98 protein-coding genes, 4 tRNA genes and 1 pseudogene (2 of these 103 only partly in view) are annotated in these 115,343 nt (G+C 44.0%); 53 read left to right on the forward strand and 50 right to left on the reverse strand.

Annotated features, from left to right (window positions below):
* The 8 genes from mnhG to nhaA form a co-directional block, all read right to left on the reverse strand.
* Positions 1–359, reverse strand: partial view of a monovalent cation/H(+) antiporter subunit G gene (gene mnhG, locus VIB_RS07590; protein ID WP_040904343.1) — the 5' portion only. 52 nt of this gene lie to the left of the window's left edge; 359 of the gene's 411 nt are visible here — the first part of the coding sequence; the start codon lies at positions 357–359; the stop codon falls past the left edge of the window.
* Complete coding sequence (locus VIB_RS07595; RefSeq protein WP_040904345.1) at positions 352–627, reverse strand: MrpF/PhaF family protein; 276 nt, start codon at positions 625–627, stop codon at positions 352–354. Before VIB_RS07595 ends, mnhG begins: the two co-directional genes overlap by 8 nt.
* A gap of 6 nt (positions 628–633) precedes the next feature.
* Entirely contained in the window at positions 634–1,107 is a 474-nt protein-coding gene (locus VIB_RS07600) for a Na+/H+ antiporter subunit E (RefSeq protein WP_040904346.1), read from the reverse strand.
* Positions 1,104–2,600, reverse strand: coding sequence for a Na+/H+ antiporter subunit D (locus VIB_RS07605; protein WP_040904348.1), 1,497 nt, complete (start codon positions 2,598–2,600; stop codon positions 1,104–1,106). Before VIB_RS07605 ends, VIB_RS07600 begins: the two co-directional genes overlap by 4 nt.
* Entirely contained in the window at positions 2,597–2,950 is a 354-nt protein-coding gene (locus VIB_RS07610; protein ID WP_040904349.1) for a Na+/H+ antiporter subunit C, read from the reverse strand. The genes VIB_RS07605 and VIB_RS07610 overlap by 4 nt, the downstream gene beginning before the upstream one ends.
* A gap of 5 nt (positions 2,951–2,955) precedes the next feature.
* A complete protein-coding gene (locus VIB_RS07615) occupies positions 2,956–3,387 on the reverse strand; it encodes a Na+/H+ antiporter subunit B (RefSeq protein ID WP_040904350.1) in 432 nt (143 codons plus the stop codon).
* A complete protein-coding gene (locus VIB_RS07620; protein WP_004395373.1) occupies positions 3,384–5,675 on the reverse strand; it encodes a putative monovalent cation/H+ antiporter subunit A in 2,292 nt (763 codons plus the stop codon). The genes VIB_RS07615 and VIB_RS07620 overlap by 4 nt, the downstream gene beginning before the upstream one ends.
* 491 nt (positions 5,676–6,166) lie before the next feature.
* Complete coding sequence (gene nhaA, locus VIB_RS07625; RefSeq protein ID WP_004395375.1) at positions 6,167–7,360, reverse strand: Na+/H+ antiporter NhaA; 1,194 nt, start codon at positions 7,358–7,360, stop codon at positions 6,167–6,169.
* A gap of 555 nt (positions 7,361–7,915) precedes the next feature.
* Here nhaA and VIB_RS07635 point away from each other — a divergent pair.
* Positions 7,916–9,526, forward strand: coding sequence for an IS1634-like element ISSpu7 family transposase (locus VIB_RS07635; protein WP_004395376.1), 1,611 nt, complete (start codon positions 7,916–7,918; stop codon positions 9,524–9,526).
* A gap of 227 nt (positions 9,527–9,753) precedes the next feature.
* Here the strand turns inward: VIB_RS07635 and VIB_RS07640 are convergent, their stop codons facing one another.
* The 4 genes from VIB_RS07640 to VIB_RS07655 all read right to left on the reverse strand — a co-directional run bounded on the left by VIB_RS07640 (position 9,754) and on the right by VIB_RS07655 (position 15,482).
* On the reverse strand, positions 9,754–10,872 hold the full coding sequence (locus VIB_RS07640; protein ID WP_004395377.1) for a lipocalin-like domain-containing protein: 1,119 nt from the start codon (positions 10,870–10,872) through the stop codon (positions 9,754–9,756).
* Entirely contained in the window at positions 10,869–13,328 is a 2,460-nt protein-coding gene (locus VIB_RS07645; RefSeq protein WP_004395378.1) for an ABC transporter permease, read from the reverse strand. The genes VIB_RS07640 and VIB_RS07645 overlap by 4 nt, the downstream gene beginning before the upstream one ends.
* On the reverse strand, positions 13,309–13,980 hold the full coding sequence (locus tag VIB_RS07650; RefSeq protein ID WP_004395380.1) for an ABC transporter ATP-binding protein: 672 nt from the start codon (positions 13,978–13,980) through the stop codon (positions 13,309–13,311). The genes VIB_RS07645 and VIB_RS07650 overlap by 20 nt, the downstream gene beginning before the upstream one ends.
* A 125-nt stretch (positions 13,981–14,105) precedes the next feature.
* Positions 14,106–15,482, reverse strand: coding sequence for an MATE family efflux transporter (locus tag VIB_RS07655; RefSeq protein ID WP_004395381.1), 1,377 nt, complete (start codon positions 15,480–15,482; stop codon positions 14,106–14,108).
* A gap of 181 nt (positions 15,483–15,663) precedes the next feature.
* Between VIB_RS07655 and VIB_RS07660 the strand changes: the two genes are divergently transcribed.
* From VIB_RS07660 to VIB_RS07670, 3 genes are all read left to right on the forward strand, one after another.
* Positions 15,664–17,091, forward strand: coding sequence for a DUF2867 domain-containing protein (locus VIB_RS07660; RefSeq protein ID WP_004395382.1), 1,428 nt, complete (start codon positions 15,664–15,666; stop codon positions 17,089–17,091).
* Positions 17,092–17,252: 161 nt separating this feature from the next.
* Positions 17,253–18,167 (forward strand): lipase family alpha/beta hydrolase, encoded by a 915-nt coding sequence (locus VIB_RS07665; RefSeq protein ID WP_224214109.1) that lies wholly within the window; start codon positions 17,253–17,255, stop codon positions 18,165–18,167.
* 2 nt (positions 18,168–18,169) lie between these two features.
* On the forward strand, positions 18,170–19,006 hold the full coding sequence (locus tag VIB_RS07670) for a lipase secretion chaperone (RefSeq protein WP_040904353.1): 837 nt from the start codon (positions 18,170–18,172) through the stop codon (positions 19,004–19,006).
* Between the two features lie 188 nt (positions 19,007–19,194).
* Here VIB_RS07670 and VIB_RS07675 read toward each other — a convergent pair whose 3' ends face one another.
* The 3 genes from VIB_RS07675 to rsuA all read right to left on the reverse strand — a co-directional run bounded on the left by VIB_RS07675 (position 19,195) and on the right by rsuA (position 21,961).
* Entirely contained in the window at positions 19,195–19,854 is a 660-nt protein-coding gene (locus tag VIB_RS07675; protein ID WP_004395385.1) for a DUF2913 family protein, read from the reverse strand.
* On the reverse strand, positions 19,854–21,062 hold the full coding sequence (locus tag VIB_RS07680; protein ID WP_004395386.1) for a Bcr/CflA family multidrug efflux MFS transporter: 1,209 nt from the start codon (positions 21,060–21,062) through the stop codon (positions 19,854–19,856). The genes VIB_RS07675 and VIB_RS07680 overlap by 1 nt, the downstream gene beginning before the upstream one ends.
* A 203-nt stretch (positions 21,063–21,265) precedes the next feature.
* The gene (gene rsuA / locus VIB_RS07685) at positions 21,266–21,961 is read right to left on the reverse strand and encodes a 16S rRNA pseudouridine(516) synthase RsuA (RefSeq protein ID WP_004395387.1); all 696 of its coding nucleotides are present in this window, start codon (positions 21,959–21,961) and stop codon (positions 21,266–21,268) included.
* Positions 21,962–22,047: 86 nt separating this feature from the next.
* On the opposite strand from rsuA, the gene radD reads away from it, so the two are divergent.
* Complete coding sequence (gene radD, locus VIB_RS07690) at positions 22,048–23,787, forward strand: DNA repair helicase RadD (protein ID WP_004395388.1); 1,740 nt, start codon at positions 22,048–22,050, stop codon at positions 23,785–23,787.
* 179 nt (positions 23,788–23,966) lie between these two features.
* Complete coding sequence (rplY, locus tag VIB_RS07695; protein ID WP_004395389.1) at positions 23,967–24,245, forward strand: 50S ribosomal protein L25; 279 nt, start codon at positions 23,967–23,969, stop codon at positions 24,243–24,245.
* Between the two features lie 168 nt (positions 24,246–24,413).
* Here the strand turns inward: rplY and VIB_RS07700 are convergent, their stop codons facing one another.
* Complete coding sequence (locus VIB_RS07700; RefSeq protein ID WP_004395390.1) at positions 24,414–26,066, reverse strand: methyl-accepting chemotaxis protein; 1,653 nt, start codon at positions 26,064–26,066, stop codon at positions 24,414–24,416.
* A gap of 484 nt (positions 26,067–26,550) precedes the next feature.
* Here VIB_RS07700 and VIB_RS17050 point away from each other — a divergent pair, with 484 nt between their 5' ends.
* Positions 26,551–28,188: a methyl-accepting chemotaxis protein gene (locus VIB_RS17050; protein WP_004395391.1), complete on the forward strand. Its 1,638-nt coding sequence runs from the start codon at positions 26,551–26,553 to the stop codon at positions 28,186–28,188.
* A gap of 124 nt (positions 28,189–28,312) precedes the next feature.
* Here VIB_RS17050 and VIB_RS07710 read toward each other — a convergent pair whose 3' ends face one another.
* Complete coding sequence (locus tag VIB_RS07710; protein ID WP_004395392.1) at positions 28,313–28,963, reverse strand: HAD family hydrolase; 651 nt, start codon at positions 28,961–28,963, stop codon at positions 28,313–28,315.
* Between the two features lie 157 nt (positions 28,964–29,120).
* Between VIB_RS07710 and VIB_RS07715 the strand changes: the two genes are divergently transcribed.
* The 4 genes from VIB_RS07715 to VIB_RS07730 all read left to right on the forward strand — a co-directional run bounded on the left by VIB_RS07715 (position 29,121) and on the right by VIB_RS07730 (position 34,062).
* The gene (locus tag VIB_RS07715; RefSeq protein WP_004395393.1) at positions 29,121–30,038 is read left to right on the forward strand and encodes a LysR substrate-binding domain-containing protein; all 918 of its coding nucleotides are present in this window, start codon (positions 29,121–29,123) and stop codon (positions 30,036–30,038) included.
* A 119-nt stretch (positions 30,039–30,157) separates the two neighbouring features.
* Positions 30,158–31,177: a putative 2-aminoethylphosphonate ABC transporter substrate-binding protein gene (locus VIB_RS07720; protein WP_004395394.1), complete on the forward strand. Its 1,020-nt coding sequence runs from the start codon at positions 30,158–30,160 to the stop codon at positions 31,175–31,177.
* 82 nt (positions 31,178–31,259) lie between these two features.
* Entirely contained in the window at positions 31,260–32,327 is a 1,068-nt protein-coding gene (locus tag VIB_RS07725) for a putative 2-aminoethylphosphonate ABC transporter ATP-binding protein (protein WP_004395395.1), read from the forward strand.
* A 22-nt stretch (positions 32,328–32,349) separates the two neighbouring features.
* Positions 32,350–34,062, forward strand: coding sequence for a putative 2-aminoethylphosphonate ABC transporter permease subunit (locus VIB_RS07730; protein WP_004395396.1), 1,713 nt, complete (start codon positions 32,350–32,352; stop codon positions 34,060–34,062).
* A 79-nt stretch (positions 34,063–34,141) separates the two neighbouring features.
* On the opposite strand, the gene VIB_RS07735 is transcribed toward VIB_RS07730, so the two are convergent.
* A complete protein-coding gene (locus VIB_RS07735; protein ID WP_004395397.1) occupies positions 34,142–35,746 on the reverse strand; it encodes an NAD(P)/FAD-dependent oxidoreductase in 1,605 nt (534 codons plus the stop codon).
* Positions 35,747–35,971: 225 nt separating this feature from the next.
* Between VIB_RS07735 and fdxA the strand changes: the two genes are divergently transcribed.
* Entirely contained in the window at positions 35,972–36,295 is a 324-nt protein-coding gene (gene fdxA, locus VIB_RS07740) for a ferredoxin FdxA (protein ID WP_040904355.1), read from the forward strand.
* A gap of 119 nt (positions 36,296–36,414) precedes the next feature.
* Here the strand turns inward: fdxA and VIB_RS07745 are convergent, their stop codons facing one another.
* Together VIB_RS07745 and VIB_RS07750 are read right to left on the reverse strand one after the other, a co-directional pair.
* Positions 36,415–37,149: an RNA methyltransferase gene (locus tag VIB_RS07745; protein WP_004395399.1), complete on the reverse strand. Its 735-nt coding sequence runs from the start codon at positions 37,147–37,149 to the stop codon at positions 36,415–36,417.
* An 84-nt stretch (positions 37,150–37,233) separates the two neighbouring features.
* Complete coding sequence (locus VIB_RS07750) at positions 37,234–37,692, reverse strand: PACE efflux transporter (RefSeq protein ID WP_040904357.1); 459 nt, start codon at positions 37,690–37,692, stop codon at positions 37,234–37,236.
* A gap of 89 nt (positions 37,693–37,781) precedes the next feature.
* Between VIB_RS07750 and VIB_RS07755 the strand changes: the two genes are divergently transcribed.
* A complete protein-coding gene (locus tag VIB_RS07755) occupies positions 37,782–38,672 on the forward strand; it encodes a LysR family transcriptional regulator (RefSeq protein ID WP_004395400.1) in 891 nt (296 codons plus the stop codon).
* A gap of 200 nt (positions 38,673–38,872) precedes the next feature.
* On the opposite strand, the gene VIB_RS07760 is transcribed toward VIB_RS07755, so the two are convergent.
* On the reverse strand, positions 38,873–39,685 hold the full coding sequence (locus VIB_RS07760; protein ID WP_004395401.1) for a hypothetical protein: 813 nt from the start codon (positions 39,683–39,685) through the stop codon (positions 38,873–38,875).
* A gap of 472 nt (positions 39,686–40,157) precedes the next feature.
* Here VIB_RS07760 and VIB_RS07765 point away from each other — a divergent pair, with 472 nt between their 5' ends.
* Positions 40,158–40,694 carry an RNA methyltransferase gene (locus VIB_RS07765; RefSeq protein ID WP_004395402.1) on the forward strand — a complete coding sequence of 179 codons (537 nt, stop codon included), beginning with the start codon at positions 40,158–40,160 and terminating at the stop codon, positions 40,692–40,694.
* Between the two features lie 113 nt (positions 40,695–40,807).
* Here VIB_RS07765 and budC read toward each other — a convergent pair whose 3' ends face one another.
* Genes budC through budA form a run of 3 tightly spaced genes read right to left on the reverse strand, consistent with a single transcriptional unit; the run spans position 40,808 to position 44,087 of the window.
* A complete protein-coding gene (gene budC / locus VIB_RS07770) occupies positions 40,808–41,566 on the reverse strand; it encodes a meso-2,3-butanediol dehydrogenase (protein WP_004395403.1) in 759 nt (252 codons plus the stop codon).
* A complete protein-coding gene (gene alsS, locus VIB_RS07775; RefSeq protein WP_004395404.1) occupies positions 41,563–43,269 on the reverse strand; it encodes an acetolactate synthase AlsS in 1,707 nt (568 codons plus the stop codon). Before alsS ends, budC begins: the two co-directional genes overlap by 4 nt.
* A gap of 32 nt (positions 43,270–43,301) precedes the next feature.
* The gene (gene budA, locus VIB_RS07780) at positions 43,302–44,087 is read right to left on the reverse strand and encodes an acetolactate decarboxylase (RefSeq protein ID WP_004395405.1); all 786 of its coding nucleotides are present in this window, start codon (positions 44,085–44,087) and stop codon (positions 43,302–43,304) included.
* A 108-nt stretch (positions 44,088–44,195) separates the two neighbouring features.
* Between budA and VIB_RS07785 the strand changes: the two genes are divergently transcribed.
* From VIB_RS07785 to cdd, 6 genes are all read left to right on the forward strand, one after another.
* Positions 44,196–45,086, forward strand: a complete 891-nt coding sequence (locus VIB_RS07785) for a LysR family transcriptional regulator (protein WP_004395406.1) — start codon at positions 44,196–44,198, stop codon at positions 45,084–45,086.
* A gap of 55 nt (positions 45,087–45,141) precedes the next feature.
* Complete coding sequence (locus VIB_RS07790; RefSeq protein WP_040904359.1) at positions 45,142–45,528, forward strand: thiol-disulfide oxidoreductase DCC family protein; 387 nt, start codon at positions 45,142–45,144, stop codon at positions 45,526–45,528.
* Between the two features lie 274 nt (positions 45,529–45,802).
* Complete coding sequence (sbcB, locus tag VIB_RS07795) at positions 45,803–47,245, forward strand: exodeoxyribonuclease I (RefSeq protein ID WP_004395408.1); 1,443 nt, start codon at positions 45,803–45,805, stop codon at positions 47,243–47,245.
* Between the two features lie 32 nt (positions 47,246–47,277).
* Positions 47,278–47,664, forward strand: coding sequence for a CidA/LrgA family protein (locus VIB_RS07800; RefSeq protein ID WP_115152724.1), 387 nt, complete (start codon positions 47,278–47,280; stop codon positions 47,662–47,664).
* Entirely contained in the window at positions 47,664–48,341 is a 678-nt protein-coding gene (locus VIB_RS07805) for a CidB/LrgB family autolysis modulator (protein ID WP_004395409.1), read from the forward strand. Before VIB_RS07800 ends, VIB_RS07805 begins: the two co-directional genes overlap by 1 nt.
* 163 nt (positions 48,342–48,504) lie before the next feature.
* The gene (cdd, locus tag VIB_RS07810) at positions 48,505–49,392 is read left to right on the forward strand and encodes a cytidine deaminase (RefSeq protein ID WP_004395410.1); all 888 of its coding nucleotides are present in this window, start codon (positions 48,505–48,507) and stop codon (positions 49,390–49,392) included.
* A gap of 33 nt (positions 49,393–49,425) precedes the next feature.
* On the opposite strand, the gene VIB_RS07815 is transcribed toward cdd, so the two are convergent.
* On the reverse strand, positions 49,426–52,119 hold the full coding sequence (locus VIB_RS07815; RefSeq protein ID WP_004395411.1) for an EAL domain-containing protein: 2,694 nt from the start codon (positions 52,117–52,119) through the stop codon (positions 49,426–49,428).
* A 324-nt stretch (positions 52,120–52,443) separates the two neighbouring features.
* Between VIB_RS07815 and purT the strand changes: the two genes are divergently transcribed.
* On the forward strand, positions 52,444–53,619 hold the full coding sequence (gene purT / locus VIB_RS07820) for a formate-dependent phosphoribosylglycinamide formyltransferase (RefSeq protein ID WP_004395412.1): 1,176 nt from the start codon (positions 52,444–52,446) through the stop codon (positions 53,617–53,619).
* 82 nt (positions 53,620–53,701) lie between these two features.
* Here the strand turns inward: purT and VIB_RS18340 are convergent, their stop codons facing one another.
* From VIB_RS18340 to VIB_RS07830, 3 genes and pseudogenes are all read right to left on the reverse strand, one after another.
* Complete coding sequence (locus VIB_RS18340) at positions 53,702–54,142, reverse strand: methyl-accepting chemotaxis protein (RefSeq protein WP_244262433.1); 441 nt, start codon at positions 54,140–54,142, stop codon at positions 53,702–53,704.
* An 87-nt stretch (positions 54,143–54,229) separates the two neighbouring features.
* A pseudogene (locus VIB_RS18345) lies at positions 54,230–54,646 on the reverse strand (PAS domain-containing protein); the annotation flags it as partial.
* A 105-nt stretch (positions 54,647–54,751) separates the two neighbouring features.
* Entirely contained in the window at positions 54,752–55,399 is a 648-nt protein-coding gene (locus VIB_RS07830; protein WP_004395414.1) for a thiopurine S-methyltransferase, read from the reverse strand.
* A 326-nt stretch (positions 55,400–55,725) separates the two neighbouring features.
* Between VIB_RS07830 and VIB_RS07835 the strand changes: the two genes are divergently transcribed.
* Positions 55,726–56,502, forward strand: coding sequence for a RelA/SpoT domain-containing protein (locus VIB_RS07835; protein WP_004395415.1), 777 nt, complete (start codon positions 55,726–55,728; stop codon positions 56,500–56,502).
* A gap of 122 nt (positions 56,503–56,624) precedes the next feature.
* Here the strand turns inward: VIB_RS07835 and VIB_RS07840 are convergent, their stop codons facing one another.
* The 4 genes from VIB_RS07840 to pheS all read right to left on the reverse strand — a co-directional run bounded on the left by VIB_RS07840 (position 56,625) and on the right by pheS (position 63,484).
* Complete coding sequence (locus tag VIB_RS07840; protein WP_004395416.1) at positions 56,625–59,042, reverse strand: M9 family metallopeptidase; 2,418 nt, start codon at positions 59,040–59,042, stop codon at positions 56,625–56,627.
* A 329-nt stretch (positions 59,043–59,371) separates the two neighbouring features.
* Positions 59,372–59,668 (reverse strand): integration host factor subunit alpha, encoded by a 297-nt coding sequence (gene ihfA / locus VIB_RS07845; protein ID WP_004395417.1) that lies wholly within the window; start codon positions 59,666–59,668, stop codon positions 59,372–59,374.
* Positions 59,669–60,095: 427 nt separating this feature from the next.
* Positions 60,096–62,483, reverse strand: coding sequence for a phenylalanine--tRNA ligase subunit beta (gene pheT / locus VIB_RS07850; RefSeq protein ID WP_004395418.1), 2,388 nt, complete (start codon positions 62,481–62,483; stop codon positions 60,096–60,098).
* A gap of 17 nt (positions 62,484–62,500) precedes the next feature.
* Positions 62,501–63,484 carry a phenylalanine--tRNA ligase subunit alpha gene (gene pheS / locus VIB_RS07855; protein ID WP_004395419.1) on the reverse strand — a complete coding sequence of 328 codons (984 nt, stop codon included), beginning with the start codon at positions 63,482–63,484 and terminating at the stop codon, positions 62,501–62,503.
* Positions 63,485–63,767: 283 nt separating this feature from the next.
* Here pheS and VIB_RS07860 point away from each other — a divergent pair, with 283 nt between their 5' ends.
* Both VIB_RS07860 and VIB_RS07865 read left to right on the forward strand, forming a co-directional pair.
* Complete coding sequence (locus VIB_RS07860; protein ID WP_040904846.1) at positions 63,768–64,250, forward strand: GNAT family N-acetyltransferase; 483 nt, start codon at positions 63,768–63,770, stop codon at positions 64,248–64,250.
* A 10-nt stretch (positions 64,251–64,260) separates the two neighbouring features.
* A complete protein-coding gene (locus VIB_RS07865; protein WP_004395420.1) occupies positions 64,261–65,190 on the forward strand; it encodes a LysR family transcriptional regulator in 930 nt (309 codons plus the stop codon).
* Positions 65,191–65,358: 168 nt separating this feature from the next.
* Here VIB_RS07865 and VIB_RS07870 read toward each other — a convergent pair.
* The 7 genes from VIB_RS07870 to uvrY form a co-directional block, all read right to left on the reverse strand.
* A tRNA-Gly gene (locus tag VIB_RS07870) sits at positions 65,359–65,434 on the reverse strand.
* A 37-nt stretch (positions 65,435–65,471) separates the two neighbouring features.
* Positions 65,472–65,558, reverse strand: a tRNA-Leu gene (locus VIB_RS07875).
* Between the two features lie 47 nt (positions 65,559–65,605).
* A tRNA-Gly gene (locus tag VIB_RS07880) sits at positions 65,606–65,681 on the reverse strand.
* 2 nt (positions 65,682–65,683) lie between these two features.
* Positions 65,684–65,757 (reverse strand) — tRNA-Cys (locus VIB_RS07885).
* Positions 65,758–66,108: 351 nt separating this feature from the next.
* Complete coding sequence (pgsA, locus tag VIB_RS07890; RefSeq protein WP_040904360.1) at positions 66,109–66,666, reverse strand: CDP-diacylglycerol--glycerol-3-phosphate 3-phosphatidyltransferase; 558 nt, start codon at positions 66,664–66,666, stop codon at positions 66,109–66,111.
* 46 nt (positions 66,667–66,712) lie between these two features.
* Positions 66,713–68,542 carry an excinuclease ABC subunit UvrC gene (gene uvrC / locus VIB_RS07895; protein ID WP_004395422.1) on the reverse strand — a complete coding sequence of 610 codons (1,830 nt, stop codon included), beginning with the start codon at positions 68,540–68,542 and terminating at the stop codon, positions 66,713–66,715.
* A complete protein-coding gene (gene uvrY / locus VIB_RS07900) occupies positions 68,542–69,186 on the reverse strand; it encodes a UvrY/SirA/GacA family response regulator transcription factor (RefSeq protein ID WP_040904361.1) in 645 nt (214 codons plus the stop codon). Before uvrY ends, uvrC begins: the two co-directional genes overlap by 1 nt.
* 721 nt (positions 69,187–69,907) lie before the next feature.
* Here uvrY and VIB_RS07905 point away from each other — a divergent pair.
* The 4 genes from VIB_RS07905 (at position 69,908) to VIB_RS07920 (ending at position 76,532) form a co-directional block, all read left to right on the forward strand.
* Positions 69,908–70,390 (forward strand): DUF3015 family protein, encoded by a 483-nt coding sequence (locus VIB_RS07905; RefSeq protein WP_004395424.1) that lies wholly within the window; start codon positions 69,908–69,910, stop codon positions 70,388–70,390.
* 125 nt (positions 70,391–70,515) lie between these two features.
* Positions 70,516–72,381 carry an Lnb N-terminal periplasmic domain-containing protein gene (locus VIB_RS07910; RefSeq protein WP_004395425.1) on the forward strand — a complete coding sequence of 622 codons (1,866 nt, stop codon included), beginning with the start codon at positions 70,516–70,518 and terminating at the stop codon, positions 72,379–72,381.
* 255 nt (positions 72,382–72,636) lie between these two features.
* Positions 72,637–75,000 (forward strand): DNA polymerase II, encoded by a 2,364-nt coding sequence (locus VIB_RS07915; RefSeq protein ID WP_004395426.1) that lies wholly within the window; start codon positions 72,637–72,639, stop codon positions 74,998–75,000.
* Positions 75,001–75,245: 245 nt separating this feature from the next.
* A complete protein-coding gene (locus VIB_RS07920) occupies positions 75,246–76,532 on the forward strand; it encodes an SLC5/6 family protein (RefSeq protein WP_004395427.1) in 1,287 nt (428 codons plus the stop codon).
* 89 nt (positions 76,533–76,621) lie between these two features.
* Here the strand turns inward: VIB_RS07920 and VIB_RS07925 are convergent, their stop codons facing one another.
* Positions 76,622–77,389: a nucleotidyltransferase domain-containing protein gene (locus VIB_RS07925; RefSeq protein WP_004395428.1), complete on the reverse strand. Its 768-nt coding sequence runs from the start codon at positions 77,387–77,389 to the stop codon at positions 76,622–76,624.
* 206 nt (positions 77,390–77,595) lie between these two features.
* On the opposite strand from VIB_RS07925, the gene yeiP reads away from it, so the two are divergent.
* A complete protein-coding gene (gene yeiP / locus VIB_RS07930) occupies positions 77,596–78,162 on the forward strand; it encodes an elongation factor P-like protein YeiP (RefSeq protein WP_004395429.1) in 567 nt (188 codons plus the stop codon).
* Positions 78,163–78,164: 2 nt separating this feature from the next.
* Positions 78,165–78,485, forward strand: coding sequence for an HI1450 family dsDNA-mimic protein (locus tag VIB_RS07935; protein ID WP_004395430.1), 321 nt, complete (start codon positions 78,165–78,167; stop codon positions 78,483–78,485).
* Between the two features lie 130 nt (positions 78,486–78,615).
* Here VIB_RS07935 and yqfB read toward each other — a convergent pair whose 3' ends face one another.
* Positions 78,616–78,915, reverse strand: a complete 300-nt coding sequence (gene yqfB / locus VIB_RS07940) for a N(4)-acetylcytidine aminohydrolase (RefSeq protein ID WP_004395431.1) — start codon at positions 78,913–78,915, stop codon at positions 78,616–78,618.
* 206 nt (positions 78,916–79,121) lie between these two features.
* Here yqfB and hutC point away from each other — a divergent pair, with 206 nt between their 5' ends.
* The 5 genes from hutC (at position 79,122) to hutH (ending at position 85,722) form a co-directional block, all read left to right on the forward strand.
* The gene (gene hutC / locus VIB_RS07945) at positions 79,122–79,841 is read left to right on the forward strand and encodes a histidine utilization repressor (RefSeq protein ID WP_004395432.1); all 720 of its coding nucleotides are present in this window, start codon (positions 79,122–79,124) and stop codon (positions 79,839–79,841) included.
* A 236-nt stretch (positions 79,842–80,077) separates the two neighbouring features.
* Entirely contained in the window at positions 80,078–81,280 is a 1,203-nt protein-coding gene (gene hutI / locus VIB_RS07950) for an imidazolonepropionase (protein ID WP_004395433.1), read from the forward strand.
* A complete protein-coding gene (gene hutG / locus VIB_RS07955) occupies positions 81,273–82,340 on the forward strand; it encodes a formimidoylglutamase (protein ID WP_004395434.1) in 1,068 nt (355 codons plus the stop codon). Before hutI ends, hutG begins: the two co-directional genes overlap by 8 nt.
* Positions 82,341–82,461: 121 nt before the next feature.
* Positions 82,462–84,159, forward strand: coding sequence for a urocanate hydratase (gene hutU / locus VIB_RS07960; RefSeq protein ID WP_004395435.1), 1,698 nt, complete (start codon positions 82,462–82,464; stop codon positions 84,157–84,159).
* 12 nt (positions 84,160–84,171) lie between these two features.
* On the forward strand, positions 84,172–85,722 hold the full coding sequence (gene hutH / locus VIB_RS07965) for a histidine ammonia-lyase (RefSeq protein ID WP_004395436.1): 1,551 nt from the start codon (positions 84,172–84,174) through the stop codon (positions 85,720–85,722).
* 111 nt (positions 85,723–85,833) lie between these two features.
* On the opposite strand, the gene VIB_RS07970 is transcribed toward hutH, so the two are convergent.
* From VIB_RS07970 to VIB_RS07985, 4 genes are all read right to left on the reverse strand, one after another.
* Entirely contained in the window at positions 85,834–86,412 is a 579-nt protein-coding gene (locus VIB_RS07970; protein WP_224215253.1) for a YagU family protein, read from the reverse strand.
* Between the two features lie 422 nt (positions 86,413–86,834).
* Entirely contained in the window at positions 86,835–87,809 is a 975-nt protein-coding gene (locus tag VIB_RS07975; RefSeq protein WP_004395437.1) for a transposase, read from the reverse strand.
* A gap of 220 nt (positions 87,810–88,029) precedes the next feature.
* Positions 88,030–89,508 carry an FAD-binding domain-containing protein gene (locus tag VIB_RS07980; protein WP_004395438.1) on the reverse strand — a complete coding sequence of 493 codons (1,479 nt, stop codon included), beginning with the start codon at positions 89,506–89,508 and terminating at the stop codon, positions 88,030–88,032.
* Complete coding sequence (locus VIB_RS07985; RefSeq protein ID WP_083797774.1) at positions 89,505–89,651, reverse strand: DUF2256 domain-containing protein; 147 nt, start codon at positions 89,649–89,651, stop codon at positions 89,505–89,507. The genes VIB_RS07980 and VIB_RS07985 overlap by 4 nt, the downstream gene beginning before the upstream one ends.
* A gap of 210 nt (positions 89,652–89,861) precedes the next feature.
* Here VIB_RS07985 and VIB_RS07990 point away from each other — a divergent pair, with 210 nt between their 5' ends.
* The gene (locus tag VIB_RS07990; RefSeq protein ID WP_040904366.1) at positions 89,862–90,587 is read left to right on the forward strand and encodes a DUF3581 domain-containing protein; all 726 of its coding nucleotides are present in this window, start codon (positions 89,862–89,864) and stop codon (positions 90,585–90,587) included.
* A gap of 34 nt (positions 90,588–90,621) precedes the next feature.
* Here the strand turns inward: VIB_RS07990 and VIB_RS07995 are convergent, their stop codons facing one another.
* On the reverse strand, positions 90,622–91,083 hold the full coding sequence (locus tag VIB_RS07995) for a methyltransferase family protein (RefSeq protein ID WP_040904368.1): 462 nt from the start codon (positions 91,081–91,083) through the stop codon (positions 90,622–90,624).
* A 53-nt stretch (positions 91,084–91,136) separates the two neighbouring features.
* A complete protein-coding gene (gene ydiJ, locus VIB_RS08000; RefSeq protein WP_004395441.1) occupies positions 91,137–94,205 on the reverse strand; it encodes a D-2-hydroxyglutarate dehydrogenase YdiJ in 3,069 nt (1,022 codons plus the stop codon).
* Between the two features lie 275 nt (positions 94,206–94,480).
* Between ydiJ and VIB_RS08005 the strand changes: the two genes are divergently transcribed.
* From VIB_RS08005 to VIB_RS08030, 7 genes are all read left to right on the forward strand, one after another.
* A complete protein-coding gene (locus tag VIB_RS08005; protein ID WP_004395442.1) occupies positions 94,481–95,170 on the forward strand; it encodes a DUF3334 family protein in 690 nt (229 codons plus the stop codon).
* Between the two features lie 199 nt (positions 95,171–95,369).
* Complete coding sequence (locus VIB_RS08010; RefSeq protein WP_004395443.1) at positions 95,370–96,053, forward strand: DUF2786 domain-containing protein; 684 nt, start codon at positions 95,370–95,372, stop codon at positions 96,051–96,053.
* 189 nt (positions 96,054–96,242) lie between these two features.
* Positions 96,243–96,911: a YiaD family glycine zipper/OmpA-like lipoprotein gene (locus VIB_RS08015; protein WP_004395444.1), complete on the forward strand. Its 669-nt coding sequence runs from the start codon at positions 96,243–96,245 to the stop codon at positions 96,909–96,911.
* Between the two features lie 120 nt (positions 96,912–97,031).
* Positions 97,032–98,042, forward strand: coding sequence for a J domain-containing protein (locus VIB_RS08020; protein ID WP_004395445.1), 1,011 nt, complete (start codon positions 97,032–97,034; stop codon positions 98,040–98,042).
* 154 nt (positions 98,043–98,196) lie between these two features.
* Positions 98,197–98,382 (forward strand): hypothetical protein, encoded by a 186-nt coding sequence (locus VIB_RS17770; protein ID WP_083797756.1) that lies wholly within the window; start codon positions 98,197–98,199, stop codon positions 98,380–98,382.
* 266 nt (positions 98,383–98,648) lie between these two features.
* Positions 98,649–99,044 carry a SulA-like leucine-rich domain-containing protein gene (locus VIB_RS08025; protein WP_040904371.1) on the forward strand — a complete coding sequence of 132 codons (396 nt, stop codon included), beginning with the start codon at positions 98,649–98,651 and terminating at the stop codon, positions 99,042–99,044.
* Positions 99,045–99,224: 180 nt separating this feature from the next.
* Entirely contained in the window at positions 99,225–100,328 is a 1,104-nt protein-coding gene (locus tag VIB_RS08030) for a phosphoribosylaminoimidazolesuccinocarboxamide synthase (protein WP_004395447.1), read from the forward strand.
* A 59-nt stretch (positions 100,329–100,387) separates the two neighbouring features.
* On the opposite strand, the gene VIB_RS08035 is transcribed toward VIB_RS08030, so the two are convergent.
* Entirely contained in the window at positions 100,388–100,789 is a 402-nt protein-coding gene (locus VIB_RS08035; protein ID WP_040904374.1) for a hypothetical protein, read from the reverse strand.
* 348 nt (positions 100,790–101,137) lie between these two features.
* On the opposite strand from VIB_RS08035, the gene VIB_RS08040 reads away from it, so the two are divergent.
* From VIB_RS08040 to VIB_RS08055, 4 genes are all read left to right on the forward strand, one after another.
* Entirely contained in the window at positions 101,138–102,826 is a 1,689-nt protein-coding gene (locus VIB_RS08040) for an NAD-dependent malic enzyme (protein WP_004395448.1), read from the forward strand.
* Positions 102,827–102,927: 101 nt separating this feature from the next.
* On the forward strand, positions 102,928–103,251 hold the full coding sequence (locus tag VIB_RS08045) for a DUF3392 domain-containing protein (protein WP_040904376.1): 324 nt from the start codon (positions 102,928–102,930) through the stop codon (positions 103,249–103,251).
* The gene (locus VIB_RS08050; RefSeq protein ID WP_004395450.1) at positions 103,224–103,982 is read left to right on the forward strand and encodes a SanA/YdcF family protein; all 759 of its coding nucleotides are present in this window, start codon (positions 103,224–103,226) and stop codon (positions 103,980–103,982) included. Before VIB_RS08045 ends, VIB_RS08050 begins: the two co-directional genes overlap by 28 nt.
* A 149-nt stretch (positions 103,983–104,131) precedes the next feature.
* Positions 104,132–104,968, forward strand: coding sequence for a DUF2797 domain-containing protein (locus VIB_RS08055; protein WP_004395451.1), 837 nt, complete (start codon positions 104,132–104,134; stop codon positions 104,966–104,968).
* A gap of 183 nt (positions 104,969–105,151) precedes the next feature.
* On the opposite strand, the gene VIB_RS08060 is transcribed toward VIB_RS08055, so the two are convergent.
* Complete coding sequence (locus VIB_RS08060; protein ID WP_004395452.1) at positions 105,152–106,402, reverse strand: cysteine desulfurase-like protein; 1,251 nt, start codon at positions 106,400–106,402, stop codon at positions 105,152–105,154.
* Positions 106,386–107,042, reverse strand: coding sequence for a 2OG-Fe dioxygenase family protein (locus VIB_RS08065; protein ID WP_004395453.1), 657 nt, complete (start codon positions 107,040–107,042; stop codon positions 106,386–106,388). Before VIB_RS08065 ends, VIB_RS08060 begins: the two co-directional genes overlap by 17 nt.
* Before the next feature lie 376 nt (positions 107,043–107,418).
* Between VIB_RS08065 and VIB_RS08070 the strand changes: the two genes are divergently transcribed.
* The 6 genes from VIB_RS08070 to VIB_RS08095 all read left to right on the forward strand — a co-directional run.
* Positions 107,419–107,883 (forward strand): MarR family winged helix-turn-helix transcriptional regulator, encoded by a 465-nt coding sequence (locus tag VIB_RS08070; protein WP_004395454.1) that lies wholly within the window; start codon positions 107,419–107,421, stop codon positions 107,881–107,883.
* 12 nt (positions 107,884–107,895) lie between these two features.
* The gene (locus VIB_RS08075; RefSeq protein ID WP_004395455.1) at positions 107,896–109,248 is read left to right on the forward strand and encodes an MATE family efflux transporter; all 1,353 of its coding nucleotides are present in this window, start codon (positions 107,896–107,898) and stop codon (positions 109,246–109,248) included.
* Between the two features lie 141 nt (positions 109,249–109,389).
* The gene (gene trxB / locus VIB_RS08080) at positions 109,390–110,349 is read left to right on the forward strand and encodes a thioredoxin-disulfide reductase (protein ID WP_004395456.1); all 960 of its coding nucleotides are present in this window, start codon (positions 109,390–109,392) and stop codon (positions 110,347–110,349) included.
* 118 nt (positions 110,350–110,467) lie between these two features.
* Positions 110,468–112,255: a heme ABC transporter permease/ATP-binding protein CydD gene (gene cydD, locus VIB_RS08085; protein WP_004395457.1), complete on the forward strand. Its 1,788-nt coding sequence runs from the start codon at positions 110,468–110,470 to the stop codon at positions 112,253–112,255.
* Entirely contained in the window at positions 112,248–113,969 is a 1,722-nt protein-coding gene (gene cydC / locus VIB_RS08090) for a heme ABC transporter ATP-binding protein/permease CydC (RefSeq protein WP_004395458.1), read from the forward strand. The genes cydD and cydC overlap by 8 nt, the downstream gene beginning before the upstream one ends.
* Positions 113,970–114,129: 160 nt before the next feature.
* Positions 114,130–115,343 carry the 5' portion of a hypothetical protein gene (locus VIB_RS08095; RefSeq protein ID WP_004395459.1) on the forward strand. The gene runs 505 nt beyond the window's last position, so only the first 1,214 of its 1,719 coding nucleotides appear in the window; its start codon is at positions 114,130–114,132; its stop codon lies beyond the right edge, outside the window.

Consider the following 115,343-nt stretch of genomic DNA (forward strand, 5'->3'; position numbering starts at 1 on the left):
AAATGACGGCTGGCCAATTCATGCGTTTCTAGATCATAACGCTCTTTAATCACGTCCTTCACGACACCATCCCACTGTGGTACGCCAACAAAATAACTAGCGCGAGCTAAAACATGAGCAGCAATCGGTGCCGTCAAGATAACAAATACCACTACAGCGAGAGCTCGTACCACAAAGGCCATGTCTCCCCAGTTAACCACAGCAAACGCCACCACCATCAAGCCAACACCCAATGCCCCAGCTTTGGTTGTTGCATGCATGCGAGTTAATAAATCTGGCATACGGTTAATACCAATGCCTGCTAGCAACATTAAAAATGAGCCGGTAAGAATGAGTATCGCAATAATTAAATCAGTCATCGTCTCTGTGTCCTCGTTTTTCTAAATAACGGGAAAAACCGACCGCTGCCATAAATGACGTTAAGGCCAACACAATCGCCACATCAATAAAATAAGGCTGTTGATAGCGAATGCTGTAGAGCACGACTAAGCCAACGGTTAAAGAGGCCATTAACTCTAAGGCCACCACCCTATCAGGTAAAGATGGACCTTTTAATAAACGTACCGTTGCCAAAACCAAGCTAATTGCTAACATGGCAAAGCAAAGGGTATAAACAATATTCAACATAGTCTGTTACCCCAGTAAATCAATCACACGAGCTTCAAGACGCTTGAACTCTTCAATCTGACGAGCTTCATTCTCAAAGTACATTAAATGGACATACAACACGCTTCTATCGGTGGCCACATCCAATGCCAAAGATCCCGGTGTGACGGTAATTAATGTCGCAAACATAGTGATCGCCCCTTCGTCTCGTAAATCGAGAGGAATCGCAATCACGGCTGGTTTCATTAAATGCGTCGGCGTTAATACATCATAAGCCACTCGCCCATTAGCCTTAATTAAATCCCAAATGAAAAACAGTCCAAAACTGATCACTTTCGGTAATTTTTTAAAATAGGCTTTAAACGTTGGGCTATCTCGTAGCAAATAAGCCAAAATCACGTAACTCATCAGCATGCCAGCAAATAAGTTAGAGATGGTATAGGTACCCGATAAGATGAGCCATACCAAGGCAAGCAGCATATTCCATCCAAAGGCTTTCATGACTGACCTCCAAGTACCGCATCAATATAAACTTGTGGATTCATCACCTGCTCAGCGGTAGCATTCATCAGCTGAATAAACCACTCTGCACATAAACCGATGGTAACACTCATTAACACCATAAGGATGATTGGAACGTACATACAGAAACGTTCACTATCACTCATCGGTGAATTCGTTTGCGCATCATCAGGTAATTTCTTCCAAAAAGCCTCTGCCCAAATTTTAATCATTGAATAAAGTGTTAGAAGGCCAACCGCTAACGCAGAACCAACGGCAATCCAATGGCTAATACCAATCCCTCCGGTTATCACCACATATTTAGCAATAAAACCAGAGAATGGCGGAAGTCCAGCTAACGATGCAGCACTGATCGCAAACAAGAACGCTAATAAAGGCGCACTACGGTATAACCCACCTAACTTATCCAGTTGGTAGCTACCGTAACGACGATACATCACGCCGCTGATCAAAAATAAATTAGTTTTCACAATCATGTGGTGTACGACGTATAAAATACCACCAGCAATAGCTAACGGTGTGAACAACGCTAAGCCTAACAGCATATAACCAATCTGACTGACACTGTGGAAAGCAAGGATACGTCGAACCTCAAATTGAGCCGCAGCCCCTAACACACCCACCACCATGGAGAAGATCCCCATCCATAACAAAATAGTTTGGTGAGTAAATGCCACATCGGAGATAAAAATCAAACTAAACACGCGATACAACGAATAGACGCCAACTTTAGTTAATAGGCCAGCAAAAATCGCAGAAATCGCTACTGGTGGTGTGTGATAAGATGCAGGTAGCCAGAAAAACAGCGGGAACGCTGCTGCTTTAATCCCGAACGCCACCAAAAAGAGCAACGAGATTAACGTGACAATTTGTGGGTTGTCGGATGCCGCTAGCTTTTGCGCTAAATCAGCCATATTTAATGTACCAGCATAAGCGTATAACAAACCAATTGCTGATAAAAATAACGCCGATGATAATAAGTTTAGGGTCACATACTTTAATGCCCCTTCCATTTGGGCTCGTTCACCGCCAAGGATCAATAGACCAAATGACGCAACCAGCATGATCTCAAACCAAACGTAGAGGTTAAAGATATCGCCAGTTAAGAAAGCACCGATCACCCCAGCCAGCATCAGATGCAATAATGGATAAAAACCAAACGCTTCGTGTTCTTCGCTCATGGTTGCCAATGCATAGATGGAAACACATAACGCAACAAAAGCAGAAGACGTAACTAACGTCACCGCCAGTAAATCGGCGACCATGGAGATACCAAACGGCGCTTGCCATCCCCCCAAGTGAGTAACTTGAATTCCATTTAAATACACGTTGTGGAATAAAATCAACGTAGCAATCAATAGTGTGGAGTTGGAAAGCACACTAACCCAACGTTGCAGCTTTCGATGACGCCAAATGACCATCGATAATGCCGCTGCAAACATAGGAATAAGAATAGGCATTAATAACATCATAATTGAGTATCTGTCGTCTTCATTTTGTTCATGTCATCCGCACCAATGACTTTATAGGCGCGATGTATCAGTACTACGGCAAAAGCCAGTACGCCAAAGCTGATCACAATCGCCGTTAATATCAAAGCCTGTGGGAGTGGATCGGCAATATCAGCAAACGGTACGGTCATTCCTACCGGGATCAACGGCGGAGCACCTCTCACTAGCCCGCCTCCGGTGAAGATCAGTAAATTAGCCGCATTGGATAAGATCATTAAACCAATAACAAGCTTAACAATACTGCGACGTAACATCATAAATAGAGCGGCGGCATACAATCCGCCAATCACGAAAGCAAATAAAGTGGTCATGTTACTTAATCCTCCACTTCAGCAAGGGTCAGCAATAACGTCGTTACCATACCAATAACGACCAGATAAACCCCGATATCAAATAATAATGGTGTACTCAATTTCAGTTCACCGACGCCAGGTAGATAAACCGTCCACCACACGCTGGTCAAAAATTCACTGCCGGACAGAATCACACCGATCACACCACTAAACATGGCAATCATTAATCCAACCCCCATCAGTTGTGAACTATCGACACCAATAAGACGTCGGGTCTGGACTGGTGTGAAAGCAAACAGATGCAAGGCAAAAGCACTGGAGGCAACAAGACCAGCAATAAAGCCGCCCCCTGGTTCATTATGTCCACGCAGCAATAAGAAAATCGAAAACAGCAACAACATTGGCAATAGAAATCGTGCCGCGACTTGTAGAATTAACGCACTATCTGTTTTCATGGTTTATTTTTCTCCAACTTGATCATCGCCGTGACTCCAATGGCGGCCAAAGCAAGAACAAATAGTTCACCCAAGGTATCTAACGCACGATAATCAACCAGTATTACGTTAACAATATTGCGTCCTTTTGCTATCACATAACTATTTTCAATTAAGTAATCACTGATCCGATCGGGTTCGGCAAATTGAGTCACGGTCATCACCAGCAATGTCATCATGCCACCAAACACAATGGCGACAAAAGCATCACGCCAACGAACGTCTGAACTTGATAAGCGTTGAAAACGCGGCAATTTAAACAATACAAAGACCAACATGATCACCGTTAGCGTTTCAATCAGTATCTGGGTAATCGCCAAATCAGGGGCACTAAAGAAGACATAAATCAACGCCATACTAAAGCCTAGTGCGCCGATCGCTGCAACCGCACCCAAACGCTGCGAGGTGATACAGGCATAACTCACTACCGCAATAATGATGCCCGAGATCAGAATCTCGTAAACCTCAACGCCAGAAAAATCCAGCGTACCATACCAACCAACGCGCGTGGCAATGGTGTAGCCAACCAATACAATGGTGGTAATAAAGATGGTTAAAATGTAATTGGAAAGATAACCATTTTGTACACGACCTGTTAACCATTTAGAAAAAATCACTAACCCTTGCATAAAGAGGTCGTAACCTTTTTCTGGACCATAGTTAAGTAAAGGCTTAGCCAAAATAGCTTTAGGCGCTAAACGGCCCCAGCGTTTAAAGAGTAAATAGCCCCCTGCTAATGCGACTGCACTGAGCAGTAAAGGTAAATTAAATCCATGCCATAAAGATAAAGCGATAGGATCAACCTTATACCCAGAAATGGATGAAGCCGCAGCAGTAATGAGTGGTGAAACCAATGATGGAATCAAACCAAAGATTAGCCCTAAACTTGCGAGGAGTGAAAAACCAATCCGCATAGCAAAAGGAGCTTCATGGGCTTCTTTCGGCGTTGTGATCACCTCTCCCCAAAACGGCTTAATCGCAACCAGTCCGGCACAAGCCGCTAAGCAGATGGAAGAGACTACGCCAACAAACAGTAATGAACTTTGCCATGGACTGGTTAACAGCCCTTCTAACATCGCTTCTTTAGCAATAAAACCGAAAACCGGTGGAATACCTGCTAGAGCTAATGCCGCTAGTGACATAAAAATCGCCGTCTGTGGCATGCTGCGCCGTAAACCACTCAACTGACGAATGTCTTTGGTTCCGGTCTCATGGTCCACCGTACCGGCGGCCATAAACAAAGCCCCCTTGTACAGTGCATGGGCCAATAAAAACACCATGGCAGCAATTAACGCCGCTTCTGTACCAATCCCTATTAATAAGGTTAAGGTGCCTAAAGAAGCAACCGTGGTATAAGCTAAAATACGTTTTAGATCGGTACTCGTCACCGCCATTACCGAGCCTACCAACATCGTCAATGCACCGACGCCAACGAGCAGCATCGTCCAAGTGCTGTCTCCTGCCATGACTGGTTGTAAGCGAGCCATTAAATAGATACCAGCTTTCACCATCGTAGCGGAATGTAGGAATGAGCTAACTGGCGTTGGTGCTGCCATTGCGTTTGGTAGCCAAAAATGAAATGGAACCTGAGCCGATTTAGTAAATGCTCCCGCCAATACCAGTAACATCATTGGTAAAAATAGGCTATGTTGCTGGATTTCTGCTCCTTGACGGACAATTTGATCCAACTGGTAGGTACCGGCAATCTGACCGAGCAATATGACTCCCGCCATTAAAGCAAGGCCACCACCGACCGTAACAAACAGCCCCTGCAAGGCTGATTTACGCGACTTTTCTTGCTCATGATGAAAACCAATCAGCATATATGAAGTAATACTGGTCAGTTCCCAGAAAACAAACATCGCCATAATGTTATTCGCTAACACGACACCAAGCATGGCGCCCATAAATGCACAAAGATACATCACTAGCTTACGCTGATCGACGTGGCCTGACAGGTAACTTCCTGCATACACGACAACTAATGTACCGATCCCAGTGATCAATAATGCAAACAATAGGCTTAAGCCATCAAGACGAATATCAAGCGAAATACCTAATGACGGAATCCAATCGTAATAGAATAATAAGCTATGCCCAGCCGTCACCTGCGGAACAAAGCCTAAGAAATACACAAACAGCAAGGCAGGAAGCAAAGCAACCCACCATACTGCACGCTCACCTAATTGGCGATACAGCCAAGGTACAAAAAAAGCAACAATAAAACCTGACATTAATGCTAATAGCATCTAATGACCTCCAAACGTCGAAATCCTGTCGTAGACAACAAGGGTTCGTTTCCCTAATGCAAGTGATTAAATGACAACCACACTAAAAATAAAGCTGAACGGCGAATGCGAACCGTGTTACGTATTATCCTAAAAGGTTAATACTTTAATATAAACAACTTACATGAAGAGTAGCTTACTCTTCCTAAAACAAGAAAGCATAAAAACAAAGTTTTATGCTTTCTGAGAGTATATTGACCTTTCAAGGGATTTTTCTATAAACCATGAAGCATTAACACAAAGTAAAGATAGGCACATGCATCGTGGTTCAGCACCAACCAGAACTTACGTTACTGCCATCACCCATGTATACGGCTCGAACAGTCAATAAGGCCTAGTATCTCCTTAACTAAGGCTCTAATACCATAGGATAGCAATCTCTTGAAACATTAAGCCACTATCCAATCACACTATGTTTAATCCGCCGACTAGATTGGCGAAGCATTGAGTGATTAGAACTTCGCTTTGATCTCCTTCACTAAAATAGGCTCATCAAGCAATACTTTTTTCGGTAGCGTAGCACGTAGCATAATATAGCCCGCCAGCGCCGCGGCGGTTGACCCAATCAAGATACCTAAACGGGCATAGTTATCCAAAATAAGATGAGCATGACCGAACGCTAACGAAGAGATAAAGATCGACATCGTAAAGCCGATACCACATAACACCGAGACAGCAAAAATATGCCGAGTATCAATACCTTCTGGTAACTTTGTCATCCCTAACTTGACGGAAATCCAGCTAAAGGTAAAGATGCCAAGCGGTTTACCGACAAAAAGCCCTAACGCGACACCAACAGGTAACGTTGATGTTAATCCCGCTAACGAGATCCCTTCTAACGAGATCCCCGCATTCACAAAAGCAAACAGCGGTAGAATGGCAAACGTTGACCATGGATGTAACCAATGCTCTAAGCGCTTTAATGGTGATGGAGAGGTTGCCTGTTTACCTTTCAAAGGAATCGCAAAACCGATCATCACGCCAGCAAGGGTGGCATGAATCCCTGACTGTAGGACAGCAAACCATAATATTGCGCCAAGTATCAAGTATGGCACTAACGACGTGACCTTGTAACGATTAAGTAAGTATAAACCACCAGCCGTCAGTAAACCCATTGCTAACGCGAAACTCGATAGCTCACTGGTATAAAATAGGGCAATAATAATAATCACGCCAAGGTCATCAATAATCGCCAACGCTAATAGAAAAGCCTTCAAACTCACAGGCACTCGATTACCCAGTAACGCCATGATCCCCAAAGCAAAGGCAATATCGGTGGCCGCAGGAATCGCCCATCCCTGGCTTGCCGTAGGATCCGCTGAATTAAACCAAGTGTAGACCAATGCCGGCGCTAACATTCCCCCTAAAGCAGCAATGGCTGGGAATAAAGCCTGCTCTTTTGATTTTAGCGATCCTTCGATTAATTCGCGTTTTACTTCTAGGCCAATTAATAAAAAGAAAATCGCCATCAGCCCATCGTTGACCCAATGAGAGAGAGACATACCGAAGACATAAGCATGCAGAGCATGCTGATAAAGCTCATTAACAGGTGAATTGGCAATCAACATAGCCGCAATAGCAGCCATAACTAATAACACTCCACCCGCGGCTTCTGTTTTAAAGAAACTACGAATCATGCGTATCATGGGGATATCGTCCTTTGTGATGATAAGAATCAACGATGAAATGTACCTAACGACACTAAACACAATAAATCCGGTACAAGAAGATGAGATTGAGTCTACTCACTCGCTGCTCGGTTTAAAAATCGCTTCTAATGAAACTAAACATCGGAAAATACGATCTATAAAGGTAAAACAAACGTAATTTCCGTTGTTAAAACAGACAAAAATAATGTAATAAAATATGTTCCCCCAAAAATTACATCAAAAGACCATTTATAAAAATAAAATTTATCAACTAGTTAAAATGACAATATCAATTTTAAATGAGGAAAATCAGAATCCGCAAGAAGTCAAGACACGATAAAATGAACAGTCATGCTTGTACCGGTAAACATGAGGTAAAAATAGAAGATGGGGAGATAAATCAACTATTGAGTCGTCATACCCGTCATTCCGCAGCTAATTCAATAATAAAAATAGCGTGATCTGGCGATCAATTTTTAATAAAAACCACGGTACCATCTTGACCACGATCGTCAGTTTTGATCTATTACTGCTATTTGACGGTCTCAAAATATGTCTACTCATCCTGTTATTAAACGCTTAGATCACCTTGGCCTCATTGCCGCCTTTTGTCACGAAATTGGCCTGCCACGGATGATAGATGCCGTTATCCCAAAATATTCTGACCACAATGTTTCTCATGGTGACGCGGTATTGGCCATGCTCCTAAATGGACTTGGCTTTCATAGCAGAACACTGCACATGTTCTCGGACTTTTTTAAGACCAAGCCTGTGTCTAAGTTACTCGCCAAAGACATTGAAGCACACCACCTTACTGATGATGTACTAGGGCGCACCTTAGATGCTCTATACGAAGCCGATGTCTCCGCGCTCTATCAGGTTATTGCTGAGCGTGTTGTTGATAAACTCGGTTTGACTACCGATTCTGTTCATCTTGATATCACTAGCTTTCACGTTGATGGTGAGTATGCACAAGATGAAAACACCAACGTGATTAAGCTTGTAAGAGGTTATAGTCGGGATCATAGGCCAGAGCTTAACCAAGTCGTGCTTGAACTCATCTGTGAAAGCCAAGCAGGTATTCCTGTTTACATGCAAGCACTGAGTGGCAACACCAATGATGCCAAGGCATTCGCTGAAGTGACTAAAAGACACATACATTGCCTAAAAGCCGCGCAAAACAGTCGTTACTTTATCGCTGATGCCGCCTTGTACACCGAAGAAAGCATCTCCTCGCTAGATGAGCAAAATCAAAAGTTCATTACCCGTGTACCCATGACCATCAAGCTCGCAAAACAAGCACTACTTGCGCTAGAGCCAGAGCAATTAAGCGCTATCGGTCATGGCTACTCAGGATGTTGGATAGACTCGGATTATGGAAAGGTCAATCAACGTTGGTTGCTCGTTCACAGTGAACAGGCCACCAAGCGGGAAGAAATTACTTTCTTCAAGAACTTAGAGAAAAACATAGCAAAAGAAATCAAAGCGTTGGAAAAGCTAAGTAAAAAACCATTCGCTTGTGAAGTTGACGCAGAATTAGCGTTTAACGATTTCAAGAAACAATGTGACTTACTAGGGTTTGAACAAGGCACTCTCATCAAACTGCCGACTTACTCTCATTCGGGCCGCCCAAAGACAGATGAAGCACCGACAGGATACCAATACTTTATCGAAGCCGCCCCCTTCACCGACCTAGAAAAAGTAAAACTGGCTAAGCTCAAAGTAGGCATGTTTATCCTCGCGACAAATGACACCGACAATGAAGAACTCACCATGACGGCTCTTCTAGCACATTACAAATCGCAACAAAAAGTCGAGCGCGGCTTCCGCTTTCTAAAAAGCCCTGAGTTTTTAACCTCTTCCATCTTCTTGAAAAAGCCTGAGCGCATTGAAGCGTTGCTAATGATAATGACGTTAAGCTTGCTTGTTTACGCCGGTTTAGAACACAAAATCAGAGAGCAACTCGTACAAACCGAAGCATTCTTCCCAAGTATGGTAAAGAACAAGACGACAGCAAAACCGACGGCACGTTGGGTCTTCTTGCAGTTCGAAGGCATTGATACGTTAGAGATTAACGGCCAACGGTTCATCACTGGACTTCAAGATCACCAAACACAACTACTCAAGTTACTCGGTAGATTCTATGAGGTAGTTTATTCCTAAATTAGCTGCGGAATGTCGGGTCATACGCTTAAACGTTGAACACAATAAAAGGCATGAGCTAGGGTCTGTTAACCTTTCGAGCTGATTTTTACAGTAGTTAGTGGTTTTTTATACAAGGCATAAGCGTTGGAATGTAGTAACGCTACCTGATAAGCCGATAACGCGGCAGAAAGAAGCCACCAACGCTGCCCGAAGGATTAGGCCAAAATACACGGGCTACGATCAAACTAATAACCCGTCAGCTGCATAAAACCACGAGCAGAATGCGAGCCTTGAGAATGAATGGGCCCTTGCCAATAAGGCTGGGTGAAGTCTAACCACAGATTAGGATTCAGTGGACTCAAGGTAATATCGATATTTTCTTTAGCGATCACGACCTGCCATTGCAAAGGTAACGTTTTTCCATTGGCAAGTTTGACTGATGGCAGTGGTATCATCTTGATTTCTTGCTCAGTCAAATGAGTCACCTTTCCATCTTTACTCGCCAAGGTGCCATAAATATGAGGTCTTTGATGCAGGTAGCGATGTCGAGTGACACTCAACGTTCGCTGTTGATCAAGGTGTAATACAAACCAATCTAAACCTTGCTGCTCTTGGCCTATCAGGCGGCTGCCCCACTCTTTACTTATCCATGCCTGGCCACGTACGGCTATCGGTTGTGTATAAGGCGTTAAACGTAATGTACCTTGGATAGAGACAAATGGCGCATATACCGAGTAAGAAGCCAGTGATGAATGATGATTTTGTCGCCGCTGAAACCCTTGTTCGCCCGGTAAGATATAAGGACCTTTAGGTGTCATATGCATCGCCAACTGAAAGTTATCGGTGGCAATATCTAACTGGCTCGGCAATGGCCCCGCACTTAATGATCGCCAATGCCAGTTATCGATCCACATCCGAAATGGCGGTGTTGTCACATCGGCTTGACCAATCCCCCCTCGAGCAATACGTTGCTCTTTCCAAACTTGATAAGCATTCGCCACCGCAACATGCGATAAAAATAGTTGCGAATTTTGCCAGCCGACGCCTTGCTCGGAATCGTTCGCCAACTTAAAGAAATTCCATACTATCCCGTATTCTTGCCCCTGTTCATCTTGTACATTAGCGAAAACATGCCACCATTCATGTTGATACTGGGGATGCAAAGCAAAATCTTGTGGCAAACGAACGGGATTATCGGCAGAGGGAAAAGCAAAAACCTGTTGCTCATCGATGGAATGAGTCACCGATGACAAACGGTCAGCCGATAAGGTCAAAAAATGACTGACAAGGAATCCAATCAATAAACCAAGTGCGACCAAAACAACCACTATCAGCCATCGCTTGTGATTCATATTATTACTCATAATGCATCCCTTAGTGATTTAATCGCCGACTGACGAACTAAACGCATCACAGGAAGCGCCCCAGAAATAATCAGCGCCAGCATCGATAACATAGCCGTTTTTGCATAAGCGGCTGGCATCAGTTGCAACTCAATACTCCATCCAAATGAGTAACGGATCACCACATCAATCACCAGTGTTGCTAATGCCAAACCCAGCGGCAAGGCAATCAATAAGGAAATCAACCCAAAAACCAATAGCTGTAACGCACCAATCACCACTAACTCTTTACCTGATACACCCAAACAACGCAAAAGGGAGATATGCCGCTGACGAGAGACCTCTCCCGCTAAGGTTGCAAAGAATATCCCACACACAGCAATAAACAGCGTAATGTTACTTAAGCTATCAGCGATAGCAAACGTGCGATCAAATACCTGCATGGCTTGATGATGAATAGAACGGTTATCAAATACACGCTCAGAATTAAGACGAAAGACACTATTTAAGCGTTTCAATAATGCTTCCCCCTCCGTTACCTGACCAGCGTTAAGCGTTACCGCTAAAGAGACATTGCCGCTACTCATAAAACCGTGCAACCAACTTTGGTGAGACATCATGACTTGATGGTAGGGATTACCATAATCATAATACACCCCGACCACTAACCAATGTTGTCCTAAAGGCATCGATAAATCGATATAGTCACCCGGACGAATGCCAAGCCGTAACGCCATTGATTCGCTAATCATTACGCTGCGAGATTGATGAAGAAGATACCAATAATCCGGAACACCGACTTTAATGGTTAATGATTGCCGCTCACCTTCAGAATCGCCTGTACTCACCATTTGGATCATACCTTTGTCACTGGCGAGATCTTTTTCCCAACGATGCCAGACTTCTTGCACTTCAGGTTGTTGAGTCAGCCATTGTGTCATCCGTGCTGCCGAACTATTGGTTGGATAAAGATAAATATCCGCGGCTAATCGTTGATTCAACCATTTATCCGTGGTGTCTCTAAAACTGCCGACCATGGTTTCTACACCAATATTCGCCGTCATCGCCAACATGAACGCCATGGTCGCAACGCCTCGATAACTCATGCTGGCAGCGGCATCCGCAAAAAACCAACGTATTTTTACGCCACGTAAAGTATAAGAAAAACTGACAAACAGTTTCCAAATAAAATAAGGCGTTAACAACGCGGCGCTGAGGAGCATTAAGGTAATGATCACAAACCCAGAGGTTTGACTTTTCGGTGCTTGATAAATCGCGATGGCTGAGACGAGCAAGCCACAAGCCACTAATCCTTGAAAGGTAAATTCTGAGCCAGCAAAACGAACCATCGACAAACGTGTGGTTAATCGGATCGGTTGAGACTTGAGCAGACGAATTAACGGCCAAGCACAAGACGCTAATGCAGCGCAAGTAGCCATCAGTAAACTATAGCTACTCCAGCGCCAGCTCCACCCGACGGAAAGTCCTACGTTTGCATCATACAAATTGCTTAAACTAGCAGATACCGAGGGTAATAATTGGTTGGCCAAAACTAACCCCAAAACGTTACCACATGCCCAACTGATTAAAATCAAACCGATCAATTCTATCGATAGCGCTTGCGCTAATTGCCAACCAGAAACTCCGGTTTGTCGTAAGATCCCCACTAATGGCTGACGCTGAATTAACGATAACGACATGGCTTGATAGAAAATAAACATACCGACTAAAAAAGACAGCATACCCAGTGCGGTTAAGTTCATATGAAAAGCTTGGGTGAGAGACTCTAACTCACTACGCGTGGTACGTACTAACGCCATTCCACTGGGTAAGCTATCGGTTAATCTTTGCAATTTCTCTTTTGGCATATCACCGCAAGCAATCACCGATAACCCAGAGCTTTGACGAATACTACGCACCAATGAAAGGTCGGCAACGACTCGTGTACCATGAATCAACCCATTGGTATCAATCAATAGTGGGCCAAGTAGGCTGCCATCTTGTAATGAAATGTAGTCGCCATTATTCCAACCTTGTAACGTTGCAAAGCCATCACTGACTAAAATCGGATGTGGCGATTTAAATAAGGCTAACGTACTGATTTCACTTAATGACTGACGATTATTAAGAGGGAGCATCGCTACCGGATCAATCCCTAAAAGCGAAAACTCCGTCCCAGTTATCGTGGTTAAGCGATAATGATCAATAGGCACACATTGATGGAAACCTTCTCGACGTAACTGAACGTAAAAACCTTGAGGAATTTTATTAGCAATATGTTTCGGTCGAATGCGATAAGGAAGAGGATTGGCAAACAGTTTTTCACCATGCTGATAGCTTTGTTTTGCATGATGATTAATCGCCGTCACACCAACTAATAAAGAAACACTGAGTGTTAAACCCAACCAGACGAGAAAAATTTGTAACGGGTAGCGACGATAATGCCCAAGTAACGCTTTAACTACGGGCAATAACATGCAACCTTCCTCCTTGTAAGCGAATACAACCTTCCATGTGCTGCGCCACTTTTTCACTGTGAGTAACTAACAATAAGGTACATTGTAACTGACGACTCAATGAAGTCAGTAAGCGCATCACTGCTTCAGCATTGCGTTCATCAAGGCTACCAGTTGGCTCATCCGCTAGAAGAATTTTGGGTTCCATATACAAAGCCCGAGCAATTGCCGCTCGTTGCTGTTGACCACCCGACACTTCTTCAGGATAACGACCTAAAAGCGGCATTAAATCTAACGAGGAGAGAATTTGTCTCAATAAACCTTGGTCTTCGGGCAAACCTTTGAGTTGCCGACAGAAGCGGATATTATCGGCGACATTTAAAGTCGGCAACAGGTTAAACTGTTGGAATATATGACCAATATTATTACGCCGAAAGGCGGTGCGTTTATGCTCTGATGTACTGTGCATCGCAAAGCCGGGAAACCAAATCTCCCCCGAGTCAACACTATCTAAACCAGCGATCAAATTGAGTAAGGTGCTTTTGCCAGAGCCACTCTCCCCCATTAATGCCAACTGATCACCTTGATTTAACGTCAACTCTGCACCTTGCAACACAGGGTGGAACTCATCACCATCCACAAAACCTTTGCTCAGGTCTATCAGCTGTAACATTAAACCGCTCACACCATTGCTTAAAATTAGGATTGAGAATCTACACTAAATCCCTTCGGGTAGGAAGTATTTTGGCTGTAGATCACAGAATATGAACATAATTGCACCAACTTGTTGTTATGTGTCTAATTTCCTATCAAATTCCGCATCCATTTTTTACTGATCATTCGCCATAATGAGCCGACCCATTTGATCAATTCTTCGACTAAAAACAACAAATAAATCCACTCAGGTTTAACGTTAAAATAGATAGCGGCAATCGCCGCCAGAGGGATACCGATAATCCACTGCGCGACCACATCTTGTCCAAGACAAAACTTGACATCGCCTCCAGCACGAAGGACTCCGACAATCACTGTCATGGGTACTGAACGCAAGACAATACCAAGGCTTAAAATCACAATGAATTTTTCTGCTAACTGACGAGTTTCTGCGGTCAGAGCACTAAACGCATTTAAGATAGGGATCTGCACAATAAACAGAACCATAGCAACCAGTATCCCAGACAGCAGACTCAGCACCGTAACACCAATGGCTTGGTAATAAACCGCATCATACTGCTTAGCGCCTAACTGATTGCCGATCAGTACTGCGGCCGCATTAGACATACCAATTAGAAAACTCAAAGAAATCGATTCAACAGGCGTCATGACGGATAAGGCAGCCAGCCCCTGCACTCCACTTTGGCCCATGATGGCGTGGTAAACAAATAACCCCCCAGCCCATGCTAAAAAGTTAAACGTCGTCGGGAGTGATAAGCGTAGAAATCGTTCAATGGTTTGCCAGACCATAACCGCTTTTACATCAAGTAGTCCAAAAGCTAATAGATGCTTTTTCCAATATAAGTAACCATACAAACAGCCCACTTCAAGAAAACCACTGAGTAACGTTGCAATCGCTGCGCCTTGAATGCCGAGTGCTGGAAAGCCTAATTTGCCGAAAATTAGCACCCAGTTCAAAAATACGTTGGCCAGAATCCCAATACCACTGAAAAAAGTACTAATGCCTGGCTTATGCATCGCACGTAGGCCAACCGCCATACTACTGACACAGGCAACCGCTAACATGCTAAAAGAGGTAATAACGAGATATTGACTGCCCAGTTGATTAACGAGAGCCGAATCGGTGGTCAATGCCATAATTTGCTGTGGAAAAAATAAAAATAAACCCACCGTTAATACCGCAAACAACATCGACACCAACCAAGTTAAGGCGGTACTTTCTCTCACCCCCTGTTTATTCGCTGCTCCCCAATATTGAGCGGTTAATAGTGCCCCACCTGTCGTTACTCCTACGAGCATAATTGTGGTCACGAACGTAGCTCTTGCCGCCACACCAACCGCCGCAATTTCTGCCTCACCGAGCTGCCCCAGCATCAACACATCCACTAGCCCGCGGCTAGAAAACATAATGCTTTGTAAAGTAATCGGCAAAGCAATCGCTATCAAGCGACGCAAAAAGTCACCTTTGGTGTAATATATCACTTGTGAAACAACGGACAACGGAGCACCTCAATGGCAAACATTAACGAGAAAAAGGCATTTTGAGTCGCATCAATACCAATCGCAGGGCCGTTTCATCGAGATTACTGGACCAAATGATATCGCTACAACGTCAAGTTAGAAGGCTGAATAGTGGCTGAAGATTATACGCTCAAGCCTTAGCCTATCCCAAGGAATAAAAATGAAAAAAGTATTAGTATTAGGTGCTTCAGGTTACGTCGGCTCTCAGCTTATCCCTTTATTACTTGAACAAGGTTATCAAGTCACCGCTGCGGCTCGGCAAGTCGATTATTTTACCGATCGCACCCCTAAACATAAGAATCTCACCATTATTTATCTTGATTTAGCCAATCAACAGCAGACTTGTCACTGGGTCAAACAAGCGGACTTAGTCTATTTTTTAGTGCACGGCATGGCCCAAGGCGGCGATTTTATCGACTACGAATTATCCCTAGCGAATAACATGCGTGAAGCTTTACAACACAGCCAAGTCAAACACGTCATTTATCTTAGTGCTTTACAACCACCATCCGGCCATTCTGACCATTTAGCCGCTCGACAAAAAACTGGCGAAATTTTACGTCAAAGCCAAGTTCCCGTAACCGAATTAAGAGCAGGAGTGATCATCGGCCCTGGCTCAGCGGCTTTCGAGATCATGCGCGATTTTGTTTATAATTTACCCATTCTGATCACACCGCAATGGGTCGATTCAAAAGCCAACCCGATTGCTTTAGCTAATCTTAACCATTACCTGTTAGCGCTTGCTCAGGAAACTCCCGAACAACATCAACAGTTTGAAGCGGGTGGCCCCGATACCCTCACCTACCGTGAACAATTTGAAGTTATTTGCCGATTAGCCAATAAACCCTTTCGGCTTTGGTCTACTGGTTTACTCACCCCTCGAATGGCCTCTTACTGGCTTGGATTAGTCACCTCGGTTCCGTCGAGTATCGGACGAGCCCTATTAGATGGCCTTGCCCATGATTTTATTGCCAATAACGATGCGCTTCAGCAACGTTATCCACAAACGATGATTGGTTATTACGATGCGGTGAAGTCCACCATCGAACAAGAGGGTACCTTTGTACGCAGTAATGTCTGGGGCTTTGACCCCGGCGCAATGCAGCGTTGGCAACCGGGGTTTGGATTTTATCCTAAGTATACCGGCGCAACCATAACCACCGATGCCACTGCAGAACAGCTCTGGAAAGTCGTCAAAACCATGGGCCAGCGCGATCAAGGCTATTTTTTTGCTAATTCGTTGTGGCGAACACGTGAATGGCTCGATGTGTTATTTGGTGGAGGAAAACCGGTTCGACGCAGCCCACCAGGAACCGAGTTACAAGTGGGCGATTTTATCGACTCATGGAAGGTGATTCGCTGCCAGCCGCCGCGCTTTTTGTCTTTATTGTTTGGCATGAAAGGGCCTGGCTTAGGGCGTCTGGAGTTTGCCATTAAAGATCTTGGTGAACAACGTGAACTGACTATTACCGCATGGTGGCATCCACAAGGGTTTCGTGGCCTTCTTTATTGGTTTGTGATGATGCCTGCGCACCTATTTATTTTCAAAGGTATGGTCAGAGCGATCGTGAAAAAAACCAAAAAATGAACCCGTGGGTGTCACTGACCGACGGATGAGTTACCCCGGTCACAATCACGGCGAAAACCCTCGACAGTGCGTAGAATTGACACTATTTTACATTGATAATATCAATGCCAACTTATAATAAATAACACAAGGGTATCAATGTGAACGTCATATATCGATGGATAAGCCTACTCTGTATTGGATTAATATCCTTTCACACACCAGCGACATTCGCCAATAGTGGCTATACCGAAACCCGCTACCCATTGGTACTGGTCCATGGCATCTTCGGTTTTGATAGTATCGCCAAAATAGATTACTTCTATGGCATTCCTCATGCACTCAGTAAAGATGGTGCTACCGTATTTACTGCGCAAGTCGCAGCCGCTAACCGCTCAGAAGTACGCGGCGAGCAACTATTGGCACAAGTTGAAACCATTCTAGCCCTAACCGGCAAAGAGAAAGTCAATCTTATCGGTCACAGTCAAGGCAGTCCAACCGCTCGTTATGTCGCCTCAGTGCGTCCTGATCTGGTTGCTTCGGTGACTAGCGTTGGTGGTGTTAACTGGGGATCGCGAGTCGCTGATATTGTGAGAAATACCGTACCAGAAGACTCGATTTCTGAGGCCTTAGCCGTCAAAATCACCAATAGTTTTGTCACTTTGATCAACGTACTCTCCGGTGGCAAAGGGCTAGAACAAGATGCCTTAGCGGCGCTCGATACCTTAACCACGGAAGGCTCATTGGCTTTTAACCGTCATTATCCAGAAGGCGTTCCGACAACCTATTGTGGGCAAGGTGAAGCGATCGCCAGTAATGGTGTTCACTATTTTTCTTGGACTGGTTCATCGGCCATTACTAACTTGCTTGACCCCACCGACATCCCTATCGGAGTTTTAAGCCTTGCTTTTGATGAACCCAATGATGGCTTGGTCTCTGTCTGCAGTAGCCATCTTGGTCAAGTCATTGGTACCCACTATAAAATGAATCATCTCGATGAAGTCAATGGGCTTTTAGGCATTCGCCATCTTTTTGAGGTTTCACCCGTTACTCTTTATCGTCAACATGCCAATCGTTTGCAACAACTTGGACTGTAATGATGCGTTATAAACCCATGATGGTTGCCCTAGCACTCGGAGTATTGATAGTGACATTGTCACCAATATGGTTGCATGATGATCAACCCGTGACCGCCCAACCACCGAGTGTACTGAAAAGTGACGTTGATCTTTCCTCCCCTCGCGATTTCTTGAATTATCTGGTATCAGAAATGGATCAGATCGATGTTAACTTATTAAAACAACAATTTGCGCATTATATTGATGAAAAAATCAGCTTTGATGAGCCTTTGTTTCATCAATTAATCGACTATCACCACGCTCTCGATAAGTTAAGCTTTTCATCACTGAACGGACTCGCTGCAGATTGGCAACGTCTGCATGACAAAATCGTTAATCTTCAAGGCGTTCATTTTTCTACCGATCAGCAATCTTTATTTACTGAAGAAAATCGTATTCGACAGCTCGCGATTGATAAACAAAAACTGTTTGAAATCTATCCACAACAAAAAGCGCAACGCTTATGGGATGAGCAGATAAACCAACAACCGGATTACATTCAACGTAATGAACATAATGATCGTTTATTAAAAGCGGTTCTCACATTAGATGAGCAAGATCCACAAGACCACTACCTAGCTTTAAAAGAATGGGTAGATGAAGAAACCATTCAACGTCTTAATCACCTTGGGCAATCAAGACAGCAGTTTGATCAACAGTGGCAGCATTATGTTGAGCAAAGAAAAGTAATTGTTAAACGTTTAGCCGATCATCCTGATCAGCAACAAACACAGTTAGACGAGCTACGTCGTCGCACGTTTTCCGAACAAGATTTACGACGTGTACAAAGTTTAGAACGCATTCACTTTGATCAATAAGCACTTTGGTCAATAAGATAGTGTAAGTAAGGGGTCGAATGAGTCACTCCCCATTGCGGGGAATAATTATTGGATTGATGTGAGCAAACATCATCAACAACTGATGTAGATTCAAAGAGGAAACATTACTTTTATACTTATCAGAGCCACGATAAATCGTCGCTCTGATTTAGGCTAACACGGTGAAATTAAGGGGCTTGAAAAGACAGGGGAATTTCCGCTAATTGGGTCCCTTGATTATCTGGAAAAATCACATATTCGCCATGGTATTTGACGTTTGATTTGTAATCAGTGCGTTTATGAAGCATAAATCCTGCTGCCGCAGCTTTCTCGACAAATCCGGCATGGTGACCACGCACAAACCAGTTCATCGGTTTTATCAAGGCTTCGCCATCAAAACAATCATCACACTGCCTTGAGCAAAGCGCGAAAGAGTTTTGCCCTTCGATAAATATTTGTACTTTACCACAATCCACTAATGGTTCAGAGGTTGAGACTTCCCATCCAGCTTGTTCCATTTCGTCCAAAAAGGCGTCTATTTTCTTATCCGTTAAGTGATTATCGGCATGCTCATTGAAAAACTGGGCGTAATACGCCGAAATACGTCGAAATTGCAACCACAATCCTGATTGATTCCCCTTCGAGCGCCCCGCTTTTTGCCAAACGGTTAAATCATCGCGTACACAGCGGTCAAAACGCTGACTTTTTAAAGATTTGCTCACCCAATGTACTAAAAAATGATTATTTGCCACGGGAGCATTCGCCAACTTTCCAGCAGCGTGTTCTTGCGCTAACTCTTCTAAAGCGCTGTTCACCAGCTTCTGAATTTCTAAATAATACTTCGCCACTATGCGTTTCTTCCCAATGTCCAATAAAAACCCGCAGACAGCACTGAACATGCTGACATCACTAAAATCATTGGCCAAGTCACATCACTTGGCATTGAGGCAACCACGGCACCAATCACCGAGCCGGTTCCAAAGCGCAATGTACCGGACAAAGAAGAAGCCGTACCAGCGATTCGAGGATAACCACTCAATAATAGTCCCATCGCATTACTGCCAATGGTTGAAATGGTGCCAATAAACAACACCACAAAAGGAACGGTTCCCCATAATCCCCAATCAAGTGCCCAACCAACAAATAAACCAACGCCCGCCAATAATTGAATAAATAATCCAAAACGCAACATAGCATGCGAACCAACGCGTCGCACAAATCGACCATTAATACTGGTCATCGCGATCATCGCAATAATATTGAGCGCAAACAGATAACCAAACTGGTTTGGAGTCACACCATAAATATCAATATAAACAAAAGATCCTGCGGTCAAAAAGGCAAACATCCCCGAAAATGAAAAAGCCCCAGCGAAAATCAGCCCCATCGCCTGACCATTACGGCATAATTGCGCATAGTTTTTCATGGTGTTCATAAATCGCAAGGGTTGACGATTTTCTATTGCCAATGTCTCAGGCACTTTCCAAAGTACCATCGCCATCACGACCACAGCAAAGATAGCCAACACCCAAAAAATGGAGCGCCAACCAAACCAAACAGCTAAATGCCCACCAATCAATGGCGCAACTAACGGCGCAAGTGTAACCACTAAGGTGACAAAAGACATCGCACGTGCAAAGTCTTCTCGATCAAACATATCGCGCACAACCGCCTGAATCACTACTGCGGCAGCTGCACCTGCAAACCCTTGAGCGGCACGAATATAAGTTAATGCCTCGATACCGTGTGTCGTGGCACTAAAAACTGAAGCCACCGCAAATAAAAATACCCCTGACAACATCACCGGACGACGACCATAACTGTCCGCTAACGGGCCGTGCAATAATTGTCCAATCGCAAAACCTGCCGTATAAGCCGTTAACGTTAATTGCACGGAACCGGCAGTAGTACCTAAATCTTTGGCGATAGCGGGCATTGCAGGTAAATACATGTCGATAGCGAGTGGGGTTAACGCCCCGATAGCGCCCAACACAATAAACAGCAAAAAGCCAAGGCTAGAAGCATCATATTTAGCGGGGGCAGTATTGGAAGTCATAAGTCTCCGTTTTATCAATGAATATGATTTAACTCTGGTCGATAGCCTATCGACCCAATCGCTGATCTTACCGATAAGCAACCCATTTCTTTATTGCGACGAGCTGAGATAAGCGACTGGCTTAAGATAAGCGTTCGCTACGAAGCCGATTGTGTGTTCAAATATAAGGAAACTCGATGGCCGTGTTTCCTAAGGTTGAGCGATCAGTTCCAGACAGAAGCGATTTCCGACTCGGTCAAATAACGAGATTCTCCCGGCTCAAGACCAGGGTCCAAAACAATATCGCCCACACGTTCACGATGTAACCCAACGACCTTATTACCAAGAGCTGCAAACATACGCTTAACTTGATGATATTTACCTTCGTGAATGGTCAACAAAACCTGTTGTTGATCTATGATTTCTAGCTGAGCAGGTCGGGTTAGATCTCGCTCACCGCGTAACTCAATTCCCTTCGCAAACTGCTCAGTATACTCGGCTGCAATGGGATCTGCGAGCCAGACACGGTAAGTTTTTTCACAATGATGTTTAGGTGACGTCACCCGATGTGACCACTGCCCATCATCAGTGATTAACACGAGCCCTGTCGTATCAACGTCCAAGCGCCCAGCAAAATGCAAGTCCCGTTGGTTAGCCTCATCCAATAACACAAAGGCCGTTTGGTTGAAGCTGTCTTCATGAGAACAAACATAACCTTGAGGCTTATGCAGCATAATATAACGAGGGCCACTTAAGGTCAGCGCTCTGCCTTGCCACTCAACCTGCGATAACTCGGTAACTTGACATGAACCACTTTTGCGAACAATACCATCGACCGTTACATCGCCACTTTTTAAAAGTTGAGTCGACTCTTTACGTGTGGTGCCGAGCGCATCACACAAAAATTTATCTAAACGCATGAATACCTCATCTGCTTGAAGTCAGGTATTATACAAGCCTCACTCAAAATAGTTGAACTATTTCACATAATTAATCCCTTGCCTTTATGTATACCTTACGACCTTATCAAGCGGATTCAGTCAAAGCCGTGATTCATTACTTTCGTCAGCACAGTACCCCTGCGGTGATTGTCCTCCCTACCGGTGCAGGAAAAAGCTTAGTCATTGCTGAATTAGCACGTTTAGCTAAAGGGCGAGTATTAGTTCTTGCCCATGTTAAAGAACTGGTGGAACAAAACCATGCCAAATATGAAGGCTATGGACTCACTGGCGGAATATTTTCGGCCGGACTAGGACGAAAAGAGAGCGAACATGCGGTGGTGTTTGCTTCCGTGCAGTCTGTGGTACGAAATTTATCGACTTTTCAACAACCATTTTCGTTATTAGTGATTGATGAATGTCATCGAGTCCCCGATGATAAAGACAGCAGCTATCAAAAAGTCATTAGCCACTTATTGACCCTCAACCCAAAGATGAAGGTGCTCGGTTTAACCGCAACCCCTTATCGACTAGGCATGGGATGGATCTATCAGTACCACACTCGTGGGCTCGTGCGCAGTGAAGAGCCACGTTTTTTCAAAGATTGCATTTTTGAATTACCGATCCACTACTTATTGGATGAAGGTTTCTTAACTCCAGCGCGTCTGATTGATGCGCCTATCCTCAGCTACGATTTCTCTCAGTTAAGCCCAACGACTAGCGGACGATACAAAGAATCTGAACTCGATCTGGTTATCGAGCAATCCAAACGCGCAACACCACAAATCGTTCAACAAATTATTCAGTTAGCGCACAACAAGCAAGGAGTAATGATTTTTGCGGCTACGGTTCGTCACGCCCAAGAGATCCTTAGTTTACTGCCTGAACAGCAATCCGCCTTAGTGATTGGCGATACATCATCACAAGATCGCGATCGGATCATCCAACGTTTTAAACAGCAAGAGATCAAATTTTTGGTCAATGTCTCAGTATTAACCACCGGCTTTGATGCTCCACATGTCGATTTGATTGCTATTCTAAGGCCCACCGAGTCGGTGAGTTTATACCAACAAATCGTCGGTCGAGGTTTACGTCTCGCGCCGGGAAAAACCGAATGTTTGGTGCTTGATTATGCGGGTAATCAGTATGATCTGTATCAACCCGAAGTCGGCGACCCGAAACCCGACTCTAACAGTGAAATCATTACTATTCCTTGTCCTGCTTGCGGCTTTAATAATAACTTTTGGGGCAAACTGGATGCGAACGGCTTTCTTCTCGAACACTATGGGCGGCGATGCCAAGGCTATTTTGAAGATAAAGAGACTGCAGAGCGCGAACATTGCGGCTACCGTTTTCGTGCCAAATATTGCAATCAATGCGGAGCCGATAACGACATCGCTGCGCGAATTTGTCACGAATGCCAAGCGACGCTAGTGGATCCGGATAAAAAGCTTAAAGAGGCATTGAGCTTAAAAGATGCATTAGTGTTTGCGTGTCTCACCATGACATTCAGCGTTCATAAAGATAGCAAAGGAAAAAACCATCTTCGAGTGACTTATCTTGGTGAGAATAACGCCCAAGTGCACGAGTTTTGGTCACTCACAACCCCAAAACAGAAAGCTATCTTTAAACAGCGTTTCGTTCGCCCCCATCTGGCCGATAAACATCGAGCATTTGACGCCGCATCACCGAGTAAAGTCGTCGATCATCAGCACCGTTTTCGACCACCGCAATTCGTTATCGCACAAAAAAATGGCCGATTTTGGGCACTGAGGGATAAAATTTTTGCCGATGAGCTCAGTGATTAACCACGCTGGTGAGTGCCTAGTATGAAGCCATCATTTTTATTGCTCATCCTAACGTAGAATGTTAGTATCCGCGCTCGTTTTGAGAGTGATTATTATCGCTAACGAAGCGCTACGACAGCACAAGGTCGCATTGATGCTGTCACACTTACTATTTTTTTACTAATTTGAGAGTAAATACTATGAAATTCAATGCAGTAGTGCGTACTGAACTAGGTAAAGGTGCGAGCCGCCGCCTACGTCACACTGGTCTATTCCCAGCTATCGTTTACGGTGGTGAAGCAGCGCCAGTATCTATCGCTCTAAAACACGATGATGTGATCAACCAAATGGATAAGCCAGAGTTCTACGAAGCGATTACTCTAGTTATCGACGGTACTGAAGTTAAAGTTAAGCCTCAAGACGTTCAACGTCACGTGTTCAAGCCAAAAGTTGAGCACATGGACTTCATCCGTATCTAATTCCCTACCAAGGAATTTGTTGGATAAAATCCAACCTTTTGCATAAATAAGATTTTTTGGCCTTACCATCCAAACCATCTAAAAATCAGAAACCCCGATGCTACCAACATCGGGGTTTCACCGTTTTAAGGGCTTCCTTTTAAAGCCCTACCCTTATATATCATCGCGTTAGCGGTTGTGCGAAATATTAAAGTAAGCGACCTCTTTTTTAAGTTCGTTAGCCAAACGATTTAACTCGTGCCCCGCATTTTCATTGGCTGCCATCAATTGGATCGACTCACTCGACATTGATGAGATTTGCCCCATCGCTGAAACTACCTCTCCAACCACAGCCACTTGATCATCCGTCGCTGAAACCACTTCTCGAATCCGATGAAGCGTATCTTTGGCTTGTTTTTCTATATTAATCAGTAGATCGCTGGCTTGCGCGGTTTTTTGATTACCCTCTTCGACCTGAGGTTGTGTTGCTTGCATGGCCTTAACACTGATCGCAGTTTGAGACTGAACTTCACTGATCAATGATTCAATTTGCGAAGTCGCTTCTCCGGTACGCTTAGCTAATTGACGCACTTCATCAGCCACTACAGCAAATCCTCGACCAGATTCTCCGGCTCGTGCAGCCTCAATCGCGGCATTCAATGCGAGTAGATTGGTTTGTTCTGAAATACCACTGATCACATTTAATATTCCACCAATATCTTTGGTCTTTGCTTCAAGTAACTTGACTTGTTCAACGGTTGAGTTGACCGTAAGAGCAATTTTTTCCATTTGTTTCGCGACCGAGAAGACTAATTCGCGCCCGTGATGCGCATTATTTGTCGTCATGACCGAATTACTTTCGGTTTGTTTAGCAATATCCGCGATTTGATCAATCGTATGACGCATATCTTCTAATCGTGAAAGCGTATCTGCGGTTAAATTTGATTGCTGCTTGGCCGAACTCAAAACTCGACTCGACCCATCAGAGACCTCTGAAACTTGACCAACGATCTTGGCTGAAGCTTGAACAATATTACTGACGATAGCCGTTAAGGTTAATGACATACCAGACAATGAATCCAAAATACTGTCTTTCGCTCGTTGCCCATAGCGGTGGATTAAATCCCCTTTTGATAAGCGTTTGATCGCCTGCTGGGCTTCATAAGGTTCACCACCCAATGATTGGCGAAAGCTTCTCTCAATAACGATGGCGACGAGTAATGAAATCACGATCGCCACTCCCGATAGCAGCAGCATTAAGTTTTGAAAACCGCTTGCTTCTTCACGAGCCGCGGGCGTCATCTGCTGATTCAACTCTTCTTGATAGTCAATAAACTGGTTGATGCTATTCAACCATTCAACAAATGCCGGACGAACCTGATCAAGGAGCGCTACATTCGCATTAATGTCTCTTTTCTTATCGCTAATGATCGATTGCACCATGGGTAAGGTTTTTTGCTGGATTTGATCAATACTGCGTAAGATAGCCTGCTCTTTCGGCGTAAATATCACGCCACTGGCGATCATTTTTTGCATGTTATTTTCAGAGTCTTGATAAAAACGCGCTAAGTTTTTTATTTCATTTTCTAGGGCGTTGAGTTCCGCATTATTTCGTGCAATGGCGATATCTCTAATCGCAATAGCGCGATCATGTACACTGCCCCGATAGTTAATCGCATAACGCTGTTTGAGTGAGTTGACATCGGTAATTTGTGACAAGGTATCATCAATCAAGTTTACTTTCTGAATACCGAGTATCGTCAATAACAACATTAAACAGACTAAAATGCCAAAGCCCAGTGCCAGTCGCGTTTTCACTTTCCATTGAGACATAAAGTCCATGGCTTCCTCCAAAAATAAGTATCAATAAATTATTAGTATTTCTTGTTATTAAGCTTGCTGATATTTAATGCAAAAAATAGGCTAAATGGGGTCAATACACCGATGTATCACACGTTCAGACAAAACAGTTTTTACTGTGTCGTACGCCGAATCAGCGCTGAACAGGTTGTACGTAACGCAAACTAAAAAGACCACTTTAGTCTGATTAGGTATAGTGAAATAAACACAGCAGCGCTAATCGAATCTACGTATTAATTTGATAGGAAAAAGTGATAATTAACCGCTCAGTTTTCTACTATGCACTTCAACTTATCATCAAAGTGAGTGATTGCACTCGATACTTATTGATTGAACGCTCAATTTTCAAACATTCTGTAACATCGTCGTCATCTAAAAGAGAAATAATCCAGCGTATTCTCGGTATTTTACTGCTCAAACACAGCAGTGATAGCGAGAGAGCCTCTTTCTAACGGTGGTTATCATTATGTTTAAATTGAACCAGTTCAACATTAGTACTCGCTTATTTTGCTTAAGTGCCTTACCCATCATCAGCTTACTGGTCGCACTTGGACTCTCATTTGAAGCCGCTCAAGAAAAAGATCGGCAATTCACGCGGCTTTATCAACAACATCTACTGCCACTGAGTGATATTTTGGCAACCCACTCTTTACTGAGACAAGAAGGTCTAGATGACTTAAGACGCTATCGCACCGGCTGGGCAAGTCAAAAAGATACCGTAGAAAAAATAGAACAGTTAATAAACCAAGTGGAAACCCACTGGACAGCTTATCAACGGACGCAAAGTGGTGTGCTCGACCCATTACGTCAACAAGCGGATGAACAATTGCAAAAAGCTATCGAACTTTATCAGCAGTGGATATCAAGGGCAGGCAGTGATGCAATTACGATCCGAATTCTCAACGAATCAACGTTTGGTAATGAAATTAATCAAGTATTAGTTCCGCTCGGTGACACACTGAATCAATTAGTTAACCAACAAATTAGTAAAGCCGATGACGTTCAACAAGAAGCAACGCTCTTGACGGCTAGAATGATGCATTTTTATCTCTTTGGTGGAGCCGCTTGGGTTATCTTGCTCATGGTACTCGGCTGGTTGATCCAACACTCAATTCAGCAACCATTACGCCAATTACGTAATAGCATTCAATACCTTGCTCATTCTTCTAATCTAACAACACAAGTAACGGTGCAAGGAAAAGATGAAGTTGCACAAACAGTGCAAGCGCTCAATACGATGGTTAATAATTTCTGTCACTTGATCATAGAAATTGAAAATAAAAGTGTCGATTTACACCAAAATGCTCAACGTATGCTCGCGGTAAGCGAAACGGTCGAGGACAAAGCAAATACGCAAAGTCGACAAACCGCAAGCGTCACAAAAGCGATGGATGAAATGGAGCAAACCATTCATGCGATCGGTGAACACACACAATACGCGCAAACTGTGATTGCCCAAGCGGAAGAATTTAGTTCGCAAGGAACAGATACCGTACAAAAAGCCAGCGCCGGAATAAAAAGCTTAGCGAAATCGATCGATGACTCAGCACAAATCATTCGTCATCTGCATAAAGAATCTACCGAAATATCCCAAGTATTAACCGTCATCCAGACCATTGCTGAACAAACGAATTTATTGGCTCTCAATGCCGCAATTGAAGCGGCACGAGCGGGCGAAGCAGGGCGAGGGTTTGCTGTCGTCGCCGATGAAGTGCGTAATTTATCAGGCAATACTGAACAAGCTACCCGTTCGATTAACGATGTGCTTTCTCGATTACAAAAGGGCGCTAATGACGCAGTCACGGCGATGCAATCGGCAAACCAACAAGCTTTAGTCAGTGTTGAATTTTCGGAACATTCTGAACAGGTTCTTAAACATATTCGTCAAGCCTTTGAAGAGGTTGCTCTGGTTAACCAATCGATCACTACGGCTAGTCATCAACAAGCCAGTGTCGCGAAGCAGACTAAAAGTATTATTTATCAGCTCGGTCAAGAAACTCATGGGCTAGAACAACAAGCAACACAGGCAAGAACAGTCAGTGAGCGATTAAGCGATGCTTCTCAACAGCTTGGGGGGAAAGTACAGCATTTTACCACCGTATAGGTACTCTGGGTGGAGCTCTTGACACTTTGGCCTTGATTCGCAAAGACTAAATAGTAATGCCCTCAAGTACAATATCGTACTTGAGGGCCGAAAAAGATCGGTTGATTGATAATGCCTGCAACGACTAAAAATGCATGATCGGCCAATCAGACACTAAGGCACGCGCTTTAAGCTGTTGGTTTGGATTAGTCGCCACTGGATGGCTGGCAAACTCAAGCATGGCAATATCATTATGTGAATCACTGTAGGCGTAGCAATCACCAGGGCTGATACCCAGCTCGGCCAACCAGCGATTAATCACCGCCACTTTTCCTTCGCGATAACTTAATGGGGTTCGCGCCTGTCCAGTAATGAGCCCTTGCTGTGTCTCTATCTCAATGCCAATCGCAGCATCAATCGCTAATAACTGTTGCCAAGGGCGCACCAAAAAATCCTCACTGGCTGAAACAATCACGACTCGACGTCCAGCTTGTTGATGCTCTCTGATCAATTGTTGCGCCATTGGATATAACTGCTTGAATAAATGCTGCTGCACAAACGCTTCCGCTGTCTGACTGACTTGCTGATACTCCCTACCGACAAGAGGAGCAAGGGTGAGCTTTAAATAATCATGCATATCCAGCACACCATGATCGTACTCAGCCATCATCTGTGCATGCTGATGATGCAATGCACTCTCTTTCAACCAACCTATCTCCGACATGTAATGCCACCACTGTGCAGAGCTATCAGTAGCAATCAATGTGTGGTCTAAATCAAACAGAGCCAGTTCCATATTTTTTCCTAATCGATAATCCTTTGTATAGGATGCCAAGCCAAATTGCTTTTGTATAGCGAGTCTAGCTTGGCCTTAGCCCTATATTAACTAATGTCTGTCATTGGAACTTCATCTTTCTTATTTATGGTTAAACCACATCCCATTGGAGTTAATCATGAGTCAGTTACCCCCTCTGAATGCTTTACGTGCATTTGAAGCCTCAGCTCGTTTAGGCAGTTTTACCAAAGCGGCCGATGAACTCAATGTCACGCAAGCTGCGGTCAGCCAGCAAGTAAAAATTTTAGAACATCATCTCAAAGCCACATTGTTTATTCGTGAAGCGAAAGGAATTCGACTGACGGATGCCGGACAAAGTTATCAACCCGTATTAAGCCAAGTTTTTCACTCATTACGGATCGGAACTGAAGACCTGTTTGGTGAGCGAGGTAATAACACCTTATCACTGCGTGTATCCAATACATTTGCTGAGCATTTCCTTGCCGCAAGATTGCCAAATTTTTTAAAAGATTATCCCCGCTTTCGAGTTCGGTTATACACCTCGCCATGGAGCCAATCTGATCAAAGAAGTCAGCCTGATATTGAAATATACAACGGTTATGGAGACTGGGATGGGCGTCAAGTCGAACGGCTAACTCATGAATACTGGCAAGTGGTGTGCCGCCCACAAGCCATAAACCATTACGGTAACGTCACTTGTGCCAAACAGTTATTAGATTGGCCACGCGCCGCGATTATTGGTTATCGAGAAACTTGGCTCGATTGGTTTAGCCAACAAGGTATCACTGAGATTGCCGATGCACCTTGCTTAGAGTTCGATACCACTACCCTAGCAATTCAAGCGGTTCGTCACGGTGATATTGCCTTACTGACGCGTAATTTTGTGGTCGCCGATCCTCTTGCTAAAGGTAGCCTCGTACTGGCGCATCCGGCGAGTATGACAACGACTGGAGGACATTATCTCGTGTGGAAAAAAGGCGATCATCGCCCCAAAGTATTGGCTTTTTGTGATTGGATTCGTCGTGAAGTTGCCAAGCACAATGCAACACAAGCTGATTTATTAGGGCTGACATAAGAAATTCTAGGTCATTTAACGCAATGGCGTAACGGTTTCGTCATCTAACTTGCTTAACGTACTCATAATGCATTCCACCACGAACATTCACCCAGAAAATATGTCATTAGGAGTTAACCATGTCAGCACGACACATTTTGGCCAAAGGAATACTGGCTCTCTCGGCAAGTTTTTCTTTTATGCTTTACGCAACCGAACTGACAGTCTATACCGCCATTGAGTCAGATGATTTACGAAAATACGCCGAGCGTTTCAATCAAGCTCACCCAAACATTAAAATTAACTGGGTGCGCGATTCAACAGGTGTCATTACAGCTCGCCTATTGGCAGAAAAAAACAATCCTCGCGCCGATGTAGTTTGGGGGCTGGCGGCAACCAGCTTAATGTTATTGCAAGATGAAGGGATGCTACTGCCTTACTCACCTAAAGGTGTCGAAAAACTATCGCCTAAATTTAAAGACCGCACTCAACCCACTCATTGGGTCGGTATGGATGCTTGGATGGCAGCCATTTGTTTTAATACTATTGAAGCGAAAAAACACAATTTGCCGATGCCAATATCGTGGCAAGACCTTACTAAACCGGTCTATCGCGGTCATATCGTGATGCCAAATCCAGCCTCTTCAGGAACCGGCTATTTAGACGTTTCTTCTTGGTTACAGCTGTTTGGCGAACAACAAGGCTGGGCGTTTATGGATAAGTTACACGCTAACATCAAAAATTATACCCATTCCGGATCTCGTCCTTGTGTCCATGCCGCTACCGGAGAAACCGCTATCGGTATTTCTTTTGCCTTTCGCGGCGCACGTGAAAAACAACGTGGTGCGCCCCTTGAGCTGATTTTCCCAACCGAAGGTGTCGGCTGGGATATGGAAGCGACCGCGATCATCGCGGGGACAAAGCAGCAACAAGCGGCTCAAACACTGGTTGATTGGTCAATCAGTCAGTCGGCGATGGAAATGTACAACGAAGGATACGCCATTGTTGCCATGCCCGGCATTGCTAAGCCCGTCCAATATTTTCCAACCAATGCAGAAAGCCTACTGATTGATAATAACTTCCAATTTGCAGCGGCTAATCGTGAACGAATTTTACGCGAATGGGAGCGTCGTTACGACGCTAAATCTGAAGCCAAATAATCGAAATAATGGTTAGGCAAGCAGCAGAGACTGATTGCCGCCTATTTACCCCTTTTATCCCAGCTTAGTTAAGGAGAACATCATGCGATGCCAAGGCAGCCAACTGGTTCTTGAAAAGATCAATAAATGGTTTGGTGAAACTCAAGTGCTAAATAACATTCACTTAACTATCCAACCTGGGGAGTTGATCTGTTTTTTAGGTCCTTCTGGGTGTGGAAAAACGACTTTATTGCGAATTATCGCCGGATTAGAGCAACAAAATAGCGGGACGTTATTACAAGGCCAACGTGACATCAGCACACTGGCTGTTAAAGAACGTGATTTTGGGATTGTCTTTCAATCTTACGCCCTGTTTCCCAATATGAGCTTGTTCGATAACATTGCGTTTGGTCTACGTTGCCAAAGCGCAGAAAGTCGCTTAATTAAACAACGGGTCAATGAGTTACTCGACTTAGTTGAACTCGCCGAGCATGCCCATAAATTTCCTGCACAAATTTCCGGAGGTCAGCAGCAACGTGTCGCTCTTGCGCGAGCGCTGGCACCTGCGCCAGGTCTATTATTGCTGGATGAACCATTATCCGCCTTAGATGCTAAAGTTCGTACCCATTTGCGGCATGAGATTCGCGGCTTACAAAAACGCTTAGGCGTGACAACGATTATGGTCACTCATGATCAAGAAGAAGCCTTAGCCATGGCGGATCGTATCGTGGTTATGAACCACGGTGTCATTGAACAAATTGGCACCCCAGAGCAAATTTATAACCAACCTGCCAGTGCTTTTGTTGCCCATTTCATCGGTCAAATGAATTTCATGACGCCGACACAAGAGAGTCAAATCCATCAACTTAGCGCGGTGCAACAAGCTTTGGCAACGCATAGCCATCCAAACCCAATTGATAAAACCCTACGTATCGCCGTAAGGCCGGAGCACGTTTCCCTCGTTGCAACTCATGAAAGTCATATTCAAGCACAAATCAATCATATCGAATTTATGGGGGCTTTTTTACGCTGTAGTTTAGTGATCGAGGGCATTTCAGAAGCGCTTTATGCAGATATCACTATCGGACTTGCTCAGAGGTTACAACTGCGTACTGGCGATTATGTGGGCGTATCATTACAGGCAAACAGCATTCACTGCTTTGCGGCATAGAAGTTAAACAAAGGAAAGCACCATGTTATCAACTAGGATGTCGCCGTCCAGATTCTCTTTCGCTTGGCCTCAAGAATGGCGAATCAGCGAGCGCTTTTGGCTAACCTGTTTATTAGCGGTCGGTCTATTATTTTTGAGTATCGTTTTATTGGGGCCATTATACGCGCTCTTTAGCCGCAGCCTAATGAATGCACAAGGCGAGTTTGTTGGGCTCGCTAATTTCGCAGCTTATATTTCATCGGGCGGGATCACTACCGCGGCTTACCATTCGCTTTGGGTGGCGTCGATGAGCACGGTCATCGTGATTTTCTTCAGTTTTATGGCTGCTTACGCTCTCACACGCACTCAATTACCGGGCAGCCATCTGCTGCGTCTTTTGCTAACGATCCCAATTTTAGCCCCTTCATTATTGCCGGCGATCAGCTTAATTTATCTATTTGGTAATCAAGGTATTCTCAAGTTTTTACTCGCCAACCAGACTATTTATGGCCCAATTGGTATTGTCCTTGGTTCGGTCTTTTGGACCTTTCCTCACGCGCTAATGATCCTCTGTACGGCACTTTCTCATGCTGACGCAAGACAATATGAAGCGGCAGCGAGCTTAAAATCCTCACCATGGCGCACCTTTTGGTCTGTCACTGTGCCTTCGGCTCGTTATGGCTTAGTCAGCGCCAGCTTTGTCGTCTTTACTTTAGTGATCACCGACTTCGGCGTGCCCAAAATCATTGGTGGTCAATTTAATGTTTTAGCAACGGACATTTATAAACAAGTGATTGGTCAACAACGATTTGAAATGGGCGCAGTGGTCGGTGTGATCCTGTTACTTCCTGCTCTACTCGCCTTTGCCGCCGACCTTTGGGTGCGCAAAAAACAAGTAGCCAGTTTAAATGCACGTTCAGTCCCTTATCAACCGCCACGTTCATGGCGTAAAAGTCTATTTGGCATCCTGTGTGTGGCACCAAGCGGCTTATTTATCCTGACGATTCTCGGGATGGCAGGGATGGCTTCACTGTTTACTTATTGGCCATACAATTTAGATCTCACTTTCGCCAACTATCAATTTGAACGTTTTGACGCTCATGGCTGGAAACCCTATCAAAACTCGCTGATGATGGCCTCAACGACCATGATTATTGGTACTACGGTCGTCTTTTTTAATGCGTGGTTAGTAGAGCGCACGCCACAACCGGCTTGGTTAGCCAGAATCTATCAGTTTGTGGCGTTACTACCGATGGCAGTACCTGGTTTAGTCTTAGGAATCGCTTATATCTTCTTTTTCAATCATCCAAGTAATCCACTCAATGTCTTTTATGGGGGATTAATGGTGATGGTATTATCAACGGTGGTGCACTTTTATTCGGTCGCACACTTAACGGCGGTAACTTCATTAAAACAATTGGATAATGAGTTTGAAAGTGTTGGCGATTCGCTTAAATCGAGTCGGATTCATCTCTTTTCGCGACTCATTTTGCCACTCTCTTTACCCGCGATGTTGGATATTGCGCTGTATCTTTTTGTTAACGCAATGACCACCGTTTCAGCCGTAGTGTTCTTATATGGCCCTCACTCTCGTTTAGCCTCTGTAGTGGTGATGAGCTTAGAAGAAGCGGGCGGCACTGCTCCTGCGGCGGCCATGGCCATGGTGATATTTTTTACTTGTGTTATCGCTAAGCTGATTCACAGTGCGCTGCATTATGGGCTATCTCGCTCGACCAGCCGCTGGCGAAATAAATAAACGTCGAGCATTAATACATCAAAAGCGCTCCGAAGAGCGCTTTTGATGATGCAGTACTGAGGTTATATCTCGCTATTCGTTACGCTTTTAACATATCGCGCGCAACCGCCTCAGCGACTTTAATCCCATCAATGCCGGCAGATAAAATACCGCCAGCATAACCAGCGCCTTCACCCGCAGGATAGAATCCTTGTAAGTTAATGCTTTGGAAATCTTTACCACGTTTGATACAGATAGGCGATGAAGTTCGAGTTTCTACGCCAGTTAATAGCCCATCATCCGAAGCAAAACCTTTGATTTGGCGATCAAAGGCAGGAATAGCTTCACGAATCGCTTCAATAGCAAACGCAGGTAACGCTTTCGATAAATCGGTCAGTTTAATACCGGGAGTAAAAGAAGGTTCAACATCGCCGAGAGCATTTGGCTCACGCCCAGCCAGAAAATCACCTATCGTTTGTGCAGGCGCATCATAGTTGGCACCACCCAATTGGTAAGCGCCCGACTCCAATTCACGTTGGAAACGAATCCCCGCTAATGGGTCACCAGGATAATCACGCTCAGGATCAATACCAACAACGATCGCACTATTCGCATTGCGCTCAGCACGAGAATATTGACTCATGCCATTCGTGACCACGCGCCCTTCTTCTGATGTGGCGGCGACCACGGTTCCACCCGGACACATACAGAAGCTGTATACCGTACGACCGTTTTTGCAATGATGAACCAGTTTATAATCGGCAGCGCCCAAAATCGGGTGACCCGCACTTGGGCCAAAACGCGCCTCATCGATCATCGATTGTTTATGTTCAATCCGAAAACCAACCGAAAACGGTTTAGCTTCCATATAAACACCGCGCTGATAAAGCATTTCAAACGTATCACGTGCACTATGACCAACGGCAAGTACAACATGGCGAGAATGCAAGACTTCACCATTGGACAACGTCACACCAGTGATTTTGCCATCTTGTTGATGAATATCATCCACTCGGGTGCTAAAACGAATTTCACCGCCCAGTTCAAGAATCGTCGCGCGCATTTTTTCAATCATGGTCACCAATTTAAAGGTACCAATGTGTGGCTTACTGACGTACATGATCTCTTCTGGTGCACCAGCAGCAACAAACTCGGTGATCACTTTGCGACCATAAAAGTTAGGATCTTTGACTTGACTGTATAACTTACCATCAGAGAAGGTCCCTGCTCCGCCTTCACCAAACTGAACATTCGATTCAGGGTTTAATGTCCTTTTGCGCCAAAAACCGAACGTATCTTTAGTCCGCTCACGCACTTCTTTTCCACGTTCAACAATGATCGGCTTAAAACCCATTTGTGCTAACACTAAGCCAGCAAATAAGCCACAAGGACCAAAGCCAATCACCACTGGACGCTCAGTCAAATCAGCCGGTGCTTGAGCAACAAATTTATATTCCATATCTGGTGTGATTCGAACATGAGGATCGTCACTCAACGTGGCCAATAACTCAGCTTCGTTCTCGACTTCCACATCTAAAGTGTAAATCAACTGGATATTGTTTTTTTTACGAGCATCATAGCCACGTTTGAACAGAGTAAAAGAGAGCACTTGCTGTGCTGGAATACGCAGTTTTTTGGCAATCGCCTCGCGTAGTTCGCCTTCTTCGTGTGTCAAAGGGAGTCTGATTTCAGTTAAACGTATCATGAAGTGATGTCTCGTATCGGTTGGTGTCTTAGCTAGAGCCATTAAGGCCCGGCTCACAATGGCGCGCATTTTACGAGAATTTGCCTTCTATGTCATACTAAATCCCGATTCAGCAAAGATTTGAGCGCATTGACCGTAACATTCCGTGCAGAGAATGTTGAATTTTGCCTTCGGATCCGTATTATGCCCCTTCTTCGTTTTTGACTGATTAAAGAGCAACCTGTTATGGCGTTTGTGGTCACCGATAATTGTATACAATGTAAATACACAGATTGTGTGGCGGTATGTCCGGCCGATGCCTTTCACGAAGGCCCCAACTTTATGGTCATTAATCCGATTGAGTGCATTGACTGTGGCCTCTGTGTACCGGAGTGTGATGCACAAGCGATTTTTCAAGAAGATGAGTTGCCCGACGACCAAAAGCTATTTATTGAGCTTAATGCCGAGCTGGCAGAAATCTGGCCAACACAAACCGAAGTCAAGCCAGCCATGGATGAAGCAGGTAAATGGAATGGTGTGCCAAATAAGCTCTCAATGCTAGAGAAATAGCCCGGTTACCTGATTTTGGTCTCGCACAACAACACCAGCTTAGCGCTGGTGTTTTGCTTTATACCCAAACAACGTGGAGTAGCCATATCAAATAGCAATAAGGTACACGAAAATAGTGATTAACTATGTTGACGACGCATATTATCCAAGATAATTCCTGTCGCCATCGCCACGTTCAATGACTCTGCTCCACCAAATGCCGGAATGGTAATTTTATCGGTTACCCATTGCGCAGCCGATTCGCGAATACCATGGGATTCACTGCCCATCAACAAAATACCTTGGGCACTAAAGGAAGTTGTATGGACACTTTCCCCCTCTAAAAACGCACCATAAACGGGTAAATTGGCTTGTGCCAAGTAATGCGGTAAATCCACCAAACTCACCTGAACGCGACCAAAACTGCCCATAGTTGCACTGATGGTTTTCGGATTATAAGGATCAGCGCAATCGACACTGGCAACAATATGTTTAATCCCATACCAATCTGCGACTCGAATAATCGTACCTAAATTACCAGGGTCAGAAACACCATCTAAAGCAATCATTAAACCTTGTGCTTTGGGGACTTCAATCTTCGGGATCTCGACCACTGCTATCGCGGCATTATTACTAACCAACGTACTGGCTTTGGTCAACTCATCCAATGATGCTTCAGTGCAAGTGTAACTCGCTACGTTCTCAGCATGTGAGTTTAGAAACTCTGCTGTGGCAAAAACATGCTGAACGTTGAATGCGCTATGGGTTAATTCAAGGACGTTTTTTTCACCCTGAACCAAAAATAAGCCGTGCGCTTTACGCTGTTTTTTTTGTCCTAACGCGCGCAGTAATTTGAGTTGGTTTTTTGAAATCATGATTTTATCCCAGATGAAAGCGCGCCGATTATAAAGTAAAGCGCCCTAGAGCTAAAGAGCGCTAGGGCGTTGTGGCAACAATCGTTACGAAGAAATTCTCTTTGTTTCTACTCTCTTTCCTATTTTTAACCATTTACCTAGTGCACGATAAGGCTGATATTTATCGTATAACCAGTTAAATCCTAAGGTATAAAAGAGGAAAAACGTAATAAAGACCGCTTCTAAAGCTAAGGTTTCTAATAACGACATTTGTAAAAACCAGCCAACAAAAGGAATCGTGATCAGTAATAATCCGCCTTCAAAACCCAGTGTATGACCAATCCGCATCATTAAACCACGTTGAATACGATCACTACCAAACCACTTATCAAAATACACGTTATAAATATAGTTCCATACTGTCGCGGTAACACTCAGGACGATACTCACTAACGCCATATCACCTGTTCCTTTACCAGAAAACCACGAAGCAAGGGGCACCATCATTAATAGTGCAATGATTTCGAAAACCACAGCGTGAAAAATACGCTCATTCCGACCCATGATGAATTACCTCAATTCAACTATTCAAGAGTCATCATTTTATCTACAATAAGGATACTTAAAAGTTAGATACCATCGGTAAAAACGATATGTTCAGCATCGATCAGCTGCGTGCTTTTGTGAAAACCGTAGAAACAGGCTCGTTTTCCTCAGCAGCAAGAGAACTTGGCAAAGCACAATCGGTGATCAGTCAGCACATCATCAATATGGAATTAGATTGCGGGGTCGATCTCTTTGATCGTAGTGGACGCTATCCAAAACTAACCGCTAAAGGGGAAGAGTTAATGCCTTATGCACAAGCGACATTGATTCAGCTTGCTCGCATGAGTAGTAAAGCATCACAGCTCTATACCCCTGATGCCAACCAATTAATTTTGGCGATGGATGAAGGAATTCCACTCGCTAAACTGCCGATTGCTTTACGTCAATTAGAGCAAGCCTTTCCTCACCTTCAGGTCGAATGCTTAATGGCCTCGAGCCGTGATATTATTGAGTTAGTCGAATCAGGACGTGCCACAACTGGACTGATTTTAAGTGAACCAGACTTACCCACTTGCTTAGATTTTTTCAGTTTAGGTCATATCGCCTTTGATGTATTTGTCGCTAAACATCACCCACTGGCTAACATACCGATTACACACATTGATGAATTAAGACAATATCGACAGCTCACGGTGCGATCTAAAAACAGTCAATTTAGTAGCTTAAATCAAGCGTTTAGCCCGGACATTTGGTACACCGATAACTATTACACTGTTCTAGAATTGGCGGTGAACGGCTTTGGCTGGTCCTTTTTACCTAACCATCTCGCACAAAGCGTCCCGAATGCGCTGACCCGAATTAATGGCACATTCACCAACTTTGCATGGGAGGTCAATATTGACCTAATTCAACACCAAAAATGGAATACCGATCCTTTGCACCAGCAAGCACGTAAAGCCTTATTATCACTATTAAATGACATTATTGATAAAGATTAAATATAGTTAATAAAATCATCCACTATTAATTAAAAACTGTCAATAATAAATATTATTAAAAACATTAGAATATAATTACAATTTATATCTAATAAAAATCACCAATAGAAATTTAAAAAGAATTATACAAGTTATAATTACACCATTTAAAAACTAAGCTTACTTATACAGTAAGCTTAGTGCATGATATTAATTTGGTATTACCTTTCTTCTAAACAGAGAGCTTTTACTGTACTGCCTTCTTTAACTGGGGTTGTCATATCATTAATCCAGTCATCAACAGTAACTTTATATTGTCTTGAGAAAGCCTCTCTAACCGAAGCCCAACTTGCTGGGGAGAGTGAATACATCGCTTGTGATAATTCATACTCTGAATGGAAAGTAATAATGCCTTTTTTTTCTGTTGCTGATATTTGGAAAGTACTACTATAAAGACTAAACTGAACATTACCTGCTGAATCTACTTGTAATAAGTTTTGGGCAAAATTAGACATTTTTTCCGTCTGATTGGCATAGGACAACGCTGCAGAAACCAACCCTTGAACAGATTTTACTATTTGATTTTTATCACCTTTTTCTATACCCCAAAATCCATCCACAAATGAGTTAATCAATATATCCGCATTTTTGCTCTGCTGTTTTATTTGTGTCGTTGTCGCCCAATCTAAAGTTACAAAAGGCATCGAGCTAATATATTGAGTAAACTGAATAAAGTGGGTTTTATCGCCCTTACCATCTGGGTCTAATGGGTTATATTCCGCTTTGGTTCGACACATATTAACAGCTGTCTGCATACCATCAAAAATGCTTTGAGGTGCAGTACCTGGGGTTGATGCATTATTTGCTTGCTGTCTATAGTCACCGACAGCTTCTGCACGTGCAGGGTTCTCTATTTGAACACCTTCCATTCTTAGTAATGATGGCCTTTCAAATATCGACTGAGGTAAAAGAATTTTATCTGTACTAGTGATATGTTTAACCCATTCATTAGTTCTTCCTAATAAATTACTCATTTTAATATTTCCTTTATATTGATTAATACCAGTACTACTTAGTCCATTTGTTAGAGAACGAATACAGCTGACAGCGTCCCTACCAAATCATACTAAACTAGTTTTATATCAGATTTGTGATAATTCCATGAATACCTTTAGTTTAATTAAATGTTTTGGTTTTAATGCAAGTTAAAGCTCAGTTTAATATGTAATAACTATGTAACCGACTCTCCCTTTAGTGATCTTGTATATAGATTAGAATTTTAATACTCCTAATGTTTAAAAATGTTCTATGTCACTTGGAATTCGATCATTAAAATGTTTCATTTCACGAGATAAAACTATCATTACTATTACCTATCCATAACAAATAAGTATTTATTTTTACTCACTAAGCTAGATGACTGATGCTAATTTCATAAAATATTTTTCTTACTCTCTATAAATTTAGCGCTATACTGCTCGCCCCAATTTTAAGAGGAACGTTTTTGTGAACAATGAAACGTCAGTGATCATTGGCTTATGTAATCCGAAAAGCCCAACCAATGTCGGTGGTGTACTGCGTGCGGCGGGGTGTTATCAAGCTGATGCGATTCGTTATACGGGAACCCGTTACGACAGAGCAGTGAAATTGCAAACCGACACCAAAAACCGCCAAAATAGTATTCCCCTGATGGCAGTCACTGAGATTACCGACAATTTACCGTCCGCTACCAAGATTGTTTGTGTTGAACTGGCGGAAGGGGCAACGCCGCTGCCTGAATTTGTTCATCCGCCACAGGCGCTTTATGTATTCGGCCCTGAAGATGGCTCTATTCCTCAAGCTATCATTAATCAAGCTGATGAGGTGGTCTATGTCCCGACCGTGGGCTGTATGAATTTAGCCGCTAGTGTCAATGTGTTACTGTATGACCGACTTGCCAAAACTAACGCTGACATCGACCATCAACAGCAAATTATTACTAATCGCGATGTCAAAAACCGCTTGAAATTTCAGCGTGACAAACTCAATCAAGCGAATGATTAGCCGAAGACTCTCTATCTCTCCCCTCCTCACTGTGTTTTGATTCATTCGAACAAAAAGCCAGTACACTCTAATGTCATACTGGCTTTGCTGTGTAAATCATCGCGAATGGTGCATTAGACGATTTTCGGTTGCCCATCTGAGGCGGTTGCACCACCATCAACCGGTAAATTCACACCATTAATAAACGAGGCATCATCACTGGCTAAAAATGCGACTACCGCGGCAATCTCTTGTGGCTCAGCGGCACGTCCCAAAGGAATGCGTTCATTAAATTTATCCCGCACTGAATCCGGCCAACCATTGGTCATATTGGTTTTCACTAAGCTTGGGCATACCGCATTGATGCGAACGCCATCTAAACCATGGTCTAGCGCCATCGCACGCGTTAGATTGACGACGGCTCCTTTCGTTGCACAATAGAATGCGGCGCCCCAATCACCACCTAAACCAGAAACCGACGCGGTGTTAACAATGCAGCCACGGGTTTTCAATAACTCTGGTAAGGCAAATTTAGCGCAGTAAACCACACCATCGATATTGACTGCCGAAATTTTCTGCCAGTCTTCTACGCTACATTCCAGTACCGTTCCGGGAATATGAATCCCCGCATTGTTGACTAAAATATCCAGTTGACCAAAGCGCTCAACGCAGGCTTGAACCAAGGCGGCAACTTGCTGGGCATCTGATACATCTACTTTCTGCGCAGCAACACGTGATTTATCAAAATGCTCTAAAGCATTAAGCAACTGCTCTTGATCCCAGTCTGCTAGCATCAGTTGAACGCCTTCATCATACAAACGCTGTGCAATCGCTAAACCAATGCCATTAGCGGCACCGGTGATGATCGCGACTTTATTAATTAACCCTTTCATAGCAAAACTCCTTCATTATTGATTTGAAAAACAGGATCTTGATGCTGCTCACTACGAGCCTGCATTAATTTGTAGTTATCTGAGTAGTCCACTGGAATCGCGACAACTGCTGGCCCTTCTACTTCCATGGCTTGGCGAAGGATGGGCATTAATTGATCCGCTTGGGTCACGGCAAATCCATGCGCACCAAACGATTGCGCGTAAGCTTGAAAATCAATTGGGCCAAATTTTACCCCTGAGCTGCGTTGATATTTTTGTTGCTCCTGCATTTCTACCATGTTGTAAGCATGATCAACCCAGATAATATGGACAATGTTGCACTTTAAGCGCACCGCGGTTTCTAACTCCATGCTCGACTGCATAAAGCCACCATCACCAGAAACTGAAACCACCTTATGTCCCGGTTTTAATAAGCTCGCAGCAATCGCCCAAGGTAGCGCAACGCCCATGGTCTGCTGACCATTTGAAACCAACATCTGCCGAGCTCGAAAGCAGCTTAAATAGCGCGCAATCCAAATATGAAAGCTCCCCATATCAAGGCACAAGGTTGTATCGGGCGTAATGATCGCCTGCATGGTTTTAATCAAGCTCAAAGGATGAAAACCCGCCGCGCGCTGTTTAATCGGATAACTTTTGATGATATGCCTTTGCTGCGTCACTTCTTCTAAAATCGATAATGCTGTAGGCGATAAACGGACAAACTCCGTCATCTGTGCACAAAGGGCTTGTAACGTTGCTCCAATATGACCAATCATTTCAATACAAGGTTGGTAGTGTTGCTGGTACTGTGCTGGTTCAATATCAATATGGATGATCGGACAACGACGCGCATTCCATAGCTCTGGGTCGTATTCGATGGGGTTAAAGCCGATAGTGATAATTAAATCCGCATCTTGCAGTAACACATCTCCCGGCTGATTATTGAATAGTCCGACTCGGCCAGCAAAATGGTGATAGTAGTTAATATCCACCGCACCTGCCGCTTGATAAGTGCCAACCACCGGTAACTGCGTTTTTTGTAAAAATTGACTGATCATAGAGGCGGTGACTTGATCGCTCGCATGTAAGCCAAGTAACACCACGCAGCGCTGCGCTTTACTGATCCGATTGGCTGCCTCTTCAACAGCCGCTAAATCGGCATAACCGGTTGGGCGATAGCTAGGTGGGATGACTAAATCGGTCTCCGTTTGATCACTTAACACATCTTGCGGAACACTAATAAAACATGCGCCTTGACGACCAGACTCGGCAATTCGAAACGCGTTAGCCATGATTTCACTAGCCGCATCAACATGCTGGATCTCTGCGCTGTATTTGGTTACCGAGCGAAAAATGCTCACGGTATCCATACTCTGGTGAGTCTGTTTTTGCTGGTAAGTTCGTTTTACCGCACCACCAATAGCCAACATCGGGTCGCCCTCGGCGTTGGCCGTTGCGACGCCAGTCACTAAATTTCCACAGCCCGGCCCTGAGGTCGCCAAGGTGACTCCCGCTTTACCGGTTAAACGGCCCATGATACCAGCCATAAACGCGCCATTGGCTTCATGTCTCACCGGGATAAGCTCAATGCGGGTATCTTCAAGTGCGTCAAATAACCGATCAATTTTGGCACCGGGTATACCAAACACATAACGAACGCCTAAAGTTTCTAGCTGCTGTGCGATTAACTGCGCGCCATTGCGCAAGGTATGATGAGAGGACATAACGTTTCCTTTTTGACTGACAAAGTATTGGATTATTTTTCAGCCGCTTCGATGGCGGAATAAAGATCTTTTGGCATCAGATCGGCATCAAGAAACTCGCTCGATATCGGTGTATCAATCACTAAGCGCGACACACGACCGATTTGTAAAAAACCCGATGAAACAACGTAATCCTGAACATGGCCGCCGCCCGTTCTCGCTTGATCAATAAAGTGCTCATGGTAACCGGGGACATTAATCCCCGTGGTGTATCGCGGACTACGAAACCCCGCCATCACCCCCGATTGATGTTCAAAATGAAACGTTGGCTGCTGTTTGATCGCTTCGAGCATCGGCCGATAAGGGCGCTGCTGTTTAGGAACGGTGCGGGTTTGGACTAATGGAAAATCCCCTTCAAGCCGAATCGCGCAAAATACATTGTCACTAGGCACCAAGCGATCGATGAGCTGATGCACTTCCTGGCGAGTTAACGTGTCATTAATGGGCAATTCAATGTCTGGTTTAAAGAAAGTAAACACCGCAAAAGGCGTTTTTTGATCAAGTTGAGCAGGATGCGCGGAACCATTAGCGTGCAATTGGAATACTTGACTATCAAAAGCGATCAATTCGCCATCTAATTGATTAAAAGTCCCCAAACCAAAATCACCGTGTTTAAGCAGTTCAGCAATGGTTGTTGAACCTTCATAAACACCAGCAATTAAGGCGCTCATCAGCGAAGTTTGATAAATCTCCCCTTCTCCCGAACCTTGCTGATAATGAGCAAATTGTTGTGCAATTTGCTGAGGACAAGAACAGACCGCAGAGATAAAACGTTGCATCATTCAATCCTAATATGAACTAAAGCGTACATTTAGATTGACTTGCTATGCGCAACAAATCCAATATAAAAAAGATTTATTTTGATATGAAAAAAATATGGATGAACCATGGAATTTCGCTACATGAAGTATTTTGTCGCTGTCGCCAAAGCCAAGCATTTTACCCGCGCCGCTGAGCAGTTGGGCATCGCCCAGCCGCCACTCAGTCAACAGATCAAAAAGTTAGAGGATGAGCTTGGGGTAACTCTGTTTAAGCGTCTGCCTCGTGGTGTGGAGCTCACGGCTGCCGGTGAAGTGTTTTATCATGACGCGCAGCATATTTTAGAAGAAGTCGAACGCTGCCAACACAAGTTAGAACAAATTGCACGCGGTGAAAAACAAGAACTGCGTATCGGTTTTGCCTCCTCTACCGCCAGTAGCCGTAGCGTTTTAGAGAATATCCGCCAATTGCATGAACAGTGTCCAACTCTCCATTTAATTGCCGTTGAACACTCAATGCCTGAGCTCGTGACGTTACTTAAACAACAACGTCTAGAGCTGGCTTTTCTGCGCTTGCCTTGTTATGCCAGTGAGTCACTCAACCATCAGATCTTGTTTGATGATCCTTTTGTGGCTGTCATGCCCATTAATCATCGATTAGCCGCTCATTCAACACTTTATTTGGCGCAGTTGCATAATGAGAATGTGCTGATGTTTCCTAGAGATACTGGACCCGCGTTATACGATCGTATTGAGGCTGCTTTACATCATGCCGGCGTACATATAGCTCAGCCTTACGCTGCACCACAACTGCGTACCGCGATTACCATGGCACAAGCTGGTTTTGGTATCGCCATTGTACCGTTATCTTTAACTGAGCATCTCGATCAATCCGTCGTTATACAACATCTTAACGACATGCCTTTTGTCAGTCAGGTCGCATTAGTATGGAATAGCCGTCATCATCACCCGTTAATTAATTCCAGCATTCAATGTATGCGCAGCCCTACTAAACAGTGATCGACACCGTCACAAAGACGTATAATCAGCATGATAATTTTAACCGGACCCAACCATGACTCAATTAACTTTATTTTATGATGCCACTTGCCCATTGTGCGTTAAAGAAATGGATACTCTTAGGCGACTAGATAAAAAACAATCGCTTAAGATGATTGATATTTATAGTGAGGATATTGTCGCTTATCCACAGATTGATATTGAGCAAGCAGGCATTATTTTGCACGGATTAAACGAATCACAGCAACTGATTCTCGGCTTAGACGCGGTGCATCGTGCTTGGCAATTGGTCGGAAAAGGTTGGATTTATGCTCCACTACGTTGGCGATTGATTAAACCTTTGGCCGATAAAGCGTATTTGTATTTTGCCAAACACCGTTATCGTTTCTCGTTTTGGTTAACTGGCACCGCTAAATGCACTAATAACCAATGTTCGCGTTAACTATTTTTCTTTAGCGCCTAGATTGACATCAATTGAAAGCCAGTTGCTTGTGCAAAGCGCGATCGCTCTTGCATTGTCAGTGGATATGATCAGATACTTAGCCTATCAATACTGCTCAATCATTTTCTAGTGACCGAATACTAATACTCCGCCGATCTCGCTAACCAGATCGTGCCATCGGTTACTGGCTGTGGTTGTATCGTAATGTCCAAACCGACGTCATGAATGAGAGCAGCAACTCTCTTTATCAATCGACGGAAAGATAAGGCCTACTTTGAAAAATTCCAGACCTCACAACGCAGATCATCAACAGACATTCTTCTTTTTAGATTATGAAACGTGGGGGACGAGCCCAGCCAAAGATCGTCCCAGCCAGTTTGCTGGTGTGCGTACCGATATGGACTTTAATATCATTGGCGAGCCGCTGGTCATCTATTGTCAACTGCCCAGCGACTATTTGCCCTCACCAGAAGCCGCTTTGATAACGGGTATTACGCCACAAAAAGCGATGGCAGAAGGGTTGCCAGAACCAGAATTTATTGCCCGCATTCATGCTGAACTGGCCACACCGAATACCACCAGTTTAGGCTATAACAGCATTCGTTTTGATGATGAAGTAACTCGCTATACCTGTTATCGGAATTTTATTGACCCCTACGCTTGGAGTTGGCAACAAGGCAACTCACGCTGGGATTTACTTGATGTGATGCGTGCTTGTCATGCTTTGCGCCCAGAAGGTATTGAATGGCCTGAAAACCAAGAAGGCTTTACCAGTTTTAAACTGGAGCACCTTTCTAAAGCCAATGGTATAGAACACAGCAATGCTCACGATGCGATGGCTGATGTGATTGCCACCATTGAGCTCGCAAAAAAAATCAAAGCAGCACAGCCTAAGCTGTTTGATTATTTCTTATCGATGCGCCATAAGCGTAAGCTGATTGATTTGGTTGATATTGTTAACATGACGCCATTAATGCATGTCTCTGGCATGCTAGGACGTGAGCGCAGTTACACCAGTTGGGTTGTACCTATTGCTTGGCACCCCACCAATCAAAATGCCGTAATCGTGGTCGATTTGGCGAAAAATCCCGAGCCGTTATTCGAGTTAACCAGCGAGCAACTCTTACAGCGCCTCTATACTAAACATGATGACTTGGCAGAGGGTGAGCTACCTGCGCCAGTTAAGTTGATTCATTTGAATAAGTGCCCCATTTTAGCCCCAGCGAAAACCCTTACCGCTGAAAATGCCGCCACCATAGGTATTAACCGCGAGCAGTGCTTGGCTCATCTTTCGCAAATTCGTCAACAACCAACATTGCGTGAAAAGTTAGTGGATGTGTTTAGTGCTGAACGTGATTTTTCAGCCAGCAGTGATGTCGATAGCCAACTCTATGATGGGTTCTTTTCTCCTTCCGATCGCGCGGCAATGGACATTATTCGCTCTGCGGCGCCGGAGTCACTCGCTGACTTAGATATTCAATTCAGTGATCAACGCATTGCGCCCCTGCTGTTTCGTTATCGAGCTCGTCATTATCCTTGGACACTCAATGAAACAGAACAGCGCCGCTGGGCAAGCCATTGTCAAGATTACTTTGCTACTCAGTTACCAAGTTATATGCTCAACTTAGAAAATTTGGTCGAGCAACATCAACACGATGCTAAAAAAATCGCCATACTGAAAGCAGTGTATCATTATGTTGAAGCGCTGGCTTCTTAAACGGCTTATAAAAAGAAGGCTTTATTAACGCTATGATACCTAACTTAGCCAAATTATTGAAAACGACCGCGCAGTACGTAGTCTCAATGGGACTGATTTTCCTCTGTCTTTGGGCTGGAGTTAGCCTACAACATTGGTTAGGAATTACGATTCCAGGCAGTATTTTTGGCTTGTTGATTTTATTTGCTTTACTGGCTAGCGGTCTCGTTCCCGTCGACTGGGTTCGGCCCAGCGCGCATCTTTTTATCCGTTATATGATTTTGCTGTTCGTACCGATCAGCGTCGGTTTGATGGTCCATTTTGATAGGTTATCCGCTAATCTTTGGCCGATTCTCGCCAGTGCGATTGGCGGTACCGCTTTGGTTTTAGTTTCTCTTGGCTATGTGCTTGATCGCTTTCTCAAAAGAGGCAAAAAATAATGTGGTTACTGGTTACGCTGATGGTGTTTTTTTTCGCTCGCTGGGTAGCACAAAAATACCGTTCACCTTTGGTCAACCCATTGTTGATCTGCATCGCTATCTTAATTCCGTTACTGATCGTTTTAGAGGTTCCTTACCAAGTCTATTACGCCGATAACCATTGGATCAGTGATTTACTCCAGCCAGCCGTCGTGGCGCTCGCTTATCCCCTCTATGAGCAATTACCACAAATCCGTTCGAATTGGCGGATTATTCTATTAGCCTGTGGGGTGGGAAGTATTATGTCCATGCTCACGGCCAGTATTATTGCCTTATCAATGCAAGCGGATGTCGCGTTAGTCGCTGCCTTGATGGGCAAATCCGTCACCACACCGATTGCCATGGAAGTGAGCAGTAATTTGGGTGGAGAGCCCGCTATCGCCGCCATTCTTGTCCTGTTGGTGGGGTTATTTGGCGCAATTATGGCCTACCCGATTTATAACCTGCTTCATATTACCCACCCGATTGCCAGAGGCTTAACCACAGGGACTGTTGCTCATGCTCTGGGTACTGCAACCTGTGCTGAAAAAGATCCTCGAGACGCGGCGTTCAGCTCTTTGGCTCTTGTGCTCTGTGGTGTAATCACCTCCATTTTAGCTCCCGGCTTGTTTGCTTTTAGTCTATGGCTTTTTTATTAAACTCGCCTTGTTGAGGTTTTGGGGAATTCGATGGGTATTATGTGTGACCTCACTCTAATTATGAAAAATGAAATCAATTTACATTTAAAAAAGTGACAAAAATCACAGATTGGCCGCGATAATTATCTAAAATGGAGCTCAATTGACCAATTAAGGATGAATTATGCATAGCCGAATTGAACAGGCATTATCACCAATGCCAGCCGCGCTTACCGAGTATCTAACGCCCATCGTCACGGCTGATCATTTTGATGCCACCCTTTCTGCTGATCAATTCAATCAATTACTCGCCTTATCGGGATTAAGTGACGCCGATCTCAGAGTCGCTTTATTGCCACTCGCTGCCGCTTATGCGTACGTACCTATTTCAAATTTTCATGTGGGGGCGATTGCTCGAGGAGTGAGTGGACGACTCTATTTTGGCGCTAACATGGAATTCTCTGGAGCACAGCTAGGACAAACGATTCATGCAGAGCAAGCCGCGATCAGCCATGCGTGGATGAAGGGTGAACAAGGTCTAGCCAGTATGACCGTCAACTATAGTCCTTGTGGTCACTGCCGACAGTTTATGAATGAACTGAACACAGCTCCCTCTTTAACCATTCAACTGCCACAACGTGAAGAGAAGTCCTTACAGTATTATTTACCTGAATCTTTTGGTCCAAGTGATTTGGGAATTCAATCTGCACTAATGACCCCGATTGATCATGGTTACCGTAGTGATGATCAAGATGCGTTAATTCAAACCGCCATCAGCGCACTCAACCGTAGCCATGCCCCTTATACTAATAATCTCAGTGGCGTAGCTTTGCGCAGTGCTTCTGGTGCTGAATACAGCGGCGCTTATGCCGAGAATGCCGCTTTTAATCCAAGCTTACCACCGTTACAAGTCGCGTTAATCCAATTGCGTATGGCAGGGGAAGAATTCACCGACTTAGCGGGCGCTGCATTAGTCGAGATGGCACAAGGTCAAATCAGCCATTTAGCCGATACACAAGCCACGTTAGAAACGATTAATCCAGACCTTCCATTGTCTTATCTTGCGTTGTAACCATGACGTTCCAACCCTACATCGCTCATCGGTTTAGGGTTGGAGTAGTGTCAAAAAATGCCCCTTTGCCTGCTCCGAAGTCATCGGCTTATAAAAATAGTATCCTTGGATTTCATCAATATCCCACACCAGCAATTGCCTAAGCTGATCGGCACTTTCAACACCTTCAGCAACCGTCGTCATACCCAGCTCTTGAGCCATATAGATAATATTTTTAATCAGTATTTGCGCTTTTTGATTATCTTCCAGACGATCAATATAAGATTTGTCCAATTTGACAATGTCTAATGGGAAATTACACAACGAACTAAAAGAAGAATAACCGGTACCAAAATCATCGAGGGCAAGTTGCACTCCTAGAGCTTTAATGGTTTGCATCCGTTGAATGATATCTTCTTCTGCACCCAATAAAATACTTTCTGTTAATTCAAGCACCAGTTGCCTAGGATGCAGTTGGTAATGATGAATCAGACGTTTTAATGTATCAACTAAGCTATTATGATGAAAATGTGGACTGGAAATATTGACATGAATACTCAAATGATGACTTTCATGGTGAGGTAAACTCCGAATAAATTGGCAAGCTTTATCAAGGATTTGTTCTCCGAGCTCAACAATTAATTTTCTCTGCTCAGCCACAGGAATAAAAACTTCAGGGAAAAGCAAACCAAGCTGTGGATGCTGCCAACGAGCAAGCGCTTCAAAACCTACTAATTCACCCGATGAGGCTTTTACAATCGGCTGATAATAGGCCATAAATTGGCCTTCTTTTAGCGCAGAGATAATATCTCGATGTATCACTAATAATGTCTCTGCGCGTTGAGTATCTTCTGCACTGACCATAGTGACAAATACACTGGAGCGATGGTGAATCGCCGCATAATCAGCACCACGAGATAAACGCTCAAAATCCTTCACCCCAATAGACGAAGAGACTAAAGTCGCTTTTAAGCCAAGATCGCACTCAATATCTTCTAGCACAATTTTCTGGCGATAAATCGTTAAAATGCGATTGCCCTTTTGTATTAACTCATCTTGGGAATCCGTACTCAATACCATAAAGGCATGCTCACTCACCCGTCCTATCGAGAGATCAGGAAATGTATGTTTTAAAGTCGTCGCAAGATGCTGCACAGCCCTATCATAATAATCATGACCATATACCGCCTCTATCTCTTTTAATCGTGCTGCGTATAAGTAAAGAATACTAACCGGAGGGTGATTAAGTAATAATTGATTCGCATTGTCCACCAACGTAGGACGATTTAATAAACCTGAAACGGGATCATAATGGGTTAAGGTTTGGATTAATGCCGCTTGCTGCTTTTGCTCACTGATATCCTTCACCGATAACATAATAGACGTTTGATCACGATCATTGAGTAACGCTGCTTCAACCGAACAGATGATCTCAGTACCATTACTGCGCTTCATGGCTGTTTCAAAGTGATGCTGCCCTTGACTGAGTAAACGATAAAATTGATCGGAGCCACATTGAGTGTTGTGGCATCCACAGATACTGCCTATCGGTTGCCCAATCAGTTGCTCACGTTGAAACCCTAACAACATTAACAAGGTAGGGCTGACATCCACGATGATCTTATCAGTTAATAGGATCATCCCAACCGTATGTCCATGGTATAATGCGTCAAATTTTTGTAGTGTTTCTTGCAGTTTTTCTTGAGTTTGTGTTGAAGACTCGGCAAGTGCACTCACCCATTGAGTAATACGATCAAACTCATCAGTGTGTTTGTTCTTTATCGGAGCATCGACCGAGCTTAATAAGCTTTGCATCCCCTTCTCAAAATAACTGAATCGTTTACTGACGGTTATCCAAAAAATACCGTACATTCCTAGAGCAATAGCACTTGTAACCACCGTCATCACTACGATCAAACGAAAGAAAACTATTTTCGCTTGTTGAAAATACATTCTGGGTTCTATGGTTTTTAAGACACCAATCGGCTCATTTACAGCGCTTTTAAGTAGAGAATAGTGCGTTAAAAACTGTTCTGTTCGCTCAATGACCAATGAAGGTTCCGAAACACTCACCTCTGTCCACCATGTTAATGCTTCAGAATCGGTAATCAGTTGATTGTCAGCCATTAAAATCGCTTGATAACGTTCAGGAAAACGTGCGGTCAAATCTTGAGCCCAAAGCATCCAACCGACCATGTCACTTTGACCACTATTATCTCTTACTGATGTGAGGCTTATAACCCATAGTTGCTGATCAACACGAATAAGACCGGAAAAACTTTGTTTATCACTATCTCTTCGTCTTTCCATCAAATGTAAATATTCTGTCACACTGTCCGAATTCAGCATTTGATCGGTAATGTGGCTAACCTCTGAGTCTGAAAAGCGTCCATAGGCTAACGAAAGCGTTCCCATCGGCTTAAGAAACACCATAATATCGACACCTAAAATATCTAAGCTTTCCTGTGTTAAATTACGTTCGACGTAAACCGTATCCTTATCAATCAAAAATAAATAAGTTTCATCCCAATGAGCCCAATCATAAGAGGCCTCTTCTTGACTCTTAATAATCGATTCAATCACCGATGCGGCCTGAGTGCTCGCTCGTCTAACCTCCATATTTTCTAACTCATATAAGCTATATAAGAAAAAATACCGAGTCAGCAATAAACTACTGAGCACTACGCCGACTAAACCTAGAGCAAAAAGTAAAGCTGTCTTTATTTCTAAATTAACCTTACGGATCATCGTCGTCTCTTCATTAACATCGCTCTTAGATATCCGATTTTAGTTGTTAAAACCGACACGTAACGTGATATTGCTCCACGATAAGTTAAGTATCCGACTAAAACCACCCATTTCACTTATTTCAATACCAACAGTATGGACTATCTCTGATCATTTCGCCGTTATGAAGCCTATGCCGTTGAGGTTTTAACGATCGATAATCGAGTGTTATCCTATGCCGCAAACGTTTTCTTTTTCATACCGTTCCAGTATCATTGCCGCTGTTTTTATCTCTCAAGCGAAAGTCAATGTCATTTTGGCATTGAGTATGAATAAGGATTCTTTATGTTGGGAACGGCTACTCTCAATAGTGCAACACGGGTATTATTACTTGGTTCAGGCGAACTCGGTAAAGAAGTCGCTATTGAATGTCAACGTCTTGGTTTAGAAGTCATTGCTTGTGATCGCTATGCGAATGCCCCTGCAACGCAAGTCGCACATCGCTACCATGTATTCGATATGCTTGATCCACAAGCGCTGCAGCAAGTCATCGAGCAAGAGCAACCTCACTATATCGTGCCTGAAGTGGAAGCCATCGCCACGGATAAGCTGCTCGAATTAGAAACTCAAGGTTTCAGCGTTATCCCGACCGCAAAAGCGACTCAATTGACGATGAACCGAGAAGGCATTCGTCGTCTCGCAGCTGAGCAGTTATCGCTACCAACCTCCAATTATCAATTTGCTGATAGCTATGAGCAATTCGTGCTCGCTGTCGAGCAAATCGGCTTACCTTGTGTCTGTAAACCGATCATGAGCTCTTCTGGTAAAGGTCAAAGTGTTTTAAAAAGCCCAGAAGATATTGAACAAGCCTGGCACTATGCTCAACAAGGCGGACGTTCAGGTGCAGGTCGAGTGATCGTCGAAGGTTTTGTTGATTTTGATTATGAAATCACTTTATTAACGGTTCGCGCTATCGATGGTGTCCATTTTTGCGCTCCTATCGGTCACCGACAAGAAGAGGGTGATTATCGTGAGTCTTGGCAGCCACAAGCAATGTCCGAAAATGCCTTAAAAGCCGCAGAATATGTTGCCGAGGAAATTGTTAATGCGCTTGGTGGCTATGGATTATTTGGTGTTGAATTGTTCGTCAAAGGCGACCAAGTCATTTTCAATGAGGTCTCCCCTCGCCCACACGATACCGGCATGGTCACGATGATTTCACAGGATTTATCGGAATTTGCACTGCATGTTCGCGCTTTTATCGGTTTACCCGTCGGAGCGATAACTCAATATGGGCCTTCAGCTTCAGCCGCAATTCTTGGTCAAGGTATCTCAAACAACATCCAATTTTCAGGATTGGATGATGCGCTAAGTGTACCAACCGCTCAGGTTCGTCTATTTGCGAAACCTGAGATTAATGGGCGTCGTCGTTTAGGTGTCGCTTTAACACGTGGTAAAACGACGACCGAAGCCACAGATCGAGCCATAGAATGCGCTAAAGCGATTAGTATTGAGTACTAATCGTATTACTGTCACTCAACAATAAATCGTGTCGATAACAAAAACAGCGTTCTCATTATGATCAGTAATGAGAACGGCAACACTATTTGATTTTTTCTATCGTCTCCGCAACGTACACCGCACCCTTACGTATTTCTTCAATCAATGTTTTGGTAATACTTAACTGGTTATTACACTCTGTCACCTTGGAACGCACACTGTCTAAACTCGCTTCTGAGGTTGTCGTTAATTCGGTATTTCTTTTTACAATGGCACTGATTTCATCGGTCGCTTTAGAGGTATTGGCTGCAAGTGAGCGGACTTCATCGGCAACGACCGCAAATCCACGGCCATACTCGCCAGCCCTCGCCGCTTCAATCGCCGCATTCAATGCCAATAAGTTGGTTTGATCAGCGATACTAGAAATGGTGGTCACAATTTGCACAATCTGTTTAGATTGCCCAGCTAATTGCCCCATTAGCTCATTGGCTTTATTGACCGTAGCTTCAATATCTTGTGCACTAGCAGCCGCATCGGCCACCATTTTTGAACCATCATGAGTTAGAGAAACCGTTTCTTGAGAACGCTGCTCGGCAATCAGAGTGACTTCTTCTATCCGTTTTGACCTTTGTATTCTATCGGTTATATCACTAGCAAATTTAGTAACTCGAACGATCTTACCTTGATCATCAAAAATCGGATTGTAGGTCGCTTCGATCCAAATTTCTTGCCCGCTTTTGGTTAAACGACTGAACGTTCCCGATTGAGATTGCCCTTGAGCAAGCTGCTGCCAAAACGTTGAGTAAGCAGGTGAATCACTCAGTTTTTTAGCACAGAACATTCGATGATGATGCCCTTTAATCTCTTCTAAACCATACCCTGTGACTTGTAAGAAAAGCTTATTCGCAAATAACACTTCACCTCGGGGTGTAAACTCGATGTAAGCGGTATGATTACCGATTGCCGCAAGAATATCGCCCGCGGCGATTAACTGGTCACGCTCTTGAGTAACTTGTTTTAATTGTTTGGACTGCTGATTAAAAAACATAAAACGATCCTTATTATCTACGGCTAAGGCTGAGGCTCAAAATAGAGCCTAATTAACAAATCCTTGATTACAGTTTATATCATTATGCCGAAAAGCCTTGGCTCTTTATGTTTTTATTAACCAGACCTCTTCAGCAAAATAACTGACTCCTTTTTTGACGCTTTCCGGATGCTGTGCATCCACTTCATCACGAGCTAAACGTTGGATATCAAAGCCATTAAATAACTGACGAATTTCTTGTTCATTAACACTAAATGGTGGGCCACTGCGCTCTTCTTGAGGATAATCCAAACTGATCAGCAATATTCTACCTCCCGGCTTCAGTAAGCTTTTTAAGCGCTCAGCATAGTGTACTCGCATCTCTTCTGGGAGAGCGATTAAGGCCGCGCGATCATAAATAATATCAACCGGAGTCAATGGCGCGGTAAAAATATCCCCAGTATAAAGAGTCAGTTCATCAAATTGATAACTCTCATGCTGTGCAGACAGTTGAGTCACTAATGGCGTATAAAAATGTTCAGCAAAAAAGGCTCTTACTGCTATTGGGCTAAGCTCAACACCTTGAACCTCATCATGTCTAGCGGCTAGCCAGACTAAGTCTTCACTTTTTCCACACAAAGGAACAAAAACGTTATCGCTACGTTGGGGTAACGTCGCTGACCAATATTCCATGAGTAATGGATTAACGTCATCAAGATGGAAACCAAGCTGATTCGCCGCCCATTTGTTATGCCAAAATTCTGGATCTCTCATTTTTCTCAACCATTGTATTATTCAAAGACGACTAGCTTACTGATACGCTAAAGTACGCAAAAGGCTGCATTATGCTGTTGTCATCAATAAGGCTCAACATCAAATGTGAAGGATATACATTTCTTTACATTCGAATGCGGAACTGTGGACCCAATCAAGAGTCTCAACACTGTGACCAAAGCCATATTATTGAAATAGAGAAGATACTTTAGGTTGAATTCGTTTCAGTCACCCCAACTTAAACCTTAGTGGCTTCTGTTTGTTGTTGGATTAGCGTTCTTTTAAGTCCTTCTTTTGACCTAAACAACGCAAGCTAAGGAGAATGAATGAGTCTATTGCTAAGAACGACGGCCCTCATGCTATTCATGTTAAGCCGAGCCCCTGCCTTCGCCGCAACCATTCCGGTCAATGTATCGTCTCAAACGCCCCAAGGAGAATATCAAAATGAAATCAATGCCCAACGCTTTAAGCATAGTTTAAGTGGTTTATACGGTATCCAAACCACGCATCACTCGGTCATTCAACCATACAGTAACTTTGATGAACTTTATCAAAAAGCGAGTGACGCTCAACTAGAGCTAGAAGCCTTATGTACTGGTACTGCAATGCTCACATCGGCTCAAGCCCTATTTTCTGGAACTAAATCTCGTTCAAGAGCGCTCGAAAAAATCGCATTAGAACTCAATGGCCAACCAGAACGAATTACTGATTTAGCACGCGCGACCATCATTGCTGACGATGTACCAAGTTTAGTCGAAGCTTATGAGGTGTTAGGACGCGAAGCGAGGATCGTGAAAGTAAAAAATCGCTTTAAAACACCAGCAGCCTCTGGCTACCGTGATTTAAATCTCTTAGTCGAATTACCAAAAAGTAAAATTATTGCCGAAGTTCAATTGCACTTAAAAGCCATCGCGGAAGTCAAAAGTGGCCCAGAGCATGCTTTATACGAACAAATACAGCATATCGAACGTAACGCCAGCCAAGAGCAAAGACCACTCACCGATTGGGAAGTAGCCAAAATCCATCAAATTCGCCATCAATCTCTCAACTTATATCAACAGGCTTGGCAGCCGTACATTACGACAAATATCCAAGCGGCTTAATTATCTCGATCACAATAAAGAACGCAGAGTCTAGATGGCTCTGCGTTCTTTTGTTGATGTTTTGTCTATGAACTCATTAGTTTTTGAGCAAACTAAACTGAGTTCCATGATTTTTATCGTGATTAATCGAAATAAACCACTAAGTCAACATTCTCACCTCGTGCTTGCGCATCCAAAGTGAAGTAGATATAACCGGCTTTTTCTATTGGCATCGATAGATATTCATGACTGTCTGATCGCACAGAGTTCCATTGATAGTCATCTCTACTTGGCCATGTGACTTGGCTTGCAAAGAGATCAACATTATTCGTGGTGGATTGTGTTGGCGTCATCCATATTTGGACACGTTGAACACCTTCAGGGACGTAAATCGCTGCATAACGACGCTGATTCACCATTAAGTTCTGTTTGACCTCAGCCTCAAGGCGTATCGGGTTCAAATCGTCAACTTCATGGTTTGGGGTGCTAGTTTGGTCATATTGGATCTGTGCCAATAGCTTGACATCAGAAAACGCCGCTCTCCCAGTGACACTAATATAATAACGACCAGCTTGTACATAACCATCCGCTTGAGGCTTAAAACTTAATCTCTCATTACTACCAAGGGCAACATTACTGAATTGATAATCATAATAATGAGCGACTTTTTCATAACTCATGTATAAGTCCGCATCACCTTGCCCATCAATCGTAACCTGAAAGCTTAACGTGCGCTCAGGAACATCAATATAATAAAGTTGCTCAGAAAGATAATTACCGTGCAATATTATCGCTTGATTAGCCTCTAACTCTATCGGCTGTGCCTCTTGTGGCTGCTCAGGTGTTGGATCAATCGAGGGTTGCTCATCAACATTTAAGGTATCCAACCAGCGCGAAAAGTCCTCATCATATTGAGTACCTAATTGTTTCACCACTTCTGCCCACTGTGCATATTGACCTTGTCTTGCCAACGCCAGCAAGCGATCCACCTCTTGAGGATGCACTTCTAACATATAGCGCACTGCGAGATAACCCCAACGATAAATACGATTAGTATCATGAGAATAGGTGGTCGCCATAACATCAGAAAGGCTCATTTTCGCCTGTTGAATCGTGCGAATAGCAGCATCGTAACCTTGTTTATAATGCATGTATTCCGCAAAACCTTCTAACCACCAGACAATATGTCCATGAGCAAGGTTTTCGCCAAAACCGCCATATAAGTTAAATCGTCCATCCAAATAGTGGACATATTCATGTTCAAGGTTAAGAATTGATAGCGCATCTTCACCGTTAGCATAGCGATAAGCGATAAATCGTGCTCGATTATTCGGATCGGCTGGATTGCCCTCTAGATACTGACCACCATTATCCGTCGTGTTATTAAACAAAAATGCGGAATAATCGACGTAACTTTGGTTATTCGCAAACACCACAACTTCTACTTTGTCATTCAAATCGTCGGCTACCGGTAGACCACCGCTGTTGACAACCTGATGGAAATCTTGCTCTTTCGCGTTGAGAACCGAACAGACTTCACGCTCTTGTTGTATGGTCAAATCTTGCGAACGAACAATCGCTGGGCCATCACATTGGTGCCTATTAGGTAATATACGCGCTGCTAGGTTGTCTTTTTGCGCTTCTATATTTATATCGGCAATCGCTTCTGGGGCGAAGTGCTGGAGCATCTCTACCGCTGCCAACCATAGCGTTTCATGTTCACTACCTAACGGGTAACGTTGTAACGTATCTAGCATCACTTGTTTCGCTTGTTGGCGAGTAACTAACTGAGAGGAAGCCAGTAACCGTCCTGTTTCTCGAATCGCATTAAAAACTAAAAATTTTGCGTCGGTGGTTAATGCCCACTGATTGTTTTGCGCAAACCGCTCCAAAGTATCAATATGTTGTGGATTGTGAGCTAAATATTGATAAAACTCATCTCGTCCGATATGACCGGCCATAGCTCTAAATAAATTATTTAAGCCATCAACCCATTGAGTATTTTGCGCAGTATCGGGGGTAAAGTGCTCTAATAACGCCATCATACTGTCCATCGTCAATGGCAGTTGTTTAATGCTATCCGTCATCAAACTCATGTTTTTAAAGGCACTAACTTGCTCTCGGCCTTGATTAACCACATGAGGAGAGCGCAGAAACTGATTGATTGTTTGTGCAATTCGCTCGTTTAATGCTTGAGAAAATGGCTGATGTTCACCTTGGGCATAAAAACGCACATAATAAGCAGCACGAATAAATTCACTTAAATTATTAATGATCTTCGCTTGATCCGCCTGCCCTTGATACTGACCAACGTGAGTCATTAAGTCACGCTGAATGGCTGCAATACTCTGCTCGCTGTATAAATCGTTGAGGCTATCTACTCCAGCGCTATACCATGAACTATAGCAAGTGTGGTCTGCATGTTTAATACTGGCTAACCGATCATCGGCCTGAGCTAATTCAGAAAAATAACAATGGTTATCAGCTAAACTGGCCGAAGAAAAAGCCAATAAACAGGCTAGCATTAATGGATGTTGACGACGTAAAGAAAAAGGAACCATATAACTCACTCCAAAGCGTAAGTGAGCTTTCCTAACGACTTGGATAAAAACCTAATTAGGTACGCCATTCATAGAATGGCCATTCTATAGCCAATTAAGACGGTACAGACATTGGTAGCATCCAGTTGCTTAGGTAAGCTTAAACTTAGGCGCTTTATTATTGATTGAACAGAGGCGTGGTTATACGGATAACGGCGGGGATATGAAACTGGGTTAATTTAAAAACAAGAGACTGCTTCCAAAACAGAAGTTAAGAAAGGCTTTTCTATCAACAGGTTAAGTAAAAACACCGAGGCCATACTTAACGTATGGCCTGATGCGATGTATTACTATTTTACCACTTGAATATTTTCGACACGGGCTTTTAACTTCTGTCCTGGACGAAATGTAACGACACGCCGAGCTGAAATCGGAATATCTTCTCCAGTTTTAGGGTTTCGACCTGGCCTTTCACTTTTATCTCGCAGATCGAAATTACCGAAACCAGACAGTTTTACTTGTTCGCCATTCTCAAGTGCTTTACGAATTTCTTCAAAAAATACTTCCACCGTGTCCTTGGCATCCCGTTTACTAAACCCTAGTTTTTCGAACAGGTTTTCAGCCAAATCGGCTTTTGTGAGCGCCATAAACTTTCCTCAAAGCTAGGTTAAACTTTGCTGCATTAAGCAGCATAAAAATCATTTTTGTTCAACCAATCAAAGACATATCGGCTCTGTTGAAAAGTGTATGCCAAGCTTATGATTTTCGCCAACTTTTTTATTATGAAGGATATCGACTGGGAAGCCTTTAGAATGGTACATTTTGCATACAGTCATGAAATTAAAAACTTAATTGATTAAAAATAAAAAATTTAAATCTAAATTTATACATAAAATAAGACAATTAAAGACTATAACACTAAAAACACAAACCTTATCTTTATTGATCTCGATCTGAAATTTTTGTAAATAATCTTAAAAATCATACTGTTGTTTTTATAATTCTAAAAATTAGACCTAAAAAAAGCAGATCGACTTGATCTGCTTTTTGGTTTACTGAATGTATCTTATCTATTTAGTCTCGCAGTGTTGCAGAGTACTGTTCAGCCACCGCTTGAACAATATTGTTCACTGCAGCAGTGATATCCGCATCTTCTAGCGTTCGCTCTGCCGATTGTAAGATAAGCGCAATAGCTAAGCTCTTCTTACCCTCCTCAACACCTTTACCAACGTAAACATCGAACAGTTTAGCATCGCGTAATAACGAGCCACCCGCCGATTGACAAGTAGCAACGATGTCACCAGAAGCAACATTTTGATCGACAACGAGAGCAATATCACGGCGATTTGCAGGGAACTTAGATAGAGCGACGGCTTCAGGGATCACTTTGGTATTAATCGCTGACCATTCGATTTCAAATACGATTGTACGACCATTTAAACCAAATTTACGCTCAAGTTCTGGATGAACGGTACCAATCACGCCGATCTCTTTACCATCCAGCACAATCGCAGCCGCCTGACCAGGATGCAATGCCGGATGCTGCGTTGCCGTAAACTGATAAGCTAGGCCATTCGCAGTTAAATCGAGGATTGCTTCTACATCGCCTTTTAAATCAAAGAAATCAACGCTAGCCGTTTCCATGTTCCAATGTTCATCACCACGAGTACCAGCGATCACACCAGCCAGCATAGGCTCTTGACGCATACCATTTTCAGCAGCTTGATCGGGAATAAAACGCAAACCTTGCTCAAACAAACGTACGCGCGGCTGTTGACGTTTCTGGTTGTGCACCACCGTATTCAGCAAGCCTTGGATTAAGCTAAGGCGCATCGCTGACATATCGGCAGAAATTGGGTTTGGTAAAATGAGTGGTTCTATATTCGGAACCACTAGTTTTTGCTGTTCCGGTTCAACAAAGCTATAAGTGATGGCTTCGTGATAACCACGATCCACTAACAAATCACGCACACGCTTGAGCGGTAAACGCGCTTCTTTGTGGGCATTCATATTCAATGCCGCTTGAGGAGCTTGATTAGGAATATTGTCATAGCCATAAATACGGCCAATTTCTTCAACTAAATCTTGCTCGATAGCGATATCAAAACGCCAAGTTGGTGCAGTCGCTTGCCAACCTTGTGACGTGGTTTCTACTTGCATACCAAGACGTTGTAGAATTTCGACCACATCGGCATCGGCAATAGTATGGCCAAGTAAATTATCCAATGTCGTCCGACGTAGAGTCACTTGATTCGCACTTGGGAGATGCTGATCAGATTGTGCAGCAACAATAGGAGCCGCTTGACCACCACAAATATCAATCAATAGTTGGGTAGCACGCTCAAGAGCCGCTTGCTGTAACTCGTAGTCTACACCACGTTCAAAGCGCATCGACGAATCAGTATGTAATCCATAACGACGAGCACGACCGCGGATATGATCTGGCGCGAAGAAAGCCGACTCTAATAACACATCTTGCGTGCTTGAACTTACCCCAGAATGCTCACCACCAAATACACCTGCAATCGCCAGTGGTTTGTTATGGTCAGCAATCAATAAGGTATCAGGATTGAGCGTCGCTTCTGTGCCATCGAGAAGAGTTAGCTTTTCATCTTGCTCAGCAAGACGTACCACAATACCGCCCTCAATCTTTGCCAAATCAAACGCATGCATTGGCTGGCCTTGCTCTAGCATCACATAGTTAGTGATGTCGACAATCGGATCGATCGAACGAATACCGCAACGGCGTAACTTTTCCTGCATCCATAATGGAGTGGCGGCGTTCACATTAACGTTTTTGACAATTCGTCCAAGATAACGCGGACAAGCCGCAGGTGCTTGGATATCAATCGTTAGGCTATCGTTAATTGACGCCGCTACAGGAGCAACCGATGGCTCAATAATATCCAGACGGTTAAGTACGCCAACTTCACGCGCCAATCCCCGCAAGCTGAAACAATCAGCACGGTTAGCCGTAAGGTCGACATCGATAGTGACATCATTAAGACCTAAAAACTCACGAAAATCACAGCCAATCGGCGCATCTTGCGCTAATTCCATAATCCCGTCTGATTCAATGTCAATCCCTAACTCTGAGAATGAACACAACATGCCGTGAGAAGGCTGGCCACGTAATTTGGCTTTCTTAATTTTGAAATCGCCAGGCAGTACAGCACCAACGGTAGCAACCGCGACTTTCAGGCCTTGACGGCAGTTGGCTGCGCCACAAACGATATCGAGTAATTCGTCTTCACCGACATCGACTTTAGTGATACGCAGTTTATCAGCGTCAGGATGTTGACCACATTCAACCACTTGGCCAACTTTAACACCGTTAAACACGCCAGCAACAGGGAGAACGTCATCGACTTCTAACCCTGCCATAGTAATTTGATGAGTCAATTCGTCAGTGCTAACCGCAGGGTTTACCCACTCACGAAGCCAAGATTCGCTAAATTTCATAGTGATAAGCCTCTGGATTACTTGAATTGTTTAAGGAAACGCAGGTCGTTTTCGAAAAACGAACGTAGATCGTTCACGCCATAACGCAACATCGTTAAACGCTCTACTCCCATACCAAAGGCAAAACCTGAGTACTGCTCAGGGTCAATACCGACACTGCGCAATACATTAGGATGAACCATACCGCAACCCAGTACTTCTAACCATTTACCGTTCTTACCTTTCACATCCACTTCAGCGGAGGGCTCGGTAAAAGGAAAATAAGATGGACGGAAACGCACCTCAACTTCTTCTTCAAAGAAGTTGCATAGAAAATCGTGTAAAATGCCTTTAAGTTGAGCAAAGTTAACCTTTTCATCGACCAACATGCCTTCGACTTGATGGAACATTGGCGTATGAGTCTGATCATAATCATTACGATACACACGACCTGGAGCAATAAAGCGGAACGGTGGTTTACCGTTTTCCATCGTGCGGATCTGTACGCCAGAAGTGTGAGTACGCAGCATCAAATCAGGATTAAAAAAGAAGGTATCGTGATCGGTACGCGCCGGATGATCGGCAGCAATATTTAACGCATCAAAGTTATGGAAGGCATCTTCAACCTCAGGGCCAGACTCAACGCTAAAGCCTAATTCACCAAAAAAGTTTTCGATGCGTTCAATCGTGCGAGTGACTGGGTGTAAACCACCATTATCAATACGGCGACCAGGTAAAGTCACGTCAATCGTTTCAGCCGCCAACTTCGCTTCTAATTCGGCGCGTTGTAAAGCATCTTTACGCAGTGAAATCGCTTTTTGTACGGTTTCTTTGGCAACGTTGATCTCTTGACCTGCGGTACGACGCTCTTCTGGTGGTAATTTACCTAGGCTTTGCAGTTGAGCCGTTAGCTCACCCTTTTTGCCCAGATAATGAACACGCACTTCATCCAGTGCAACTAACGACTCCGCAGCATCAATAGCTGCTGTCGCGTTAGCAATAATCTGTTGTAGATGTTGCATTGTTTCCTCGTCTGCTGATGCGCAGTTTCCTTAAGGCACCCGTGAGGGAATTAAGGGATTCTTGGGGTTTTTAGTAAGCTGTACATAGTAACGAAAGCCGCTGTCAAAGCCAAATTGAAATCACATTTCCTTCATTTTTTGCGTGTTTATTCATCGCTAACTCATCAAGTTAGGTACTTGCAAAATAACTTTTAGTTATAGTGATTTTGTCATAAATTGATTTTGTTCAAATGACGCTGCCCGTTATGGTTAGAACCACAAAGATTATAACCAGAGGTTGATGATGCCATTAACAATTTTACCCATTGAAGCAGAACACGACGCTGCAATTTGCCAAATTATTAAACAAGTCGGTGCTGAATTTGGTGCGGTCGGCGAAGGTTTTGGACCTGCTGATGAAGAAGTTTTAACTATGAGTAAGTACTACACTCAGGATAGGCATAGCCTATATCTTGTTGCTCTATTAGATAATGATATTGTTGGAGGGGGTGGAATAGCACCTTTTCAAGATAGTGGGAGTATTTGCGAATTAAAAAAGTTGTTCTTACTAGCCAAAAGCCGGGGTTACGGCGGCGGAAGAATCATCGCCGAACGCTGTCTCGAATTTGCTAAATCTCAAGGGTTTCAGTACTGTTATCTTGATACCCTTTCTAGTATGTCTTCAGCTATCACATTGTATGAACGATTAGGTTTTGAGCACCTATCAAAACCTCTCGAAGGTACTGAACATGGTGGCTGTGATGTTTGGATGATGAAAAAGTTATAATCAGGATACTATGCATAACTATAAATTGCTGCCGACCCTATATGCCCTATTAGAGACCAAAAATCTCACTGATGCAGCTAAAAAACTGAACGTTACTCAACCCGCTATCAGCAAAACGCTTAAACAACTGCGCGAAGAGTTTCAGGATCCGTTACTTATCAGGCAAGGACAGCAATTTATATTAACCAAACGGGGAGAATCATTACTGGTACTTCTCCCCTCCGTATTTACACAACTGGAACAACTTTATCAACCTGCCGATTGTGAAGTGCATAAAATTCAGCGGCCATTTAATCTCGCGCTCAATCATTTTATTTCACCAGATATTCTGCCCCAACTTTGCCGAGAATTTCATCAGCAAGCCCCCAGAGCTAGACTCAATACAACACTATGGCAAGATCGTGCACTCAGCGAGTTAGCCGAAAGCCAAGTAGATTTACTCGCCACATTATCTGTTATTGTCCCTGAAAACTTACATGGTAAAAAATTAGCCAGTGATCAGTATGTCGTCTGTCGTTGGTCACAGCATATCGAGCAAAATACAACACTCACACTTGATGACTACTTTCGAGCAAGGCATATTTTAGTCAGTGGACTTCATACGGAAAGCTTACAAGTTGATACGTTATTTCAACGCTATCGAAAAAAACGTCGGATCTTTGCCACGTTACCTTCAATTCGTCTTGCCATTGAAACCATGATTGGTACCGACTGCTTGGTTACGTTACCATTACATATCGCCGCTCAATATGCCCAAGGGCACCCAGTGACCCTTTTTCCTACGCCTTATGAGCTGCCTCAGCACGATTATTACTTACTTTGGCATGCAAAACACCATCACTCACTTGAACATCGCTGGTTTCGTGAATTCTGCTATCAGTTTTTTAAACAAGATATCAAAGACAAACAAGATATTGGCTACTCACTACTGGTCTCTTAGTCAATGCTTGTGTACTCCAGTATTGAATAGGTTTCCTAGGCTATAGTTCAATCAATCGGACATCAGCAAATCTGAATATGATGCTATCTATTAAAACGTAAGTCTTTTTCAACAGAAAACAGTTAACATAAAAAAAGCCCAACCATTTCTGGCTGGGCTTTTTTATTTTGGAGCGACACACGAGGTTCGAACTCGTGACCTCAACCTTGGCAAGGTTGCGCTCTACCAACTGAGCTAGTGTCGCATTAAGCAAGTGACGTTATCACGTTGCTCTTTATAAATGGTGCCCCGGGCCGGACTTGAACCGGCACGACTCGAAAGTCGAGGGATTTTAAATCCCTTGTGTCTACCAATTTCACCACCAGGGCACACTAATTTTTTAATTTAGCACCGCTTTTGCCGTGCTAATATAATCTGGAGCGACACACGAGGTTCGAACTCGTGACCTCAACCTTGGCAAGGTTGCGCTCTACCAACTGAGCTAGTGTCGCAATGGAGGCGCGTCCCGGAGTCGAACCGAGGTTCACGGATTTGCAATCCGCTGCATGGCCACTCTGCCAACGCGCCTTCGAAACTCAAACCGCTTGCTTCTTTATCGCGTTGCTCTTGAGTACGGGATGCATTCTACGGATTCGATGCGATCAGTCAATAGAATTTTTTTGCTTTTTGAATCGTTTGATTACTTTGCATTCAAAAATGGTTTTTTTGTTTATTTTTTTAGCAAAAAGTCTCTATTTATCCAGAACATAACGAGCAAAAATCCATTTTTATGAGGCTTTTGATTAGCCTTTATCGAACAATAATCGACGATCATTAATCAACAAGAAACGCGTTATTAAAAAATAATCGCAGCCAAACCCAATCGACCTCTAGATCGTTGGTGTTTAAAAATAGAAAAACGGGCCGATGCCCGCTTTTCTAATGATGTTCTTCATTTAGCAAATCATTTTTCGCCGCTGCTAAATATTGCGCCATTGACCAATACGTTAAAATGGTCGCAATGTATAAGGCAATGAATCCTAACCACACCATCCATTGGTCATAACGCCAAATCAAAATCCACAATGCAAACATTTGACTGACGGTTTTTACTTTACCAATCCAAGAAACGGCCACACTAGCGCGCTTACCGATTTCAGCCATCCATTCTCTTAATGCTGAAATAATAATTTCTCGCCCAATCATGGTCACCGCGGGGATGGTTATCCATATTGAATGATAATACTCGGTGATCAAAATCAGCGCAGTAGCGACAAGAACCTTATCAGCAACCGGATCAATAAACGCACCAAAACGCGATGTTTGGTCAAGCTTCCTCGCCAACATGCCATCTAACCAATCGGTAAAACCAGCCACAAAAAAAATCATTGCTGCAGCAAAAGGAGACCAGCTATAAGGCAAATAAAAAACAACAATAAAAACAGGGATGAGAAAAAGTCTCAATAACGACAAGATGTTAGGAATATTTAAACGCATAATGTTAGGCTCTGATCAATGGCGCGTTAATGGTGCTGCATTTTGACTATGGTTTCAATGCCTGATAAATAATTTCTGCTAAAGAGTGACTAATACCCGGCACCTTGGCGATTTCTTCAACAGTCGCACGCTTAATTTCTTGTAAGCCTCCCATGTATTTCAATAAAGCTTGCCGACGTTTAGGCCCCACGCCTTCAATCCCTTCTAACGTACTGGTACGTCGAGTTTTACCTCGTTTAGCACGATGTCCGGTAATAGCGTGATTATGGCTTTCGTCGCGAATGTGTTGGATAAGGTGTAATGCAGGCGCATCACTGGGTAAATGAAACTCATCGCCCTCAGTGGTGATTAATGTTTCAAGGCCAGGTTTACGAGTAATCCCTTTTGCTATACCAATCAATTGTGGCCGCTTCGGCCAATCTTGCCAACATTGAGTAATGATCTGTAACGCGCGATTGAGCTGACCTTTACCACCATCAATAAATATCACATCCGGAATTTTATCCACATCCAATTGCTTTGCGTAACGACGCTCTAAAGCTTGGGCCATGGCCGCGTAATCATCACCGCCAGTAATTCCAGTGATATTAAAACGGCGATATTCTGCTTTGATTGGCCCCTCTTGATTAAATACCACACAAGAAGCAACCGTACTTTCTCCCATAGTATGAGAGATATCAAAACATTCCATACGAGCTATATTCTCTATACCTAATACACGCTGCAGCTCATTAATACGCTGCTGAATGGTCATCTTGTGATTAAGCTTACTGGTCATCGCGCTCAATGCATTGGTATTTGATAACTTCAAGTATTGGCCACGTGTCCCCGTCGGACTCACATGAAAATGAACGTTATGCCCAGCTAATTCACGCAACGCCAGCTGTAATGGTTTGGTCTCTTTTAATAACCCCTGATTAAGAATAATTCGACTCGGAACCACTCGGCTATCAGTATGATTAAGATAGTATTGGCTTAAAAAACTTTCGAAGACTTCTTGCGACTCGGTATTGGCTGGGATTTTTGGAAAAAAACTCCGACTCCCCAAAACTTTACCTTGGCGAATCATCAAAATATGGATACACGCCAACCCTTTTTCTTGCGCAAAACCAAGCACGTCCAGATCATCTTGTGAGTCTTCAGCCACAAACTGCTGTTCCTGCACACGGCGAATCGCTTGAATTTGGTCACGAAACTTTGCTGCATCTTCAAAACGTAAAGCCTGACTGGCTTGTTCCATTTTCCCGATCAACATTTCCAGTACTTGTTTATCTTTACCTTGTAAAAATAGCCGCACACAGTTCACCAACTCGGCATAATCCTCATCATTGATCAAACTCTTCACACAAGGGGCTGCACAACGGCCGATTTGATACATTAAACAAGGGCGAACACGGTTGCTGTACACGGTATCTTCGCATTGCCGCACTGGAAATATTTTTTGAATCAAGTGCAATGTTTCTCGCACCGCACCAGAATCTGGATAAGGACCAAAGTACTCGCCTCTACGCTTTTTTGCACCGCGATGCGCAGAGAGACGAGGATGCTTGTGCGCACTGATGAAGATATAAGGATAAGATTTATCATCCCGCAACAACACATTGTATTTAGGTAAATACTGTTTGATGTAGTTATGTTCGAGGATCAACGCTTCGGTTTCAGTATGAGTAACCGTGACGTCAATTTTATTGATATGACTGACTAAAGCTCGGGTCTTTTCACTGTCGACTTTACTACGAAAATAGCTAGACAGTCGTTTTTTAAGATCTTTGGCTTTACCAACATAAATCACCTCAGCCTCAGTGTTATACATACGGTACACACCGGGCTGATGGGTGACATTTTTTAAAAAGGAAACAGAATCAAAATCAGCCACTACAACTTCTCTGTATCGAGCATCCCATGTCGAATGGCTAAATGAGTTAACTCAACATCCCCGTTAATATCTAGCTTGGCAAACAAACGATAACGATAGCTATTGACTGTCTTTGGACTAAAATTAAGTTGCTCAGAAATATCGGTTACTTTTTGGCCTTTAGTGATCATCATCATGATTTGTAACTCACGTTCTGATAGACCAGCAAACGGATTTTCAGAGGCGGGTGAAAACTGGCTTAATGCCATTTGCTGAGCGATTTCAGGAGAAATATATCGCTGGCCGCTATTCACAATACGAATAGCATTCACCATTTCATCAGGCGCGGCACCTTTGGTTAAATAACCAGCCGCACCAGCTTGCATCACTTTGGTTGGGAACGGATTCTCAGTATGAATAGTAAGCACAATGATTTTTACGTCTGGATTAAAACGTAAAATCTTCTTAGTGGCTTCCAATCCACCAATACCGGGCATATTCATATCCATTAATACAATATCAGTGTGATTACTACGACACCATTTTACTGCATCTTCACCGCTATCCGCTTCCCCTACTACGTTCATTCCACGGACGTCTTCAATAATACGTCGTATCCCTGTGCGAACCAGCTCGTGATCATCTACAAGGAAAACATTGATCAAACTTGTATCTCCACACTTATCTATTCGCTCTGCACTTTATCATATTAAAGATGCAGCATGGCTGCTTAGTCTAACCTAAATGGCTAGCTCGCTGCCAATGAATATGTGCTGAAAGCACACGTTTGGCAAGTATTTCTTTTACAAACTGTGCAGTTTAATAGGCAATTAAGCTCTCATTAAAACGTTTCTACTCAACACCATAAATCACTAACATGAAACCTTTATATCTCTTTAACAAGCAACGTGTAACAACCCTAAGCGAATCTAATTAGACAGACCAGTATACCCTTCCGACTTGAAGCTGCAGCAGTGTTGGCTACGTTCATTAACCCCAATCATAGAGTCTGTCTATGCTCATGGGGATGAACTCACTTTCCGCCTACCTGCAACTCCAAGTTGTTTGGGTATAATTGCGTGGCTGAAGAATGTATTGACGTTATTCTCAAATACTATGAAGGTAATTAAAAAATAGACATCCTCATTTTATAAACAGGCTTAATACTGAACAAAGATCACACAAAACACCCACTTTTTGAGAGTCATTCGTAACTTTCGATTGAAAATGCAGTCAATTTCATATATTTATAAGTCCCGTCAATCAATTCCATAATACGCACCGTTTATTATCAGCTCACTGAGTCACCACTCATGCTCGATTTATATAGGTAAAGCGCTTTGGGATATTTTGATATTAAAACGATAATCTTAAGGATATAAAAACATGAAAAAACTATTCGCAGTGGCCGCTCTTGTAGCACTTCCTTTTTCTAACGCAGTAATGGCAGACTCTGATATTGGTTGTGGTGTCGGCACCATGATCTTTGATGGTAAGGAAGGTAAAGTGTTTAAAGTACTTGGTGCCACCACCAACGGTACTTCTGGTAACCAAACCTTCGGTATCACTTTTGGTACACTAGGGTGTGATGGCACTGGCACAATTAATTCCGCACAAAAACTTGCGCTATTTATCGATGGTAACCTTGATAACCTTGCACGTGATATCGCACGTGGCGAAGGCGAAACACTAGCAACACTTTCTGAAGTTTGGGGAATTCAAGCCTCTGATAAAGCAGCGTTTAATCAACTAGCAAAAGAAAATTTTGCCAACGTTTTCCAATCTGAAAACGTGACTTCACAAGAAGTATTTACTAATCTAAATACCTTAGTTGCTCAAGATCAAGCCCTTGCTGCTTACACTATCTAATCGCTGATTCCTGACCAAAGCAAAAGCCTAATGGCTGAGTTTTAGGTTGATGAATAAGCTACCTATAGAGTGCCCGATAAGGGCACTCTTTATTTATTTTCGTCCCCCCAAAGAACACGATAAGTATGAGACTTTCTGCTAGACATTACTGCCATTGGCGCTCCTTAGGGTTCTTTTTACTCAGCGTAGTATTAACTCGCCCCGCCTTCGCCAGTTCAGAACTGAACACGATGGATCTCGCCACACACCCTTATTGGCTAAAATTAGGTCACTATCTGCCTCGATGGGGAGGATACCGCAGCACCATCGATTCAACGCCATTTTTCCTTGCTCAAGACGGTAAAATTAATCCGCAAGCCGAATTACAGGCGACATTAGATACGCTTTATCATTCCGACCCGACCATAGCAGAGCAAGCTCGCTGCACTTATCCGGCACGTTATACATGGATAGAATCACAATTAGGCCGTACAGCTCAGCTTAATTGTCCAGAATTAGACAATTGGCGCACCGTGCTCGATCCGGCAGGGATGACTTTGGTCTTTCCTACTGCGTTTATGAATAATCCCTCTTCGATGTTTGGTCATACTCTGCTCCGGATTGATGCGAAAGATCAAACTCGTCATCAAGAGCTGGTCGCGTTTGCGATCAATTTTGCCGCCGAACCCGAAGGCAATGACAATCCCGCGTTATATGCGATGAAAGGTTTGTTTGGTTTTTATCCGGGCAGATTTACTGTGATGCCTTATTATCGCAAAGTGCGTGAATACAATGACATTGAGTCACGTGATATTTGGGAATACCCCTTGAATTTAACTGAGCAAGAAGTCGAACGAGTACTGCTGCATTTATGGGAAATGCAATTAGCCGAGTTTGATTACTATTTCTTGGATGAAAACTGCTCTTACCAACTGCTCGCTTTATTAGAATTGGCTCGCGATGATCTTTTTTTAGTGGAAGATTTTCCTTTTCAAGCCATTCCATCGGATACCGTCAACGCCTTAGCCAAACGCGGCTTGATTGATACCCCACGTTATCGGGAATCATTCGGTACTCGTTTAATCCATCAATCACAGCAAGTCTCTCCAGAGCTTTTTCAAGCAGCAAAACTGGCGACACAAGGTCAGTTTCCTGACCCTAACCAGTTTAACGATCAGGAATTAGCCACGATTTATGAATTTGCTTATGAATGGCTCAATTTTCAATTGTATGATCAAGGCTTAGAACGCGATCCAACAGCTCAGCGACTAACCAAATTATTACGACTGCGTAGCCAAATCAACGCCCCATCACCTTTTGAGCCCGTACCGATACCGGCTTTTTCTCCTGAACAAGGGCATGGTTCGGCACGACTCGGCATCGGTGGGCAGTATTGGCATCATACACCATCAGCGTTAAATCTTGAGTGGCGCGCCGCCTATCACGACTTATTAGATGCTCAGCAAGGTTTTATTCCTGGCGCACAAATTAGCTTTTTGGATCTACAATTAAGTCAAGATCAACATAACACCACACGTTTAGAAAAGTTGTATCTGCTTGATGCCATGACAGTAGCGCCAAATCACAATCTATTCTCTAGTGCATCATGGAATATGCGACTTGGTTTTGATCGCCAGCCAAGCCAGCAACAACGTCAAGGACGGTGGTTTGTGCAAGGTGGTTATGGTCAGGCATGGGGTGACCCCAATAACTTACACAGCTATGGATTAGCCTCACTGGCATTCAATCATGGTTCACTGACCGATTATCGTCTTACCACCGGTGTGGGGATGGAAGCAGGCGTCCTCTGGCAAGTGGCAGACAAGCACCGTTTAGGGTTACAGGGACAATACTTGGCTTTATTGAATAGCGCTGCCGATCATCATAGCCAGATTAATTTGACGTGGAACTGGAGTCTTGCTCGTCATTGGGCACTGCGCAGTGAAATTCGCTATCAGCATTGGCAACAAGAAGAAATGAGTGCAAAAATCACTGGTTATTTTTATTACTAAGCGCGACAAGTAAATCGCAGTGACCCATTATAATAATGTTCACTTTAGTTTAGAAATATCATGAACTTGGTAAGGTCCACTATCGGAAAAACCTCAAATTACACCGACCTCAACGCGTCCTGACGCGAATAGCAGAAGATGGTATTATCTTCTGCTATTTTTTAGGTATCCCCAAACGACTTGATGTTACAGGTAGACGACAAGTAGCAAAGGAAGATATCTTCTGCCTAAATACTGCCATCAATAAGGTTGACTGTGACTCTCGAATCAGGTTTTGTCCTCACCCGCCAAGCAAAAGATATCAACGGTAAAAGTCACATTGAGTTGTGGCTGGCGACAAATCAAGGGCCAACACAGTTGATTATCGAGGGCGAACAAGCGGTGTTCTTTATCGAACAAACGCAGATTCAAGCTTGCCAAGCCATCGCCAAACAACAGCAAATAACCGTTGATATTCGGCCTCTTGAGCTTAAAGACTTTAACCAACAGTCACTGGCAGGTTGTTATTTTGCGAGCCATTATCAAGCATCCAAACTGGCTCAAGCGCTCCACCATGAGAATATCATCACTTTAGAAGCCGATATTAAACTGGCGGATCGCTATTTAATGGAACGATTCATTCAAGGCAGCCTTGAGTTTACCGGCACCATAACCCACTACGGCGACTATCGCCAAGTCCGTCAAGCAAAATGCCGACAAGCCGACTATTTACCACAACTCCATGTGGTTTCATTAGACATTGAATGCTCAGAGAAAGGCTTACTCTACTCCATCGGCCTGCATAGCCCCATCGATAGTCGTGTGATCATGGTCGGCCAGCCACAGTCCGCTGAAACCACCATCCAATGGGTGGCCGATGAATATCACTTACTGAGTGCTTTAGTCGATTGGTTTCAACGTTACGACCCAGATGTGATCATTGGCTGGAATGTGATTGATTTTGACTTTCGCTTACTGCATAAGCGTGCCGAGTGGCATCAATTAAAGCTGAAACTTGGCCGAGCTAAGCAGGCCAGTTACTTTCGATCGGCTGCGCAAACGAACCAAGGGTTTATTACCATTCCGGGACGCGTAGTACTGGATGGAATCGATACCTTGAAGACGGCGACCTATCAGTTTCGTTCTTGGTCTTTAGAAGCCGTGTCCCGTCAACTGCTAGGAGAAGGTAAAGCCATTACTCAACCGCATGATAGAATGGAAGAAATCAATCGACTTTACCGGCAAGATAAACCCCAGCTCGCTCATTATAATCTGCAAGATTGTATTTTAGTCGAGAAGATTTTCCAGCATACCCATTTATTAGACTTTGTTATCCAGCGCTCTCGATTAACCGGATTAGAGTTAGATAGAATTGGCGGTTCAGTCGCCGCGTTTACAAACCTCTATCTTCCTCAACTCCATCGTGCAGGTTATATCGCGCCCAACCTACACTCGGAAAACTGGATGGCTAGCCCAGGAGGTTACGTAATGGACTCTCGTCCTGGCTTGTATGACTCGGTCCTGCTACTTGATTTTAAAAGCCTTTACCCCTCGATTATCCGCTCGTTTTTAATTGACCCTTTAGGGCTGATTGAAGGTCTAGCCCTTGAGGCCGGCAATAAACCACATCAAGCGGCCGCTGGATTTCGTGGCGGCCAATTTCATCGTCAGCGCCATTTTCTGCCAGCCATGATCGAAGCACTGTGGGCCGCTCGGGATATTGCTAAGCAAAACAACGAACCCGCCTTTTCGCAAGCGATCAAAATTATTATGAACTCCTTTTATGGCGTACTTGGATCATCTGGCTGCCGGTTTTTTGATACTCGTCTGGCTTCAAGTATTACCATGCGCGGCCACGAAATCATGAAGCAGACCAAAACCTTAATTGAGGCGCAAGGTTATCAGGTCATTTATGGTGATACCGATTCAACCTTTGTTTCATTAGGTGGCGCATTTATCCAAACACAAGCTGACAAAATCGGACGTGACTTGGTCTGGCACATTAACCAGTGGTGGGCAACCCATCTTCAGCAAGCCTACGGATTAAGTTCTTTTTTAGAGCTGGAGTATGAAACTCACTACCGCAAGTTTTTAATGCCGACCATTCGTGGCTCAGAAACGGGGTCGAAAAAGCGCTACGCTGGCCTGATTGGTGAGCCCGGTGCGGAAAAAATGGTGTTTAAAGGCTTAGAGAGCGCCCGCAGTGATTGGACGCCTCTTGCCCAACGTTTTCAGTCTGAACTGTATTGGATGATATTTCACGATCAGCAGCCAGATGAGTATATTCGCACGACCGTTGAGCAAACGTTAGCTGGAGAGTTTGATCAGCAGCTAACCTACCAAAAGCGCCTGCGACGCAAGCTGCACGAGTACCAAAAAAACGTGCCTCCTCAAGTACGCGCCGCTCGCCTAGCAGATGAAATCAATGCGCGTTTAGGTAGAGCTTTACAATATCAAAATAAAGGCACGATTGAATACTGTATGACACTTAATGGCCCTGAACCTAAGCAGTACTTATCCAGCCCTATCGATTACCAACATTACATTGATAAACAACTCAAACCCGTTGCCGATGCGATTTTGCCTTTTATTAACCGTCAGTTTGAGCAAATCACCGCCGCGCAACTCGGGTTATTTTAATAACCCGAGTTCATATAATAGCCCCAAAAATTAACGCATTTCCCATCTCATTATTCTGAATAAGAAAATAATTAACATTACCCTTTGTAAGGGAATAAAGCTTTTATATAGAAAAAACGAAAGCCTATTAAGATCACAGTTTCTCTCCCTCAGCGCATTTATGGTAAGCCTCGTCGTTCTTAATTTCAGAGTTATCAATAATTCATAACTATAAAAATAAATACAGCGCAAACTTGGAGAAAACTATGCTATCGACACAACAGGATGTCACGATAACCACCGTATCACCTTCAACATGGCGAAAATCTGATACCGTTTGGATGCTCGGACTTTATGGTACTGCAATTGGGGCTGGTGTACTCTTTCTTCCTATTAATGCAGGCATTGGCGGACTGATCCCTCTGATATTAATGGGCTTACTGGCTTTTCCGATGACCTTTTATGCTCACCGTGGTTTAGCTCGTTTAGTTCTATCATCGACCAATCCTGCTGCAGATATAACCCAAGTGATGTCTGAACATTTCGGAAAAAAAGCAGGTCGTATTTTTACTTTACTGTACTTTGTTTCCATTTTTCCTATTTTGCTGGTCTACGGCGTTTCCATCACCAATACTGTCGAAAGCTTTATGCTGCATCAATTAGGAATAATCCCACCGCCACGCTTTATTCTGTCATTTTGCCTTTTGATGTCACTGATTGGGATTGTTCGTTATGGCGAGGAACTGATAGTAAAAACCATGAGTATTCTGGTCTATCCTTTCATTTCAGTATTGATGCTCCTTGCTTTATATCTTATCCCGCATTGGAATGGCGCAATATTTAACCAAGATCTTATCCTTCACTCCGTGACCAGCGGCGATATGTGGCGGACGCTCTTACTCACCATTCCAGTGATGGTTTTCTCCTTTAGCCACACCCCCATTATTTCCACCTTTGCTAAATCAAAACGCAAAGAATATAGTGACACACTCGCAGAAAAAAAGTGTTCTCAAATTCTCGGTTATGCACACATGATGATGGTCGCGAGCGTAATGTTCTTTGTACTTAGTTGCGTACTCACGCTTTCGCCACAGCAACTTGCCGAGGCCAAAGCACAAAATATCACTATTCTCTCTTACTTAGCCAACTATCTAGATACGCCCGTCATTGAAATCATGGCCCCGATGATCGCTTTTATCGCCATTTCTAAATCCTTTTTAGGGACTTATATTGGCGCACAAGAAGGATGTTCTCGTTTAATCAGTGAAGGTTTTGAGCATCGAGGCTATAACATTAAACCCAGTACAATAAATACGTTGACCGTTATCGTCATGCTGATGACCACTTGGCTTGTCGCGACACTAAATCCATCGGTACTGGGAATGATAGAAGTGCTCTGTGGTCCAATCATTGCTCTTATCTTGTATATAATTCCAATGTACGCGATTCAAAAAATACCCGCGTTAGAAAAGTATCGAGGACTGACCAGCAATACCTTTGTAGTCATCATGGGGACTATTGCGATCTCAGCAACCGTATACGGCTTATTATAAGAAAGAGACGCTGACGCTGTCGGTAAGTTGTTAGTAAAAGTATTGATAACTTACCGTTCTATAACGTAATAGAATGAATGCGCAGACTATCAACCAATTTTAAATTCAGTTTTTTTATACTGTTTGATTAACCAAGGACCAAAGCTATCTAATAAACCAATCACCGAACGCTTGGGGATCACTCGCCCTTTCAGCAAAATTTTTAAGCGATCAACCTCAGTTTGTTTCTCTGGGTAATAACGTAAAAACTGCTCGCCGCACTGACGCGGATCATCAAACCAATTTTTGTCCTGATACATGACCAATGAATAGCTGGCACGAAGCAGTTTTTTAGCAATCATCTGCTGAGCGTTCGCCTGTTGAGCGGCATCATGGGTTTTGGCTATTTTATCACGATAAAACAGCAGCCAATCTTCGACATCCATATTCCAATACTTGGCGATTTCCCAACTTGGTTCATAATCACCAAAACATTCTGCGAGGTTATCGCCATAGACACAAACGCTACAGTGGCGCAGTAAAAAACCCCAAGAAAATAAACTGTCTAACGTCGCGACTTCTTTCACTTCAGCGGTTTTAAAACTGACATCAGTAATAAACGCAAAGCGTTTTTGAAAACGCCAACGAATGGTATTGATTAACGTCGTACGAGTGTTCTCGATTGAACCATAAGTCACCACAATCACATCCAGATTTGAAAAGTTGGGACGCGCAGTTTTGCGTGCCACACTGCCATAGAGATATACGCTATGTAGCTGCTCGCCTAATCCAGCGCGCAAAAAAGAGACCAACTCCTTAATCGCAGGTTGATAATCAATTTGGAAAGGCTGCTTGGCATCAATAGGCGACAAGGTCATGTCGTAAAGTAACTCAACAAGTGAAACATAAAGTTATGTTCTCCTATGCGCGCGTTCGAATCAATAGCCAAATCATGACCAACCGTGTCTTGCAAGACAATTTCCACTGCACAACAACTTTTTCTTTTCAGGAGCGCATGAAGCATTTCTTTTCTGGGAAAGCATTCGTTATAATGCGCCGAAATCAAGCACAAAGGGTATTTTCCATGCCAAAGGCAAGTGAACTAAAAAAAGGTTTTGCGATTATTTCTAACGGCAAAACATTGTTAATCAAAGATATCGAAGTCACCACTCCAGGTGGCCGTGGCGGTTCTAAAATTTACAAATTACGTTGTACTGACCTAACTACAGGTGCTCGCGTCGACGAACGTTATAAATCTGACGATTTTCTTGATACGGTAGAGATGAACAAACGCAATGTTTCTTTCTCTTATGTCGACGGTGATGATTATATCTTCATGGATAATGCAGATTACTCACAATTCACCTTCAAAAAAGCCGATATCGAAGATGAACTGCTGTTTATCACTGAAGAAATTCAAGGTCTACAAGTGGTACTGGTTGATGGTAAACCCGTTGCCATTGAATTACCGTCTTCTGTAGAGATGGTGATTGAAGAAACCGATCCATCGATCAAAGGGGCTTCTGCTTCTTCACGCACTAAACCAGCGCGCTTTGCCACGGGTCTAGTGGTGCAAGTACCTGAATACATCGCTAACGGTGATCGCATTGTGATCAATACCGCTGAGCGTAAATACATGAACCGAGCGTGAGCATGACAGACTTACTCTCTTACGATGAAGCCATCGATACCGCTTACGACATTTTCTTAGAAATGGCGGAAGATAACCTTGAACCAGCAGATGTCCTGCTCTTTGTTGCCCAGTTCGATGAGCGCGGCGCAGCTGAAGTGGTTGATATTAGTGATGATTGGGATGCGGAAGTTGGTTTTAGCGTCGATAAAGAGCGCTATGCAGAAATTTGCATAGGATTGGTCAATGAGAGTAACGACGTACTGGATGACGTTTTTGCACGTTTATTGCTAAGCCGAGATCCTGAACAAAAGTTTTGTCATATTCGTTGGAAACGTGACTAATATTCGTTTTGTTAGCCGACTAATCTAGGTTAACCCACTAACCGACAATGCCAACTCAGTACGAGTTGGCATTGTTTTTTGTCCTAAAAGAAAAATCGACTGAACATGACCGCTAAGTGGCCAAAAATCGTTATTCAACTAGCTGGTAATGAATCACATACAACTCTTCTATCTCCGGATAGATATCACTGATCACCTGTTTTAACTCAGTTAAAGTCATGTTTTCTTGCTGAGCATGAAACTCATTTAAGTCATCAAACTGGATCGGCTCAACATTGATGATTTTTAAACGGCAAAACCAACGCCCTTCTTCTAAGGTACTCACTTCAACAATAGAACCCGGTTGATAATCCTTCTCGCTTTGATCACGAATAGTGATGACTTTTTTTCCGGTTAAAATATCGCTTTCAAATCGTGAAAAGAAAGTCATTTCTGTAGGAATACTGGTCGAGGATACGGACATATTCTTCTCTCTTATTAGCCTGGAAATAGCTGACACTATAGCGAATAAGCCGAAGGCTTTAAATCGCAAAAAAATTATCTCTATAGCCCTTCCCTAAATACGAGCTATTAGGCTTGCTTTTTTTAGCTCACTCATTAATCATTTGTATAGATAAATAAATGTAATGGATTTGTATGCCTACTTCACCCCTGTACCAACAAATTAAACAGCACATTATTCACCAGATCGAATCCGGACAATGGCCAGTTGGTGAACGGATCAGCACCGAATTGGAATTAACTGAGCAATTTTCTGTGAGTCGCATGACGGTTAATAAAGCGATTCGAGATTTAGTGTCTGAAGGCCGCTTGCAACGTCGCCCACGGTTAGGCACCTTTGTCTGCGTCGCACCAGAAAAAGCCGAATCTCCACTGTTAGATATACGCAATATTGCCGAGGAAATCGTCAGTCGAGGTCAACGTTATCATAATAAAGTTCGCGCTCATCACCCTTTAATTGCCGATGAAACTCTCGCAACTCAATTGGGCGTCATGCTCTCTACTCCATTGTTTTATAGTGAAATATTACATTACGCGAACGATCAACCATTACAACTTGAAGTTCGTTGGGTTAACCCTAGGCATGCCCCTGACTACCTTCAACAAGACTTTACTCATATTACGCCTAACCAATACCTTTCCGAGGCCTGCCCACTCAGTGCGATTGAGCATACGGTCGAAGCTTTGATCGCTGACAAACCAATCAGTGAAGCGTTGCTACTCAAAGCTAACGAACCTTGCTTGCTGCTTAATCGGCGCACTTGGAGTGGTGAGCATTTAGTGAGCTTCGCTCAGCTCTATCATCCGGCCAGTAAGTACAAATTAAGTTCGAAAATTGTCTATTCACAACCATAGAGCCGATCACATTTTTGTAACATTACCATTGCATTCATCATCCGTTAATCCTATTAATTGTATATACATTAAATCATCCTTAACGACCTAATGTTACCTGTTTGGAAAAATCGTTCTCAGACGGTCGAAAAACAAGCGATTGAATTGAGATGAACGAACGTAGCCAATGTCGCTATAGCTTCAAGTAGCAAGGAAGTCGGTATCATCGCGAACCTCTGGCTCGCTAAGTAGGGGAAATGGAACACGTCTTAACCAATGCGCGTATAGTGAGTATGCAAGCTGGTGATATCGGCTATCAACCCAGTGAGCCGCTTTCAATTGTCATCCGTGACGGAAAAATTGCCGACATCACCACAAATACCTTCGCCGACCATCCACAGCGAACCAATTGCCAAGGCCAGTTAGTCACTCCGGGACTGATTGATTGCCATACGCACCTTATTTATGCAGGTCAACGAGCCAATGAGTTCGAACAACGCTTAAATGGCGTCTCTTATCAAACAATTGCCGCTCAAGGGGGCGGAATAATGTCAACGGTGCAAGCCACCCGTCAAGCCTCACAAGATCAATTAATCGAGTTAGCACTGCCTCGTTTAGATGGTTTATTACGCAGCGGGATCACCAGTGTCGAGATCAAATCTGGCTATGGGCTGACACTTGATGATGAAATTAAAATGCTCAAAGCCGCCAAAGCGTTGGAAGCCCACCGCCGAGTGAAAATTACCACCACCCTACTTGCCGCCCACGCCGTGCCACCTGAGTTTGCCGGTAAAGCCGATAGTTATGTTGATTTCATCTGTCAAAGCATCATTCCACAAGTGGCAGAGCAGCAATTGGCAAGTAGTGTGGATGTGTTTTGTGAATCGGTAGGTTTTAATCTTAAGCAAACTGAGCAAGTGTTTCAGTGTGCCATTGAGTATGGTTTAGCGATTAAAGGCCATACAGAACAGCTGTCCAATCTCGGGGGCAGCGCTTTAACGGCGCGCTATAACGGCCTATCGGTCGATCACATTGAGTATCTCGATGAAGTTGGAGTGCAAGCATTAGCACAATCAACGACCGTCGCGACTTTACTGCCCGGCGCGTTTTATTTTTTACGCGAAACACGTAAGCCCCCCATTGAATGGTTACGCCGCTATCAAATACCCATGGCGATTGCTACCGATATCAATCCTGGCACTTCACCATTTGCCGACCTGACCTTAATGATGAACATGGCTTGCACCTTGTTTGGCTTAACCCCGCAAGAAGCGCTGCGTGGGGTTACCACTCATGCAGCACAAGCACTGGGTGTCGCGGCAAGCCGCGGCCAAATTGCCGTCGGCTATGATGCCGATTTAGCCTTCTGGTCACTCAATCATCCTGCCGAATTGAGTTATCAAGTTGGTATCCCTTCTTTACAAGCCCGTATGGTTGATGGAGAGCTCTGTCATGACTAATTCCGTTTCCCCTTCCCATCTTTATCAGTGGCAAGGTCGTGATGATGTTGAAGATGGTGAACTTGGTCAGCGAGTCCACCATGTTATGCAAATAAAACACCTTGATGAATTAACCCAAGCCTCCCATAGCGTTGCATTGGTCGGCTTTGAATGTGATGCCGGTGTTGAGCGCAATAAAGGGCGGATCGGCGCAAAACATGCACCGAATTTAATTAAACAAGCATTAGCCAATTTAGCGTGGCACCATACCAGCTCGTTATGCGATTTGGGCAATATTCACTGCCATGATGATGATTTAGAGCAATCCCAACTCCGTTGTGCGCAGTTAATTGCTGACGGTTTACAACACTCACCAATGATTGTGCTTGGCGGTGGTCACGAAGTGGCATGGGCGAGTTTTCAAGGACTGGGAAAACATTTACTCAAACAAGGCATGAAGACTCCAAAGATCGCGATCATCAATTTTGATGCTCACTTTGATCTCAGATCCTTTAGCAGTGAGAAGGTATCCATCAAGCCCAGCTCTGGTACTCCGTTTATGCAAATCGCTGATCACTGTCAACAAATCGGCTGGGATTTTCATTACGCCTGCTTAGGTGTCAGCCGTGCTAACAATACGACCGCTCTATTCCAGCGTGCCGATGAGCTTGGCGTTTGGTATGTCGATGATAAAACCCTCAACGAGCGCAATTACGCTGCATTAATCGAGAAAATGGATGCATTTATCGCCGATTGTGATTATCTCTACTTAACCATCGATCTCGATGTCTTTCCAGCGGCGACCGCCCCCGGTGTCAGCGCTCCTGCTGCCCAAGGCGTAAGTTTAGATAATTTCCATCTCTACTTCGATCATCTACTGCAACACCATATTGATAAGCTGCTGATTGCCGATCTGGCTGAATATAACCCAAGCCACGATATCGATAATCAAACGGCGCGACTTGCTGCTCGTCTGTGTTGGGAAATCGCCAGTGCTATGACCCAGCACCAAGAGCAGTCACACGCTACCCCATCATCGGTTGAAGTTCAGAGCACTGACTCTCCTTCTGATGATATTTAAAGCTCAATCAAACGACTCACTCATTACCGGCCCCCATACTGGCTGAGTGGGTCATTCATCTATCCTCGATGATAAAAAAGGGTTTGACCCGCAAACGGAACCATGAATAAGGAGCAACACCATGTCACAACCACCCAATAACGATGTTCGTTTAGATACCACTCGCACTATTCGTGCTCCGCACGGCACGACTCTGCGCGCGAAATCTTGGTTGACCGAAGCACCACTGCGCATGTTAATGAATAACTTAGATCCTGAGGTTGCCGAACATCCTCATGCATTAGTGGTATACGGTGGTATTGGCCGCGCGGCGCGCAACTGGCAATGTTTCGATAAAATCGTCGAGGTATTAGAGCGTCTTGAAGAAGATCAAACGCTGTTAATTCAATCGGGCAAACCGGTGGCAGTGTTCCCGACCCATAAAAACGCACCACGAGTGTTGATTGCCAACTCAAACTTAGTCCCTCATTGGGCGAATTGGGAGCATTTTAATCAGCTCGATAAACAAGGACTGATGATGTATGGGCAAATGACCGCCGGCTCATGGATTTATATTGGTTCACAAGGCATTGTCCAAGGCACTTACGAAACCTTTGTCTCGGTTGCTAAACAACATTTTGATGGTCAAGCCAAAGGGCGCTGGATCTTAACCGGTGGGCTCGGTGGTATGGGCGGCGCTCAACCACTCGCGGCAACCATGGCAGGATTTTCAATGATTGCCGTTGAATGCGATGAATCGCGCATTGATTATCGTCTACGCACTGGCTATGTCGATAAAAAAGCCACTAGCTTAGATGAAGCGTTAGCGATTATTTATGAATCAGAGACGCCGGTTTCGGTCGGTTTATTAGGTAATGCCGCGGATGTTTTCCCGCAGTTAGTTGAGCGCAATATCACGCCTGATGTGGTGACCGATCAAACTTCAGCTCATGATCCACTCAATGGCTATTTACCGCAAGGCTGGAGCATGGAGCAAGCCGCGCAGCGCCGCTTAGAAGATGAAGCTAAAGTCACGGCAGCCGCTAAAGCCTCAATGGCCACTCAAGTACGAGCCATGCTCACCTTGCAGCAACGCGGCGCGGCAACCTTAGATTATGGGAATAACATTCGGCAGATGGCTTTAGAAGAGGGCGTTGCTAACGCGTTCGACTTCCCCGGTTTCGTTCCTGCTTATATTCGTCCCTTATTTTGTGAAGGCATCGGACCGTTTCGCTGGGCGGCTTTATCGGGCGATCCGGAAGATATTTATAAAACCGATCAAAAAGTTAAAGAACTCATCCCTGACAATCCTCACTTACATAATTGGCTTGATATGGCTCGTGAACGCATTCAGTTTCAAGGCCTACCAGCGCGTATCTGCTGGGTGGGTTTAAAAGACCGTCAACGGTTGGGACTCGCGTTTAATGAAATGGTCAAAAATGGCGAACTAAAAGCGCCCATCGTTATTGGTCGTGATCATTTAGATTCTGGTTCAGTGGCAAGCCCTAACCGAGAGACTGAAGCGATGCTTGATGGCTCTGATGCCGTCTCTGATTGGCCATTATTGAATGCGCTACTCAATACGGCCAGCGGCGCGACTTGGGTTTCGCTTCATCATGGTGGCGGCGTTGGTATGGGCTTTTCACAGCACTCAGGAATGGTGATCTGTTGTGATGGTAGTGACGATGCAGCCGAGCGCATTGCCCGAGTGCTGCATAACGATCCTGCTACCGGGGTAATGCGTCATGCTGATGCTGGCTACGACATCGCCAAGCGCTGCGCAGCGGAACAAAAACTCGATTTACCTATGCTTAACGCAGAGTTGGCTCAATTAAAATAATAAGGATAACCCATGCATCACTTAACCATTACTCCCGGCGAGATGACGCTGAGCCAACTGCGCCACATTAACTCATCCCCTGTCTGCTTGAGTTTAGATCCAAGCGCGATTCCAGCGATTGAACAAAGCACCAAAGTGGTCGAGCAAGTGATCACAGAAGGCCGAACCGTGTACGGGATCAATACCGGTTTTGGCTTATTGGCTAACACCAAAATCGCCCCTGAAGATCTAGAAACGCTGCAAAAAAGCATTGTCCTTTCCCACGCTGCTGGCATTGGCGCATGGATGGACGATGACACCGTGCGTTTAATGATGGTGTTAAAAATTAACAGCTTAGCGCGCGGCTTCTCAGGCATACGTTTATCGGTCATTGAGGCTTTAATCACTTTAGTCAATCATCAAGTCTACCCCTGCGTACCGCAAAAAGGCTCAGTAGGGGCATCAGGTGACTTAGCGCCTCTCGCCCACATGAGCACCGTATTGCTCGGTGAGGGACAGGCACGTTATCAAGGGGAGATCATTGACGGTGCTCAGGCACTGCGCATTGCTGGTCTATCACCGATTACTTTGGCGCCTAAAGAAGGACTGGCGCTGCTCAATGGCACTCAAGCCTCAACCGCATTCGCGCTGCAAGGCTTATTTATGGCCGAAGATCTGTTTGCTTCGGCAATCGTCTGCGGCGCAATGTCCGTTGAAGCGGCGTTAGGTAGCCGTAAACCATTCGACCCGCGCATACACCGAGTGCGTGGTCATCGTACCCAAATGGATGCGGCAGCCGCCTATCGTCATTTACTTGATAGTCGTAGTGAAATTGGGGATTCACATTCAGGTTGCGAAAAGGTGCAAGACCCGTATTCGCTACGCTGCCAACCACAAGTGATGGGGGCATGTTTGCAGCAAATTCGCCAAACTGCGGAAGTGCTTTGCGTTGAAGCGAATGCGGTATCTGATAATCCTCTGGTGTTTGCTGATGATGGCGATATTATCTCTGGCGGTAACTTTCATGCCGAGCCTGTGGCAATGGCTGCCGATAATCTCGCCTTAGCGATAGCCGAAATTGGTAGCTTGTCAGAAAGACGCATGGCGCTGTTAATTGATAGTGCGCTGAGTAAACTACCGCCCTTTTTGGTTGATAATGGCGGTGTCAACTCAGGGTTTATGATTGCCCAAGTCACCGCGGCTGCACTAGCGAGTGAAAATAAAACCTATGCCCATCCAGCCTCGATTGACAGTTTACCCACTTCAGCGAATCAAGAAGATCACGTCTCCATGGCAACCTTTGCCGCCAGAAGACTGCGTGATATGGCAGAAAATACGCGTGGGATTTTGGCGGTAGAATATCTCTCAGCCGCGCAAGGATTAGATTTTCGTGCGCCGCATCGCTCTTCTGAACGCATTGAACTGGCCAAGCAGATATTACGCGCCAAAGTATCGTTTTATGATAAAGATCGCTACTTTGCACCAGACATACAACAAGCGAACGAGTTGCTCAAACAAGCAGTACATAATGCTTTAATGCCTGAAGGCTTGCTGCCAAGTGTTACTCATCATGTAACCATTTGATAATAAAAGGTAATCCACTAACACAGGGATTGATCATCAGATTAATCCCTGTGCTATATCAGCGCAGCGTGCATTCGATTAGCTTATAAAATCTCCGCTATTATAGACAACCTACTTAGCCCAATTACCTATGATCGGTTTTCCAAGCAGTGCTAAAACAGCAATAAGGCTGACCTCAATCGAAACGGACCAACAAATATGGCCGATCATCTCACTCCAAAACTCATAACCATTAAGATTCCATAACCATCCTACTTGTCCATCAAGATACGCTAGATGTCGAAAACCTAATGCGGGGATCAATAGACCATGCATGACTAATGTAATTATAATTCCGTACACTGCCCCATACCAAAGTCTTATCTTGGGTGCTATTGCTGAGATGAAAATATAAACAAAGGCAAAAGCAAAACTAAATAGCCAGTGATAAAGCATTACCGCACCAGGGATAGTAATGCCTTGATAAACATAATCCAGCGAATGAGAGTTTACTCCTAGCCATCCTAACCAAGCATCAATATTCGCGGCAGGCGGCGATATTTCACCCGCTATACGTGGCGGCATATTAGCCTCAGTACCTGATTTTACGAGAGAACTAATAAAGCCCCCAATAAAGGTAGCAAGCACCAAAACCATGGCATTTTTTTTGTCTAAAATAAAATCAAATCTATTCATGTTTTGAGAGGACATTCTCGAGATCCTTTTTGGCTCGCACAATTTCTTGCACTGTCAGTAAAAACACGACCATCCACTGTTGATTTCGAAGATAGCTGTACAGTAAACATCATATGCTCATGTGATTTCAGTGTAGCTGTAGTTATCAGCATACTCCAAGATATCTTCATCTCTCTCGTATACCTTTATCTTTTACTATCTTTTACAGGACACACACCAAATAACTCCATTTCTAAGGATTAGTACTAAAAACTTATCAAATGATAGTGAAACTAACTCTGTCTCCAAGCGTTCAAGGTCTATTTAAACTAAATTAATTAAAACGAGGTTATAACAAGTAGGTAGATATCGTATATTGATTGAATTAAAAGAATGCATAATTCCAGCAAAGGTTCTGGTCTAGTTTTTATGCTGAGTTTTTATAGTAAAGCTAACACTTACTCCAAAAGATACAGGTGCATCTTTTGTTTTTTAAAAACCACCTTCGCTATTGCTGCCTGAGGCCGAGTACCGATAGCTGTCGCGCGCGACTTCTCTAGACTAGTGCAGATTTTTAGCCAATCCCTTGTATTAAAACTTAACCGTGACAGGATATTTGGCATTTTATCGCTCATCGACGCTTTGCCGTCTCGATATTGGCGAGCGGTCCAGTCAACCAACTCTAAATAATCCATCAGACGAAAAGGGATCCCCTCTCGCAGTTCATTAGTTGGATTACCAATAAAAGGATGCAAGCAAGGCGCTGTCACTAAATTTTTATTTAGTGCATCAATTCTGGCTTTTATCGAAGTAAATTCACTGGTTTCTGGGGTATCAGCGATCCCCGTTCGAATAGGATTTAAATCAACATAAGCCATTGCCGCTGCCAGTGCTTTTTCATCAAGTAGTGCTTGGCTTTTGAAACGGCTCTCCCAAAAGTGTCCAGTGCAATTGTCTTCTCGGTTAGCTTTACAAGCAATGTCGTAATTGAGCTCTTTCATAAACCAGCTCAAGCTCGATAACCTTTCCCGCCAAACGTCTATTAGTTCAATGCAGCGCGTTTGTTCAGCTAGGCTAGTGAGTTGTTTATTTTGCCAACGTTGGATTAGTACTGGGAGTTTATGAACTTGGCTCCAGCGATCAACGACTTGATGATGCGTGAGGTTTAACACCTTGTCTTGATTAATATTTACCACTAAATGGTAGTGATTGCTCATGATTGCGTATGCACAAATATCAATGCAATAGACGTTAGTTAACGAATAGATTTTTTGTTCTATCCATTCTCTTCGATGTTCATAACAACGATTGGTCAGCGTATCTTTTCCGCATAAAAAGCTACGCCTCACGCAGCGAGAAATGCAGTGATAATAAGATGTTACATCCGTAGAAACCAGTTGTTGTCGAGCGGTGGTCAAAGTAGTATCCTCCATTAAACGTGAAGGAACCTTAGCAATAAATGATGATTAAATGTGCTATCGAATCACCAAAAGACTAAAAATCATACTTTTTCCATACTTTTGGTGTGTGTCCCATAACATCCGCCATATGTCCCATAACATCCGTCAAAATTTGGCCAATGATCAGAAAACCGAACAAATACGCACTATAAATTTAGCTAACCCAGCCCCTGTCTTTGTACAAAAATCCCCATCACCTCATATTCACCCGCGCGTGAATGGCAAGAATACGCTGAGCTTCACGATTAACATCCTCTCGTTTGCGCCAAGCCCATAACCTATCTCGCGCTTGCTTAGCGCAAGCTGCCACATCAATCACTGGGTTTAAATAGCGACTATCGGCGGGCAATTGATACATCATGGCTTCCATAGGGCTCATTTGCCACGGTTCAAACAGCAAAGATAGTGGTACTTCTGCCAATTCAGGCACCCACTGCCGAATAAAAACACCTTGCGCGTCATGCTCTTGAGCTTGTTTGATTGGGTTGTAAATTCGAATCGTATTGATCCCAGTCACCCCAGCCTGCATTTGAAATTGAGCATAATGAATGCCTGGTTCAAAATCTAAAAATAGCTGTGCTAAGTGCCCGACCCCAGCACGCCAATTTTGATTCATATGATGAGTCAACACACTCACCAACATTGCGCGCATACGAAAGTTTAAATAACCGGTATGGTACAAACAACGCATACAGGCATCGACTAATGGAATGCCGGTTTGGCCGCTTTTCCAAGCTTCCAATAGTTCTGTATCCGGCTGACACGCTTGCGCCAGAAGCGGCTCATAAGCACGGTTTACACAGCGAAACTCCATCTCACATTCTGATTCAAATTTCTGTATGAAATGGCAATGCCAGTGTAACCGTGAAGCTAACGCAATTAAGCTCCGCCTTAGGCCTGCAGCATTCCAATAACTGAGTAGCGTTTGATACATCTCGCGCAATGAGATATTCCCCCATGCAAGATAAGGGGACATACGTGAACATGACAATCGGGCGAGCGACGGGCTGGATATCTGAAAGTAGTAATTTTTTGCTCTGCGCTGGAAAAAATCCTCTAATGTCTGTTTAGCGAGTGTCTCACCGCCCGTTTGTAGCCCTTTCTCTTTACGTCGCCAAGCTGATGGTACATTGTTATCCAAACCTAAATCCGTAGCACAAACAGAAATCAGTCCTTGTGTAGTGATATTCGGCATTGCTAATGGCGCCCGCATAATAGCTTGCCAGTGCTTATCCCAACCTTGACGGTGGGTTGCAGCGCGGCGCACTGCACCATAAGCACTTTGATGCCAACTTATCCCCTGCTCTGTACACCAATGCTGAATGGCAATATCACGCTCAAAAGTATTAACAAGGCCAACCTCCTGATGAGAATAAAGACCTTGAATCGAAAAATGTGCCGCTAATGTCGCCAAACCTTGCTCAGCCGAGACATTAGCAATCAGTATCTGATGACCAAATGAAGCGAGCTGTTGATTGATATCTTGTAGTGATTGCCAGACAAAACGCCAATGGCGCTCAGAATAATGACGGTCATTGAGCAGCATGGGCTCAAAGAAATACACCAACAGCGTCGGTATTCCGCTATCTAATGCAGCGCACAAGGGGGGATGATCACTTAAACGTAAATCACGCTTGAACCAAACAATGTTGATGGATGTAGTGCTCATCATACTTTACCTCGCTGACGACGACACCGTTCTGAACAATAGTTCACTTCATTCCAACAACGTTGCCACTTTTTCCGCCAACGAAAGGGGTGCTTACACACTGAGCAGAGTTTTTCAGGTAAAAAGGCTTTTTGATGACTTGTCATGGCCATTGATTGATTAGTGATCGTGATCTTAATTACGTGAAGCTTCACAACCACGATCACGGTTATAGCTAAAAACATGCTGTTTTATAAGCTAAAAATCCTTTCTTTCTGCCAAAAGGCACAAATTGTGAACAATTTAACACTGATTGGACCATTAAAACTTTTCTTGGGGCTATAATCGGCAACAGTTTTTATGAACAAGTGTTGATTATGCTGCTTAAACCTTATTTTTCATCTGCTGAACATCAATTTCAATTTACTCGCCGACAAGCGAGCCATTTTGCCAAGAAAGTGGCTGGTGATTTCAATCCGATCCACGACGAAGACAGTAAGCGGTTTTGCGTACCCGGCGATCTGCTGTTTGCAGTGCTCTTGAAAAAAAACGGTATTAGCCAAAAAATGCGCTTTACCTTCTCCGGCATGGTCAGTGATGGCGTTGCGCTGCATGTTGAAAATCAATGCAGCCAAATGAGTGCGTTGGTGGATGAATCTGGTAAAGAATATTTATTAATGCAACGCGAGGGAGAAGTTTCCCACGATGCGGTGTTTATTGAGCATGTGATTAAAAGTTATGTCCAATTTTCAGGCATGAACTTTCCACACATTATGGTGCCACTGATGGAGCAGCAACAAGTGATGATCAACTGCCAGCGTCCATTGGTGATTTATGAAAGTATGGAAGTGGAATTTGAGCGCTTGGATCTTAGCCATCCAGAAGTTGAGTTTAGCGGTGCCTCCTTCGATGTCGATGGTAAACGAGGCGTCGTGACCTTGAATTTTACCTTTAAAGATCAAGGCCAATTAGTCGGCAAAGGTATCAAACGTATGGTTGCCAGTGGATTAAAGCCTTATAACCAAGCCGATATTGATGATTTAGTGCAGCGCTTTAACGACCGCAAAGTGCGTTTTCTAGCTGAGTTATCACAAGCTGCCTAATCATTTCAGCTCCGCCACTATCGGTGGAGCTATATCATATCCAACGCCTAACTCGCGCTTTATAATGAGTATAACGCTCACCAAACACCCGCTCTAATACTCGCTCCTCAGGCTGGATCTGAAACCGATTCATATAACCAATAAACCCAAAAACAACCAATAAACTCACTATGTTGTGATGCCAATAAGCGATGCCAATCAATAGCAATAGTAATGCTAAATACATAGGATTACGGCTGTAGTTAAAGATCCCTGAATCGACAACAGTAGAAGCTTGATCCGGTTTGGTTGGGTTGACCGTAGTATTTGCTCGACGAAATTGTACAACGGCAGAAATACCGACCACTCCCGATAACATAATGCACAATGCAAAGATGAGCTTAGTATATGGAAGCGCAAGATCGGCAAAACTAAATAGATACGCTAACCGATTACAAAGTACCACTGCCACGATAAACAATGCCACCGGTGGAATTTTCAGTTCCAAATAACGCATAACTCCCCTCCTCATCGGTTAAACGGCCATCCGAAGATGACCGCTAGCGTTAGTTACAAGACCTCTAATAAAGCTTGGATAGGATGCCTTGGTTGTATCTCCTCAAAGCGTTTCACTTGGCTACGACAAGAGTAACCGGTCATCAAACAGCGTTCTTTGGGCAATTTTTCCAAACTCGGCTGCCAGCTTAGCGCATAAATATCTTTCGACATCTGTAGCTTATCCACTTCATGACCGAAGGTACCCGCCATACCACAGCAACCTACAGGTACGGTCTGCAATTTGGCGCCAAAATGGCTGAAGATCTGCCCCCACTCTTTTTCAGCATTAGGTAACTTGGTTTTTTCGGTGCAATGCGCTAGTAAATACCAAGGCTCTTGTCGCGCCTGTCCTTGATCAATATTCGCTTGAGTAACATTGGCTTGCGATGGCATCTCAGCCAAACGTGGCAATAACCATTCATGTGCAGTAAGCACCTCAAACTCGCCCCGTTGCTGACCTAAAATTTCCACGTATTCATCGCGATAACAAAGTACCAGAGCCGGATCAACCCCAACCATAGCAATATTAAGATCCGCGACTTGAGATAAAAAGCCAGCCGTACTGGTTGCTGTACTCTTAAAGCGTTGTAAAAAACCCTTAATATGTTGCGCTTTACCATTGGGCTTAAACGGCAGCAAAATGGGCTTTTTACCCAGCTTAATGACCAGAGCGATAAAATCTTCCACCACCTGCGCGTCATAATAACTGGTGAACGGGTCTTGTACGATAATCACATGTTCAGAGCGCTGTTGCTGAGAAAGCGCCATCAATTGTTGACGATCAAACGGCACAATATTATGGCGACGAGCGCGTGCCGCTAAGGTCGGAATAGATAAACGAGGGGTATCGACATAACCAACTGTCGCCGCCGTTAAGCGCTCAATCCATGGCTGACCAATAACCGCATTGACCACTTGTGGCGCTTTCGCCATCAGCGGTAACATGGTTTCAATGTTCGCGACTAAGTAATCTTTAACCGGACGTGGATAGCGAGTGTGATAAAGATTTAAGAAACGCGAACGAAAACTCGGCACATCCACTTTAATTGGGCATTGACTAGCGCAAGCCTTACAAGCTAAACAACCATTCATCGCTTCATACACTTCATGAGAGAAATCATACTCATGAGAGGGACGAATACGCTGCCGAACGCGATCCAATAGGCTTTTGACACTGGCTGTTTTCTGCAAAGCTTGTTGCTCTAAATCGAGGATATCAATCCCTTGCTCAGTCAGTTGACGCAACCATTCACGCACTAAACCCGCTCGACCTTTCGGCGAGTGACGACGGTCGGCAGTGACCTTCATCGATGGGCACATCGGAGAGCTAGTGTCGTAGTTAAAACATAGCCCATTGCCGTTACATTCCATCGCTTGTTTAAAGCTATCACGAACTTTAACGTCAATCTGCCGGTCAAAATAGCCACGCTTGGTATCTGATACTTTGACCAACTCAAAACTACTGTTGAGCGGTGTACAAATCTTACCGGGATTCATCTTATTGTGAGGGTCAAAAGCCGCTTTCACTCGGCGTAATTCGGTAAAGAGTTCCGCTCCGAAAAACTCAGGGCCGTACTCAGAGCGATAACCCTTACCATGTTCTCCCCACATTAAACCGCCGTATTTTGCTACCAACTTAACGACTTGATCGGAAATCTCATGCATCATTAACTCTTGCTTGGGATCACATAAATCAAGCGCGGGACGCACATGCAATACACCCGCATCCACATGACCAAACATACCGTAACTGAGGCCTTTTTCGTCAAGCAGCGCGCGAAATTCACTAATAAAATCCGCCAAGTGCTCCGGTGGTACACAAGTATCTTCGGTAAATGGCACAGGTTTAGCTCGTCCTTTCGCCGCGCCCAATAAACCTACCGCTTTTTTACGCATGGTATAAATACGGTTAATGCTGGCTAAATCATCACACACCTGATAACCAATAATCCCCGCTTGCTGCTGACTGATCATCACATCTAAACGCTGGGTCAATTGCGTGACTAATTGTTTTACCTGCTCTGGGTCTTGGTCTGCATACTCAACCATATTGATGCCGAGCAATTCCTTGCCCGGCACATCGGTTAATAAATCACTGACGCTATGCCAAACAATATCTTGTTTCGCTAAATTGAGTACGTTTGAATCTAGCGTCTCAACCGATAACGCATTGGCTTCAATCATCAACGGCGCATTACGTAATGCCGAATCAAAACTGTCATATTTGATGTTAACTAAGGTTCGCGCTTTAGGAATTGGGGTGAGATTGAGTTTGGCTTCGGTAATAAAGGCCAATGAACCTTCTGCGCCGCAGAGTACGCGGGTGATATTAAATTCGTCAGTATGTTCATCAAGAGCATTTTTTAAATCATAGCCAGTTAAAAAACGATTTAAAGGCGGAAACTTGGCGACTATCTGCTCTCGCTGGCCACGGCAGACGGCTTCGGTAACCTGCATGGCCTTTTCAGCATAGCTATTGGCTTGCGGGTCGCCCCGTGAACCGTCGGTTTCTAAGATTGACCCATCGGAAAATACCGCTTGTAGCGAGAGAACATGATCGGAGGTTTTACCGTATTTGAGTGAACCTTGGCCTGAAGCATCGGTATTAATCATCCCACCCAATGTAGCTCGGTTACTGGTAGAGAGATCGGGCGAGAAAAAATAGCCATAAGCACGCACCGCATCATTCAGTTGATCTTTAATCACACCAGCCTGAACCCTTACCCAACCTTGCTCTGGATTGATTTCAAGGATTTGATTCATATGGCGAGACAAGTCAACCACAATCCCTTTGGTTAAGGCTTGACCATTGGTGCCGGTCCCGCCTCCACGCGGAGAAAACGTGACACGTTCGAATTCTGGCCTAATACTTAATTGACCGATAAGCGAAACATCATGGCTGGTTTTGGGGTGGACAACCGCTTGTGGAAGTTGCTGATAAACGCTGTTATCAGTAGACACGGCTAAACGACTGGCATACTGTGTTTCGATATCGCCCGTAAACCCAGCTGTTTTTAACTCATGCAAAAAGGTTAAAACAACCGGATCAACATCAGATTGGAGGTGAAGTCTTGGTAACATTTGCTTCCTGCCCGAACGCCGCTGATCCAATCAGCGCTATGTAATGGGTGAGTTTTAATTTATTTTTTTGAGTCCGGTCACTTTACAACATTTAAATCAGTGATCAAATCAGAATCTTAACAACAATAGAGTTAAGCCATTTTTTAGATAACGGAAGAGTTGAAGGTCAGCTAAATCCAGCTATCGTTAAGTAAAAAAAGATACATTTTCGTCGCCTACTTTCCTAAGCGGTCACTGATTAACCACTTAGCCCTGACACATTCATGGACCTAGATATGAAAAAAAATAAAGTCGTTACCACAGAAGATATTCTATTGAAACTTTGTCAATCGGTTTCAACCGTACTCTCCTCAGCCACGGGGTCGAACATCACCTACTCGGCAATGGTACAAAAAATCACCAAAACTTCACTCAAACCAGACTTTGGCTGTTTCGTTTTGTTTGACGGCGGATTTTCTGGTTTAGTGGTAATTAACTTCACTTCTAAAGCCGCTTTAGAAGTGTATACCCAATATATGCGCAACATGGGCATGCCAGAAGATGAACTCGCGGTATTACACACCTCTGACGAGGTCGGTGATGTACTCGGTGAACTAATGAACCAACTGGTCGGTGATTTCACCAATAAAGTACGCAAAGAGTTACAAACCAACATCACTCAAAACCAGCCGAAAATGTTGTCACTCAACAAACAGGTTAACTTATCGGTTGATACTAACTTAGACCGACCACAAGCCCGCCGCGTAACCTTCTCGACCGAAAATAATAATATTTTCTACCTAGAATTGGCCATGGATCGCACTGAGTTTATTCAGTTGGAAGACTTTGAAATTCAGGAAGATGAAAGTCCAGACTCTATTTTAGCTGATACACAACAAAAGATGGCCGACAAAGCGGCCAATAAAGCGGCAAGCCAAGCAAATAGTGACCTCTCCGCCGATTTACTCGATGAACTAGGTATTTAAACAAGCCTCTATCTTTACCCTACTTGAAGTTGTCGCTTACCAACCGAGCAGCAACTTCAAGTTACCATCAAGATAACATCGAATTACCGGTTAATTCGTCCCGCCAGTAGGCGAATATCCAGCATCCCTTTCACTCCTTAGATAAAAACGGTAAAATAGCTGACTTTTCTTAGCGCTGCGGAACCGATTTTATAATTCGATGGATAAACAAAAAGCCTTAAAAAAAATAGCCAAATGCCTAGAGTTAGGTAACTCCGCTAATGTCAATGAAGCGGCCAACGCGATCAAAATGGCTCATCGGCTGATGCTCAAATATGGGTTGGATAAAGACGATATTGAGTTTATTAAAATGGGCAAAACCCAATCAACTCATCTTCTTCCTGCCTCCATCAGTTCCGGCATCTTACGTATTATCCGAGGCATTAATACCAAATTTGGTGTTGAAGCCGTTTTGATCAATCATAAAGGTTTAAAACGCGTCGAATTTATCGGTGAGGCAGACAGAGCGATTTTTGCCGCCTTTGCTTTTGATATTGTTTATCGTGAAATGAATGAGCAGACTGGGCAGTTTCGCAACAGCTTTGCTGGCAGTGGCACACCAACGACAGAAGTCTCGCGGCGCGTAAATTCGTTTTTATCCGGTTGGGTAGAAGGCGCACTGGAAAAATTGCCAACCATTACCCCTGACGAAAACTCAATGAATAAAATCAACAGTTACATTGATAAAGAGTTCGAAAATATTGATCGGGAAACCTTTAAGCAACAGCTACGTGATGCGATGAAGAACATCACCGCAGATTATGAAGTCGGGCTCAAAAAAGGCCGTAAAGTTTCCGTTAATAGACCGATTGATGGTGCACAAGCGCCAAAACGACTTAAATAACCTTGCGTCTATAACGCTCAGTTAAGTGATGAGAATGTAAAATTTAGATCAATGGATTGACTTTATTCGATAAGTTTTGTTTATTTCAGGCTAATTCCAACCAAACTTAAAAAGTTTAAGGCTATAAACTACACATAGCGTAGCCAATAAGCGGAAATGAACACATATTGCCAACACGGAGAGAATACATTGAAAAAAATCACGCTGGCGATGGCACTGGTCATCACATTGTCTGGCTGTGCTGCCACACAAAGGCAAAATGCCACAACAGGCGAATCAGAAACGAATGCCGCCACTCGCGGAGCATTAATTGGCGCGGTAGCTGGTGCGGCAGCGGGTTTAGCCACTGGTGATAATGCGAAACAGCGCCGTCAACGCGCTTTAATTGGTGCGACTGGTGGCGCGGCTGTAGGTGGTGGTGTCGGTTACTATTTTGACCAACAAGAAGCAGCTTTGCGTGAAGAATTGCTTCATTCAGGCGTACAAGTTCAACGTGTCGGCGACAATCAACTTTTATTGCGTATGGAAAACGGTATCGGTTTCCAAACCAACTCTTATCAACTCGACTCAAGCATTCATCGTACACTACGCGGCGTAGCCAAAATTCTTGTCCAATACCCAGACACCAGTTTAGTGATTGATGGGCATACCGACAGTACTGGTGGTGATACCACTAACCAAGTTCTATCAGAGCGTCGTGCTGAGTCAGTGCGCAGCTTCTTGTTGTCACAAGGAGTCGCTCCAGGACGAGCTATCGCGCGAGGTAATGGCTCTCGCTTCCCAATTTGTACCAATAGTACTGTGGAAGGACGAGCTTGTAACCGCAGAGTAGACATTCAAATTTTGCCGCTAAAATAAGCCCTCCAACAAGGCAAGTTTAGTGAACAAGAGTATACTTAGAAGGCCCATCATTGGGCCTTTTTCTCATTAGCACCGATGCGGTGATCACAACCATCAACTCATTAGGACACGCTGAACATGCACCTTTTATCACCCTGGTTACTGCTGTTTTTCACCTTGGTGTGTTCATGGCCTATTGCCGCGCAAACCGATCAAGTTCGCCAACAAGCTCGCTTAGGTAATCCGGAAGCACAATTTCAATTAGCAGTGAGCTATCAACAAGCGCAGCAATCAGACCAAGCCTATTACTGGTTTTTACAAGCGGCAGAGCGCGGCTATCAACCCGCAATGACACCACTAGCCAATGCTTATTTACAGGGTCTAGGCACGTCTACTGATGTAACCCAAGCTCTACTTTGGTATACCAAATCAGCCACCTTAGGTGATGTTGAAGCTGCCTTAGCAATGGGACGTTTATATCAACAAGGAGAACATCTCCCTCAATCATTGCTCATGGCAGAAATTTGGTATCACAGTATTGCTGATCGCCATCCGCTAGGTGAACAACGCTACACTGAACTATTACAACAACGTTTTAATCAGCGCCGCGCGAATCAATTAATGGCGCTACAAAACCTAGAAATACAAGCACAGCAACAAGATACTGTAACCAATGAGGAAGAGCAGGCGTTAAAAGATCGCCAGACTCAAGACTATACGATATCGTTAATGAGTGATTTTCTATTCATTTTAATCGGTCTGTTGCTGATCATGGGCATCTTGTCTCTCTATCGTTCAATCAAAAACAAACAACAGCATCAAGCTGAGCAATTAAATATGGAACAACAAGAGCAGATCCAACAGCAAGCGGGGGTTATCAAACAACAAAAAGGTCAGCTTGATAAGCTCTATCAAGAGTTTAAAAAACAGCAACACCAACAGGCACATCACCAACACGACCAGACTTTTTCTTTAGCCTGCGCCCTACTCGGTTTTCATCCTCATCGATTACCCGATGAAAAAACCATCAAACAGCGCTATAAACAACTGAGTAAAATCTATCATCCCGATCTACAAGGCAGCGAAGAAGAGATGAAACGTCTCAACGGCGCGATGAAAATCATTAACCAAAGGTTAACTAAGAGTTAATGATTATAATAAACATATCGCAACCTCTTCTAAATAAATTAGAAAGCAAACGATTAGCATCGCAAAGCCAGTAACAGATACTTAACTTAATTACTGAGCATGTGCGATAATCTGCACAGATTAAACACCAAACAGAATAAGGTGGGGAGAAGTAATGTTTACTGTGATCGGAGTGTGCGATTGGTGCAAACTGTCAAACCAATTAACTAAGCATGAATATATTGACGGTAAAGCGCATTATTCTTGTCCAAATTGCCATGATCTGGCAAGAATGGACGTCAGGTTATTCAATCTTGATGAACTCGCCTCCCGTGAACGACAAATGCACCAAGCATCCTAACCTAGATAGAAGCGCCGCCAAGGCGCTTTGTTGCTAAATAAATTCCCTTTTCATCTCTCATCTCAACAAACTGCCAATTTGATCACAAATTCACATCTTTCATCTACTCTCTCGTTCAAAAAACAACCGCTTATTTATCAATCATCTAGGATAAAAATGACGACTAAATGTCAGAAATGAACAAAAAACAAACACACTTATCACTTGATCATCATCCACGCCTCGACTACTGTATATGCATACAGCATGTATATGAGGACAGTATTATGCTTAACACTACCTTTCATTATTCAGACGCTACTTATGACTCTTGCTCGGTCAATCGCCACTGCGTGCCACAACTCAATCATCCTATATTATCTCGCTTAGCGCAGTTATCCGAACAACGCCAATGGATTCTCTACACGGCACAATGCCCTCGTCCTCACTATCAACAATTAAGCATGCACCGGATCCAGTGTCATAAAATTATTCATATGAAAGCTTCACGCTCAGGTTCTGAAATGGATATTGTGCTCAAAGCGATTCAATCAGGCAATGCGAGCGCTATTGTTGCTTCGGCAAGTATCGATAAAGCACATCAACGTCGTTTACAACACATGGCGAAACAGCACCAATGTGAAGTCTTTTTCCTGAATAAAACCTCGTCGTTCTTTCATTAACGACGGTCCCCCCAGCAGAGACTGAACCCATCCACAAGCCACCAAAGCAAACGTTTGCTTTTTATCTGGCGACAGAAAATAGTTCTGGTATGATGCGTGCCATAAACAAGACCCAATGGTCGGTTTGCAAACCAGAGGGTCTTTCTTGTCAACGCTGTTTAATCCAGATAGGAATGTTTCATGAGTCTTGCTGATCAAGTTCTTGCCGTCAATGACGACCTCCCCATTCGTACCCACTTGCCTGTACATAGCGGTAAAGTCCGCTCGGTTTACTGGCTTACCGAACAAGACAGTCAGCGATTGATCCAAGAAAAAGGTTATCCGATTGCCAAAGATGCACCACTGGCAATTATGGTGATCAGCGATCGTATCTCTGCTTTTGATTGTATTTGGCATGCAGAAGGTGGATTAAAAGGCGTTCCCGGTAAAGGCGCAGCGCTCAATGCGATTTCTAATCATTGGTTTAGCCTTTTCAAACAACAAGGGTTAGCCGATAGTCACATCGTTGACATTCCTCATCCTTTAGTGTGGATTGTCCAAAAAGCCAAACCGATTAAAATCGAAGCGATCTGCCGACAATACATCACTGGATCGATGTGGCGCGCTTACGCTAAAGGTGAACGCGAATTTTGTGGTATTGCTCTGCCTGACGGATTGAAAAAAGATAGCCTACTCCCTGAGCTGCTGATCACGCCATCAACCAAAGGGATTTTAACTGGGATCCCCGGCGTTCCTGAAGCCGATGATGTGAATATCACTCGACACGATATCGAACAGAATTTCGCTGCATTTAACTTTACTCATCCTGCTGATATTGATCATTACGAAACGCTCCTTAAACAGGGTTTTAGCGTGATTAATGAAGCATTAAAAGCCATCGGTCAACAGTTTATTGATACCAAATTTGAGTTTGGTTATGTTACCGATGCCAACGGACAAGAAAAACTGATTTATATGGATGAAGTTGGTACGCCTGACTCTTCGCGCATTTGGGATGCCGAATATTATCAAAAAGGCCAAATCGTCGAAAATTCAAAAGAAGGCTTCCGCCAATTCTTGCTTGGTTACTTCCCCGACCCAGATATTTTACTCAATAAAGAACGGATGACAGAGCGCGAAGCATTGGCACAAAATAATGCGCTTCCGGTAGAAGCGCTGATGGACATTTCACGCACCTATTTAGGCATTGCAGAAAAAATTGTCGGCCACCCCATCAAGCTGAGCAGCAACCCAAAACAAGAGATCATCGCTATATTACGTGAGCAATACGATTTGATTGTTTAACGCTGTTTTTTTACCCGCACTCATCATCTGATCGATGGGTGCGGATGATAATGAAAGAGCTAACTCACAGGCAACGCGGGATTAACGACCACCAAAAACTCATCCCCCTGAGGAGCGGGCTGTAATTTAACCTCGGCGCTTTGCTCGATCAATAAAATCTGCGCTGGCTCTAATCCATAAGGCATGATCAGTGTTAGCTCTTCTATCCCTTCGGCTTTAGCCAGCTTGAGCAATGCGATAAGATTGGCTTCGTCACTTCGACGGCTAGATAACGTGCTTAAGGCCAAATCCCATAATCGCTCTTCATGGGTTTTACTCTGTTTAACGGTATCTTGCCAGACGGTACCGAAAATGGGAGCAAAGGAGGCTAATACATCAGAAAAATTCCATCGTTTGGTACACGATGCTCCTAAAAAGCTCGCATAATCAAACACGACAGAAACTCGTTGTGATTGTTGCATGTTTACCTCAATGTAAAAATCTATCCTAGCGGGCTTACTATTATGCAGGAACACTTATATAGCAATACGATATGTAAAAACAATCTTTTATGGGAAGTATTCTCTTCTAACTGGAATATAAAAAATCAAACTTGTAACACTATATACCGACTATGTTTCTGATTAGTACTCTTCTCGTCAACAGAAGGTTATCAATCAAAAAGTACCCGAGAGTGACCGATTTAACCTTTAATTAAGTCTATAATGAAAATAATCACTTAAACGGAAAGGCTTATCTATTTACAACTTAGCGGATAAGCCGCTATCATTTTTAACCATCTGTTCCCACCTACCCTACATAGGCACCAAATGAATAACGATAAACGTCCGCTTTATATTCCTTATGCTGGCCCAGCGCTACTTAGCACCCCTTTACTGAATAAAGGCAGTGCCTTTAGCGCCGAAGAACGTGCATCTTTTAACTTGGAAGGCTTACTTCCAGAATCAACAGAAACGATTCAAGAACAAGTGGTCCGTGCTTACCAACAATATTGCAGCTTTGAAAGTGATATGGATAAGCATATTTACCTACGCAATATTCAAGACACCAACGAGACTCTCTTCTATCGTTTAGTACAAAACCATATCTCTGAGATGATGCCGATCATTTACACCCCAACGGTTGGCGCTGCGTGTGAGAATTTCTCTAATATTTACCGTCGTGGTCGTGGGCTATTTATCTCCTACGCTAACCGAGATCGTATCGATGATCTGCTTAATAACGCGGCAAACCATAACGTGAAAGTGATCGTGGTGACTGATGGTGAGCGTATTCTCGGCCTTGGCGACCAAGGGATTGGGGGTATGGGCATTCCAATCGGTAAATTATCACTTTACACGGCTTGTGGCGGAATCAGTCCGGCCTATACCTTACCCATCGTATTGGATGTCGGTACCAATAACCCACAACGCCTAGCAGACCCGATGTACATGGGCTGGCGTCATCCTAGGATCACCGGAGCCGAATACGATAACTTTGTCGAAGATTTTATCCAAGCGGTACAACATCGTTGGCCAGATGCCTTGATTCAATTTGAAGATTTTGCGCAAAAAAATGCCATGCCACTGCTGGAACGCTACAAAAATCGCATTTGCTGCTTTAATGATGACATTCAAGGCACGGCGGCGGTCACGGTTGGCTCACTACTGGCGGCTTGTAAAGCGGCAGGTAGCCAATTATCACAACAGCGGATTACCTTCTTAGGTGCAGGCTCCGCTGGCTGTGGCATTGCTGAAGCGATTATTGCCCAGATGGTCTCAGAAGGGATCTCCGATGCTCAAGCTCGTTCACAAGTCTATATGGTCGATCGTTGGGGTCTATTAGAAGAAGGGATGCCGAATCTGCTTGATTTCCAACAGCGTCTGGTGCAGAAAAAAGACAATACACAAGATTGGACTTCTGAAGGTAATGGTTACTCATTGGTCGATGTAGTGCGTCATGCCAAACCAACAGTGTTGGTGGGTGTTTCAGGCGCTCCGGGTCTGTTCAGTGAGGAAGTGATCAAAGAGATGCATGCGCATTGCCCTCGACCAATTATTTTCCCTTTGTCTAATCCAACCAGTCGAGTTGAAGCGACACCTGCTGACATTATTCATTGGACCAATGGTGAAGCGTTAGTCGCAACAGGAAGTCCGTTTGCTCCCGTCATCCATGATGGTAAGACGTACGCGATTGCCCAGTGTAATAACAGCTATATCTTCCCCGGGATTGGCTTAGGCGTACTCGCCGTGGGCGCAAAACGAGTGACCGATGAAATGTTAATGGAATCGAGCCGAGCCTTATCACTCTGCTCACCACTAGCGATTAATGGTCACGGTCCGCTTCTACCACCATTAGAATCGATTCATTCTGTCTCGAAGAAAATCGCCTTCGCTGTTGCTAAAAAAGCCATAGAGCAAGGTGTTGCGTTAGAAATTACGGATGAAGCTTTGGACGTTGCCATTGAACAGCATTTCTGGCAACCTGCTTATCGTCGTTACAAGCGTACCGCTTTTTAATACGTCCCGTTGAACAGAGCGTTAATAGGGGCTGTTAATTTTTGCGCTGTTTTGTCGTGCAACGTTAGCAGCCCCTAGGCTTTAATCACTAGAGCACCGATATGATGAGTTTTTTTGCCCCAGCCGGTCAGTATCTGGTCCCCTATCTTGCTGAGATCTCGATGGCATTGATTGCCTGCTGGTTGGTAATGCTAGGCGGAGAAGTTAATGCCTTACTGCGTCGCCTGATGCATAACCAGCATTTTATTGTCCGCACTTTAGTCTTTATTATCGTCAATGCGTTTGGTTATGGCTTACTGATTGTCAAAGCCAGCCCTTACCTAACTCGCACGCTGGCCAACTTAGAGCGAGGCCTGATGTTTAGTGTCATCATGATCAGTTTTATTGTGATAGGTTTATGGGCACAAAAAAACCGACAAATTTAATGATTAGCCGACTGAAAACGCTTTTACGTTGGTTTCTCCGCGGCGTAGCCTTGCTGATGCTGCTTTTCCTGATAGCCGTAGCCGTCATTTTTTCTATCGACCGCTGGGTAAGCTGGCAGACTCAACCGCATATTATTAGCGATATCAATAAATTACCCAAATTTGATGTCGCGGTGGTGCTAGGAACCAGTAAATACCTTGGGCGGACCCTTAATGACTATTATCTACACCGTATTGAAGCGGCGGTTGAGCTTTATCAACTCAATAAAACCGATTATTTTCTTCTGAGCGGCGATAATGCTCATCGTTCTTATAACGAACCTTGGACGATGAAACGTGATTTACTCAAAGCGGGCGTGCCCGATGAGCAGATCTATCTCGACTACGCTGGCTTTCGTACTTTAGATTCGATTGTCCGAGCGAAACGCATTTTTGATACCGATAATTTCTTGATCGTCACTCAACGTTTTCATTGCGAGCGTGCGCTCTTTATCGCTCAACATCACGAGATTAACGCCACTTGTCTAGCCGTTCCCGGTCCTAAAAATCATCTAGGGTACAAAGTACGTTTACGTGAAGTCTTCGCAAGAAGCAAAGCGGTTTTAGATCTTTATTTCCTCGATACGCAACCGAGGTTCTTAGGTCCCAAAGAACCTATCCTGTCTGAATCTCGTGATAATGGTACACTAAGCGAGAACAGTGTCGATGAGTCTGATTGGACTCAAGAATAACCACATAATTCCAAACCCAAACGACCGAAAACACGCCGTTAATAACCTAAGTTCTGGCTTACGGATCTCAATAATCCGTTGATTAACTAGGCCATAAACAACGTAAGTGTCGGTCAGTAAGGGATAACAACACAGAAAAGAGCGATGTCATGTCTTTAACTATACGCGGCGTATTACAAAAAATGCGTGCTCAACATCATCAAACGGTTCATTACCAACTTCCCGTTGGCGAGCATTTGATCGACCTTAATCCATTGATCGGCAAAACGCTGACACTTCACCATACGGGTAATATTTTTTGCCATTCATGCGGCAAAAAGACCAAAAAAAGTTACTCTCAAGGTCATTGTTTTGTGTGCATGAAAAAACTCGCCAGTTGCGATATGTGCATCATGAAACCAGAGACCTGCCATTTTGAACAAGGCACCTGCCGTGAACCTGAATGGGCACAAAGTCACTGCATGGTCGATCATTACGTTTATCTCTCCAACACCTCGAGCTTAAAAGTCGGTATCACTCGCCATAATCAAATTCCGACGCGCTGGATAGATCAAGGAGCCACTCAAGGATTACCGCTGTACAAAGTCAAAACTCGACATATTTCAGGCTTACTCGAAGTCGAACTGGCTAAACACATCGCTGATAAAACCAATTGGCGAACGCTACTGAAAGGAGATGGTGAACCTCTGCCCTTAGCCGAACACGCTGCAAAGTTAACACCATTGTTAACCTCAAAAATTGCAGAGTTAAGACAGAAATTTGGAGCCGATGCAGTGATTGAGTTGGACGAGAACGGTACCGAAATTCGTTATCCGGTTGAACAACATCCGGTTAAAATTACCTCCCATAATTTTGATAAGCAGCCATTAGTTAGTGGCGTGTTACAAGGTATTAAAGGCCAATACCTGATCTTTGATAACGGCGTGATCAATATTCGTAAATACACCGCTTACGAAGTAGAAGTGAGTTATACCCTGCCTACTTGAAGCTGCAGCAGTGTTGGCTACGTTCGTTCACCCCAATCACATAGTTCGCCTATGCTCATGGGGATTCACTCACTTGCCGCCTACCTGCAACTCCAAGTCGTTTGGGTATATACGACGAATAATATCTGACATAATCAAACAAGCCATCGGGTAAGAAAGTTTGCCCGATGGCGACTGACACTGTTACTCGGCGAGCGATACTGGGTCAACCAATGGCGCCAATACGTTAAAAAGCTGATCGATTTCTTCAACGGTGTTGTAGTGCATTAAACCAATTCGCACCACTCCACCTTTCGCTTCTAACCCTAGTTGACGAATCAAACCTAGCGCATAAAAATGGCCATTCCAGACACAAATATTTTGTTCACCTAACGTCTTGGCTATCCATTCTGGTGAATGATCAGCGATACGAATCGCGAACGTCGGTGTACGCTTATCGCTGTCGGCTTCCCATCGACCATACAATTGAGCTTGCGGTAATTGTTGTAATTTACGCAGAAAATAACCACTCAGCTGCTGCTCATGTTGATTAAATTGTGCAAAACTCTGCGCCAAACGTTGACGTAAAGGCGCACCGCTTTCTCCCCATTGAGCCAAATAATCAATCGCAGCCACTAAGCCTGCTAAGCTTTCAAAACTCTGGGTTCCCGTTTCAAATCGGCCGGGACCAATATTGGTTGCGGGCTCCACTTTATAAGGTTGCAAACTGTGTAGCCATTGAGAGTGGATATAGGCAATACCGATGTGGGGCCCGAAAAATTTATACGCCGAACAGACTAAGAAATCACACTCCAAATCTTGGACATCAATCAAATGGTGCGGCGCATAATGCACAGCATCAATGAACACTTGAGCCCCTACCGCATGAGCTGCCTCGATAACCCTTTTGACATCGACGATTGAACCCGTCGTATTAGACGCATAAGTCAACGCGACCAAAGTTGTTTGAGCATTAATTAGGCTTAAAAGATGATCAATATCCAGCGTACCGTTTTCAGGATTGATCCTTGCTTGATGAACAAGCGCCCCTTTATCTTGTGCGGCCTGTTCCCAGCTCGATACATTAGAATAATGATCCAAGGCCGTAACAACCACTTCATCACCCGTTTGCCACTCTCGACTAATGCTGCGACTGAGTTGAAACGTCAAGGAGGTCATATTCGCACCGAAGACAATGTTACCCGACGATTCAGCATTGAGTAGCGCTTGAGCCGATTCTCTTGCTTGTAACATGAGATCCGTTGTCCGCTGGCTCGAAAAAAAGTGACCACCAAGATTAGAATTAAAGTGACCCAGATAATCCGTCATCGCTTGTAGCACTGAGCGAGGCACCTGAGAACCACCGGGTCCATCAAAGAAATACACTGGCCGATCATGGTGAGTCTGGGCTAAAGCAGAAAACTGCACCCGTGCTTGCTCAGGAGTGAAACTCATGGCGACCATCCTTAGCGGTTAGAACAAAAACATCCATGTGCCCTTCTTGAGTGTGATCCACCGAGCGAATGGGACTCGCGTTGTGCCATAACTTACTGTCTGCGAGTATCGCTACCTCTCCATTATCAAGCACTTTACGGAAAAATGGCGCTTCATGGCAGTCGTTGTAAAGCATAATGTCACCACCAACGATGTTATAGCGGTCAATACTGACTAAGGCGATATGATCAAACCCATCTTGATGAACGCCTTCTGGAGCGACTTGAGTTTCATCATAAATGGCCGTCACTCGAATTTGATGAATCTCTATCTCTTGCCCATTCGGTAACTCATTAGCCTGCATAAATAACTCGCATACCTCACGCATTCCCTCACTATTGAGTGTCTCGGCAAGAATCGGCTCAAACTGACGAACAATATCCCCTTGAAAATGGTTAATGTCCTCGCTTTGCACAAACTCATTTTTTCCAAGAGAAACCACTTGACCATCTCGATACTGAATCACCGAATAACGACGCAAGCGGTATTTACCATCAGCATGTTCGGTATGGGGCAGCGTGGCAAACGATAGCGCTAATTGGCGTGTTGCCTCTGGACTTAAATGAGTAATTTGTAGGGTTGTTTCATGTGCAGATAACATTATTGACTCCTTAATGAAAACACATGCCAGACACTTTTGGTTAACATTGTATTTACATAAAGAATACGCAGAAATACGCTTTATTCAAGCCAAGCAGACAATAAGAAATAAAAAACTAATGAAAACATTAAAACTAGACTAATAAACCAAAAATTAACATTGCATAGCCCAAATTTTAGACTCACACACCAAGAAAAATAAAATTTAAATTAAAACAAATAGTTATACAAAAATCACCGCCTTCGAATATTGAAGCGTAATCTAACCATTCATTCCATTCGACTCGCCTGTCGTTACATGGATTGAATAATGATTTTCTTGTTACCACGGAAATTGTTAGTTAGACTAACTAAAAAGATAAACGCAAGAGTAAATTATGGACTTAAGGCATAGCCTACAGCGCTTAGAGTGGCACTTATGGCATCATTGGCGTGAACAAGCAAAACATAATGGTCATTTAGAGTTAACCAATAGTGAATTGCAGTATATCTATACCTTACTTGCCTATGCGGAACAGGGCATTCGTTTAACCGAATTGGCTGACCAGATGAAGGTGAGCAAAGCTTCAGCGAGTGCCATGGTCAATAAGCTGCAAAAACAAGGTTATATCATTCGTGAACCTTGCCTGGAGGATGCGCGAGCACAGCGTCTGTTGCCGAGTGAAAAAATGTTGGCCATGCAAGAATATGAAGCAGAGGTGTATCACTCCGCCATTGTGCACTTTCAACAGACATTAACCAGCGATGAGTTGAGACAATTAGAACAGTTGTTAATGAAAGCTTGTCGTGATTTAGATCTTGGGGGCATGGAGCCGCCTCAGCTCACCTCTCGTCCTTATTAATTGAGAAACAACATGATAAATTTACAGCGTACTTCCGTCGGTAAAGCGTTTTGGCACTACACCTTGCCATCGATTGCCGCATTGATGGTCAGTGGTACCTATCAAATTGTCGATGGTATTTTTGTTGGCCACTTTATCGGGGCCGATGGATTAGCCGCAATTAGCTTAGCGTGGCCATTTGTCGGCGTATTACTCGCCTTTGGTATGATGATTGGCATGGGTGCAGGGGCTCATACGTCGTTAAAAATGGGCGCAGGTGAAACCTCGTCTGCAATTAATTATTTGATCCACGGCCTACTATTACTGGTCGCTGTCGGCTTGCCGCTAGGCATTGCACTGCACTTTCTAAGTCCAATGTTTTTGCATTTTCAAGGTGCAACAGATGGAGCTTACTTACAAGGAGCAGATTATCTGTATTGGATGATGGCTGGCGCTCCGATTGTTCTCGGCAGTATTGCCTTACCACTGTTAGTACGTAACGCCGGAGCACCACGTTTAGCAACACTCGCCATGGGAATTGGTGCGATCAGTAATATTGCCTTGGACGCCCTATTTATTGGTTATTTCCGTTTTGGATTGCAAGGGGCAGCTATTGCTACTCTACTGGGGGAGCTGATCTCCGTCGCCATCTGTTTAAACTATTTACTGAGCCGTCGCAGCCAACTGCCTATCTCAAAACAAGCTTTTCACTGGCAAAGCAAAGCCGTGTTCGACATTCTAAAAACCGGCTTGTCGAGTATGCTGATGTACCTATATATCAGTTTTTCTATTGTGCTGCACAACATGCTGCTGCTCAAACATGGTCAAGCCATCCATGTTGCTGCTTATAGTATTGCTGGTTATTTACTGACTTTTTACTATCTGATGGCCGAAGGCACTGCAGGAGGGATGCAGCCTCTGACCAGTTTTTACTACGGTGCGAATCTTAAACAACGCGTCAAAGCAACGTTTAAAATCGCCAGCGCATTTACCCTAGGCAGTGGTATTTTCCTGGTTCTGGCGATTCAATGGTCACCCAGTTTCTTTGCACAATTTTTTATTGCTCAAGGCGATGAAGCACTGCTCTCCACCACCACATGGGCAATGCGGTTGTTTTTATGTGCCATGTTTTTAGACGGTTTTCTTATTTTAACCGCAACGTGGTTTCAATCCTTAGGATTAGGCAATAAAGCGACGTTTATTACCATGAGTAATATGATGATTCAGATTCCTTTTTTGTTGGTTTTGCCCCATTTCTTTGGTTTAAATGGCGTATGGCTCGCGGTTCCGCTGTCCAATATCTGTTTATCCTTACTGGTGGGTTTCATGTTGTATCGCCAATGGAAAAAACTCGGTCATCAACCCGATTCATTAGTCATCCCCTAGCGAACCTCTAATAACTTGATGTGGCCAGTGGTAGAGGCAGCTCACACCACGGCTTCAAGTAGCAAGGGGATATATGGCTTTTCATCCCGAACATTATTCCTTACAATCGATTAACTTTTTAGAACTCACAGCGGAGTCATCATGAGCGATGTAAAGCATTGTAAACTACTTATTTTAGGCTCAGGCCCAGCTGGCTACACCGCTGCCGTTTACGCAGCGCGTGCGAACCTAAATCCAGTGTTAGTCACTGGGATGCAACAAGGTGGTCAGCTTACGACCACCACGGAAGTGGAAAACTGGCCAGGCGATCCAGAAGGATTAACCGGACCCAATTTAATGGAGCGGATGAAGCAACACGCAGAGCGCTTTGAAACTGAAATTGTATTTGACCATATTAATCAGGTCGATTTTTCAACGCGCCCTTTCCGCTTGAAAGGTGATAGCCAAGAGTACACTTGCGATGCGTTGATTATTTCAACCGGTGCTTCCGCAAAATACTTAGGCCTACCTTCTGAAGAAGCGTTTAAAGGCCGAGGGGTTTCTGCTTGTGCAACATGCGATGGATTCTTTTATCGTAACCAAAAAGTCGCGGTGGTCGGTGGCGGTAACACCGCTGTCGAAGAAGCCTTGTATCTTGCCAATATCGCCTCTGAAGTTCACTTAATTCATCGCAGAGATACCTTCCGCTCAGAGAAAATTCTTATTGACCGTTTAATGGATAAAGTCAACAACGGCAATATTGTTCTACATACCAACCGCACGTTAGATGAAGTGCTTGGCGATGAGATGGGCGTGACCGGCGTTCGTTTAAAAGACACACAATCTGATCAAACCGAACAACTCGATGTCATGGGAGTTTTCATTGCTATCGGTCATCAACCCAATACCGACATCTTCCAAGGTCAACTTGATATGAAAGATGGCTATATTTGGGTTCAATCTGGCTTAGAAGGGAATGCCACTCAAACGAACGTAGCTGGAGTTTTCGCTGCGGGAGATGTGATGGATCATAATTACCGTCAAGCCATCACTTCGGCTGGTACAGGTTGTATGGCCGCACTCGATGCTGAGCGCTACCTTGATAGCCTCAATAACAAATAAAAAACCATCGATTGTGCCTCCTGTGTGACAACTGACTAACCCAGCGGTATATCCGTTGGGTTTTCTTTTGTATACTAGCCGACTTACCTTTCATAATAATGATCAATAAGCCTTTAAAATGGATAAGAAAAAGCAACGCAGCCTCAATCTTTGGCTCAAACAGCAAAGCAAACTTGCCAAACGTTGGTTAATGCTTGCTATTGGGTTAGGCGTTATTTCGAGCTTGCTCTTGCTCGGGCAAGCCGCCTTGATCGCCAGTATTCTTCACCAGCTAATCATCGAGCAGGTAGATAAACAAGCCTTAGTCACGCATTTCGGTTTATTGGCCATGACCATTGCACTGCGCGCTGGCTGTTCGTGGGCGAGAGAAATGGCTGGATTTCGTGCTGGTCAAGAGATCAGAACCTACATTCGGCAACTGATTTTTAATAAACTTCGTGATTTAGGACCAGCCTACATTAAAGGTAAACCTGCCGGAGCATGGGCAACCTTAACGCTTGAACAAGTCGAAGAAATGCATGACTTTTTTGCTCGTTATTTACCACAAATGGCGCTGGCAGTATTGATCCCTTTTATCATTTTAGTGGTGGTATTCCCGGTCAACTGGGCGGCAGGATTAATTTTCTTGATCACCGCTCCGCTTATTCCGCTATTTATGGCTTTAGTAGGCATGAAAGCCGCTGATGCAGGCAAGAAAAACTTTAAAGCGCTGCAACGTTTATCCGGTCATTTTTATGATCGTTTACAGGCCATGACGACGATCCGTTTATTTGATCGAACCCAAGCAGAAACCGATCAAATGCTAGGAGCTTCGGAAGTGTTTCGTAAACGAACCATGGATATCTTACGCATTGCTTTCTTATCCTCCGCAGTATTAGAGTTCTTTGCCTCGGTATCGATTGCCATCACCGCGGTGTACTTTGGTTTTAGCTTTATCGGTGAACTCAATTTTGGATATTACGGTACTGGCGTGACCTTATTTGCAGGATTATTTATTTTGATCCTCGCTCCAGAGTTTTATCAGCCTTTACGTGATTTAGGCACCTTTTATCATGCCAAACAACAAGCGATTGCTGCCGCTGAAAGTATGGTGGATTTCTTAAGTATCGATGTTGAACAAGTCCAATCAGGCCATCACTCTATGGCCAATGCCCCTTCTATCGAGATTATTGCCAAAGATTTATCCGTGTTAAGCCTAGAAGGAAAAACGCTCGTTGGTCCGATCTCTTTTCAATTAACCCATGGTCAAACCACGGCGTTAGTCGGACCAAGTGGCGCAGGCAAAACCAGCCTAGTCAATGCCCTGCTTGGTTTTATGCCTTATCAAGGCAGTTTAACCATCAATGGTACAGAATTAAGTCAAATCGACCATGCTTCTTGGCGAGCGTTAATCAGTTGGATTGGACAAAACCCGCTTTTAGTCCACGGAACCATTCGTGACAATGTCACTTTAGGTAAAGAAAGTATCGACGATAAACAGCTACAAAAAGTATTAGATGAGGCTTTTGCTAGCGAATTTGTTCACTCACATGGATTAGATTACCCAATCAGTGATCGCTCTGGTGGCTTATCCGTCGGTCAGGCTCAACGCCTAGCACTGGCGAGAGCGATGTTACAGAACGGCAAATTTTGGCTCTTGGATGAGCCAACTGCCAGCTTAGACGCACAAAGTGAGCAACTGGTTATGCGCAGCTTAACACAACAAATTAGTGATAAAACGGCGCTATTTGTGACTCATCAACTTGAACCTTTACGTTCCGTCGATCAAATCTTAGTGATGCAAGAGGGACAGATCGTTCAACAAGGTAATTTTCATCAACTTAGTCAGCAACTAGGACTCTTTTCTCGCATGCTTAGTGCAAACCAAACTAGAAAAGAAGCCGATAAGGGGAATTTAGATGCGTGAATTATTGCCTTATCTCAAGCTGTATAAAAAACATTGGTTTGGCTTATCACTGGGTATGTTACTGGCCTTTTTTACGGTTTGTGCCTCAATCGGTTTATTAACACTGTCAGGATGGTTTTTATCGGCTGCAGCGGTAGCAGGCTTAACCATTGCCCGAGAAACGTTTAATTATATGCTACCTGGGGCTTTTGTCCGCGGCTTTGCTATGCAGCGTACAGCAGGCCGCTGGGGTGAGCGAGTGGTTAGCCATAATGCCACCTTTAAACTGCTGACCGATCTGCGAGTATTCTTTTTTACTAAATTAGCACCCTTGATTCCCGGACGAATCAATAATCTGCGTGATGCGGATTTGCTCAATCGCTTAGTCGCTGATATCAATGCGATGGATCATGTCTATCTAAGACTCATTAACCCAGTAACCGTGGGTATTTTTGGGATTGGCGCATTAACCGCCCTACTCTGTTGGTTTGATATGAGTTTGGGGTTAACGTTAGGGGCTATCTTACTGACGTTACTGCTCGTCTGGCCGCCTTTGTTTTACCTGCTAGGTAAACGTAATGGTCAAGCGTTAACGGAACATAAAGCGCAGATGCGTATTGCAACGCTAGACTGGCTGCAAGGTTATAGTGAACTGGTTATTTTTAATGCTGAGCAGCGCTACCGCAATGCGATTTTTATTGCCCAAGATAAGCTCCTATACAATCAAAAGGTCAATACCCATTATACTGGCCTTGCACAAGCCCTATTACTTCTCGCTAACGGCTGGGCCTTGCTGTTAATGCTGTGGTTGGCGGCGGATGGCGTCAATGGTCAAGCGCCCGATCCAATGATTGCTTTAATGGCCTTTGCGACCATGGCCAGCTTTGAATTATTAATGCCGATTGCCGGTGCATTTCAGTATTTAGGCCAAACCTTAACCTCCGCTCGTCGCTTAAATGAAATCATTCTTAGTGAGCCCGACGTGGTTTTCCCCCTGTCACCCACTCAACATGCTGAGCAATTGGATATCGAGTTTAATCAGGTTAGTTTCGCTTACCCTGACAGTACAAAAACCGTTGTTGATAAGGTTGATCTCACGATTCCTGCTGGTAAAAAAGTTGCCATTGTGGGTCAAACCGGATCGGGGAAATCAACACTCATTCAATTGCTGTGTCGTTATTGGGATCCATCACAAGGTTGCATTTCTATTGGTGGAACTCGTTTGCAAGAGTGGCAAGAGAGCGATTTACGCCGCGCAATCAGTGTCGTCAGTCAACGGGTTGATATTCTAAATGGCAGTTTGCGTGATAATCTTCTGATGGCTAAGCCTGATGTAACCGACCGTGAATTAGAACCATTACTTCATCAAGTCGGGCTAGAGAAATTGCTCGATGGCCCAGGATTAGATACTTGGCTTGGCGATGGTGGACGTCAACTTTCCGGAGGTGAAAAACGCCGGATTGGTATCGCAAGAGCACTGCTCCATAACGGAAAAATTTTGCTGCTTGATGAGCCTACCGAAGGGTTAGATAAGCAAACTGAGCAACAAATTATGGCCTTACTACAAACCCATTTTGTCGATAAGACGGTGGTGTTTATCACTCACCGTTTGGTTGCTCTAGAGTCGATGGATACGATTTGTCTGATTGATCAAGGGGAAATCGTCGAGCAAGGTCATCATGACCAACTACTCGCTCAACAAGGACGATACTTTCAACTGCAACAAACTTTATAAGCAATCAATAAACAACGTATTGAATAGCATAGTTATTACTATATGATATGGTTTTTATTCTCGCCCTACATAACGTAGGGCGACTTATTTCAATCATCACTATGCCCTCTTTAATCTCGGTTTATTGACGATTCATCGTAGGGACACAACGGAGTTGACCGTGAAAAAACTGATTCTTGCCGCTGCCATTGCTGCCACGGCAGCGGCGGGTGGCTATTTTTACCATCTTGATCCAAAAACCGATAGTGACATCGATCCTTTACTGACTCTGATCCCAGCAGAATCGGCTTTTGTCTCTTTCGCTACCGAAGACTACGATCATTATCAATATCTACATGCCTTCGGTTATGCTCAAGAGAGTTTGTACGACTATCTTGATGATAGAGAGCTCACCGCAGAGCAAGCCTTTATTATTCAATATCTTGATGGTTATTTACAAAGTGCTGTTGATAAACAGACTCTGAAAACCTACCTCGGTACACCGGATAACATTAAGCCAGTGATGTATACCTTAGGCTTAGTTCCTGTGTATAAGCTTCAGCTCGAAAACAGCGACGCTTTTTGGCGAACCATCTCGCAAGTTGAACAAGAAACAGGGGCAACCTACCAAGCTGGCCAATTCGGTGAAGTCACTTATCGCCGTTATCGACTCACTGAAGAAGAGGATGAAGATATTGGTCTGATCATTGCGGTAGGTAATCAAGTCGCGACCTTTACGCTTGATCTGCCAATGCTTGGTGAAGAAAACCCGCTTAAATTAGCTTTAGGCATTGAAAAACCACAACTCTCTTTTGCGCAAAGCGATCGTTTTAGCGAGCTGAAAACCAAATATGGTCAACAATACAGCAACTATGCTTACTTAGATCATCAAGCCATTATCCAAGGTCTCACCCAACCAGCCAGTAACCGTATTGCTCGTCAGCTGGAGGTATTACAACAACAGACCTCTGAACCATTTCTTGATGAAATTCGTCACCCCAATTGTCAAACAGAATTAGCAGCCATTGCCCGTAACTGGCCACGCACCGTTGGGCTTGCTGAATATAGCATGCATAATGGACAAGCGGCGATCAAGGGTAAATTGGTCATTGAAAGCCATAACCAAGTGCTCATTAATGCACTCAAAGCCATACGTGGCTTTTTACCTGAAGTGACCGATCCCACAGAGCGTATTTTTTCTATCGGTCTGGGTTTAGATGTTTCAAAATTAGCCACTTCTGTTGGTAGCATTTGGAATGACTTACGTCAACCAAGCTACTCTTGTGGTTTGTTGGCAGATTTTCAACAAAGTTTAGGCGATGAAAACCCGGCGACAATGCTCAGTCTAGGGGCAAGTATGCTAGGCAGTGTCAAAGGTATGCATTTTGCGCTGAA

Source organism: Vibrio metschnikovii CIP 69.14, from assembly GCF_000176155.1.
GTDB lineage: Bacteria > Pseudomonadota > Gammaproteobacteria > Enterobacterales > Vibrionaceae > Vibrio > Vibrio metschnikovii.

Excerpts from the sequence above, each read along its gene's own strand:
- VIB_RS07595 (WP_040904345.1), bottom strand. The coding sequence starts at position 627 with ATGTTGAATATTGTTTATACCCTTTGCTTTGCCATGTTAGCAATTAGC.
- VIB_RS07600 (WP_040904346.1), bottom strand. The coding sequence starts at position 1,107 with ATGAAAGCCTTTGGATGGAATATGCTGCTTGCCTTGGTATGGCTCATC.
- VIB_RS07605 (WP_040904348.1), bottom strand. The coding sequence starts at position 2,600 with ATGATGTTATTAATGCCTATTCTTATTCCTATGTTTGCAGCGGCATTA.
- VIB_RS07610 (WP_040904349.1), bottom strand. The coding sequence starts at position 2,950 with ATGACCACTTTATTTGCTTTCGTGATTGGCGGATTGTATGCCGCCGCT.
- VIB_RS07615 (WP_040904350.1), bottom strand. The coding sequence starts at position 3,387 with ATGAAAACAGATAGTGCGTTAATTCTACAAGTCGCGGCACGATTTCTA.
- VIB_RS07620 (WP_004395373.1), bottom strand. The coding sequence starts at position 5,675 with ATGCTATTAGCATTAATGTCAGGTTTTATTGTTGCTTTTTTTGTACCT.
- nhaA (WP_004395375.1), bottom strand. The coding sequence starts at position 7,360 with ATGATACGCATGATTCGTAGTTTCTTTAAAACAGAAGCCGCGGGTGGA.
- VIB_RS07635 (WP_004395376.1), top strand. The coding sequence starts at position 7,916 with ATGTCTACTCATCCTGTTATTAAACGCTTAGATCACCTTGGCCTCATT.
- VIB_RS07640 (WP_004395377.1), bottom strand. The coding sequence starts at position 10,872 with ATGAGTAATAATATGAATCACAAGCGATGGCTGATAGTGGTTGTTTTG.
- VIB_RS07645 (WP_004395378.1), bottom strand. The coding sequence starts at position 13,328 with ATGTTATTGCCCGTAGTTAAAGCGTTACTTGGGCATTATCGTCGCTAC.
- VIB_RS07650 (WP_004395380.1), bottom strand. The coding sequence starts at position 13,980 with ATGTTACAGCTGATAGACCTGAGCAAAGGTTTTGTGGATGGTGATGAG.
- VIB_RS07660 (WP_004395382.1), top strand. The coding sequence starts at position 15,664 with ATGAAAAAAGTATTAGTATTAGGTGCTTCAGGTTACGTCGGCTCTCAG.
- VIB_RS07670 (WP_040904353.1), top strand. The coding sequence starts at position 18,170 with ATGCGTTATAAACCCATGATGGTTGCCCTAGCACTCGGAGTATTGATA.
- VIB_RS07680 (WP_004395386.1), bottom strand. The coding sequence starts at position 21,062 with ATGACTTCCAATACTGCCCCCGCTAAATATGATGCTTCTAGCCTTGGC.
- rsuA (WP_004395387.1), bottom strand. The coding sequence starts at position 21,961 with ATGCGTTTAGATAAATTTTTGTGTGATGCGCTCGGCACCACACGTAAA.
- radD (WP_004395388.1), top strand. The coding sequence starts at position 22,048 with ATGTATACCTTACGACCTTATCAAGCGGATTCAGTCAAAGCCGTGATT.
- rplY (WP_004395389.1), top strand. The coding sequence starts at position 23,967 with ATGAAATTCAATGCAGTAGTGCGTACTGAACTAGGTAAAGGTGCGAGC.
- VIB_RS07700 (WP_004395390.1), bottom strand. The coding sequence starts at position 26,066 with ATGGACTTTATGTCTCAATGGAAAGTGAAAACGCGACTGGCACTGGGC.
- VIB_RS17050 (WP_004395391.1), top strand. The coding sequence starts at position 26,551 with ATGTTTAAATTGAACCAGTTCAACATTAGTACTCGCTTATTTTGCTTA.
- VIB_RS07710 (WP_004395392.1), bottom strand. The coding sequence starts at position 28,963 with ATGGAACTGGCTCTGTTTGATTTAGACCACACATTGATTGCTACTGAT.
- VIB_RS07715 (WP_004395393.1), top strand. The coding sequence starts at position 29,121 with ATGAGTCAGTTACCCCCTCTGAATGCTTTACGTGCATTTGAAGCCTCA.
- VIB_RS07720 (WP_004395394.1), top strand. The coding sequence starts at position 30,158 with ATGTCAGCACGACACATTTTGGCCAAAGGAATACTGGCTCTCTCGGCA.
- VIB_RS07725 (WP_004395395.1), top strand. The coding sequence starts at position 31,260 with ATGCGATGCCAAGGCAGCCAACTGGTTCTTGAAAAGATCAATAAATGG.
- VIB_RS07730 (WP_004395396.1), top strand. The coding sequence starts at position 32,350 with ATGTTATCAACTAGGATGTCGCCGTCCAGATTCTCTTTCGCTTGGCCT.
- VIB_RS07735 (WP_004395397.1), bottom strand. The coding sequence starts at position 35,746 with ATGATACGTTTAACTGAAATCAGACTCCCTTTGACACACGAAGAAGGC.
- fdxA (WP_040904355.1), top strand. The coding sequence starts at position 35,972 with ATGGCGTTTGTGGTCACCGATAATTGTATACAATGTAAATACACAGAT.
- VIB_RS07745 (WP_004395399.1), bottom strand. The coding sequence starts at position 37,149 with ATGATTTCAAAAAACCAACTCAAATTACTGCGCGCGTTAGGACAAAAA.
- VIB_RS07750 (WP_040904357.1), bottom strand. The coding sequence starts at position 37,692 with ATGGGTCGGAATGAGCGTATTTTTCACGCTGTGGTTTTCGAAATCATT.
- VIB_RS07755 (WP_004395400.1), top strand. The coding sequence starts at position 37,782 with ATGTTCAGCATCGATCAGCTGCGTGCTTTTGTGAAAACCGTAGAAACA.
- VIB_RS07760 (WP_004395401.1), bottom strand. The coding sequence starts at position 39,685 with ATGAGTAATTTATTAGGAAGAACTAATGAATGGGTTAAACATATCACT.
- budC (WP_004395403.1), bottom strand. The coding sequence starts at position 41,566 with ATGAAAGGGTTAATTAATAAAGTCGCGATCATCACCGGTGCCGCTAAT.
- alsS (WP_004395404.1), bottom strand. The coding sequence starts at position 43,269 with ATGTCCTCTCATCATACCTTGCGCAATGGCGCGCAGTTAATCGCACAG.
- budA (WP_004395405.1), bottom strand. The coding sequence starts at position 44,087 with ATGCAACGTTTTATCTCTGCGGTCTGTTCTTGTCCTCAGCAAATTGCA.
- VIB_RS07785 (WP_004395406.1), top strand. The coding sequence starts at position 44,196 with ATGGAATTTCGCTACATGAAGTATTTTGTCGCTGTCGCCAAAGCCAAG.
- VIB_RS07790 (WP_040904359.1), top strand. The coding sequence starts at position 45,142 with ATGACTCAATTAACTTTATTTTATGATGCCACTTGCCCATTGTGCGTT.
- VIB_RS07800 (WP_115152724.1), top strand. The coding sequence starts at position 47,278 with ATGATACCTAACTTAGCCAAATTATTGAAAACGACCGCGCAGTACGTA.
- VIB_RS07805 (WP_004395409.1), top strand. The coding sequence starts at position 47,664 with ATGTGGTTACTGGTTACGCTGATGGTGTTTTTTTTCGCTCGCTGGGTA.
- cdd (WP_004395410.1), top strand. The coding sequence starts at position 48,505 with ATGCATAGCCGAATTGAACAGGCATTATCACCAATGCCAGCCGCGCTT.
- VIB_RS07815 (WP_004395411.1), bottom strand. The coding sequence starts at position 52,119 with ATGATCCGTAAGGTTAATTTAGAAATAAAGACAGCTTTACTTTTTGCT.
- purT (WP_004395412.1), top strand. The coding sequence starts at position 52,444 with ATGTTGGGAACGGCTACTCTCAATAGTGCAACACGGGTATTATTACTT.
- VIB_RS18340 (WP_244262433.1), bottom strand. The coding sequence starts at position 54,142 with ATGGTGGCCGATGCGGCTGCTAGTGCACAAGATATTGAAGCTACGGTC.
- VIB_RS07830 (WP_004395414.1), bottom strand. The coding sequence starts at position 55,399 with ATGAGAGATCCAGAATTTTGGCATAACAAATGGGCGGCGAATCAGCTT.
- VIB_RS07835 (WP_004395415.1), top strand. The coding sequence starts at position 55,726 with ATGAGTCTATTGCTAAGAACGACGGCCCTCATGCTATTCATGTTAAGC.
- VIB_RS07840 (WP_004395416.1), bottom strand. The coding sequence starts at position 59,042 with ATGGTTCCTTTTTCTTTACGTCGTCAACATCCATTAATGCTAGCCTGT.
- ihfA (WP_004395417.1), bottom strand. The coding sequence starts at position 59,668 with ATGGCGCTCACAAAAGCCGATTTGGCTGAAAACCTGTTCGAAAAACTA.
- pheT (WP_004395418.1), bottom strand. The coding sequence starts at position 62,483 with ATGAAATTTAGCGAATCTTGGCTTCGTGAGTGGGTAAACCCTGCGGTT.
- pheS (WP_004395419.1), bottom strand. The coding sequence starts at position 63,484 with ATGCAACATCTACAACAGATTATTGCTAACGCGACAGCAGCTATTGAT.
- VIB_RS07860 (WP_040904846.1), top strand. The coding sequence starts at position 63,768 with ATGCCATTAACAATTTTACCCATTGAAGCAGAACACGACGCTGCAATT.
- VIB_RS07865 (WP_004395420.1), top strand. The coding sequence starts at position 64,261 with ATGCATAACTATAAATTGCTGCCGACCCTATATGCCCTATTAGAGACC.
- pgsA (WP_040904360.1), bottom strand. The coding sequence starts at position 66,666 with ATGCGTTTAAATATTCCTAACATCTTGTCGTTATTGAGACTTTTTCTC.
- VIB_RS07905 (WP_004395424.1), top strand. The coding sequence starts at position 69,908 with ATGAAAAAACTATTCGCAGTGGCCGCTCTTGTAGCACTTCCTTTTTCT.
- VIB_RS07910 (WP_004395425.1), top strand. The coding sequence starts at position 70,516 with ATGAGACTTTCTGCTAGACATTACTGCCATTGGCGCTCCTTAGGGTTC.
- VIB_RS07920 (WP_004395427.1), top strand. The coding sequence starts at position 75,246 with ATGCTATCGACACAACAGGATGTCACGATAACCACCGTATCACCTTCA.
- VIB_RS07925 (WP_004395428.1), bottom strand. The coding sequence starts at position 77,389 with ATGACCTTGTCGCCTATTGATGCCAAGCAGCCTTTCCAAATTGATTAT.
- yeiP (WP_004395429.1), top strand. The coding sequence starts at position 77,596 with ATGCCAAAGGCAAGTGAACTAAAAAAAGGTTTTGCGATTATTTCTAAC.
- VIB_RS07935 (WP_004395430.1), top strand. The coding sequence starts at position 78,165 with ATGACAGACTTACTCTCTTACGATGAAGCCATCGATACCGCTTACGAC.
- yqfB (WP_004395431.1), bottom strand. The coding sequence starts at position 78,915 with ATGACTTTCTTTTCACGATTTGAAAGCGATATTTTAACCGGAAAAAAA.
- hutC (WP_004395432.1), top strand. The coding sequence starts at position 79,122 with ATGCCTACTTCACCCCTGTACCAACAAATTAAACAGCACATTATTCAC.
- hutI (WP_004395433.1), top strand. The coding sequence starts at position 80,078 with ATGGAACACGTCTTAACCAATGCGCGTATAGTGAGTATGCAAGCTGGT.
- hutG (WP_004395434.1), top strand. The coding sequence starts at position 81,273 with ATGACTAATTCCGTTTCCCCTTCCCATCTTTATCAGTGGCAAGGTCGT.
- hutU (WP_004395435.1), top strand. The coding sequence starts at position 82,462 with ATGTCACAACCACCCAATAACGATGTTCGTTTAGATACCACTCGCACT.
- hutH (WP_004395436.1), top strand. The coding sequence starts at position 84,172 with ATGCATCACTTAACCATTACTCCCGGCGAGATGACGCTGAGCCAACTG.
- VIB_RS07970 (WP_224215253.1), bottom strand. The coding sequence starts at position 86,412 with ATGTCCTCTCAAAACATGAATAGATTTGATTTTATTTTAGACAAAAAA.
- VIB_RS07975 (WP_004395437.1), bottom strand. The coding sequence starts at position 87,809 with ATGGAGGATACTACTTTGACCACCGCTCGACAACAACTGGTTTCTACG.
- VIB_RS07980 (WP_004395438.1), bottom strand. The coding sequence starts at position 89,508 with ATGATGAGCACTACATCCATCAACATTGTTTGGTTCAAGCGTGATTTA.
- VIB_RS07985 (WP_083797774.1), bottom strand. The coding sequence starts at position 89,651 with ATGACAAGTCATCAAAAAGCCTTTTTACCTGAAAAACTCTGCTCAGTG.
- VIB_RS07990 (WP_040904366.1), top strand. The coding sequence starts at position 89,862 with ATGCTGCTTAAACCTTATTTTTCATCTGCTGAACATCAATTTCAATTT.
- VIB_RS07995 (WP_040904368.1), bottom strand. The coding sequence starts at position 91,083 with ATGCGTTATTTGGAACTGAAAATTCCACCGGTGGCATTGTTTATCGTG.
- ydiJ (WP_004395441.1), bottom strand. The coding sequence starts at position 94,205 with ATGTTACCAAGACTTCACCTCCAATCTGATGTTGATCCGGTTGTTTTA.
- VIB_RS08005 (WP_004395442.1), top strand. The coding sequence starts at position 94,481 with ATGAAAAAAAATAAAGTCGTTACCACAGAAGATATTCTATTGAAACTT.
- VIB_RS08010 (WP_004395443.1), top strand. The coding sequence starts at position 95,370 with ATGGATAAACAAAAAGCCTTAAAAAAAATAGCCAAATGCCTAGAGTTA.
- VIB_RS08020 (WP_004395445.1), top strand. The coding sequence starts at position 97,032 with ATGCACCTTTTATCACCCTGGTTACTGCTGTTTTTCACCTTGGTGTGT.
- VIB_RS17770 (WP_083797756.1), top strand. The coding sequence starts at position 98,197 with ATGTTTACTGTGATCGGAGTGTGCGATTGGTGCAAACTGTCAAACCAA.
- VIB_RS08025 (WP_040904371.1), top strand. The coding sequence starts at position 98,649 with ATGCTTAACACTACCTTTCATTATTCAGACGCTACTTATGACTCTTGC.
- VIB_RS08030 (WP_004395447.1), top strand. The coding sequence starts at position 99,225 with ATGAGTCTTGCTGATCAAGTTCTTGCCGTCAATGACGACCTCCCCATT.
- VIB_RS08035 (WP_040904374.1), bottom strand. The coding sequence starts at position 100,789 with ATGCAACAATCACAACGAGTTTCTGTCGTGTTTGATTATGCGAGCTTT.
- VIB_RS08040 (WP_004395448.1), top strand. The coding sequence starts at position 101,138 with ATGAATAACGATAAACGTCCGCTTTATATTCCTTATGCTGGCCCAGCG.
- VIB_RS08045 (WP_040904376.1), top strand. The coding sequence starts at position 102,928 with ATGATGAGTTTTTTTGCCCCAGCCGGTCAGTATCTGGTCCCCTATCTT.
- VIB_RS08050 (WP_004395450.1), top strand. The coding sequence starts at position 103,224 with ATGGGCACAAAAAAACCGACAAATTTAATGATTAGCCGACTGAAAACG.
- VIB_RS08055 (WP_004395451.1), top strand. The coding sequence starts at position 104,132 with ATGTCTTTAACTATACGCGGCGTATTACAAAAAATGCGTGCTCAACAT.
- VIB_RS08060 (WP_004395452.1), bottom strand. The coding sequence starts at position 106,402 with ATGAGTTTCACTCCTGAGCAAGCACGGGTGCAGTTTTCTGCTTTAGCC.
- VIB_RS08065 (WP_004395453.1), bottom strand. The coding sequence starts at position 107,042 with ATGTTATCTGCACATGAAACAACCCTACAAATTACTCATTTAAGTCCA.
- VIB_RS08070 (WP_004395454.1), top strand. The coding sequence starts at position 107,419 with ATGGACTTAAGGCATAGCCTACAGCGCTTAGAGTGGCACTTATGGCAT.
- VIB_RS08075 (WP_004395455.1), top strand. The coding sequence starts at position 107,896 with ATGATAAATTTACAGCGTACTTCCGTCGGTAAAGCGTTTTGGCACTAC.
- trxB (WP_004395456.1), top strand. The coding sequence starts at position 109,390 with ATGAGCGATGTAAAGCATTGTAAACTACTTATTTTAGGCTCAGGCCCA.
- cydD (WP_004395457.1), top strand. The coding sequence starts at position 110,468 with ATGGATAAGAAAAAGCAACGCAGCCTCAATCTTTGGCTCAAACAGCAA.
- cydC (WP_004395458.1), top strand. The coding sequence starts at position 112,248 with ATGCGTGAATTATTGCCTTATCTCAAGCTGTATAAAAAACATTGGTTT.